This window comes from Shimazuella kribbensis DSM 45090, from assembly GCF_000428065.1.
Taxonomy (GTDB): Bacteria; Bacillota; Bacilli; order Thermoactinomycetales; family Thermoactinomycetaceae; genus Shimazuella; species Shimazuella kribbensis.
The window spans coordinates 57672-173014 of record NZ_ATZF01000010.1; the positions used below are offsets into that span (position 1 = coordinate 57672).

Below are 115343 nucleotides of genomic sequence, written 5' to 3' on the forward strand. Positions count from 1 at the left end.
ACTCACCGCCCATAATTCCAGCAAGTGCTAATGGTTCCTGTCCATTGGTAATAAATACTGTTTCCTCGTCAACCGTGCGGGTAACACCATCTAACGTAATGATTTGTTCTCCTTCTACTGCACGCCGTACAACGATTTGACCTCCACCAACTTGTTCATAATCATAAGCATGAAGTGGTTGCCCGGTTTCAATCATCACGTAATTGGTAATATCCACGATATTATTGATAGGACGAATACCTGCTGTGATCAATCTATTTTGCATCCACTGAGGAGATGGTCCAATACGTAAATTTTGAATCACTTGTGCAGCATAAACAGGACAATCCTCTTCATTTTGTATGGAAATAGATACAGGCGCGATCTGTTCTGGGGACTCCTCTACTTCTACTTCAGGCAAAGTAAGATCACGATTGAAAATAGCTGATATTTCATAGGCGACTCCAAACATACTCAAACAATCCGAGCGATTTGGTGTTAGTTGTAATTCAATCGCCTGATCATTCATCCCTAAATATTGTTTGATATCTTGACCAATGCGAGCATCTTTACCAAGTACTAAAATTCCATCTTGTTGTTCTTTCATCAAAACTTTATCCGGCAATCCTAGTTCTTTGGCAGAACATATCATGCCATGTGATTCTACTCCACGAAGTTTTGTTCGTTTAATCTTTATATCTCCTGGAAGGGTTGCACCTTCTAATGCAACTGGAACCAACTGACCAGCAGCTACATTTTTTGCTCCACAAACAATTTGCAATGGAGCAGGATGACCAACATGTACAGAACATACATTTAAACGATCTGCCTCTGGATGCGGGGTACAATTGATTACTTTCCCAACTACAACACGGGAAACACCAGCATCACGTGTATAAATAACTTCCACTTCTATTCCTGTACGATTCAACTCTTCTGCTATGTCTTCAGGTGAAATCCCTTTAATATCCACATATTCAGATAACCATTCATAAGAAACTAACATATTTACCCTCCTTTCTCTTATACCGATTTAAATTGTTTGATAAAACGTAAATCATTTTGATAAAAATGACGAATATCGTCTATGTCATATTTTAAAATCGCGATTCGTTCGGCACCAATCCCGAAAGCAAATCCCGTATATTTCTCAGCATCATATCCAGCTTTTTCAAGTACGCTTGGATGCACCATACCAGCACCCAAAATCTCAATCCATCCTTTTTCAGGATGAAAAATATCTACTTCTACACTTGGCTCGGTAAATGGGAAATAACTAGGTCGCAGTCGAACCTCTGTCTCTTCCCCAAATAATTTATGGATAAGGTGGAGAAGCACGCCATGTAATTCGCTCATCGAAACCCCACTATCAACAACTAATCCTTCAATTTGGGTGAATTGATGAGAGTGAGTAGCATCATCGTCATCTCGACGGTAAACTTTCCCTGGACTGATCACACGTACAGGAACTTCTCCCTTTTTATCAATCATCGATCGAACTTGTACTGCTGATGTATGTGTTCGAAGCAAGGTTTCTGGTGAGATATAGAAAGAATCTTGCATATCCCGAGCAGGGTGATTTTTTGGTAAATTTAACATCTCGAAATTAAAATAATCTGTTTCCACTTCTGGTCCCTCTGCAATATGAAAACCCATCCCGATAAAGATATCCTCTACCTCTTCAATAACAGCATTAATCGGGTGAAGTGATCCAATAGAAATAGACTTCCCAGGCAAGGTGACATCCACATTTTCATTCGCTAATTTTTCAGCCATCTTAGCGGATTCGAGCTTTGCTTCTGTTTCTTCGATCAATGTACTTAATGTTGATCTCACATCGTTTGCTAATGCACCGATTACAGGACGCTCTTCTGCTGATAAGCTGCCCATTCCTCGTAATACACTCGTAATTTCACCTTTTTTTCCAAGGTATTTCACTTTTACTTCCCTTAGCGATTCAAGATTGGGTGCATCTACAATTTCTTGGGATGCCTCTCCTTGTAACGCTAATAATCGATCTCGCATCGCACACTCCCCTTAAAAAGAAAAATCTCCCATCCCTAAGGGACGAGAGTTCGGTACCACCCTTGTTGAGGAGATAAAATCTCCCCCACTTTCTGCTGATAACGGACAGCATTTTGCCGGTCCCCCCTACTCTGGTATTCAAGGGGCAGCTCAAGAGTGAATAACACAAGTAGCGCCATAGAAAAGTTCGCAGTCTAGACTTTTCTTCCCTGGAATGGATACATTGTGTTCTGTCTCTGTCATAGCCAAATATATAGATGAATAAAGATCGCAACCATTATATCGGATAGAAAACAAAGTTGCAATTACTTAGAACGATATAAATGAAATCTTTTAGCAAAGTAGTGTAGATCTAAAACTATTTCGTTCAACTAATTATTTTTCGGATTTCATTTGCTGCCGCATACATTCATACAAGAGCATACCTGTAGTAATGGATACATTATAAGACTCTGTCGCACCAAACATAGGAATCATAACTGCTTGATCCATCATCTGTAAAACGGCATCATTGATTCCTTTTCCTTCATTACCAAGTACAATAGCTACTCTGTCAGGAAACTTATAATCAAAAGAATACACACCTTGATGCGGGGAGGTTCCTACTACTTTTATTTCTGCTTCTTTTAATTTTGGAATCCATTCCAATAAATCCGCCTCGACGATAGGCAAACGGAACACAGCACCCATAGTTGAACGGATAACCTTGCTATTGAATAAATCCACCGTTCCTCTTCCAAGAACCACAAGATCAACCCCAGCAGCCGAAGCCGTTCGAAGAATAGTACCTAGGTTTCCTGGGTCTTGAATCTCATCTAATACAACAATCCTTTTACTTTTCTCTACTTGTTGTTCTAAATCCCACTGAGGTATTTGTACTTCCGCAATAACACCTTGTGATTGTTCTGTTTCTGTCAACTGCGAAAATAAAGTGGACGGAAGTTGGTAAATCGGTACCCTATCTTCCAAAAAAGACAAAAGATGATCTGCACTTTGTTTTCCTTCTTCTACAATAACGGCTTCCATAACTGTTTCTGTTTTGATAGCTTCCTGAAGGAGATGAACTCCTTCTACAAGGTAAGTGCCTTGATTTTTCCGACCTTTTTTCGCAAGTAATTTTTTCCAACGTTTAACTTGTAGATTTTGGGGAGAAGTTATGAAATAGTACATGAAAATTTTCCTTTGGTCACATAGGAAATCTATGAGGTGATTGTAAATGAATTTTAACATACGTGGGGCGGTTATCCATAATATTCAACAGATGGACAACAGCGAACTCACAGGTTTAATTGAAGATTCTATTAGTCAAGGTGAAGAAAAACTCCTGCCGGGATTAGGCGTTTTATTTGAAGTGATTTGGAAAAACAGTGATCCGAATGAACAACAAAATATGATCGATATTCTTCACGAAAAAATACAAAAATAACAAAAGGCCACATTTTGTGGCCTTTTTTATGAAAGTTACTCTCCACTACCTCGTTAATTTATCAATGGTCCGTCGATCCAAGCGAGTAGTCAATGCAACTAGCCAATGGACCAATTGATCCACATCACGCTGGTCAATCACAGATGTATGGCTATGAATATAACGTGAAGGAACACCTAGTGTCAAAGTTGGTACTCCATGATGAAAAGTATGAATATGACTTGCATCTGTACCTCCACGTTGGACCACTTCATACTGATATGGAATTCCTTCTTCATCAGCGACATCCCTTGCTAATCGCAGCAAAGGTTGATGGGCAATATGACCGGCATCATAAATAGCTAAAACTGGACCTTTTCCGAGATGTAGAGCTGTTGGAGTATATCCTATTTTAGGCGTGTCCGTAGCAATTCCTACATCAATAGCAAAAGCGACATCGGGTTTCACTACTGCGGTAGCTGTTTTTGCCCCTCTTCTCCCTACTTCCTCCATTACGGTTCCCACTGCAAAAACTTGATTGGGATGTCTCACCCCTTGAGATAACCGATAAAGGACTTCTGTCACAACAGCGCAACCAATGCGATTGTCCATTGCTTTACCAACCACACGATGGGGGTTGCTCATTTGGGTATAAGGAGAATAAGGAGTGACAAAATCACCAGGTCTAATCCCTAATTCTTCTGCCTCTTTTTGAGATTCCACACCCAAATCGATAAACAAATCGTCCATATTAACGCCCTTTTTTCTTTCTTCCATCGGCATGAGATGTGGTGGTTTAGAACCAATGATCCCTAAATATTTCCCTTTTCTTGTGTGCACCTCTACACGCTGAGCTGGTAAAACTTGGCTCCACCAGCCACCTAGTGTCTGAAATCGGAGATAACCATCTTCTGTTATTCTGGTTACCATGAAACCGATTTCATCTAGATGAGCTGCTATCATAACTTTTGGTCCAGATAATCCTTTTCGTGCAATAAAACTTCCTAATCTATCCGTAGTAATATCATCTGACCATGGTTTTGCCCATTTCTCCATAACTTCTCTAACAGCTTTTTCATTCCCAGAAGGACCTGCAACATCAATCAACTCTTGCAGCATGGTGGCAAATGAATGCCGTGTCGTTGTTGTCTGCAACATAAAACACCACTTACCCTTTCTCTCTTTTTTTAATTTTCATCAAAATGCTTAAAACATAAGATTTATTAAGAACCAATGAGGATTATTGTAACTTAATATCCAACTATTATCCTACAAAAGATTAACCTGGTCAAAATATTTCCAAAATAAAAAATCCTCCAAAAGGAGGATTTAAAAGAATCCGCAACCGCCACCAAACCCGCCACCGCCGAATCCACCAAATCCCAAGCTAAACCAGCCAAAGATAAGTGCTAATACGACAATGATGACAATAATGGCGATAAGGATACCGATACCACTACCTAAAAACCCAAATGATCCACATCCACTCATGCCATAGTCCTCCTTTTGTAGTCTTTCTCTATATCACTACACTATGTACAAAAGGAGAATCCGGATTGGATATTCACACACCGCAAAAACCTATTTTGCAGATTTTTGGGTAAAAACTAAAGTAATACTGATTAAAAGGAAGGCTGCACCGGCCAACATAGGAATCGTAATAAAGCCAAACAAATTCAGTGAATCTGCTGTACATGGCACACCCGCTTTACAAGAAGCTTCAGAAGCTAAGTGAGGGAAAATTTGAATGAAAATATGATACAACGATATAGCCAACCCGATCAAAGCCAAAGGCAAAGCATAAATAGATATTTTTTTATCCTGGCGGTATGTTGCTATCCCTAGCAATATGATCAATGGATACATCAAAATACGTTGATACCAGCATAAAACACAAGGTACAAAACCTAAAACCTCACTAAAATAAAGACTTCCTCCTGTAGCTATGAGGGAGACAATCCAAGCAAAATAAAGTCCAAATCGATCGATTAGTGATTTCATTTTGTTTGCAACTCTTTTTCAATAGCAGCTTTGATATCTGCATAGGATAGTCCATTTTCTATATACTTGCCATTAACCAAAATAGCAGGTACACCACCAATTCCAGTGTTGTTGAATTTTACATTATCGTCTTGCGCTTGTTTTTGAAATGTCTTCTTTGTTAAATCATCTGATACTTTTTTGGCATCTACTTCAGGTATATTTTTTTTGATCAGATCAACAAGAAAAGCTGGTGTAGCCCACTCGACTGCTTCATTTCCTTGATTTTGATAAACGACATCATAGTACTTCCAAAAAGCTTGAGGATTTTGTTTAAACACTGCTTCACCAGCTTCACCAGCAGTCAAAGAATCTGGGCCAATAACTTGTGAATTTGTAAAGTAAAACGCTACTTTCCCTGTATCAATAAAATCTTTCTTCAGCTGTGGAAAAACGGTTTCATCGAATTGCTTACAAACAGGACATTTAAAATCTCCAAACTCCATGATTTTAACAGGTGCATTTTCTTTCCCAAGGAATGGTTGTCCTTTATAATCAATTGGATATACTTTATCTGTAGCTTCTTGTTTTGTTCCTGTAAATTGATTGATTACACTATATAGTCCAAGTGCTAGTACAAGGATAAGTATCGTACCGACTACAATCCCTTGCATATCCCGAGACTTTTTTTGATTAGCCACCAACGTCACCTCTACTTTATTATGTACTCCAGATGAGCAAATCCACTTAACATTTTGTCCCAAATTCGCTCACTATGTATTGTCTTTCTGTGTCTTTTATGAGAACACAATAGACATTACAACCATGAGTAGGGAGCACTACAATATAGCGAAACTATGCCATTAATTGAAGTACTTTTGCTCGCTTGGGATTTTATGTATCATTTTTTGCTCAAATCGAGTTATGTATAAAGAAAATAATATCAAGGATAGAGAAAAATTTCACCTTCTATTGTGTTTGGAAAATAATTGGTACAATCTAGTTTGGTTTTGCTTACTTGCTAAGCATAAAGGGCAGTGTGTTACAATGGGTTAGAAAATGAAAGAATAAAATTACATAAACAAAAAAGTTACAGAACGAGGAGGATATACAAGTGAAATATCGTTCCATGAAAAATGTAGATAAAAAAGTTTCCGAAGTAGGCTTTGGTGTCTGGTCCGTTGCTACGCCATGGTGGGGTGTAAAAGATGAGACATTAGCAAAAAAATTACTCAGAGTAGCTTATGAAGATTATGGCATTACTTTTTTTGATACTGCTGACGTCTATGGTCAAGGCAAAGGGGAGACTTTGCTTGCTGAAGCATTAGAAGGTTTAATGGATAAAATAGTCATTGCTACTAAATTTGGGTATGACATTTTTGCCAAACGTGGTGATCGTCACGGTGGACATAGCGAACTTCCTCAGTACTGGGACAAAGAAGCTATCCGCAATTCATGTGAAGCTAGTTTGAAACGTTTAAAAATCGAAACCATTGATGTCTACCAATTGCATAATGCACGTATGGAGGCCATCATCAGTGATGAAGTAATGGAGACATTGGAACGATTGAAAGAAGAAGGAAAAATTCGCAGCTATGGTGTCGCATTAGGCCCTGATATCGGTTGGAGAGACGAAGGACTTGCGACTATCCAAAAACAAAAAATGGATATGGCACAAATCATTAATAACCTCATTGAACAAGATCCAGCAAGAGAATTGATTAAGGCTGCTGAGGAAGCTGGTACATCTCTTATCGCACGGGTCCCTCATGCTTCTGGTCTATTAGACGGTTCCTATGATCCTGACAAACACTTTGATAAATCAGATCACCGAAACCATAGACCAGTGAAATGGATGCAATCTGGTGTACAAGCAGTTCGTGATTGGAGTTTCCTCTATAAAGGTACCGATCGCACGATCGGACAAGCTGCTATTCTCTATTCACTAGCAAGTGCTGCTATCAAATCCGTATTGCCTAATATTACAAGCGAAGCAAATTTGAAAGAGTTTGCCGAAGCTAGTGAAAAAACACCTTTTACAGCAGAAGAATTAGCGAAAGTAGAAGAACTCTGGTTGAATGGTCAACAAGAAGCACTCAAACAACCTTTCTCCAACAGCAAATCAAAACCTACACCAGTAGCAATAAAACAATAAGTTTTGAGTGACAAAAAAGAAATCTAGTTGCTGTTATATTAATCTCGCAAAAAGAGGAATTCATGATTCCTCTTTTTTTTGTATAAAATTTGGATAAATGAACTAGTTCCAACTCTCTCTTTTGTCATAAAATAGAAGATATCGAACGGAATCAGCAGTAGTCTTCGATATTTCTTTCCAGAGTAGACTAGGGAATTGCAAAGCCGATTTACGTGCCCATAAAAGATTAGTTGCTTCTTATGCGCTTCCTAGTCTCGCTTTGCACCTCAGACTAGGGAACAAGTCTCGCTACGTCGTCGCTATGCTCCTAGTCTCGCTTTGCACCTCAGATTAGGGCACAAGTCTCGCTTCGTCGCTATTCTCCTAGTCTCGCTTTGCAGTTAAGATAAATTTTTGCTCTACCATAAAATGTATACGCATTTTTTTGTAAAACGGGAGAAACTGAAATTAATACTCAAAGAACGGGGGTATCCGTCCTCCCATGCGATATGTCATCGATACCAATGTATTGTTGAACAGTATAGAGAAATTGGATCATCTACAAATAATCATTCCATCTATGGTTTTGAGAGAGTTAGAGAAACACAAACTATCACAAAACCAAACCTTGGCCTTTCAAGCACGTGTGGCAACTCGTTACATTGAGCAACATCTTAATCAAATCCATATCGATGTGAAAGATTATACCGTTACGCTTGGAAGTGACTTTGATCCACATTATGCAGATAACAAAATTTTGCAATGCTGTATCGACAATCAACATGGATTGATCACACACGACTTGCTACTCAAGCAAAAGGCAAGAGGTTTTCAAATTCCCTTACTGGAAATTGATCTACAGAATGAGCGTTATGAGGGTTATGTGGAAAGTGATGTAGAGAACGCCAGATATGCAGCACTCTGCCACAACTTGGATATCAACCATTTTCAACTCCTGCCTAACCAATATTTGGTCATTAAGGATGGAGACAGTTACGCGGATCTATTAAAATGGACAGGGGAAAGCCATGTCTATGTACGTCCACGGGGATTTGACACGACGTATTTCGGAAAATTTTCTCCAAAAGATGCGTATCAACGATGCGCTTTAGACAGTCTCAAAAACAATACCATTACCATGATCAAAGGAAAAGCCGGCTCCGGAAAATCATTAATCTCTTTAAGTTACGCTATGCGCGAAATAGAAAAGGGGAAATTTGACAGGTTGATCTGCTTTGTAAACCCAATGGCTTCTCGAAATAGTGCAAAGTTAGGTTTTTACCCAGGGACACGAGACGAAAAAATTATGGACTCCGCTATTGGGTCGATGTTATGCAGTAAATTTGGAGATAAGATGATCGTTGAAGAACTACTCAAAGGCAAAGATAAAGAACCACCCAAACTTCTTCTCTTACCTTTCAGTGATATTCGTGGATTTGATACAACAGGACTTCGAGCCATTGTCTATATCATTGAAGCACAAAACCTCGATGTTGACTTGATGAAACTTGCAGTACAAAGAATTGGGGAAGACTCCAAACTCATCATCGATGGAGATTTTGATGCCCAAGTAGATCACAGTAGCTATGAAGGGTCAAACAACGGAATGCGTCGACTATCCGAAGTTTTCCGAGGAGAAGCATACTATGGAGAAGTAGAGTTGCCTAATATTTATCGAAGTGAGATTGCCAAAAAGGCCGACTTGATGTAGTGTTATTTTCCCCAGTCCAAAGAAAACCTGCCCTTTTTTTATAAGGCAGGTTTTTATCTATGTGTGTATTCATATATTCAGGGTCCCGGGGTGGAACCACACGCTTGTTGCGTGGGCTCCACCCCAGGATAAATTAGGTGTCTAGGTTCAGACTACCCGAACCACCCGCCGCCGATCTCGGGGAGCTTGATCCCCTCGACGGGGTTGGGGATGATGTTCAGCCCTTCGAGGGCCTGAGTGACATCACCGAACGGACTCACCTCGCTGGCGTCCGCGACGACTCCGTCGACGGCACCGCTGGCGTCCGCGACGACTCCGTCGACGGTACCGCTGGCGTCCGCGACGACTCCGTCGATGCCATTCAGTTCGAAATTCATCGAGTGTCCTTCCTCTCATTTTCATGAGAGATTCTATGTGTGTATGGGACTCCTTTATTATATTCGATTCGAATAGTCTCTGTAAATATTTCTATTCAAATAATTTTATATCATCTTAAAATGATATAAAATTCGACTCCTTGTAAAACCAGCTTTCATACTCTCAAAAAACTTTCTTGAGATTCCGCATGATTGAGTTCCTATTACAAACTTAGTATCTATCTTTGAATGATGGATACTAAAGAAAGTGATAAAATACAAACAACACAAAAAAGGAAAGCTTAAACGCTTTCCTTTTTTTCTTCCAATCTCTTTATATCTTTTTTATTTTTTCTATTTTGATAGGATTGTACCGCTTTTTTGGCTAACCAACTTATGGCTACAACAGCCGTCTCAGCAATCATCGCTTTACGCTCTACTGGTAGTTTTTTAAACATCGTTACCAAGTTATTTTTATTATTCATATGTTATCCCACCTCTACAGGTTTTCTCCAAATGAATAAATCGTAAATGGATCCGTTAATCATTTACCTATTAACTACAAAAGGCATGGATCAGTAAAAAATATCCTTGTTCCATTATAACATACTTAAGAAACAGCTTCATTTGCAGAACAATATAATACAGTATCCATACTAGAGATGCTAAAATAATCTCCAATCAAAGGATAGAATGACACTTATCCATCCATTCATGCTCTCATCTCGTCCTTCCATATACCTCTCTAAACTTATCTATTTTCTTTTAATTCATTTTATTATTATTCTTTTTAATCTTTCTTTTCTTTGGTATAATAATAGAAGATCATTTCCTTATTCAAAGGAGGTGTTTGGAATGCGCTATTGCAACGAGCCAGATTGCAACCACTAAAATTTACTTGTTGATATAGGTATATACCCATTTTCATATACAGAAACCTAACCATATCAGGTTAGGTTTCTTCGTTATTTTAATAATACCCGTTTTAACAAATACAATTAGTGATTGGCCCAATGCATTTCTACATCAGGCCAAGACTGAGGATATCAGTCCTTTTGCTGTGGAGGCTTTACACGAGGTCGATCTGTATTAGAACCTGTGACGTTTTTCGCAGGAACCTCTTGCCCCAAAATCCGGTGTGTCGGTCTTTCATTCGGTTCTGGCAGCTCATCCTGCGGATCTGTTTGAGTCATCTCTTCCTCCATGAACAAACGTACCCAATGTACGCTACCACTAAGTATATCTTATGTATCATTGTAAGGTGAACTTTTAATCTTATGATTTGATTTTACTTATTGAACTAACAAACAACCAACCTTAGCCAAGGTTGGTTGTTAAATCAGATCAAGCTAGCTACTTTTTCTGCAAACTCCATCGTAGTTAGCGTTTTTTCATCTTCAGTTTTGGTATCTTGTGTCCGATAACCCATCTGTAATACTTTTTCAACTGCTTTTTCCACATCGGAAGCTGCTTCTTCGTCTTGGAAGGAATGACGGAGCATCATGGCCATGGATAAAATCATTGCAGTTGGATTAGCGATACCAAGACCAGCAATATCCGGTGCAGAGCCATGGACAGGTTCATAAAATCCAACCAATCCCTCTCCTAAACTAGCAGAAGGCAACATACCAATCGAACCTGTTAAAATGGCTGCCTCATCACTCAAAATATCCCCAAACATATTTTCCGTCACGATGACATCAAAAGCAGTAGGGCGGCGAACCAGTTGCATTGCACAATTATCTACTAGCATGTGCTCGACGGTAACTTCTGGATAATCGCTTTTTACTCGATCCACAACCGTTCTCCATAGACGAGAACTTTCTAAAACATTTGCTTTATCAACAGAAGTCAGCTGTTTTTTGCGATTTTGTGCCATTTGAAAGGCCAATCGTACGATTCTTTCAATTTCATGTTCATGGTACAGTAACAAGTCAGATGCATATTCATATCCATTGCTATCTTTTGCTCTTTGTTTTTCACCAAAATAGATTCCGCCTGTTAACTCTCTTACGACTACAAAATCTACACCCTCAATGATTTCGGCTTTTAACGAAGAACTTTCTTCTAAGCCAGGAAAGAGGACAATAGGACGTAAGTTAGAATAAAGACCTAACTCCTTACGCAATCCTAGTAGTGCTTGTTCTGGACGTAAATGTGTAGGATGATTATCCCATTTTGGTCCACCTACAGCTCCAAACAAAATGGCATCTGCTTTTTTTGCTTTTTCTAACGTTTCCTCTGGCAAAGGAACTCCTACCGTATCTGTAGCGATCCCACCAGCGAGTGCATGTTCAAAAGTAAAATGATAGTTATACTTTTTTTGCACTACACGAAGAACAAACAACGCTGCATCCATTACTTCTGTACCAACACCGTCACCTGGAATCACAACAATTTCTTTATTCTTAGCCAACGATTACACCCCTCTCCGAAAGAGCAGATGCAGTCTCCAAAACACCTTCTGGTTCTCGATCCGCTTTTTTGGCGATAAGTCGATTAACTGCATCGATATATGCTCGTGCACTGGCTTCCAGTATATCGGTACTTACACCACGACCACGAACAATTATATTCCCTTGTTTTAACTGAACAGACACTTCCCCTTGTGCATCTTTTCCATGCGTAACCGAATGAATGCGATAGTCTGCCAATTCCACTTCTTCGCCTGTAATACGATCTACCGTTTTAAAGATGGCATCCACTGATCCATTTCCACAAGCAGCTTCTTCCCTGACTTCGCCAGTTACTTCTTTCATTCGCAAAGTGGCTGTTGGCACTGCGTGACTTCCATAGGATAAATGAAAAGAAAGTAAGCTGAAATATTCAGGTCTTTCCCCAATTTTTTCTTCGATAAGAGCAATAATATCTTCATCCAAAATTTCTTTTTTTCGATCTGCTAAGTTTTTAAATCGCTCAAACAAATGATTGATTTGTTCTTCATTTTGAGGATACCCTAGTTGGATCAATTTATCTTTAAAAGCATGTCTACCAGAATGTTTGCCTAATACCAAACGACTTTCTTCTAAGCCGACCGTTTCGGGCGTCATGATTTCATAGGTTTCTGGATGTTTCAACATACCATCTTGATGGATACCTGATTCATGTGCAAATGCATTTGCACCAACTATCGCTTTATTTCCAGGAACCACCATACCTGTTAGTTTACTTACTAAGCGACTCGTACGACTTATTTCTTGATGGTTCAAGGTCGTCTGCGCTTGATAGTGTGAAGCTCTCGTTTTTAATGCCATCGCAACTTCTTCAATCGCAGCATTTCCAGCACGTTCTCCAATTCCATTAATCGTACCTTCAATTTGACCTGCTCCACCCTCAATAGCACCCAAACTGTTTGCTACTGCCATACCTAAATCATCATGACAATGGGCACTAAGAATAATTCCTTCCGTCTCAGGTACTCGCTCTCGAACAGTGCGAAAGATATTACCATATTCGATAGGCGAAAGATAACCCACCGTATCGGGGATATTTACAATGTTCGCACCAGCAGCGATCACTTTTCTGGTCATTTCTGTTAGAAAATCGATCTCTGTTCTTCCACCATCTTCAAAAGAAAACTCAATCATAGAGAAATATCGTTTTGCATGACGAATAGCCGATAGGGCCTGTTCCATCACCTGCTCTTTGCTCATCTTTAGCTTAAACTCTCGATGAATGGGAGAAGTAGCAATAAACAAATGAATAGCAGGGGAAGTTGCTTCTCGCAAAACTTCCCATGAATGTTCGATATCTCTTTCCACGCAACGTGCAAGACTCAAAACAGTCGCATCTTTTACTGCTTTGCCTACTGCGGTAATTGCTTGCCGATCTCCAGGTGAAGAAGCAGCGAATCCTGCTTCGATAAGATTGACACCAAGTCGCTCCAGTTGGAGGGCGATTTCCACCTTCTCTCCTTTGGTAAGCGTTACACCGGGGGACTGTTCCCCATCACGCAATGTGGTATCAAAAATTTGAATCGTTCGCATATTCGTTGCTTCCTCCTTTTCCCTTAAGATTAGTTATTGGAACTGACAGGTTCTTTGTTCACCCAAACCATCATCTGACGCAGTTTGCTTCCTACCTGTTCGATAGAATGCTCTTTTTCACTAGCAGCTATCTTGTTGAACGCTGGACGGCCATTTTGATTTTCTGCAATCCAGTTGTTTGCAAATGTTCCATCTTGAATTTCTTTTAGGATTTGTTCCATTGCTTGACGTGAAGGAGCACCTACCACTCGTTTTCCACTCACATAGTCTCCATACTCAGCAGTATCACTGATAGAATGGCGCATTCCGCTCAATCCTTTTTCGTACATTAGATCTACGATCAACTTTAGCTCATGCAAACACTCGAAGTATGCGATCTCTGGTTGATAACCTGCATCAACCAATGTTTCAAAACCATTTTTCACGAGTTCCGTTACCCCGCCACATAAAACAGCTTGCTCTCCAAATAGATCTGTCTCTGTCTCTTCTTTAAAAGTAGTTTCAATTACTCCTGCACGTGTGCTGCCAATTCCTTTGCTATAAGCAAGGGCAATATCTTTTGCTTGTCCGCTAGCATCTTGATGAACTGCGATCAAACCTGGAACGCCAAATCCTTCTTGATAAACACGACGTACCAAATGTCCTGGAGATTTAGGTGCTACTAAGATTACATCTACATCAGAAGGTGCAACAATCTGTCCGAAATGAATGTTAAATCCATGGGAAAACATCAAAACATTTCCAGCCTCTAAATTTTCTTTGATTTGTGTTTCATATACCTGTTTTTGGTGCTCATCTGGAAGCAAGATTTGAATAACATCTGCTTGTTTTGCTGCTTGGTCAACGGTATACACTTGGAATCCATCATTTTCAGCTTGTTCCCAAGACTTCCCTGGGCGAAGACCGATTACTACTTTTACACCACTATCACGCAAGTTTTGCGCTTGGGCATGTCCTTGACTTCCGTATCCAACTACTGCTACCGTTTTTCCATTGAATAGATGAAGATTTGCATCGCCTTCGTAATACATTTTGCTCATGATTGATATTCCCCCATAAATTTTTATTTTTTAAAAAATTTAATATAATTAAATAACAGTAGTAAGCGAGGTTTGATTCAACTCCCTACTCAGTGCAATTACACCAGTACGAGCGACTTCTAATATTCCATACGGACGAAGAAGCTCCGTCAACGTATCCAATTTTGCACGATCGCCTGTAGCTTGCAACATGAGTGAATCATGTCCAACATCTACAACAGATGCACGAAAAGGATCTACAATCCCTTGAATTTCCATTCGCACATTGGGTTCTGATGTTACTCGAATCAACATCAATTCCCTCTCCACACTTGTTGATTCTGTGATTGTACGAACTTCGATAACATCAATTAATTTTGATAATTGTTTGGATACTTGATTGAGTGTTCTTTCATCTCCACCAGTTACAATGATCATTCTCGATAAATCTTTTTCTTCTGATTGACCTACACTAATGCTTTCAATATTAAAATTGCGTTGACCCAAAAGACTGGAGACTCGAGCTAAAACACGTGGTCGATTGTTTACTAATACAGATAAAATATGACTCATTGCTCTTCATCTCCCATCATCATCTCATCTAGTCCTGTACCTGGGGCAACCATTGGATAAACATTTTCGTTTGGATTTACCCAAAAATCTACTACTGCTGGCCCTGAATGGTGGAGTGCTTCTTTCCATGCTTGAGTGGCTTCTTCTTTATTTGTCGCACGCCATGCTTTTACTCCATATGCCTCTGCGAGTTTTACAAAGTCTGGGCTGCCCGAAAGGTCTACTTCGCTATAACGCTCTTTGTAGAACACTTCTTGCCACTGGCGAACCATTCCCAAACATTGATTGTTAATAATCACAATCTTTACTGGAATATTTTCCAATGCAACCACTGCCAATTCTTGCGCTGTCATCTGAAATCCACCATCACCTGTTACGGCGATTACGGTACGATCAGGTGATGCAAATTGTGCACCAATTGCTGCCGGGAAACCAAATCCCATCGTTCCAAGTCCACCAGAGGACAACAAGGAGCGTGGTTCGGAAAATTGATAGTATTGCGCAACCCACATTTGGTGTTGGCCAACATCTGTCGAAACAATTGCTTTTCCTTCTGTCGTTTCATCCAGATGTTCGATTACCCATTGAGGTTTCAGTCCATTTTCATCAGAATCGTCATATTGTAATGGAAATTTCGCTTTCCAATCGTCACATTGTTTTATCCAATTACTTGAATTTGCAGAAGAAAGGGTTTCGTTTGCAGCTGCCAGTACTTGTTTCACATCTCCGACAATCGGAACATAAGTATGCACGTTCTTATCGATTTCTGCTGGGTCAATATCGATATGAATAATTTTTGCACCAGTTGCAAATTTATCAATACGTCCCATTGTTACACGATCGTCAAATCGAGCACCAATTCCGATCAAAAGATCACATTCTAGCAATGCATGGTTAGCTGCATATGTTCCATGCATACCAGGCATCCCCAGCCAAAGCTCGTTTCTGCTCGGAAATCCCCCAAGCCCCATCAAAGTTGTCGTGACAGGTATGTTGGATTTTTCAGCAAATTCAATCAGTTCTGCTTGCGCATTTGCTCTTACCACTCCGCCACCTGCTAAAATCACTGGACGCTCCGCTTGTTGTATCACTTGTTGAAGACGGTTTATCTGAACATCAGTAGGTGCTTCGGGTTGAAATAAACCTCTAATCTCCACTTTTTCTGGATAAGTAAAGGTACTCATTGCTTGAGAGACATCCTTTGGAATATCAATCAAAACGGGGCCAGGTCTTCCAGTTGTCGCAATCGTAAAAGCTTCTTTTACGATAGTTGGAATCTCTTCTATACTTCGAACAAGATAATTATGTTTGGTAATGGGCATCGTGATGCCTGTAATATCTGCTTCTTGAAATGCATCCGTTCCCAGTAGGCTAAGTGGAACATTTCCCGTAATACATATCATGGGGATCGAATCCATCATAGCCGTTGCAATTCCTGTCACTAAGTTGGTAGCACCAGGTCCTGAAGTTGCCATTACAACCCCCGGCTTACCTGTAGCTCTAGCATAACCGTCTGCGGCATGTATCGCTCCTTGCTCATGTCTTGCAAGCATATGTCGAACATGACCATCGTACAGAGAATCATAAATAGGAAGGACTGCACCCCCAGGATAACCAAAAATCATTTCTACTCCCTCTTCTACAAGAGAACGGAGTAAAATTTCAGACCCTGTGTACTTTTTTTCATCCAAGCCAATTGAATTTGTTTTTGATTCCAGTTGGGGAGCCAAAGTAATTCCTCCTTTTTTAAATCATAATAAAAAAAACCGTACAATCCCAAGTGAATAAATCACCAATTGGGACGAACAGTTCGTGGTACCACCCAAGTTCACTGATGCTTCACAGCTATCAGTCTCATCAAGTACAGCATGTACTTGGTCGATAACGGCGACAACCGATCATGATCTACTTGAGTATTTCGATACTCTTTCGGCATGTAACTCAAAGGGGAGAAGCAAAGTACTTACGGTTTTGGGTCTCAGCAAAATCCCAAATTCTCTGTAACTCGTATTGGTAAATCACTCATATCCTCATCATTGTTTTATTATTTCAATTTAATTTGTTTTTAAGTTTTGAGAAATACAGTTATTTTTTATTATTTAGGAGCTATTATATCTATCCCACTTTTCAGTTGTCAACCCATATATCCAATATTTCATATTACAAAAATGGTAGCGCTATCATCTTAATTTCGTAAATTTTTATTTTCTTAATTAGTAAAATCTATCAAATACTATCCTTGCATGATTACGACAATATTTCACCTACTATAATCCAAAATACTTCCTTGTGGCATAAATCATACCACGAAAAATAAAAGAAGGCACACTTTTTGACAATAAATTGGAATTTTTCTTCCAGTAACCTAAACTTGCTCCCCTTCATACATATATCATGTCGAGCAGGGCTAACGTCCAGTTATTTCTCGAAAATATAGTCATTGGAGGCTTTAAAATGGGAGAATTCCAAAAAGAACTTCAAGAACTCAGCATTGATGAATACAGTAACTACGATATAACACCTTGGCAACATTACATGGAACAATATGAAGAACTGGAAACAGCTCAACGCTGTGGCGGATTCCGCTGCGGGGGTTGTGGCGGATGTGGTGGTTTTCACCGCTGTGGAGGTTGTGGCGGATGCGGTGGATGTGGGGGTTGTGGAGGCTGTTCTCCTCTTTTTCCGTTTTTTCCATTTTTTCCATTCTTCTAAATCACGCTAAAGATGATGCCCTGAATGGTCAGGGCTTTTTTTGATTTTTAGCAAGTAGACAAATCGTCCTACATAAAATATAGAGGAGCAGATGGACAGAAGGAGGATCTTTTATTTTATGGCCAAAACGTCTGGATTCTCACGATTAAAAACAAATCAAGACACCACTTTTATACCAGATGCAGGTGGTGGCATCTATTTTCGCAACAACAAACACTCTTTTCGGATGTCAGGTACCAATGTATACCAATGGATGGAAAAACTCATTCCTATGTTTGATGGTACACATCGCATGCACGAAATTACAGATGGACTGCCAGAAATCTATCAAAAAAGAGTCTATGAATTTGCCGATATTTTGCTTCAAAACGAATTTGTTCGTGATGTTAGTAAGGACGACCCTCATTCGTTAAGGGAAGATTTAGTACAAAGCTATTCCACTCAAATATCCTATTTGGACCATCAATCGGGATCAGGAGCTTCTCGGTTTGAAAAATATCGTCAATCCAACTTACTGGTTATCGGTTCTGGTTCCTTTCTTCTTTCTCTTCTTTCTTCTTTACTAGATTCAGGAATTCAGACGATACATCTGTTTATCACAGATGCAAAATCTACGAATAAGCAACGGATCCATTCTTTGATTACAGCAGCAAACAAAAAAGATACCTGCATCCAAATCGTTGATATTTCAGATGATCAAGTACAGCCTTGGAAAAAAGTACTACAACCTTTTGACTCTGTCCTATTTGTAGGAAAAGAAGATCAAATAGAAATCCTGCATAGACTTTCCCATATTTGTGAGCAAGAGAATAAAAAATTTTTCCCTGCCATCACTTGGAAACAGTTTGGTATCGTAGGACCTTCAAAGGACTGGGATTCTGCATGGAGGAGACTTAATACCCCAGAAGAGAAGGGAAATATTACCAACCATGCAGCAACTGCTCTTTTAGCCAATGTCCTTGCATTTCAGTATTTTAAATCAGCTACAACAGCGCAACATCCGGAAAAATCAAACGTATTTCTTCTTGATTTGAAGACGTTGGAAGGAAAATGGCATACTTATCTTTCACATCCACTTGCATATCATTCAAAGCCCTTCATTCAACCTCTTGAGCAATCGAAATGGTTTTCTTCTTCCAAGCAGAAAAAATCAAATCTTCTAGGATTCTTTCATCACATTACTTCATCCAAAATGGGAATTTTCCGCTCATTTGGACCAGAAAATTCACTTCAACTCCCATTATCTCAATGTCATGTGCAAATAAATGATCCACATAATGAAAACGAAATCTCCCCCATTGTTTGTGCAGGGGATTCACACCACGAAGCACAAAGAGAAACTGGATTGGCTGGTATAGAGGCTTATGCATCTCGTCTTCTATCCAATCAAGATATTTCTGTCCCCTTACATATTGGAGCTGGTGAAAATAGTGTAGAGGCGATCTTCCGAGGTTTTCAAAACTATTTGTATCAGTTTCATTCCAAAAGCGCCGATCCTACCCAGCCATTTCTTCTTCATTCCGAACAAATCGAAGACGAACAGGCTTATTACTACGCAAAATGCTTGGAAACATATGGCGTACAACCGATTATTTCCTTCGGTAAGCGACTTTATGGTTTCGATACCATTTGGATAAACATAAATAATCATTGGTTTAGCGGAATGGGATGGGATCTTTCAACATCATTGCGGAATGCATTAAAAAAAGCTTTGCATACCACACAAAATACAGACATCCCATTAAAAAAAACATCTCACGAACTACCTGTTTGCTCTACTTTGTTTCCTAAACCCATAGACATATCAATGGAATCTAAGTTAAAAGAGTCTATCCAATCACTAAGTCAACATAATCTTCAGCTACAAGTTTTTGATATTATGCTAGAAACATACATCCGGCAACATTTATCCATTGTAGGTGTAATGATAGGAGAGACAAAATCGTGAAAAGCTCTATCATTGGGATTATCGGGAATGGAGAATTAGCAACAGCAACAACAAAAGCTTTGGAGAATCATTATTCTGCACTCGTTCTTGGGACAGATTGGGAAGAGAAAAATTGGGGAAATGCTGATCTCTTGCTTGTTTTGACAGATAACTGGAATCCTTCTTTGCATCGTAAGATACAAGCGCTTGCTCCCCATATACCTTGGTTACGATGTTTTCTAGCATTTGGAGAGGCCATTATTGGTCCACTCATCGCCCAAGATACACCTTGTTTTCATTGTGCGGATCGGCGCTTACTGATGGGAGGTCAGGACCGCAAAGAAATGTGGTCCATCTATCACCAATTCAGCTCTAATCCTTCTCTTTATCCTGCACAGATTGCTTCCTCCTTTGGACTGAGGCACATCCAGCATATCCTTTTAGAAGAAATCAAAAATATAATCAATAACCAAAGCATGCTTAAAGAAAACACCATCATTACAAACTTAACAACACTACAAACAACTAGGCATCCTATCCTTGCTGACCCACTCTGTAACGTCTGCAACACCCTGTCTGACGATCAAGCAGAAAACAACGTCATAAAACTACAAGCGAATCCAAAATCAACAAAAAGCAGCTTTCGTGTTCGTCCCTTTCCTGCTTGGAAAGATCCATTGAAGCATACCTACTATGACGAACGAACTGGAATAGTAAAAGGAAAAATACATGATTACCGATCTCCGTTTGCCGCAGCAAGTGTTCATCTTCCTCTTTATGTCGGTCAAGAGTCAACTGCTGGCAGAACACATCGATTTGGCGATAGTGAAATAACTGCTATTTTTGAAGGTTTGGAGCGATCTTGCGGGATTGCCCCCAGAAGAACACGTACGATCGTTCATGATAGTTATCATCAATTACAAGCAAATGCTTTACATCCAGAATCGGTAGGAACTCACTCTAAGGAACAATATGCTCTGCCACATTTCCCTTTTCAAGCATTTGATCCCGATCAAAAGATGCATTGGGTATGGGGTTATTCTTTTAACCAAGAAAAATCAATCCTTGTACCAGAATTACTTGCTTACTATAGCTTAGGTGGAGGAAAAGGGTTTGTCTATGAAACTTCCAATGGCTGTGCACTGGGAGGAAATTTAGAAGAGGCAATCTTGCATGGGATATTGGAAATTATGGAACGAGATGCTTTTTTAATGACTTGGTATGCTAAGCTCGAACTTCCGAGAATTGATCCCTATTCATCAGGCGATAAAGAACTCGACTTGATGCTTCATCGTATAGAAGCAATAGCAGGATATGAAATTCATTTGTTTGATGCAACGATGGAACATGGAATCCCTACCATATGGGCGATTGCCAAAAACAAAAAGGCAAGTGGTTTTCACTTGATCTGTGCAGCAGGTACACATTTTGAACCTATCAAAGCTGCCAAAAATGCAATTCATGAACTCGCTGGTATGATGTTGACCTTGGACAAAAAGGCGGAAAAACAGCGTGCAAAGTATGTAAACATGGTCGATAAACCCCATCTGGTTCAAGAAATGCCGGATCATTCGATGCTTTACAGCATACCGGAAACCGAACATCGTTTGCATTTTTTACTCCATCAGAAGAAAAACAATAAAACATTTCAACAGATCAAACGACCGCCGATTGCCGAGAATGATTTGACTGATGATCTTCGTTATTTGCTGCAAACATTAAAAAATCTTCAACTTGATGTTATTGTCGTCAATCAAACAACGACTGAATTACAGCAACATCAATTACACTGTGTTAAAGTAATCATTCCAGGAATGCTACCTATGACCTTTGGACATCATCTTACACGTTTAACTGGATTATCTAGAGTACTACATGTACCACAAATACTCGGCTATACAAATACAACTTTGACACTCGACCAACTTAATCCTCACCCGCATCCCTTCCCATAGAAAGGAGGACGAATGAGTGCATCTTCATACTTTTCTTTCCCATCTTCAACATCATCCAGAGACAATCCGTCCTTCTGATTGGGAAGTGAACTGGAATGACGCGCCTTTACCATTCAAACAATACATACTTCCCAAAATAGCACTCTCAATGGAAATCCCACTTGATCTAAAGAGGGAATCATCGCACATTCCGACTATAGATGAGATTGGTTATTTTTTATGGTATATCTATGGATTGACGAAAATCATCCATACATCCTACCCAATCAAGGAAGAACAATACACTCTTAGGCGATTTGTACCTTCAGGCGGAGCACTATACCCAAATGAATTGTATCTCTATCTGAAAACAAAAGACATTCCTAACGGAATCTATCACTATGATGTTTCTCACCATGCATTGGTGTTACTAAGAGAAGGAAATTTCGATTCGTTTCTTGCTGAAGCATTGGGTTATCAGTGTGACATCTCTCCTTGCTTTGCAACGGTATTTGTTTCTGTATTCTTCTGGAAAAACTTTTTCAAATACCATAACTTCTCTTATCGTCTACAAGGATTGGACAGCGGGGTACTGTTGGGACAGTTACTAGAAGTAGCAAAACAAATACCTTACCAAGCTACGATTTATGATCAATTTTTGGATGAAGCGATCAATCATTTGCTAGGACTATCTACCAATCAAGAAAGTACTTATGCTGTTATACCATTAAGTCTGACTCCACAAAAAACGCATCACCTTTCAATCAAACAAGAGCACATCACCAGCCATGAACTCTGTGTTTCTCTCCCAAAAATAAAACATCCCTATCAGATGAACTCAAAAAAAATACTCCCTTATCCAGAAGTAGAAAAAATCCATCTATCATCTATACAAACTACAACAGAAAACTTTTGTGATAGTAAATCAATCTGCTCCCCCATCTTGCATCGTAACAAATGCATCACACTTCCACCAAACCAAACATCGTCCTTATCCTTTTATACGATTTGCCAAAATAGAACCTCACCAGGCCAGGATTTTCGATTTGGGTCTATATCACAACCACAACTCGCCACCCTTTTACAAAAAACAATGGAACATGATCTCCATCATCTTGAACACTATTTTTCTGATCTAAAATTAGCTGGGTATCTCCATCAAGTGGATGAGGTACCAAAAGGCATGTATACCTATGATGTTCAGACACATTCGCTGCATCTTATCCAGGAAGGTAATTTTCATGTTCATTTACAACAATGTTTGACTGATGCTCACATCAATCTGTTTCAAACTCCAATTTGCCTGCATATTATCGGCGATCCCATTGCAAATCAGGAAACATTAGGCCCAAGAAGCTATCGAATGCAGCAAATGAAAACAGGAATTTTGGTCCAGCGCTTATTACTCATAGCTTCTTCACTTGGATTTGGCGGCCATCCATTGCTAGGATATGATGCAAAAAGCGTAGATCAGCTCTATCAACTGGATGGAACGAAACAAACCAGCTTGATCCAAATACCGATAGGTCCTTTTCAACGATATGGGCAATATGAAGGAAGTTTACATGCATGATGATTTATAGTAAAACACTGAGAGGGACAATGAATATCCGCCATTGTCCCTTTGGTTAACTGGATTGTATGTGACCTTATTTTTTCTGTCTAGATAAGTGTAGACGATCCATAGATTCTCTATTACTGGCGCGTGCGACGCAGAACATGGTGCTGTGCGCATTCCCCTCGGCTTGACATACGCAGGACTAGACCAATGTTTTCAGGATAAGTTTAACTCCTTAGCCCTTAGTATTCTTCTCTTTGCATACCAAAAATATGGGCTGGTCCCCTCTTACAAAGGAGACCAGCCTGTTACTGAACCTAGGGTTCAGTATACACCGTTGTTGAGGGAATGAATTAAAAGAAGCGAAGACGTGTCAGCTTGTCTTCACCATTCTCTTGAACGCAGATTTCTCCCCCATCAGAGAGAATCTTTTCAAGAAAGTAGTAGAGCGGGAGAGCATGGTTGATACAGTCCGTTTGGCTGTCACCAGTCGACTCGATCACTCGTCTCAGAGCAGCTGAGGCACGAGGATTCAGATTGACTGTTACACGGGTTAGTTTGCTTCCGCGTTTCCCATTACCCGTCATCGCAACTCCTTAGGTTTGCCCATTCGTTTTTTTGAGGGACTCCCTCATTGGCTAAGTTAATGATAACAAAAACATGTCTTTGACACCACTTGAAGAGAACCATATCACCCAATATATTTAATAAGTAAATCATTTAATCAAACAAAACAAGGAAAAAGCAAAGACAGGATAGGAAAGGTTATAAGCAGTTAATCCTAACCTGACACCATTTGGTCTATATCTGGTATATGAGCCTGCTTGCTGAGGTTGTCAGTCTGTCCTTTGAGCATGTTGATGGCCATAAGGTATATCAACAAAAAGTAAACCACTTCTAGAAATAAAATCAGAAGTGGTTTCTTTCAATCTATTTTACATATCTTTCAAAACAGCACCTGTATTGGCAGAGGTCACCAAACTAGCATATCGACGTAGGAATCTACCACCTACTTCAATTTTAGGAGGTGTCCAGTTCTCTCTGCGTTTTGCAAGTTCATCATCCGATACTTCCAACTCAATGGTTCGATTGATCAAGTCGATATGAATGATATCTCCCTGTTCGACAAAAGCAATTGGTCCACCGTCAGCCGCTTCTGGAGAAACGTGTCCAATACTGATTCCACGGGTTGCACCGGAAAATCTACCATCAGTGATAAGGGCAACTTCTTTCCCCAGTCCACGACCCATGATCGCAGAGGTAGGAGACAACATTTCTGGCATTCCCGGACCGCCTTTTGGTCCCTCCGATCGGATAACTACAACATCGCCTGATTTTACTTTTCCAAACGAAATACCCGCAATCGCTGCGTCTTGTGATTCAAAGATAACAGCAGGTCCGCTGAATGTATTGATCGAAGGATCAACAGCACCTGTTTTGATTACTGCACCATCAGGAGCGATGTTGCCATACAACACACACAATCCACCTGTTTCACTATAAGCTTTGGTAAGAGGATGGATGACTTCTTCATCCAAAATCTTATGCGCTTTTATATTTTCCCCTAATGTTTTTAATGTTACGGTTTTGCAATCTAAATTCAATACTCCTTCTTTTTTGGACAATTCATTTAGGATGGCATGAATCCCACCTGCTCGATCGATGTCTTCCATATGCCAATTGCCAGCAGGACTTACTTTACACAAATTTGGTACTTTCGCAGCGATTTCATTGATTCTCGTAAGTGGATATTCCACTCCCATTTCATGAGCAATCGCTAACGTATGTAACACTGTATTGGTAGAACCACCCATTGCCATATCCAATGCAAAGGCATTATCGATAGATTCCTGTGTTACGATATCACTTGGTTTTAAATCGGCTTCTACTAAATCTAAGATTTGCGCAGCTGCTTTTTGCGCGAGTACTTTTCTTTCAGGGGTATCCGCTAAAATACTTCCATTACCAGGAAGTGCCACTCCTAATGCTTCTGCTAAACAATTCATTGAATTGGCAGTAAACATGCCAGAACACGAACCGCAACTTGGACATGCATATTGTTCTAATTCATATAATTCTTTCTCATCTATTTTTCCAGCTTGGTGTGCACCTACTCCTTCAAATACAGACACCAAATCTATCGATTTACCAGATGGAGTCATACCCGCTTTCATCGGTCCTCCACTAATAAAGATCGTTGGAATATTTACACGCATTGCGCCCATCAACATCCCTGGCGTAATCTTGTCACAATTCGGGATACAGATAAGACCATCGAACCAGTGAGCAAGGGCAACCGTTTCTACTGCATCTGCAATTACTTCTCTACTAGGCAGGGAATAACGCATCCCAATATGCCCCATTGCGATCCCATCATCTACACCAATGGTGTTAAACTCAAAGGGTACCCCCCCTGCAGCACGTACAGCATCTTTGACTACTTCTGCAAACTTATTTAAATGCATGTGACCAGGCACAATTTCTACAAATGAATTGCAAACTCCGATAAATGGTTTTCCAAAATCCTCTTCTTTTACTCCAGCCGCACGCAATAGACTTCTATGTGGTGCACGGTCAATTCCCTTTTTAATTTTGTCGCTTCTCACTCTTGGTCACCTACTCTATTAAATGATAAAGAAAAAAACTTACCCGATTGGCAAGCCTTTAAAGGCTTAGACGAATATCTAGTTGTAAAATTTCGTAGATAAGATAGAATATATTGCCCTTTTCTACTAAATTAGATCTATACTATCACAAGTCATAAAAAAAAGCAGACCTATTATTAGGCTGCTCTCTCAATAATTGCCACTTGCAAAAGATGTACTTTCCTCAAGACTATCGTGTTCATTTGTGATTTTTTGCATCAACCAATCGTACTCTTCCATTAAATAAGGGATAAAATATTCCGTTCCTTCTTTGTTACCTTCTTGCACAATAACATTCCAAACAATTTGATTACAATAATCTACTAAATGATTCCAATCGGAAAAACTCCAAATGATCTCGCTACAATCAAGGCTTGTTATATGATAATAATGATCATCTTCTGCACGAAAAATAAAATCTACACCAACTAATGCAATATTATGTTGGAAGCAAATACGAACAAAATCCTCTGCATACTCAAGGGGTAAACACAAATTGCCTTGTGCATCCAAATGCCCATATTGCTCGTATTCGAGTTTGATCCAATTAACCAGCATTCAGCCCTACTCCTTTGAGTTTGTCCATTAAAAAAACAGAGGAGGATATACAATCCATCTCATGTTCATTATATCCTACGAATACTAGATAGTTTGTTTAAATTGTTATCAATATTTGTCAAAATAGGACTAGGTACTAAATTAGTTATTCACTCATTAAAAAATCTCATAGAATGATCTATGAGACTAAAAAGACTTTACTGTGCTTTTTTCGCAACTTGTACAAGTTCGCTAAATGCTTTTTCATCAAAGATAGCTAACTCAGCAAGCATTTTGCGGTTGATGTCCACACCTGCAACTTTTAATCCGTGCATCAATTTGTTGTAAGACATACCATTGATACGAGCAGCAGCGTTGATACGAGTGATCCATAGACGACGGAAGTCACGTTTACGCTGACGACGGTCACGGTAAGCATACATTAGAGATTTCATTACTTGTTGTTTTGCAGTACGGAATAAACGGTGTTTAGAACCGAAGTAACCACGAGCTAATTTCAGCACGCGTTTACGACGACGACGGGTAACAGTACCGCCCTTGACTCTTGCCATGAAAATTCCCTCCTAGACGTTCTATTTATAAGCGATTAATTGCTCGATACGTTTGGTATCACCTTTAGCCATGATGGCACTTTTGCGTAATTTGCGTTTTTGTTTTGCAGACTTACCTTCCAGCAAGTGGCTAGTAAACGCATGATTTCGTTTCACTTTACCAGTACCTGTTTTACTAAAACGTTTGGTAGCTGATTTTTTGGATTTCATTTTTGGCATCGTACATACTCCCTTCGATGTCAGTTGGACGATTTTGGAGTTAAGATCATAATCATTTGACGGCCTTCTAACTTAGGATGTCTTTCCACATCAGAGATTTCTTTCACTTCTTGGGCCATCCGAACTAGAACGCGACGTCCTAGATCTTGGTGAGTGATTTCCCGACCGCGAAAACGAATGCTCAGTTTCACTTTGTCCCCTTGCTCTAAAAACTTCACTACGTTTTTCAGCTTGGTTTGGACATCATGATCCTCGATAGAAGGGCTGAGACGTACCTCTTTCAGTTGGACAATCTTTTGGTTACGACGAGCTTCTTTCTCTCGTTTGCTTTGCTCATAACGGTATTTCCCATAATCCATGATTCTGCAGACGGGTGGTTTCGCTTGCGGTGCTACATTGACAAGGTCTAGATTTTGTTCTGTCGCCATACGCAATGCTTCTCGCAATGGTTGAATGCCGAGCTGTTCACCATTTCCACCTATGAGACGCACTTCGCGAGCGCGGATCGCTTCGTTGACCTGTTGCTGTTCTTTGCTAATAATTACACCTCCAGTAGTGGGGATCGCCAATGCAAAAAAGTGTGGGCAAAGTCGCCCACACGTAAATAACTTACGGTATTCCTCAACTAACCTAGCAACAACCCAATTGCGTCGACCAGGTGAGAAGCGGGCGCTTCTTCTTACACAATGAATTCATCTTAGCATGCATGGGCTATCCCTGTCAATCTTCCATTACATTTCTTGCGGTGCTTGAAGTCCCAAAATGCGTAATGCTTCTTTTAATACCATCGCTGTCGCGTAAATGAGGTTCATTCTCGCTGTTTTATTCTGTTCATCAGACAAAATATGAACATGTGCATAGTATTGATTGAGAGATCGAGCTAGGTCTAATGCATATCTAGCTATCTTAGATGGATCATATTCACGCCAAGCTAATTTTACTACTTGATCAAAATCTTTTAATAAGGTGAGGATCGGCCAAGCCTCTTCATCTATTACTTCCAATGCTTCTGTCTGAGGAGTATATCCGCCTTTACGAAGCAAAGAATGGCAGCGAGCATGCGTATATTGTAAATATGGCCCTGTTTCCCCTTCAAAGTTCAACATTTGTTCCATGGAAAATTCTACATCGTTGGTGCGGAAATGCTTGAGATCATGAAAGATAACTGCACCAATACCTACATCATGAGATACTTTCTGTTTTTCTTTCAGTGTTGGATTTTTTTCTTCAATGATTGCTTGGGTTCTCTCAATTGCATTCTTCAATACTTCTTCTAGCAATACCACATGCCCTTTACGGGTAGACATCTTTTTGCCATCACGAAGCATCATTCCAAAAGTTACATGTTCCATATCTTGTGACCAATCAAAACCTGCTTTTTGAAGGACTAATTTTAGCTGAGTAAAATGTAAGCTCTGTTCACTGCCTACGACATACAAAGATTTAGCAAAGTCATATTCGTTTTTACGATAAATCGCAGTTGCCAAATCTCTCGTAGCATAAAGTGTTGCTCCATCTGATTTTTGGATCAAACAAGGAGGAAGATTATTTTCTTCCAAGGAAACAACTTTTGCGCCATCGCTTTCGATCAACAATCCTTTTGCTTCCAGCATATCCACAACTGCATCCATTTTGTCAGTATAAAAAGCTTCCCCTGTGAAATAATCAAATTTCACTCCTAATAGATCGTAAATACGTGCAAATTCGTGAAGAGATTCCTCTCGAAACCACTCCCACAACGCGTGATTATCTGCATCGCCATTTTCCAAGCGTTTGAACGCCTCACGACCTTCCACTTCCAAAGAAGGATCATCTTTTGCTTCTTCATGAAAACGCAAGTATAGTTTCATCAACTCCGAAATCGGATTATTACGAACTTCTTCTTCGTTTCCCCATTTCCGATAAGCGACTATCAGTTTACCAAACTGGGTACCCCAATCTCCTAAATGATTGATTCGAACAGGACGATATCCATTTTTCTCCGCAATATGTGCAATGGCATTACCAATTACAGTTGAACGTAAATGGCCCATCGAAAAAGCTTTCGCGATATTGGGGGAAGACAAGTCAATCGTAACTGCTCCTCCACTTCCATCTTTATTCGTTCCAAACTGATCACCATGTCGTAATACTTCATCTAATATTTGTTTACTCGCAAGCTTTTTATGAAGAAAAATGTTTACATAAGGCCCTACTGCCTCTACTTTTTGAAACAACGAATGCTCTATTTTGGAAGCCAACTCTGTTGCGATCATTTGTGGAGCTTTCTTCCAATGCTTTGCAAGTACAAAACAAGGGAAAGCGAAATCGCCTAAATTTTGTTTTCTTGGTTTTTCAATTACCTTTTCTATTTCCTCTACTGCTAAAACATGCTCGATTGATGTTGCCAACTGCTCTGCAAATAGATGTTTATAATCCATTTTTCTGTCCTCCTAAAAATAAAAAAACACTCATCCCCTCAAAAAGGAGACGAGCGTTTTGCCCGCGGTACCACTCCGTTTGTGCGTAAAGCACCACTTTGTACTTGTTAACGAGGTGTGCCCCGATCAGCAGTTTATAAGAATGCGTTTCAGAAAATAGTCATACTGAGCTCACACCGTCCTCAGTTCGCTTCGATGATCTATATTTTCTTACTCGTTCTTTACCAATAGATTATTAATTTTAATATGTACCAAAAAAGAGCCTTTTGGTCAAGTAAAAAAGATTACAAATCTCATCCTTTGGATTGAATTTGATAAAATTGATCGATATCACTTGGACTATTCATCGCTTGTAACGACCCGTTAAAATATGTTTTCCCACCGTATTCCAGTTTTATCGTGCCCACCTGCACACCATTTATTTTCAATTGTTCCTTTGCTGACCAGATCTGTTCTTGCAACTGATTTAAGGGGTAAGACTCAAAAGGTTGATCAAGCTTTACATGAATCACAAGTAGAGGATCAGCCTCAGCCTTTTTCGTTTCTTTTGCATGTTGTAACCCATATTTATAATTTGGTAATTTTTCTTCTGACACATCCCAACTCGAATCAGAGGTAAAAACGAGCTCAGAGGATACTTGCGAAGAAACAGGGGCAAATACATCTTTCATCAATGGAGTTACTTCTTGATTTACTTGCTTGGTCCACAATGGACGAAGCACATCTGTAGAAACTCCACTTCCACAGCCTGACAATAAAACAATAATCAAAATGCTACAAACAAACCAGCCATACTTTCTTCGTACCAATATGTTCATTATCCTTTCCAGATAAGACTACATAACACAGATAAAATTATACGTTTTCTAAAGATTTCGGACAATAGTGAATTCGAAAAATGAGTAACAAGAAAAACAAATGAAACAGTTTCCCGTTTTTTTATGATTTTAAAGAACATGATATCAAAACTTTCAAATAAGTAGATTCATCACCACTCATTTAAATATTCCTATTTGACAATAAAAGTATTTATATTTAGTGTTCTATGCTACGATTCCCATGTATTTAAATAAAAGAGTATTGCGAGGTGGTTGGTGCTGTTCTTAAATACAAATTCCCTACAAATCGATCTTAAGTTCACTCAAACCATGGTTTTACATTACCCCACTAAACTAAAAGGAAGATAAGTATGAATAAAGATATAAGTAAAACCGTAATAAAACTTATAGTATTATTACTCCTATTCATCGGAGGTGTTGCATTGGTAATTTGGGGGTGGAACAAACTCGATGAACCAGCCGCAATAAAGCTTAATGGTACATCTCAACAAACAGAACAACCAGAAAATCAAGTGTTTCGTATTGGGGACACAGTAGGAGTGAAATTACCAAAAGATACCGGTACTATGGATTTTACAATATCCAAACAAGAGATTATAAATGTTGATCCTGCCTATAACCCAACAGGAAAAGTGTTAAAGCTGGTGATTACTCTCGTTAACAACTCAGGTAGAGTTAAATATGAATCAAAAATCGCTGACTTTAGATTGATCGACAATGAAGGAAATATATTAAAAAAAGCAGATCTACCTGATATGCCTTCATACGACGGAGAGCTCAATATAGGTAAAAAATTAACGGGGTTTATCGCGTTTGAAGTAACTGGCAAAGAAAAATACTATAAACTTGTGTTCAGTCCAAGCACTTTTCCGCGTGAAGAAGTCCAATGGAGACTGATAAACAAATAGATAGTTTTTCTTAAAATATAAAAATGAGTTTCATTTGCTCCAAGCACTCAAAATACAAACTATTGATAGATCAAAGAACTCGAGTAACTCGAGTTTTTTTGTTTTGTTTAAAAAGTAATAGAAAATCGAATTTCACCAACATAATTAGTATAAAAAATAGAATCATACTAAAACTACTTACACAAAAGAAAAAACAAAGGAATAGGACATGAAGAAAATTTATCTGCTACTTTTCACCTTATTACTAGCAGCATGTACACAACAAAGTAAACCTGATATCGATCGGTTTGTACAACAACGTAATCCTGTAGTCAAAAAACTAAATACCATACCCTCTCATCCAGAACACGCCCCTCCGATCAATGATACAGAAAACTATCAACCTATTGCTTCCATCAATAAGCCAAAAATTGAAGTGCTTGGTTTCCTTGATCCAACTAATGCAAAGAGAGCAACAGAAAATGTGAAGCGTTTCTCTCCTCAGTTAACTTATATTGCTTTTTTTAGTTACAACGCGAAGGCGAATGGAGAGCTTGTTCATCTCAAACAAAACCAGCCATTAGAAACAGCACATAAACAAAATGTTACTCCCATGATGGTGATCACTAACTTAGGAGAGAAAAACTATTCTCCTGAAATTGCCCATAAGCTTTTTACGGACCCAATAGCCTCCAAACGATTCATAACGAATATCGTCACTACGATGAAGCAAAAAGGTTTTCGTGCGCTTAATATTGACTTTGAACATATGTACGAGAAAGATAAAAAACTCTACAACGGCTTTCTCGAAACCTTGATCCCCATCGTAAAACAAAACGGATTTCTCGTTTCTACTGATCTAGCCCCCAAATCAAGTGACAAACAAGGAGGAGCTTGGGCTGGGGCACATGACTATGCATTTCATGGTAAAGTCGCTGATTTTGTTGTATTGATGACGTATGATTGGGCGTATAGTGAAGGACCACCCAACCCGATTGCTCCCACACCAGAAATCCGAAAAATACTAGACTATGCCGTGACCAAAATCCCAAGACATAAGATCATGATGGGCTTTCCATTGTACGGATATGACTGGAATATCCCTCATCATGAAGCCAAGAAACCAGCAAAGATCGTTTCCCCACAAGAAGCTATTCGGATTGCTCAGACAACCGGTGCACAAATTCAATACGATAATAAAGCAGAAGTACCATTTTTCCATTATGAGAATCCTAAGGGAAAACAACATGAAGTCTGGTTTGAAAACGAACAAAGTGCCCAAGCTAAGTTTAATCTAGTAAAAAAATACAAGCTTCGTGGTATTGGCTATTGGGCGATAAGTCACCGCGATTTCCCTCGAAACTGGACGTTATTGGAAGAAAATTTTCATATTCGAAAGTACTAAAAAACAGCCCATTTGGGCTGTTTTGTATGTGAAATAGAACAAAATATATATCTAGTGTTATCTTATTCTCTCGTATAGAGAAAATAGATCAACAAAAAAGATACCAAATAAAATATTGGGGGGCAAGGATTTCCGTAAGAAAACGGTGATCATTGCCCTTGTGTCCCTTTCACAGGACACAACCTTCTCAAGGAGAGGGCCCATGCCAGCTTGGTTACTCGTCATCGGAGCAGGTTCCAGAGGAACTCCGCCTTGTCCATCTCCACGAGATCGCCGTCCCGGCCCTTCTTGTAGCAGTACTTCCCACCTTCTTCGATCGGTCGCAGAAGCCCGAGCTGGTCGAGGATCGCGGGACCGAAGCAGTGTTCCTTGCACTCCCAGATGTGAAGCTTCAGCTTGAGTCCGGGAAGGACGACGATGGGATGAGTGGTGACGATCTTCACTTTCGCCTGCCCCAGATTTGACCTCCAGGAGGTGGGCACAGGCCAGCTGATCTTGCCGCCCGAAGGAAGCTGGAACTCAGAGTCCCGTTCGATCAGCCGAACTTCCCTGTTCGGAAGCTCGATCTGGGGCTTGAGCCGGCGACGCTCCAGCTCCTCGGAGCTGGTGGCTTCGGAAGTGTGCATCTTTCGACGGTCGGTACCGTTGACCGGCGGCCTGCTCGGAGAAACAGGGACGTGCTGACGGAAGGTACGGCCGGGCTTGGACGGACGACGCGGCATGGTTGGCTCCTTCAGCCTTGAAACGGTTTTGTTCATTATATCATATAAGGTCAAAATATTTAAATAATGACAGATCGTCATTCGATACAATCTACTCGAAAGACAATTTCACATTCTGGAATTTTCTAGATGAAGTCCTAAATAGAACTAACCCTTTTTTTGTTTATTTCTTTTCGAACAATGGGAGCTACTTTATTTGCTAGTAAATCAATTGCTTTTTCGATCTTGCTTAATGATTGTTCTCCCAAATCCAACTGCCCCATAAAACGACTATGCCCAAAAAGCTCATACTGATATAGAATCTTTTCTACTATTTCTTCAGCACTGCCAACAGCTAGAATTTGATTGGCTGCCCTTTGATGATGGATGGACTCTTTTGACACATAAAATCTTTGGCCTCTCTCTTTCATAAAATGACTAAAATATTTGATATAAAGTGGATAGAAATCTTCAACTGCTTGCTCACCTGTCTCCGCAAGATAAGCATGACCCGACACCGATACGCGCAGCTTAGATAAATCGTGACCGGCTTCTTTTGCAGATGACCAATAAAGATCTGCCAAATGCTTAGCATTTTCAGGTGGACCGCTTAATAGACCAAGAGCCATATTTGCACCTAATCTTCCTGCACGTATCGCACTTTCCGGTGTTCCTCCTACTCCAATCCACAAAGGGATTTCCTTATTCATTGGACGTGGTGCAATTTTTGCATTTTGTAATTTTGTCCGAAATTTCCCTTTCCAATTAACTTCTTCATTTTTTTGGAGCATCAAAAACAATTTCAGCTTTTCTTCGAATAATTCATCGTATTCACTTAAATTTGCACCAAAGAGAGAAAAAGATTCTATAAATGCTCCACGGCCGACTATTATTTCTGTTCTTCCTTTTGAAAGTAAATCGAGTGTGGCAAAGTCTTCATATAATCGAACGGGATCAATTGTGCTTATAACCGATAAGGTGCTTGTCAATTTAATATTTTTTGTTTCTCGTGCAATCGCCGCTAATATCATCGCATAAGAAGATGTCACAAAGTCTACACGATGATGTTCGCCTATTCCAAAAATATCAAGCCCAGCTTCATCCGCCAGCTTGGCCGTTTGGATGATGTCTTCTATTCTTTTAGCAGGATGTTGCATCACACCCTTTGCATCAGGCAACCTTTCCCCTAACGAATAGATGCCAAAATCAAATGTATTTTCTCCCACAATCTCTTTCTCCTTTCATCGCATGAGTAAGAACAACAGAGAAAAAGCAAAAATCCCCAATATGATAATCATGGACATCTCTTTCATGCCATCCTTAACACGAATATGTGTAATCGTTCCGCCAATCGCTGTACATCCTAGTATCAATGCTCCAGCCATTCCACTTGTTGTATTCCAAAATCCAATGATTAATAAAACAGCACCAGTAAATTCAACGAATCCCGTTACCACACGAAACCATTGAGGTAAATTCCATTTCTCAAATCCTTCTTTGTGCATTTTGGAACCAAATAACTTGCCCAGACCAGCCATTAAAAACATTGCAATGAGTAAACCTTGTAAAATCCACATGAGAATGTTCATCTTATTTTTCTCCTTTCGGATGGAGACATGATTAGCATTTTGCTAACAGCTCCATGCAAAACAAAATTGTTCAACACCCTTCTATGCAACATATATTGTTTATAAAACAGATGTTGTATAATTAATTTAGTCTCTTTTCATCGTCCATTCCATACACAAAAATCATCCATCGTTGTCTAAACAACACATTTCGGAAATTGTCTATAAAACATAGAGAGTAGGGATTTGATGGCAAAAACCCGAATTGATCCACGAATAACTCGTACTCGAAATCTCATCATAGATGCCTTTATACAGCTATCCATAAAAAAAGAGTTCCAAAATATAACCATTAAAGACATCACAGATGAAGCAACCGTCAACCGAGCTACTTTTTACTCCCATTTCACAGATAAGTATCAATTATTGGATTCTGTCTTAACAGAAAATTTAATGACCAAAGTAAGCAATGAAATTACGTTATACGATGAACTCTCAGAAGAAACCATCATAAAAATCTTTCTGTCTATTACCACTTTTCAATCCGAGCTCTCCTCTCAATGCCAACGTAGTTACAATGCCTTTATGTCTGCCATTGAAACGAAGCTAAAAACAGAGCTAGAAGGCCTTTTTTATAAGCTATTACAAAAAAATCAACCCGAAATGCTTCTGGAAACACTCCGAATTGGTTCTGTCATGTTAAGTTGGGCTATTTATGGAGCCTCTGTCGATTGGCAACATAACAGTCACCTCACAGCTGAGCAATATATTAAAAAGGCTCTAAGTGGCATGCAGTTCATAAATTTACCTAAAATCAGCAATTAATAGTTTTTATATAAAGAAGGTTAGATAATCTGTCCTTCGCGCTCCCCTCAGGACACGGTTAGAGGATAAGCACGAAAAAAACAGCCCAAAAGGGCTGTTTCGTTATGTATCATCACAGTATTGAAATCCTTATCTACTACATTTGAAAAAAAAGCTTATCTTTACTGTTTCAAGTAAGCGCGAAAAAAGAATTCATTGTATAAAAAACATTTACGAAATCGCTCGACCACTTGGCAATCAAAATCCCGATCAGTAAACAGTTCTAGATAACTACTTTCATTACGAATATACCTGCCTTTATCCAATTTTTTCATAAAAAAGTTAGAGATTGGTTTCTCTTCGTATAAACAAGGCTCCATGACAAGAATCGAACCACCTGGTTTTAACACTCGTTTAAATTCATCCAAGTAATCGATCATTTGATTGGACGAAATGTGGTGTAATACTGCAATGATCACGATATAATCCACACTATTATCATCTACAGGCAAAGTGTTATCTTCCAGTACATAAAAAAGGTAGTCTTTAAACTTTTGACGTGAGTATCTCACCCGTTTGTTGCAAGGTTCGATTCCGATATAGCCCTCAGGGGTAAATATCGTGCAATTCGATCCAGTACCTGAACCAAAATCTAAAACGGTATGTTGCTCAAATTGAAATTTTGTCTTTAACCGATCATGAATATATTTTTTTGTTACCCAATTTGGACGAACCATCCATTGATAAAGAACTGGTGAAATTTCCTTGTTTATCATCATTTAGAGTTTCCCTATAACATCTTTCCATTTTAGTCTGCAACTATCTACTTAAAATCTCCTTTTTACATGCCAGTATTCATAGAGAAGAAATTTTCAACTAAACACTCATCTTCTGTTGAATAAAAAAGCATTAAAAAAGCCTACTTAGGAATATTACGATAAAAAAAAAAGCAATGGGCTCATCATAACCCATTGCTTTTTTTTGTTTTATACGCGGTCTTTGATTTCTTGCTGCAAACGACTTTTTAACTCTTCCAATCCCTCAACACTCTGTTCTTTGGAGTGACGACGTCTGATGTTCACTTGACGAGCTTCTCTTTCTTTTTCTCCAACTACAAACATATAAGGCACTTTCTCTACTTCTGCTTGGCGAATTTTATATCCTAGTTTCTCATCACGATCATCGAGTTTCACTCGAATACCTGCATCTTTTAATTGACGGGTCACTTCTGCTGCATAGTCAAGGAATGCTGGAGAAACTGGGATCACTTTTCCTTGTACTGGTGCGAGCCAAAGCGGGAAGTCACCCATATGGTATTCGGTTAAAAATGCAACAAATCGCTCCATTGTTCCAACTACTCCACGGTGAATAACGACCGGACGATGTGCCTGTCCATCGGTACCAATGTATTCCAACTCAAATTTGTTAGGAAAGTGAAAATCCAATTGTACCGTTGACAACGTTTCATCTTTCCCTAGTGCAGTCTGAACTTGAACATCTAATTTTGGACCGTAAAAAGCAGCTTCGCCTTCTGCTTCCACATATGGCAAGCTCATTTCATCCATTGTTTCTTTTAACATACGTTGGGAAACATTCCACATCTCATCGTTATCAATATATTTTTCCGTATTTTTTGGGTCACGATAAGATAAACGGAAGAAGTAATCTTTGATCCCAAAAACACGATAAACTTCTTGGATTAATTCGACAACTCGTTTAAATTCTGATTTGATTTGTTCTGGCAAACAGAAGATATGGGCATCATTTAAGGTCATCGAACGCACACGCTGCAGGCCAGAAAGTGCTCCAGACATCTCATAACGATGCATGGTACCTAGTTCTGCTACACGCAATGGTAAGTTGCGGTAACTGCGTCTTTCACTCTTATAAATCATCATATGGTGAGGGCAGTTCATGGGACGTAATACCAATTCCTCATTATCCATTTTGATCGGAGGATACATATCTTCTTGATAATGATCCCAATGACCAGAAATCTTATAAAGCTCGACATTTGCTAGATGTGGAGTATACACATGGTCATAGCCAAGACTTTCTTCTAAATCAACAATATAACGCTCGATCTCCCGACGAATTTTTGCACCGTTTGGCAACCACAAAGGTAAGCCTTGCCCAACTTCAGGAACGAGGGAGAAAATACCAAGTTGACTGTTTAATTTACGATGGTCTCGTTTTTTTGCATCCTCCAAGCGTTCTAGGTATGCATCGAGTTCAGACTGTTTTTCCCATGCGGTTCCATAAATACGTTGAAGCATTTGGTTATCTGAGCTACCTCTCCAATACGCACCCGCAATAGTGAGTAGTTTAAATGCTTTTAGTCGTCCAGTAGAAGGCACATGAGGTCCACGACAGAGATCAAAAAACTCTCCTTGTTCGTAGATGGTAATCTCTGCATCTGCTGGCAAGTCACGAGTGAGTTCCAATTTGAGATGATCCTTCACTTCTTCATATTTTTGGATCGCTTCTTCTCTTGAGACTACCGTCCGGACAAACGGAATATTTTCTTTGACGATCTTTTTCATTTCTGCTTCAATTTTAGGTAAATCTTCTGGCGTTAAACGCACCGCCAGATCAATATCATAATAAAAACCATCTTCAATAACAGGTCCAATCCCTAGTTTCACATCAGGGTACAATCGTTTTAATGCTTGAGCCATCAAGTGAACCGTACTATGACGATAAACATCTAAACCTTCTTTATCATCCAAAGTTACTATTTTGACATCCGCGCCATCTGGCACTTCTCTGCTAAGATCGACAACTTCTCCATCAATAACACCCGCGATCGCTTTCTTTTGTAATCCTTTGCTAATCGAACCTGCAACATCGTTTACTGTAACTTTTTCCTCATAGGTGCGTTCTGATCCATCTGGCAACTTTACTAACATGCCCTTTCACTCCTTTTCAACTAAAAAAACGCTACATCCCAAAAAGGGACGAGCGTTTGATCTCGTGGTTCCACCCTACTTCAACTTAAAAAATAAGTCCTCATAAGCACAAATAACGGTGTGTAGCCGGAGATAGATACTTATTTTCCCTATCTCTGCTCAGAGGTGGTACTGTTCTTTCAAGGGGGTGAAGGGGTTTTCAGCCGACGGCCCCTATCTCTTATCACCATTGACAAGAAAGCATATCCTCTTCGTAGCAATTTCAAAAAGTTGTCTGCATTATAACCAAAGATAAGCTCACAAGTCAAGTGTTTCAGCTGTTTCACATGCATTGCAGCCTTTGCATTTGACCAAACGAGACTCAAAAATTTGCGTCAAGGTACGAATGATGTTTTCTTCCGCAAATTTGCTGTGCAATACAATTTTTTCTGGGGCAATCGTGAGCAAGGTACTCACAATTAAATCTTCATGCGAAAACGAATGCTCCACAATCTCTTGCAAGGTTCCGCCATCGTTTAATTGCAAGGCTTTTCCTTGTTCATCAACCAATTCGAATTCTTTTACTCCACGATGCATGATGTGCACCATATCCATTTTGGATCCTTGCACTGAGACAAAATATTTCAATAGTGAAATAAAATCTTGATATTCTTGATCCAATAAAAATTGATCTACTGCATCATGGACACATTTTGCCAGTGCAATTCGATAATGTTCCAATCGAAAACACACATATCCATCAACAGCAAGAAGTTTGGATTCACGCAAAAAATGAAAGATAGGTTTAGCCAAGCGTTCCGATCGTTTGTTGTAGGGTGTTCGAAAATAAGTATGCGTATTTTTTTGAAATAGTCGATTGGTATGTACTTTAATTTGCTCTATTTCGCGATCATAATATTGCGGATAGTGTTTTTGAATGGCATTTTTGATTAAATCCTCTTCAAAATACGTGCACATATACCTAGCGATTTCCTCACTAATTGCACGTCTGACCTCGCGTTCTTGTGATCTTCTCTTCAATCTGCACTGAATCGTGTAAAAATAACGATCCGCTACGCTTTTTTCTACAATTTCACAAGGTACATCTAATTTTTCCATACGGTCAGGCAATTGCATGAGATGATGAAACAAACCAGTAGTCTGATAAGCATTTGCTTGAGGTATGCTGATGGTAAAATCCATCTTTGCACCCCTTTCTGTCTGGTGTATCCTGCTTTAGTATATGGGAAACATTTAGCAGGTATACATTGGAAAAAAAGAATATACCGAGACAGACATACGAATGACTATCAACCTACAATATACATTTTCCCTAGTAAATACACATAACCAACACATGCAATAACAAGTGTTGCACGACCTAAAACTTTATCCGTCTCTCTCCCCGTGCGCACTTTAAGCCCAATCTGTTTCATCCCGATTTTTTTGGGATAAGGCCAAAGAAAAGGAACACCAGCTACCGTAAACGCATCCGCTAACAAATGGGAAAAATACCCTGCGGCTACAGCATAGAGGTATTCAGGTAGTGCCAGATAAATAACCACTAAAACATATGCCATTCCTATGAAAGAATGGGTTACACTACGATGCGGAACATAAGCCACTCCTGCACAATAAAGACCAGATAACAGCACCCATAGCGGTAACTGAGCAAAATACCAGAAGAGACAAATCATAACTCCTACACTTGCAAGTGCTAAGGAACGCCATTTTCGATTTAACGAAGAAAATAACCATTTATTGATCTTACTACCATCTTCATCGATATCAGGTAACATCGATGCTGCCGCAGCTATTGCTACCGTTGTCGTGAGTGTTAAAAAATTATCACTTGTGGCAAATCCAACTGCTACTCCTGTTGCTAAACCAATTCGTAGATGTGTTTTTCCTTGCATGATGCCATCCTTTTTATGTAGAATTTGTGAACTATTCTTATGATAGTACACTTTTCTTACAGATGGTAGTAGTGCTGGATAAATCCATAATCTCGGTACTCTTTCAAACTATTCATGTAGTTTGGTAGAAATAATCTAAGATTTTTCAGAAAAGCATTTACATACTGTGCGTGACACAGTATGATGTGGTCATACAGTATAGAAAGGGGAGATATATTATCGAATACGAGAATTTCGCAAAAGAAATGAATAGAGGTTATTTGCAGTTACTTGTAATGGTATTGCTTCAAGAATCAATGTATGGTTATCAAATTGTTCGAGAACTCGAAAAAAGAAATTATATCATTGAAGAAAATACACTCTATCCCCTTTTAAGAAGGTTAAATAATAAGAAAATACTACAAAGTAATTGGGAAATTGTAGAAGGAAAACCGAGGAAATACTATCAAATCTCTGAGGATGGCAAAAAAGTATTGGAAAAACTTATTGATATTTGGCTACGTCAAAATCAACTACTAAAAAATTTATTAGGGGGCAGTAAAGATGTTTAAAGCAATAGACATTTACTTGAATGAGGTGAAGTTTTATCTTGTCAGCAAAGATAAGGTGGATATTTTAAAAGAAATCGAGATTGCTATATTGGATAAATGCGAAAGGCAGTATGGGGAGATCACGGAGCAAACGATTGAAAAAGTACTCCAAAATTATGGTGATCCGAAGAAACTTGCTACTCAATATAATGATGACGATTATCACATTATTGATCCAAGTTTTAAAAATGCTTTATTTCTCTATACTGGAATTACATTCAGTTTACATTTTTTACTTTGTCTCTTCTCTTCACTAATATCTGATAAGGGTAGCATCTATATTTTCCCGTTTTTCTATATTCCAAGCTTATCCATTTATGAGTTGCTTCTTTTTATACCTGTTATTCTTTTAAGCGATCTTGGTGTAGTAGCAGTCGTTTTATATGTTTTAACTCGACAGAATAAAAAAATTAGTCTTCCTTTTGATTTAGAAAAACTCAACAAATCTGCACAAAAAAGTTTTGTGAGAAGTCATAATTTAATGCTAGCTATTCCAAAAACATTATTTTTATTACTTTTATTTATAATCCTTTGGAATAATAATTCTACCTATCAATTCGGAAAAAGTATTTCACTAAAATTCGCAAATTTACCTCAAATTGTTGTTATATTATTCTTTGTTTTAATAGTAGTGGAACTTGCAACAATATGGTTCGCATACTTTCATTCTTCTCCATATGTACATGTCATAAAAAATGTATTTCATAGTGCAGTTCGTATGATGATTTATGGAATATTGGCCCTTCAACCCTATGAGGAACTAAACAAATCCATTTCTAGTACAAATGCCACAGACATAGGTTACCTATTCATACTTATAGCACTACTCTCCGCTTATTCGATGGTCAAAAATATCATCATTATGCAAAGAATAAAGCTGGAGAAACCCGAAACAAATTCTTCCAATATAAATATTTGATCCCAATACGCACATTCCTATTATTTTAGCATCTCTTAAAGTCCATATTCTTTTATAGAAAGACAAATCAATTTTCATTTTTACAGAAATAGAACAAACCCCTTGAACAACATCTATGCTCAAGAGGTTTTTATACTGTCTATTTTCTATATGATTTAATTCTGCATCACAAAATCTTTATCCACTTGTTCTGTTCCATCAAATACATGTAATGTCTCATAACGAGTATTGCGCTGAGCAGGGATTTTACCCGCTTCACGAATAAGCTGCAAACAGAGATTGATGTTTACTTTGTACGTCGTCCCTGCAGCAGAAACCACATTTTCTTCCATCATCGTACTACCAAAATCGTTACAACCGTATTCAAGGGAAAGCTTTCCAATCTCAGGCCCCATGGTGACCCAGGAAGACTGGAAGTTTGGCACATTATCAAGCATCAGACGGGCAATCGCTACTGCTTTTAAATACTCTCTAGGTGTTAGTTTTTCACGTTTCATATTGGTGTTGTCTGGTTGGAATGTCCAAACGATAAACGCAAGAAAACCTTTGGTTTCGTCTTGTGCTTCACGAATACGCAAAAGGTGTAACACTCTTTCTTCCAAGCTTTCACCAAACCCGATCACCATCGTCGCGGTTGTTTTCATCCCTACTCGATGTGCTGTTTGCATCACATCCATCCAATCTCGCCACGAGCCTTTCAATCTACTGATTTTACGACGAGTTCGATCATCCAAGATTTCTGCTCCGCCACCAGGCAATGAATCCAGACCAGCCGCGTTCAACTCACGAATTACTTGTTCCAATGGCAATCCTGATACTTCTTGCATCTTTACAATCTCTGCTGGAGAAAAAGAGTGCATCGTGATATTAGGGAACTGCTGCTTAATTTTCTTAAGCAAGTCCGTATAGTAAGTAAATGGTAGGTTGGGATTGGTTCCTCCTTGCATCAAGATCTCGGTACCACCCACATCTTGTGTTTCTTTTATTTTTTGCAGGATTGTCTCATCTGGAAGAACATATCCTTCATCAGAATCAGGAGAACGATAAAAAGCACAAAAACGACAGTAAGTGTCGCATACATTGGTATAGTTAATATTTCTGCCTACTACAAAAGTAGTGATAGGTTCAGGATGGAGTTTTTTCATCACTTCATTGGCTGCAGCGCCAATTTTTTCTACTTCATCGCTTTCCCACAATGCTATGCCATCTTCTAAGGTCAGTCTCTGCCCATTTCGTACTTTATCTAATATATCGTCAATGTTCATCATATACACTCCCAAGCCTTTCTTTGCTAGGTGATTAACCCCATTTTAACATAGCTGAAACAAAATAATTGACAATGATTCTCAATGTTGATAGGTTTTTATTGGAACATCCATGTAGGGAGGTCGGAAATCATTCCGCTTTATACCGAAAACATCACGGTCCAATACCAAAATCATCTAGTAGTAGATCAATTGAATCTACAAATTCCGATAGAAAAAGTGACAGCTATCATTGGGGCAAATGGGTGTGGTAAATCCACGATTTTAAAAACATTGGCTCGTATATTAGAACCAACAGCAGGCGCTGTTTTTTTGGATGGCAAACAAATTCACAAAGAACCAACACGAAATATAGCAAAACAATTAGCCATCCTCCCTCAGCTACCTGAAGCACCTGAAGGTACAACAGTTAAAGAATTGGTTTCTTTTGGCAGATTTCCCCATCGTAAAGGGTTTGGCTATCTGAGCAAACATGACCAGCATATTATTGAAGAATCATTAGAAAAAACGCATCTTACTGAGTTCAAAGACAAACCTGTACACCAATTATCTGGAGGACAAAGACAACGTGCTTGGATCGCCATGGCAATTACACAAGAAACACCCTATCTCTTGTTAGACGAACCAACGACGTATTTAGACATTGCTCACCAGTTAGAAGTTCTGTCTCTCATCCAACAACTAAACAAAGAAGAAAAAAGAACCATCATCATGGTTGTACATGATCTTAATCATGCTGCTCGCTATGCAGATCACATTGTTGCTGTGAAAAAAGGACAAATCTACACGGAAGGTACTCCTTCTGATGTACTTACACATGATATGTTAAAAGATGTATTTGAAGTAAAAGCAAATATTATGATTGAACCACATACAGGACTGCCCACATGCATTCCTTATGAGAAGATATGAAAAAGTGGAGGGATAAAATCCCTTCCACTTTTTTGATTAGGAGATTAAAAGTATAAGACCTTTCATGCACACCACATTGCACTGATAAAAGTGTCAGTCTTCCATGATTATTAAATAAAGTTAGAAGTAATAGGATACAAATGACATACCATTTTCCATTGCAAAGTCTAGGGTACTATTAATAAAGGCTAAATTTCTCATCGAAACTCTTTTTCCTAACTGGACAACAGGATCTATTTGTTTCTCCAGTAATCTTTCACTAAATAAAAGTCCAATCGACTCCAATTTTTCATCCTCTGAATGGAAATTTGAGAAATGTTCATTGTATTCCTTCGTTGATAACATACTATCATATTGACTATCTAGATCCCATTTCCATCCATCTTTAAAGGTTCGAGATTGTACTTCTTGAAAAATAAGATCAGCAATAGACTCATCATGAATTCTTTTGAACAAAATATAATGTAGTGCAAACTGCCTAAGACGGAACAATTCATTTCTTACTCTATTACTGTCAACCTCGGGAAAGAGCAATTCAATTGCCGAAACAGCTTTTTCATCTTCCTGATTAGCATCAACCAAAAAATCATGATAAACCTTTGCAATTTCTATAATTTGCTGCTCCATAACATTACCTCTCATCCTTCCAAATAGCCTATTTTTCAAGATCATTCTTTTCGTCATTGTTAACTACATATCATTAATTATTTTATTAATTCTTATTCTTGTAAATAGTTTCTAGCGATTTTTTTAAATTTACAAATATACTCATTATTTGGATGTGACTACTATTATTTTTAAAATAAATACTTTTACACTTTGTTGTTTCTCTATCTTTACAAATGAGAGATAGTTCATATATGAACAAGACAAAGACAAACCAACATTGATTGCCCATGCCTTCCTCTTCAAATGGAATAAAACTATCTATTTTATTTTCAAATATTTCTCGATAAAGTTGACAGTGACATCGGAATCGAATAAATTATTACTACACCATATATTTCGAATTTTAAATATATGAATTCTAATCATATATTCACCTAAAATAGAGAGGAGAAACCTTATGTATGGCTTTATAATGGGGATACTTTCTGCATTTTCATTTGGAACAGCGGATTTTCTAGCTGGTATTACTAGTCGTAGAATAGGAAGTTATACAACCTTATTTTATATGCAGTTAGTTGGTGCGATTGGGCTAAGTATTTATTTGTTTTTTAGCGGAGATTGGAGTATCTTCATCAATCACATGGATGCCGTTGGCCTTGCCATGCTATTTATGGGAATTGATGTAATTGGCATTCTTTGTTTGTATCAAGGATTAGCAAAAGGTAACGTATCCGTAGTCGCTCCGATCACTTCTAGCTTTGCAGCAATTACGGTAATCTTAGCAATTATTTTTGGTGAACGTCCTTCTTTCATCACAATAGCAGGGATCATCTTATCTATTGCTGGGGTAATTTTTGCTTCACTACGATTTAATACAGCTGCAAGTACAAAAACAACGAATCCATCAAGCGGGATACTATGGGCAATTCTTGCAGCTCTGTTACTTGGAATCGCATTTTTTGGTCTCAAATATCCGACGGTAGAAATTGGTCCGTTTATGACAGTTTGGATTGGACGTTTACAAGCGGTTATTCTATTGCCTCTCCTTCTTCTGATACCCAAACGTCAATGGGTAATACCCCAATTAAAAGAAGCAGGTTTGCTACTATTAGTAGGGATATTTGATGTAATTGCAATCATTAGTTATAATTTGGGGCTAATGCAAGCAGATACCACAATCGTGGTTACTTTGACATCCCTTTTTGCAATCGTCACGATTATTTGGGGAGTAGTGGTTTTAGCTGAGCGAATGATTTGGAATGAAGCGGTCGGCATTGTCTCCATACTCATTGGATTGGTTCTCATTTCTCTGTAAATGAAATGTAATTCCTCTTTGTAACATTGACAATAGGAATTACCAAGGATAGGATAAAATCATCAAACATTTCGATTTCGAATTAATGGATGGAAGGAGATGTCGAGATGAACGATGATCCTACACTGAAATTATTTATTGTACTCTCTCGGGCATACAAAAGCGTAATGGAACATTCCCAAAGCGATGCTTCCCGTCATGGTTTGAGTTTATCTGAATTTTGTGTTTTGGAACTGTTATATAGCAAGGGACCTTTCTCATTAAAAGAAATCGGCGAAAAAATATTATTGGCAAATGCAAGCATTACTTATGTAATCGATAAATTAGAGAAAAAAGGTTATTTACTTCGCCAGCCAGATCATAAGGATCGTAGAGTCGTCTTTGCAAGTCTCACCGCAGAGGGGCATCGATTGATGCAACAAGCTTTGCCAGAACAGTTTATTGCTTTGCAAAAAGCAATGGATGGATTAACAAATGAAGAAAAACGCAACTTAATTCAGTTGCTGAAGAAATTAGGAATAGAAGCAAAACAAAAACTCAAATAATTTTTTGAGATATATTTCGAATTAGTAATTTATTATATTGAATTATATTTCTAGAAGGAGTGGGCTATTTTGAAAAAAGTATTATACATTACTGCGAATCCAAAACCGATCCAACAGTCCCTTAGCTTACAAATCGGGAAAGCATTTATTGAAGAATATCAACACAATCATCCAAAGGATGAAATAACAAGAATTGATGTCTTTCATCATGACATACCATTGGTTGATGAAGAAATTTTAGAGTATATGGATAAGACAAAACAAGGTTGGATCATGGATCAATTCTCGCCTCCTATCCAAAATAAAATGAGAAGGTTTAACCGCCTAACGGAACAATTTATAGACACTGATTTATATGTATTTGTTTTTCCTATGTGGAATTTTGGGATACCTCCATTGCTAAAAGCATATGTAGACACGTTTAAAGTGGCTCGAAAAACATTTCAATACACACCGAATGGGCCAATAGGACTTTTAAATAACAAGCAAGCTGTATTGATTCAGTCACGAGGAGACCAATATTCGTCTGGAATAAACATAGAATATGACCACAGTGTGCGTTACCTACAATCTGTGTTGTCTTTTATTGGCGTCGAGCAAATCGAAACCATCATTGCAGAAGGTACCAATTTGGGCAGTGTGGATCATGATGGATTAAAGCAAGAAGCCCTTCAACAAGCCATACAAATCGCTAGATCGCTTTAATATTTATACAACAATGACAATTAAAACCAAAACATATACTAAAAAAGGTGAATCCAAACAAGATTCACCTTTTTTATATAGTGGGTATAAGAGTAAGAAATATACGATTACACCTTCATACGGAGTACTCTTTTCAAATGACTAGTTTTATTGATAGACTCATCCAGCGATCCAAAAGTAATGCTGTTGTTATGGATAAGACCCCTATCAGTAAAAGCTCAGGCTCGGTATCAGTCTTCGATTGCTTGGTAGACCGTGGTCCAGAAGTCTTGGATAAGGTGCGCTGAATCTGGAGTGGACATCCCAACCTGGGTGAACAGAATTCCGGTGAGTTGTTTGTCTGGATCAGCATAAGCTGCAGTGCCGGTTCCTCCATCCCAGCCGAACTGACCGATAGATGCGTAGTCTCCGAGGTAGGTACGCACCGCCATCCCAAAGCCCCAGCCGCCTTGTATCCCTTGTCCAAACGACAAATGGACGTTGTTTTTGGCCAAGTCGTCTCGGTATGTTTCCCTCTCAGCGCGGATGACCGTCACGCAATGGACATACAGGTTTTCACCGGAATCTCATGTAACAGGTCATCGCTAAAACCACCGACATCCTGACCCACTACATCCAACACATCCTTTCCCTCTTTTGCATTTGATTCAAACAGTCCTAGTACATCGGTTAGCGCTTTTAATATAGCCATGGTAGAGTTCGTGTCGGATGCAAAAGTCAATAAGTAATTCTCTATCTCATTCATCACGATCTGATAATCCCTTGGCAAAGCATGAATCCGTTTTTTGTACCTTTTATATTCCGCTTTTTCTTCTTTCCATCCCGCTCCTGTAACCAAATCTTTTAAAGTCGAAAAAATATTTCCCATCCTAATTCTCCTTTGTTTCACTTATTTTTGATGCGATTAACTCCCATTCGTGTTTCGTGTGTAAAATTTTCGCGGCCCACTGATTTTCTTGAGTGAGTACCCCATCTACTAAGTATCACTCAATACTTCTATATAGCAATACTTAGTAGATGGCCATATCAATAGAAAGATATATTTTTTTGGAGAGATTATCGTTATCTTCCTTTACCAAGCTTTTTACGAATATTTTCGTTCAACTGTTCTCTTCTCTTTCTGATCCAAGTTTGCACTGGAAGCTCATGTAACAGGTCATCGCTAAAACCACCGACATCCTGTCCCACTACATCCAACACATCCTTTCCTTTTTTTGAATTTGATTCCAACAATACTAATTCATCGGTTAGATTTCTAAATATGACCATGGCAGAGTCATGGTCGGATGCAAAGTTCCATAAGAAATTCTCCTTTTCATTCATCACGATCTGATAATCCTTTGGTAGAGCATTTATCCGTTTTTTGTACCTTTTATATTCTGCTTTTTCTTCTTTCCATTTGGTTAAGGTCGAAAAAATATTTCCCATCTTAATTCTCCTTTAATTCGCTTATTTTTGATGATATAAAATCCCATTCTTGTTTCATGTGTAGAATTTTCGCAGCGCTCTGAATTTCCGAAATGAGCACCCTTTCTAATCTGTATCACTCAGTACTTCTATATAGTACTACTGAGTAGTAAGCCATGTCAATAGCCGGATTTATTTTTTTGGAGAGATTATCGTTATTTTCCTTCACCAAGTTTTTTACGAATGCTTTCGCTCCATTGTTCTTTTCTTTTTCCTGTCCAAGTTTGTCCTTCCAGCTCATGTAACAGGTCATCGCAAAAACCACCCACATCCTGACCCACTACATCCAGCACATCCTTTCCCTCTTGAGCGCTTGATTCAAATAGTTCCAGTACATCTCTTAGCGCTTTAAATATGGACATCGTAGAGTCTTTGTCGGATGCAAAAGTCCATAAGAAACTCTCCATCTCTTTCATCACCATCTGATAATCCCTTGGTAAAGCATTCATCCGTTTTTTGTATCCTTTATATTCCGCTTTTTCTTGTTTCCATCTCGCCCCTGTAGCAATATGCTTTAAAGTCGAAAAAATATTATTTTCTATCATAAAACTACTTTGTACAACTTAGTACTTCTACATAATAATACTAAGTAGATAGAGTGTCAATAGTCTGATTTATTTCTTTTCTTGAAATGGGTGGATTAGAAGCTCATTCTTGAAGACATATAGGAATTTCGCCATTTTATGAACAAAATTGCAGATCATCAATGATAGGTAGCTAATCTCATGAAGCAGGAATACTACCATTCATTTTCCATTCAACCAAACATTCTTTTCGTTCCTATTTTTATTTGCGATTGTCATTTGTATTTCTAATGATGGTTCGTCGTTCAGTTGCTAGTTCTACCCCTTTTTGTTATTAACTTGACACAAGGTGACATATTTAAGGTTCATAATGGGTAGTAGATCAACATAAAGGGGAACAAATGATGAAACGAAAAATAGTTTTAGATTTAGCAGTTACTTTAGATGGTTTTATTGAAGGGAAAAACGGGGAAGTTGATTGGTGCATTATGGACTCTGAGATGGGGTTTATTCATTTCTTAAATCAAATTGATACTATTTTGTATGGAAGAAAAAGCTATGATTTATGGGGACAGTTTACTCCAGAAATGGAACATAATGATACGGAAAAAGAAATTTGGGAATTAGTTCACAGTAAAGAAAAATATGTGTTTTCCAGGACACAAAAAGGAACGGATAATAGAGTAATATTCATAAATGATAATATTCCTGAAGAAGTAAATAAATTAAAGAATAAGCCTGGTAAAGACATCTGGCTATATGGTGGAGCAAGTCTTATTACAACTTTTATCCATTTAGGGCTTGTTGATGAATTTCGATTATCTGTTCACCCTGTTATTTTGGGAGAAGGAAAACCGTTGTTTATGGATATTAAACAGCGGTTGAATTTGAAAATGGTCCATACAAGAAAGTTCGCCTCTGGCGTTGTGCAACTAATCTATCAGGTGAATAGAAAATAAAATGGAAAAAACAAAGAGCGCAGCTGCGCCCAAAAACTGATCAGTTATCACTGGTCAGGCTTTTTTGTTTTGTTCTTCTCTAGTATTGCTTACAGCACACGATCGTTCATGCAACAGATGGCCATTCCAACTACTCGAATTGAAATTTCCACTGAAAACTTCAAAGGTGTTGCAGTCGGAGCTTTTAAATCCGCAAAGAAACAATCAATTCGTCCGATACACAACCTCCAACATAATGGGAGCAGCGGATTCTAATTCAATAGGGATTCCACTATCTTCTTCATCATCATCCCCAAAGATCGGCTCCAAATGATCGATCAGGCGCACGACAAGCGTGATATGCGGTCGTGGCAGCATACCTGTATCTTCAGGAGGATCATGGTGGATGATATCCATCACCGCGACATATGTCTCAGGAATATGGACAAGACAAGTGTCATCCACTGCCAAATGATGAGGCATAGGATCTGTATAATACAGTCCCCACAACCATTCATATGAATCTGGATCTACCGGAAACGCCACTTGACCATTCCAATGATACTTGGAATGAGGATCAATCTTCTCCCAAGGCCAATCAATACTTATATGATAGCGTCTAACATCTACTACCTGTGCAGCAGCTGGTGAACAGGTCACTCGTAATATATCTCCCACTTGATAGTCTGCATTTCCTACCAACTTCTCTGTCTTGTTTGGCTTCCACGTTCGATACTCTTCTATCAATTTTTGAGCATACCTTGCTGCTGCCTCTATCTCGATCATTGTTGGTTTTTTTTGCATCGAAAAACTCCCTTAATGTTGGTCCATACTAGCATAATTGCTTTAAACTTTCTATGTCCAACTTTATCAGGGGTGAATATGCATTTTTTTATACACTAACCGTCAAACAGACTAGTGAAATAAAATGCCTGTTAAAGGCGACGATTCCATATCTATACCCATTCTATTAATCGATAACTCATTATTAACATATAAATATGAATATTTTAATTTTTATTGACAATACTTAGCCCGCATTAGTACGATAAAAGGAACTATCCGATCTCCTCCCCCAAGGAGTTGCAAGATGATCCTCAAGCTTGTAGCAGGGCTGTTCGCAGTAACGGCAGTGGCAATGCATCTGTACAAGAAGAAGCACCCCGACTGGATGTACATCACCAACTGGGTTCAAAAAGGCTACGACTTCCCGCGTAAGGTCCTCATCCCAGGTGCGGCCTCGACGTCATTCGTCTGCCTGTTCTTCAGCTTCTTCAGCTGATCCTTGTGTTCATCTGCTAGATCGGACTGCCCACCCCACTACAACGTGAGGTGGGCAGTCGCATTTATACTTCTTGAACAATGATCTTTTTTGACCTTGAACTACCTAACAAATCCCGTTACTTGCTTGCCACATCATTCAAAGGAGCAGCAAAGATATCATAATTTTTGCCGATGACGATAGTTTTATCACCTAAATCCAATATTTTCGAGTCGAGGATATCGATCTCCAGTCTTTTTTCATCCGACAACTGTAGGACTACTTTGATCACGTTTCTCTTTTTCTCTTTCATTTGTAATGATTCATCCAAATAACATTCTACTTTCGATTCAGTCGGACTCACTGTAAATTTAGTTTTATCGTAAAATCTATACATTTTCGTTCTTTTCACTTCACTCATAAAGTTAAATACTTTATTGCTTTCTCCTTCGATAACAAGCCGCAAAGACATTCAGTAACACGCTCCTTTTCAAATTCTCTTCTCCTACTAATATCTTAAGAAAATTGTAAAAATTTATCAATGTCAATATTTAATTCTTTCTATACCGCAATCTTTATTCATTGTTTTTATTTTGGAAAATATTTGGTAAAATTACGGTATTAACAATCGATCAACACCGCAATGGGAAAAGAGGTCTGTCGGTGAGGAAGGATATTATTGGTGCTGTTTTAGTTGAAGAAAGAAAGAAACAAGGAAAACGTATTTTGGATGTCGCAAATGAATTGGGGATTGGAAGTACAACCATCAGCAGTATGGAACGGGGACTTCCAACTGTTGCCGATGAGAAGTATATAGACTATGCCAAGCTACTCGGAAAAGCAGAAGAATTATTCGGTATCGAGGAAGAGATGAAAAAAAGAGAACGGTTCCTGATGGAAGAACTACAGCATATGGAAGATATTTTAACTGGAAACCCATGTATGGCTTTAGAAGAGATTGAGAGCTTTCCAGATCTGCAAATGTTCCAGGATGTATCCGTATTTGCTACTTTCCTTCGAGGGAGAATTGCCTTTGAGTTGAAGCGATGGAATAAAGCAAATAAGTTGTTACTAAAAGCATTAACGAATTTAGACCAATGCCCTCGATTGGCAGCTTCTAACCTTCGTTCTATTTGTTTAAATGATCTTGGTAGACTCGCCTTTTATGATAGCGATTACAAAACAGCGCTCGGTTACACTGAACAAGCGATTGATGCATTTGAAGATGAAGGAAACAGAAAATACTATAAACCCTATCTTTATTTGAACCAAGTCATCTATTTAGAAGAACTAGGTAGAGACGAAGAAGCATGCCATGTATTGGAGTATTTGTATAACAATAAAAATCAATTCAAAGCAAATTTAACGGTAACGATTCAAATACATGAGCAATATTCTAACTTACTTATGAAGTCAGGATCACCTCTTAAAGCTTTAGAGTATGCTCAAAATGGATTAAAAATCGCATGGGAAAACAGGGAATATCGCCGACTCTTTTCCATCTGGTCTATTATGGGAGATATATTTGTCATGCTAGGAAGAGCAGAAGAAGCAAAAAAACGATATCAAAAAGCTCTATCTTTAAGCAATTACGTATTAGACAGCCCTGCTCGTATTGGTCAAACAAACTTCGAATATGGTAAATTACTCCTTCGAATGGATGATCATACTAAAGCAGAGGAACAACTTCTTCTTGCCGTTAAATATTTTGAAAAATCAACAGAAAATGATTCTTATCTCATAGAATCATTGATAAATCTTGGTCGTTTAAAAGAAAAAAACCAAACAAATAACTCAAAGGAAATATTCCAAATGGCAGATGAACTTCTTTCTAATAGTAAGGATATGAAGAATACTTCTGTTGACATCTTTATTGGTATGTGTGATTTTTATGAGAGAAATGGTGATAAACAAAAATTTCATTATTACCAAAACTTGATGTATCAAACTTTAAAAAGGAGTGTCTAATATGAAATCATTATCAGGTGGAAGAAGGAATGATGGAGATCCTGTAGGATAAGGAGGCCCAAACATGAATATACACTACGATGGTGGAAGAAATGATGTAGATCCACTAGGTTAAAAATGAAATTTCAAAATAATAGAAAAACACTATGTACTTAACGAACTATCTTTAAGATAGTTCTTTTTTATTGTAGTTAGGAGGTTGTCCATTTGATTGATATAGAAGCTTTTTTATTAGGCCTCAAGCCATCCTTATGTGGAAAATGCAAGGTGGGTATGGGATCACTACATAGAAGAAGAGGACATGCAAATCCTTGTGGGAATGCATTTCTATCCAGTTGAAAAGTTTGATATCGATCGAGTAAATGAGATTAGATCTATTAAAAATTTGAGTGTGATAGCATAACCGTTGGAGACATACCATCAACGGTTATATTTACTAATAAGGAGGAATATCTTTGTCAAAAATGAGTTAATTGATGCGTTTTTATCTGGATATAAACCTAGTCATTTCACAACTACAGCGGCAAAAATCAACAGAGAACTTTCTCAATTAGGTGATTATCCCTATTTAGATAAAGGTAGAATAGCCGCGGACGAAAAATGCTATTTGTTTTTTCAAAATGAACAAGCTAATGTCTGAATGATTGAGCTCCTAATCCAGTTCCAATCTCCAATCCCAGTCAGGCTTCTCTCTTATTTTCTCCATGAATTCTTCTACAGAAAGGATCAAGCCATGGTTATTGTCTATCCAAATGTTTTTGTTCCAAGACTCATCCAAAAACACTTTTTTTAATATTTGAATGGGTTTATATGCTACTAAGATAAAATTCATCTGATTAAGACGTATTGGTATATCGATTAATTCTCCTTCTTCATATTCATTCATTAGTTCCGCAGTAATAGCCGCACTTTGTTGATACCAAATATATCCATTTTCGTATTTAACTGTATATTCTCTTTCTTCCGGATCATCCCAAGTTTTTATCGAACCACTGTGGGATAATTTTTTGATATCCTTTAATCCAAAATCTTTATCACCAATGAGAATAATACTTTGCATTTCCATCACCCCTTACCTTTGGTTCTTATACCATATCAAAATTCTCCGGTTTTTCCTTGAGTTTTCATTCTTTTTCTACTATATCATCGTTCAGTACCTCAGTCGCAAGATGCCGGTTCTAGTCAAAAGAAAGAACCGCCAAAGACAATAATACAACTATTCCAATAAGTATTATCACTTATTTATATATAAAAACAACCACCATCAATCGACAGATTATCCTTCGATAAAACGATTCTTTACCCCCTCTAGCATGTATTACACTTATCGATTATGATGAGAGCAACACTGGTTTTAGAAGGGAATATTTCAGGTCATGCTACCTAAGATTCTCCTCCTCGTCATTGCCGTTATCGTTATTGGCGTCGTGTTGAGGACCCTGATGAAGACCCCGGCAACCATTCGGCGAATGGACTCCATTCCGTATGAACTCATGCGTCTGAAGCGAGAAATCCGCCGTTGATAAACCAGAACGTGTGTGTCAGAACGTAGACTCATACGCCACGACGGACTGCACCTCCTCTCATCCGAGTAGAAGGAGCAGTCTGTCGCTCGTTTTTCGTCGTATCTTCCTACTTGCCAATAAAAAATTTCTCATCCGAGTATAGCTTGAAAGAAACAGCCACCAAAGCATTGTGTTATAGCTTCTATCCCGATACAATAATTGTTGTAACATTAGAAATAAAGTAGTAATTCATCTTCAGTTGCTATAGATGGCTAGCCTTCAAAAAACAATAGAAAGGAAAAAGGATAATGACTCCCGAAAAAGTCCCCCGTTAAGCCCGTGGTCCTCCGGTTCATTCGTGTGTATCGTACTTAAAAATGAGGAGAGAAGCACACATGAATGGACCTGCGAAAATGATAAGAAGTGAACGTTTGAAGATCATTGATGAAATCAAAGATCGCATCATGGAAAAATACAATTCAAAGGTAAAGGCAATCGGAGTCTATGGATCAGTTGCCCGCTGTGCAGATGGTCCCTATTCGGATATCGAAATACTATGTGTTCTTTCCACTTCAGGAGAATCCTTTCGTTCCGAGTGGACCACAGGTAACTGGAAAGCGGAAGTGGATTTCGATAGCGGGGATGTTGTTTTGGAACATGCAGAAACCGTAGAAAATGACTGGCCTCTTACCCATGGGATGTATGTAAACCTGCTTCCGTTGTATGATCCAGATGGTTTTTTTACCAAAGTTCGCAAAGTGGTACAATCACCAAAGAAAAAAGATTTCCAACATGCCATATCTTGCCTACTGATCGAAGATTTGTTTGAAACGGTGGGAAAATGGAGAAATATTCATTTGCACGGCCCCAAAGAATACCTTCCATCTCTGGCCATCGATGTTGCTCGATACGGAGCAATGTTAGTTGGATTGCATAACAAAACAAATTTTTCAACTAGTGCACAAGTTTTACCTGAAGCACTGCGATTACCTGACCGTCCTGCCGGATTTGATGCCCTTTGTAAACTTGTCCTATCTGGACAGTTACATGATTCAAAAGAAATCATACAGACATGCGAAAATTTTTGGACTGGGGTTTTGGATTGGGCGATGAAAAATAACTACACCATTATCCATTCTGAAAAGATCCCTTTTTAATTACTCCATACTCCCTTTTCCACTGTGTGAAATCTGTCATTACATTTGTATAAAACACCTTTCAAAAAAAGAAAGCATCCTTGCGTTCTGCAAGGATGCTTTCCATTTCCCCCTATTTTATCAAAATGCTGAAAAGAAATTATTGCTATGCATGGAATGACTCCCACCAATGATAATGGACATAATTTCTATATATTTTTTTACCCAACACCAACCTATTGTAATTCAGCTACTCCAACACTTTAAAATCGCGCTGTGTGAATCTTTCAGTTGACTTTTTGGTTATTCTTAGAATTACCTGCATAATCGAAAAGTGGTTTGCTAAGTTTGAATTCAAAGGCTTCTCTGTCAACTCTGCCAACACTCAAGTTGCTATCATAAAGCTGCAAAAGAAAATTGGCTATTTCATCGCTTGTATGGTATCTACTAAATATTTTGTCATAGTCATACTTGCTCGTATTGTTTGCTACTTTTCCAAATTCAGTTTTGGTTGCTGCTGGTGCTAAAACTTTAGCTTGTAATTTTGCATTGGCTTCTTTCAGTTCACGGGCCAACCCTTCAGTAAATGCACTGACAAAAAACTTGGTAGCACAGTAGGTAACAGCCGTTGGCACGATTGTATATCCACCAGCTGAAGATATATTGATTAGTTGTGTACCTTCCACGTCTCTATAATCACGTACATACAAGGACGAAAAGATAGTTAGTGCTTCCACGTTTAGACGCAACATCATTTCCATCTTTTCTAAGTTTTGATCGGACACACTGTCATAGCTGCCGAAACCTGCATTATTGATCCATGTTTCAATTTGATACGGATTTAACTCCTGATAGAGTTGATGAGCGTTTTGACTGACGGATACATCGACTGCTTTTATCACAATATCCAGCTCAGGAACCTCCTGCAAGATTTCGCTTTTCAGTTCGTTTAGATTGTTTTCACGGCGGGCTACAAGTATCATATTTTTCTTACGTTTTGCGAAAACCTTAGCTGTCGCATAACCTATACCAGAGCTCGCTCCAGTAATAACTGTATATTTCCCCTGTGTATCCATTCAAATCTTCCCCTTTAACTTGGCATACTTATCCCGATATATATTGGCAGCAAAATAAGTTCAAACGTGTTCGTTCTCATTCTTCACATTTGTGCGACGTTTCATTTGGATATGTTTGGGCGAAGTTTGGTTCCGCTTCGCATCCTTATTATGCAACAAATGAGGAGACGACCGTTATCTCGATCTTCTCAAATGATTGCCTAATCCTCTCATCGCCATTTCGTTATGTAAGAATATAAATTATGATGGAACTATCGAGTATGAAGGGACAAGGAGGATCTTATGTCTGAACAACTACATAAACAACAGGATGAGCTTGCCAAACTCATGGAACGTTATTCAGGACGGGATGGTGTTCATACGACTGCAATTCCGTCTTTATTTTTCACTCGTCAATCTAATGTTACTGGATCCAATTTTGGAGTTTACAATCCTTCCTTTTGCATTGTCGTTCAGGGTGTGAAGGAGGTATTGCTGGCACAGGAGCGATTTAGATACGGTCCTGCGGATTACCTTGTTGCATCCGTTAACCTGCCAGTTACCGGCCGAGTCATGGAAGCCTCTCCCAAAGTTCCGTATCTGTCTCTTAAACTGGAATTTACTCCGAGTCAAATCTTAGAAATTTTAAGCGATTCTGAAATTCGAATTAGCCAGAAAGAAAACACTAAGCGAGGTATGTTTGTCAGCCAGTTGGATTTATCTTTATTAGATGCGGTAATCAGATTAGTTCGTTTACTAGACAACCTTAAGGATATCCCGGTACTTGCTCCTCTCTTCACGAAGGAAATTCTTTATAGGATTCTGCAAGGACAGCACGGGGTTGTGCTGGGACAAATTGCAATAGAAGGAAGCAGTACCAAACGAATCAGAAACGTTATCGAACATATCATGAATAACTATGATACTTCTTTTCGAATCGAAGAACTTTCAGAAATAGCAAATATGAGTACTGCTTCGCTCCATAGACACTTTAAAGAGGTAACCGCTATGAGCCCTATTCAATTCCAAAAACAATTGAGATTGCAGGAAGCAAGGCGTCTGTTATTATCCGAGTCAACAGATGCCGGGGATGTCGCATTCCGGGTAGGTTATGAAAGCCCATCACAATTCAGCCGTGAATATTCCCGAATGTTTGGTTTTTCACCTATACAAGATATAAAACGCTTGAGAGCATAGACTCATGAATCTCCTGCTAAACAAAAGTTCAAATAGGGAATGAAATTATCCATTAGTTTGGGATACATCACGAAACCGAAACAATCGTACGCTAATCATTTTTCCACATAGAAAACCGGGCCCTTTACGCTATAAGGGAACCCGGTTTTCGTAATCACAGCTCTATTAAACTCAACTAATGTTTCTCATTCGTTGAGTATTTCTTAATCAATTAGAATTACAAATGCAAGTCCATTTCGGGGTAAGAATCATCCCCTTCATTTTTACTTTGTTGCTGTCTCTTCTTTTTGTACTGCTTCTTTCTTCCCAATAAAGAAGGAAATCACAAGCGCAAAAATTGCCAGCCACATCGAAATATAAAATACATCATCCATCGCTTGTACGGTGGTGTGTACCTGGATTTGACCTGAAATGTATCCAAGTGCAGACGCTTTGGCTTCAGTGAAACTTTGGCCAAGTCCCATGTACGCACTTTGGATCTGTTGGACGATTCCTTGTGAGAAGCTGGAAAAGACATTGTACTGATCAGCATAGTTGGCACTATGAAAAACTTGACGATTGGACAACAGCAACGTTGCCCATGCGATCCCAAAAGAAGCTGCTACTTGGCGGATGGTATTGCTGAGTGCTGTAGCTTGAGCAACCAGATGATTGGGGACAGCATTCATCCCTGCCGTCGATACAGGCATCATGACCAATGAAATACCAATCCCACGCAAGATCAACCAAAATGCAATCGTCGAAAAAGATGTGTTCACATCCAATTGTGTAGTCAAGTGCAAGGAATAAACCGTAATCGCCATTCCAATAACTGCGAGCCAACGAGCACCAATTCGATCAAATAACATTCCTGCTACTGGCATCATGAGTCCTGTGATCAGTGCCTGAGGCAAGAGCAATAGACCCGTTTGCAAGGCCGTGAGTCCTGCGATGTTTTCCAAAAAAATAGGGAACAAAAACAATGGTACAAAGAGAATAACACTCGTCAAACTCGTGATGATTTGTGCAACCGTAAATACAGGAATCTTCAGCAATCGCAAGTCGAGCATCGGATTTTTCTTCACCCACTCGATGGCAATAAAGATGAGCAAGGAAACAGAACCTACCCCAACAAAGAATAACACTTCATCATGGCCCCAACCTTTCTCTGGAACCAATCCTATTCCATAAAGCAGAGTAGAAAAACCAATGGTCGAAGTAATAAAACCAGTAACATCAAATTTCCGATCCACACGATGATCCAATTCTTTAAAGCTGACCATCGCAATAATCGTAGCTACCACACCAATCGGTACATTGATAAAAAAGATGAGCCGCCAATCCATGTATTGAATGATATATCCGCTCAATGTAGGACCAATCGCTGGGGCAAACATGATGGAAATTCCAAACAATCCCATCGCTTGTCCTCTTTTTTCTTTTGGAAATAACCGAAAGATCATAGCTTGCGAGACAGGCATTAAGGCTCCTCCGCCAATTGCCTGGATAATGCGAAATAGGATCATCGATTCGTTGCTCCATGCCAAACCACAAAGCAAAGAACCAAGGGTAAACACAACCAAAGAGAAAATAAAGATTTTCTTAAAACCAAACTTTTCCGTAATGTACCCAGTAACCGGAATAATGGTTCCTACTACCAACGTATAGGAAGTAACTACCCATTGTATCTCTTTGGTATCCACACTAAAAACAGCCATCATTTTTGGTATCGCAACGTTTACAATACTTGTATCCAAAATAGCCATAAATACAGCTATGATCGTCACCGAAAGAACCAAGCGTTTGCTTTGACCTTCTGGCATCGCTCTCCCTCCTTTCCCTTTCCCTTTGAAACTTATCTGCTAATTTTCACGGTTGCATTTAATCCAGGAATCAATTTATCTCCACCATCAAGAGAGATTTTCACAGGTACCTTTTGTACTACTTTGGTATAGTTGCCGCTTGCATTGTTTCCTGGGAGCATAGAGAAAATGGAAGTGGTAGCTTCTCCTACTTCTTCGACCTTTCCTGAAAACTCATTCCCTGAAAACGCATCAACCATTACCTTTACATCCGCGCCGACTTTGATATCCTGTAGATCCGTTTCTTCAATATTTGCTGTAACATACAGTTGAGCTAATGGCGTAGTCATCGCTAGGGGAGTACCAGCTGCCACCACTTGACCAACAGCTCCTTTGCTTTGCAATACCGTACCATCGGCTGGTGCTACTACTTGAACGACGGTTCCTGCCGGATCAGCAGATTGGATGCTCGCTATGACATCCCCTTTTTTCAACTCTTGGTTATTTTTGATATTCCACTCTTTGATAGTTCCGTTAACTGTAGCAGTAACGGTGCTAATATCACCTTGGACTTTTGCTTCTTCCGTCGATATGTAATTCATTGATTCATTGGTATAAAATAAAACTCCTGCACCAGCAGCAATGACAATAAGGGCAACAAGCACACTGACAATAATGGAATTTTTCATTTGTTCTTACCTCCTACAAGGGCTTATGGTCAAACAGACAACATCTTTTTCAAAATCAATAGAAATATCTCTTTTTCTGTTTCTGTTAAATTTTCTAATAATTGCTCGCAAATTTTGGCGCGTTTTTGACTTAATTCCTCTACTATTTTCTTTCCGCCTTCTGTTAGGCTCACCCACACCACTCGACGATCTTCCTGATCTCGGATTCGTTCTACATATCCTCTGTTCTCCAAACTTTTAATTGCCAATGAAGTAGCACCAGAAGTAACACAGGTTTCCTGAGACAAATCGTTCACCGTTGATTTACCTTTGCGATAAAGATATACAAGAAACCAAAACTTTGCTGGCGAAAGATCAGATTGAAGGGATAATTTACTGAATTGCTTTCCGAATAGCATGAAAACCTCATTCATTTCTAGATTTAATGAACGATGATTTCCAGTCAATCTCTTCACCTCCAAATAGTTAATCTATAAAATATCTTTCCGAAAAAGATATTACACTAAAAAAAGATAACTTTCATATATATAATAGTTTTATTTGTGTCAATATTATGAAACAGATAGCAAACTTGCTAACCACTGGATTCTGTGTATAATTCTAGGTAATGATATATAAGAAACGTTTTCTAGGGTTCCGCAACTATTATGTTGGTCTGGTCCGAGAGAAAACTCACAGCAAAGCTGTGTCACGGAAGGATAAAAGCCTGGGAGATAACTGGTTAACAGTGATCACTCAGGCTTTTTTTGTTTTTGCTTATTCTACAAGGAGGGATTGAAAATGAAGGCAACATGGACTTCTGTATTCATCGCAGCTCTATTTGAAGTTATTTGGGTCATTGGGTTGAAACATGCTGATAGTATTTTAGCTTGGATCGGAACCATCCTTTCTATTATCATCAGCTTTTACCTGATGATCATGGCCGGCAGAAAAATAGCAGTGGGCACAGTATATGCTGTTTTTGTAGGTTTGGGTACCGCTGGCACTGTTTTATCGGACATCTTATTTTTTGATGAACCGTTCCAAGGAGAAAAGCTATTTCTCATCTTCTTGTTACTACTTGGTGTAATTGGTTTAAAAATCGTCACGAAGGAATCGACACAGAAAGGAGAAGAACGATAATGGCATGGATTTCTTTGATTATCGCCGGCCTCTTTGAAATGTTTGGTGTCCTCATGATCCATAAGGTTCATAAAAATCCGAGCTGGCGGTCTATGTTTCTTCTAATTATGGGATTTGGGCTGAGTTTTCTCTTTCTTGCGTTCGCCATGAAAACCCTGCCGATGGGAACAGCCTATGCGATTTGGACAGGGATAGGCGCATCTGGCGGCGCTATTTTAGGGATGATCTTTTTCCGTGAATCAAAAGATTGGAAAAGAGTTGGTTTTATTGCCATGGTTTTAGGAGCTACCATTGGTTTAAAGTTGATCGGCTGATTATTATATCGTTCCAACTAGAAAAACAACAATTACACTCTTCATGACCCATCCCTCTTTCGATTCACCAACTTATTTTTCAAAGAAAAAGGGAATCCTCTGCCCTTGGATTCCCTTCCAAATATTTAATATCCATTGATTTTAAAAGACCAGTTGGTCGGATGATACTTTTTCACTGCGACCAATTCCAATTGCACCTTATCCGATAACAGTTCTCCATTTACGATTAAGTTCTCAGTAAAGAAACACCTGTCTCCCTGCGATTTTTTCCCATTTACTGATCCATGAGAAATCAGTTCCTCTTCTTGACCTAATTCATCGCGAATAATCCATGTATAGGTATCTATATCTTTTGGCCGCTCTCCTTCAATTCTTATAACTGCATTCCCTTCACTATCTTTCCTTATTGTTTTGATTGTTATTTTTCCTTCCTTTGTATTTTTCGTCATTGGTAATGTTTTTGCAGAGATAGAAAATATTTCTTTTTCAACGACATTGGCATAAGAGATACCTGTTAAGTGAAACTCATAGTACTTTGATTTTGTGAGCGGCGGATGTTGAATTTCTGAATTGGTTGATTCTGCCCCTGAATTGCTAGGTTCCACACCATAAGTCGCTACTTTCTTGCCATGATCATCCGTTATAAAATAACGCATATTCACAGTTTGGAAGTCAGAAGCATCATCATCCGGCAATTGGGTTAATTGATCCGATTGATCCACATGGTACATCAGCCGAGTTAAACTAGGCGACAACATAAGTTCATCTAGCGTTAACTTCAGATCATGTTCTCCGTTCCAACTTTTATTTAATTGGATCACTTTGGAAGCAATTTTTCCTTTTCTTGTATCAATCGGTATTTTTAACTTCCAACTCCCATTTACCCCTGGATTGATTTCCTCTCCCAATTCATTTGTTTTTACTCCAACATTGGAAAGGTCCATATGAAAAAACACCGTCTCTGTATTCGGACCTGTAGCAAAATCAAACTCGATGATTCCTCCTAGCGGTTTCCAAGTACGACTCCATGTAGGACTAAGTGCAGCCCTATTTATGATATTCCCCTTTTTGTCTGTCAAATAATAATCTCCATCAACTCCAGGATTCGTCAATGTTGGGTCGATCATTTCCCCCTTTTCGTTTATCATTTCCACACTGACCGCAATTCGGTTCAAATCTGCTACTACTTCCTTAACTCTCACAGTAATTCCTTGATCCGTTACTTCTTTATTTATCGATTGGCTAAATCCATTTTTGAATGCTTCTTTTAATCCGGGATCGTTATTTTGCATAAAAATACTTTTGATATAATCAGCGAATGTAGAAGAAGTAAGCATTCCTAGTGAAAAAATAAGCAGGATAGAAGCGGCGGCTGTGAGAGCGATCTTCTGCCAGTTCATTCGACGGGAAGGTTTGGGTGTTTTCATCTGTGCCATTCTAGCAGCAAGACGATCATCTAACTCTTTTGGAACAGGTATATTCATATATTTCCTCAATTTTTCTTGTTCTTCTACATCTAACTCCCATTCGGAGTTATGCTCTTTAGGATCAAATGGTTTCATCGCTCTAAACCTCCTGTAAAGCTAACTTAGATTTTAATAACTTTAATGTTTGATACAATTTCGTTTTCACTGTTCCTTCCGGCATTCCTATCGCTTCCGCTATTTCGGTAAACGTATAACCTAAAAAATACTTCATTTGAACAATCACACGATCACTTGGTGATAGACTTTGGAGAGCCATCTTTAGATCTACCACTTCTTCAGGATTAACGGTACGATGTGATGCATGATCTGCAACGAAGGATATCGTTTTTTTCTTTTTCAACTGAGCTTTACACTCATTAATCACGATGCGAATAAACCATGTCGTAAAAAATTTCGGTTCCCGCAAAGATTTGATCTTCACATATGCTTTTTCCATCGCATCACAAACAACATCCATACTGTCATTTTCTTCATAAAGATAGCAATACGCGATACGATAAGCTTGATCCTTTACCGAGAACACAGCTTGCGAAAAACTTTCCCAATCTCCCTTCTGTGCCTCGCGTATCAACTGCTCCATATCCATTCCTTCACATCCATTTCTGTCGAAGTTATCCATGTATTAGAAATAAAAATAATTGCTAGTGGTTGGTATTGAAAACAAAGGTAAAACACTCCATTTTGAAGATCTAACCATTAGATGGTTACGAAAGCAAAATAGTTTGAACAAAACATCATGATTTGTGTCAAAATTGATAACTTCCTATCACGACAACAAGCAGAAACCGTTTAATTGTTCATATACAGGACGAAAATAAGAAACTTATGTGATGGAAAAAGACAGGAGGTATCAAATTTCCAGATAGGCTTCCAAAGATAGGGAAAGATAATGAAGAGTTTGTATTCGCTATAGAAGACAGTATTCATCTTCCTCTGTCTGTCTTGCTAAAATCATCCAAAACGGGTGAAAATCTAGCATATATGCTCACAAAATAAAAAATAAACAATTAGACACAAAACTAATTGTTTATTTATATCCAGATATTATTTTCGTCCATCATTTCACATCGTTAATCTTGATTCCATTTCCAATTCGTAAGTAGTACCTTCTCCTTCTCCAATGTTAAACCACATTTCCAGTCTTCTTTCCTTTCTTCCTGCAACCATTGCAAAGTATCTGCAATCGTTTCTGAAAGCGATCGAAAGGAAAGTCCAGTATGTATTGCCTTATTTATATTCACATGAAAGAAACCAACAGGTGGCTTTTCCCCATCAGATAAACCATGTTGTTCTGGGAGCCACAGTGGTAAATCAGTCCATGGTTGCACTTGTTCTTTATATAAAAATTGCTCTTCTACCCATTGAAAATCCGCATTACTATCCGTAATTCGTCGACATTCCTCTAGCAAATGTCCCATCGTAGTTTGTGTTCCTGTAACATTAAAAACACCCGTTTGACGAGACTCTACCATTTGAATGATCCAGCTAGAAAGGTCTCTGACATCAATTAATTGAATCGGTTGTTCTGAATGACCTGGAGCTACTACTTCACCCCCTTGGGAGATCCGGTTAATCCAATAGGATAATCGATCAGAGTAATCATGAGGGCCACTGATCAAACCAGCTCGCACATGTAGTACGTTTTGTGGCATATGTTGTTCGATGAGTTGTTCACAAAGGAATTTCATCGCACCATAGTATTCACCATAAGGACCATAACCTGTCCGCTTACACTCATCCACTGTTTCGGCTGATATTGTTTCCACAGGAGAATGCTCATCGATATGGAATTGACTAAAATCGGAATACACCGATTGACTGGATATATATACATAATGCTTGGTACGGCTTTTTAAATATTGGATGGATGGTTCCACATTCCAAGGCACAAACCCGCAAGTATCGATGACACAATCCCACACTCTATCCCCGAGCAATGCAATATCCTCAGTCCGGTCTCCTATAACGGTCTCAACTTCGGGGAAGAGGGTACGATTTTCTTTTCCTCTATTAAACAACGTAATATCATGATTTCTATTTAAGGCCTCAAGCGTAATATAACGACCTAAAAAACGAGTACCACCGATTATGAGAATTTTCATCGTATCATCCCCCATCTGACTCTTTACAAATATAAGAATATCACAATCCATATGAAAGTTACGGAATGTAACCCTATCTATCTTAACTAACCTCTTTTTTTATTTGTAACCTCTACACTTTTCGGTTCAGTCTCAACGTTATCATTTTTACGATCTTGATATCCTGCTAACAAAACGCCCTATGATAAATAATAGAAAAACATTTAAAAAAATTTACTCCTATCAATCAAATCGGGTTGATAGATTATTCAGTTAAAGATAATATTAACATAAGTTCCTGTTCCCTATCGGAAACACGAGGTGTATGTCATGAACCCGATGATCATCGGAGCCCTGCTCTTCATCGCGGGAGCCATCCTGGCGTTCAAGTCTTTCAAGCCCGCCTTCAAGGCTGGGGCTAAGACCGGCGCCGAGATGGGGCGGACCATGTCCAACATGATCGGAGGCAAGCACGAGCAGCCGACGGTGCCGCGTACGAAGAAGGGTCTCAAGTGGATCATCCTCTTCGTCTTCGGCATCATCGTCAACGGCGTGGGTGCGATCACGTTCATCCTCGGCCTCATCAAGGCGGTCTTCTCCTAGGCCGCCCCGCAAGGAACTAACTCCGGCGCAGATCTCTCAAGAGGTCTGCGCCGGACCTGCTTTTAAGTAAGGATTACAATATGATTCACAAAAATAAATAAGATTTTATTTTTATTCCTATTTTCCATCTACGAACAAAATCCATACAAGACAATGAGACAATAAAAACCACCATTCTTTGGTGGTTTTTATTGTCTCATAAACAAACGAATTCAACTCCAAGAAGTAATAGGAACCAAATAACGTTCAAATTTGGCATTTTCCTCATCAACAGATACAATAAAAATGAAAAGTACCCAACAAGGAAGTGTTCTACATGAAGATCATATCGATCGAACCAACTCCAAGTCCTAACGTAATGAAGTGTAACTTAGATCAAACCCTTCCAACTGGGACGAGGTATGAATATAACAAAGCAACAAAAGAATATGCACCTGACCATATCCAAAAAGTATTGAATATCGAAGGCATTGTTGGTGTTTTCCAAGTACTTGATTTCTTATCAATCGAACGCCATCCCAAAGCAGATTGGGAGCAATTATTAACTTCGGTACGACGTATTTTTGGGAATGAGCAACAAGACAATGAACATTCTTTAGCGGAGGAATTAGATGCGTTTGGCGAGGTACAAGTATTGATCCAAACTTTGCGCGGTATCCCATATCAAATCAAACTTGTACATAACAACACCGAAAATCGCTTTGCCTTACCTGATCGATTCCAGCAAGCTGTGCTGCAAATTCAAGGGGTAACGTCCAATGTTATCTTAGAAAGAAAATGGATGGATCAAGGTATTCGTTATGGAGAACCGGATGAAATCGGCAAACAATTAACAGCTGAATTTGAGGCAATGTACCCAGATAGCCGGCTTCAACGTTTGGTAAAACAAGCACTGTCTCCAAAAGCGGAAGCAAATCCATTAGACCAAAAAAAGTCAGCAGATGAAGTTCGCATTGCCTTCACACACGAAAATTGGGAAATACGGTATGCTGCTATGATGCAGTGGGAACCTAATGCAGAGGAAATAGAAGTTTTAGCTGCCGCATTGAAAGATTCTTCAGCAGCCATTCGTAGACAGGCTGTCGTGTTTTTAGGCTATATTGGCGGAAAAATCGTTTTGCCTTATCTCTTTGAAGCGATGAAAGATTCTTCAGCCGTAGTTCGTCGTACTGCTGGAGATACAATTTCTGATATTGGCGATCCAGATGCTATCCAAGTCATGTGTGATGCATTAAAGGACAAAAATAAACTCGTACGCTGGAGAGCTGCTCGCTTTTTATATGAAGTAGGTGACGAATCGGCTATTGATGCATTGCAACTAGCTATTGGAGATCCAGAGTTTGAAGTAAAGATGCAAGCACAGATCGCCTTACAACGTATTACCCAAGGTGAAGAAGCCAGTGGTACGGTTTGGCAACAAATGACGCAATCTTATCGATCAAAGGATTAAAAAAACCCTTACGATGCAATATCGTAAGGGATTTTTCATTTAGAGGAAAAGGAAATAGATCAAGGCTGCTAATACAATACGGTAGATCGCAAACGGAACCAATTTAATCCGATTGATCAATTTCAAAAAGAAGCGAATAGAGATCAAAGAGACCACAAAAGCAGTAATAAATCCGGCTATAAAGAATGGCAGATCTGCTAAGGTAAAATACTGCCAATTTTTTATAAGCGAGAGGCTGCTTGCACCAAGCATAATGGGAACTGCCATAATAAAAGTAAAGTCAGAAGCTGCACGGTGGCTAAGTCCTAAGAGTACACCGCCTGAAATCGTAGAACCGGAACGAGAAAACCCTGGCCATAAGGATAAACATTGAAATAAACCAATAGATAATGCTTGTTTATATGTAACCTGGTCTACTGTTTCAGCCTTTGGTCTGGCTGGTCGAAAGAAATCAGCTAATAACATTAACACTGCTCCAACTACCAAACCAATAACTACCGTATTAATAGAAAATAGATGTTCATCAATGTAGTCTTCAAACAAAAACCCCAGCACACCCGCTGGCAACAAACCGATGATTACTTGTTTTAATTCAAGGCGATTGCTACTATCTACGGATTCACGTGCACTCTTGGTCAAACCCAAAAGATTGATAAATCGATCTTTAAACACAATAATAACAGCTAAAATAGAACCTAACTGAATAACGACTTTAAACGTATTGGCTACTTCTTGTGAGAATAACTCTTTGGATTTCAGCATCAAATCATCTACGATAATCATATGTCCTGTAGATGATACAGGAGCAAATTCCGTGAGTCCTTCTACCATTCCAAGTATAATTCCTACAAATATCTCCCATAAGTTCATTGTTTTGAACACCTCTTTACTCTTATCTTTCCATGTACATGATCATTATGCAGAAGAAAACAAAATCGCAACTGAAGAAAAACTGAAGAAAATTTAAGCTTATTGGCTTTGTTATTCATATGAACCGATTTTTCCCTATCTAAGACCTTCTCTTATGTAACTTAATTCTAAAAATCAGCTGAATATGTCCATCTTCTATTCTTCTTTTTCTGGCTATTATCAAAAAAAGAAATAGGATAAAACATAGGACTTTTCTTGTATTGTGTTACTATTTAAACAAGGTAACACTCCACAAAGAAGGTGACATCATGAGAAAAGAAAATAGAATGATCGATGGCATTTCTGTTGATTATGTACTCCCAGATGAGCCATCCGCCAAACCTCCCATCATTTTTGTTCATGGCGGAAGTCATGGTAGTTGGTGCTGGGAAAAATTCCAAACATATTTCGCTTCTCTAGGTCACGAAACATTAGCACTGAATTGGTACAATCACCCTGGATCAAAAACCCTTTCTAACGAAGAATTTTGTAAACGCAGCATTTTAGACGTCGTTACTGAGCTGGATATTGTGACAAGAACATTAGATAGGAAAGCGATTTTATTCGGTCATAGCATGGGCGGATTAGCTTCCCTTCACTATAGTACAATACAAAGTGTTGCTGCGTTAATACTTCTTGCTCCTGTCCTGCCAAGTGTCATAGGAGCGCCACAAATTCAAGTGGCTCCAATCGATCTCGATCAAGCCTTTCCTGTTCCACCTTTTGATCAAGCATACTATATGTTCTTTAAAGGGAACACATCGGAAGAAGCACACGAGTACTATCAAAAACTCGTTCCTGAGTCCGCACAAGCAGTACATGAAGCTTCTTATGCAAGTGCGGATGTAGATATCTCCAAGGTACTTGTTCCGAGTTTTGTAATTGGAGCTGGAGAAGATATATTGACTCCACATGATCGAGTACAATTATTAGCAGAAAAAATAAATGCTACTTATGTCTTTCTACCTGATCGATCCCATAATTTATTATTGGAGCCGAACTGGGAAGAAACTGCGGATCTCATTCAATTATGGATGAAAGATAATATGAAATAAAAAAAGGCCCACTACTATGATGTAGTGGGATCTTGTCTTTAAATGATATCCAATCACACCTATATTACATGCTCTAACTGGGTAAACTTTTACATAAACTAAATTAAAATATTGTAAATTAACCCTGTTTCTTCATGGTGCGCCTGCATCTACTATGTTAAAACAGAAGTAATATCATATTGTCATGAAAAAGGAGTCTTCACATCTTGAAAAACACACAATTTGCTGTCTTTGGATTAGGTCGCTTTGGTGGAAGTTTAGTAAAAGAATTTCATGAAAATGGGATTGAAGTTCTTGCTGTCGATACAGATCAAAAAAAAGTAGATGAATTTGTCAAATATGCGGTTCATGCTGTTCAAGTACCTGACTTGGATGAAACCATTTTAAACATGCTCGATATTACAAGTTTTGATCATGTTTTTGTCTCTTTTGGCGAAAATATCGAGGGAAGTATTTTATTGACATTGCTTCTGAAAGAGATGGGTGTAAAAAAAGTTTGGGTGAAAGCATCCAGTGACAATCATCAAAAAGTGCTAAATAAAATAGGAGCAGATCAAGTCATTCACCCCGAAAGGGATATGGCAAAACGAATAGCCAATTATATTAGTTCGAAAAGTATCATTGATTATATTGAACTATCCAGTGAACATAGCATCGTAGAAATCGTAGCTTCACCAAAAATCTATAACAAAACACTCGCTGATTTAGATACGCGTAACAAATATGGATGCAATATTATTGCTATTAAGCGGGATGGTGTCGTAAAAATTTCCCTTATTCCAAATGAACTCATTCAAGAAGGCGATATTCTCGTCGTCATCGGTCGCAAAACTTCTATTAAACGTTTTGAAGAAGAAGGAGTATAACGTGAATTACCGACGCCTGAGTCCTCCACAAATATTTTTATTGTTTGCTTTGAGTATGGTTATTCTAGGAACGATACTACTAAAAATTCCTATTTCTACTGAAAAACCGCTTGGTTGGCTTGATGCTTGGTTTATGGCGATTTCTGCACTTACATGCACAGGATTAGTTACAGTAGATGTGGGCACAACCTTTACTACTTTCGGTCAAATTATCTTATTGCTGCTCGCCCAAATAGGCGGTGTAGGAATCATGGCTTTTGCCGCATTATTTTTTATCTTTCTTGGTAAAAGATTATCGTTGAAAGACCGATTGGTTCTTAACTTCTCATTAAATCAAGTTACATTTGGGAATATCACCGCATTGATAAAAAATTTGCTTCTGTATGTTCTTACGATCGAATGTATTGGAGCTATCATTCTCTTTATTCACTGGCAACCTCAGTTACCATCAGGTGATGCACTATACCTTAGTATTTTCCATAGTGTGTCTTCTTTTAACAATGCAGGACTCTCCTTATGGCCGGACAGTATGATGCGACACTTTAATGATCCTGTTCTCAATATCATCACTACCATTTTGGTCATCATTGGCGGGTTAGGTTTTACGGTACTTTTTGATTTGAGAGAGAAAAAGAATTTCAAAAAACTCACCCTACACTCCAAAATTATGATCACTGGGACTTTCCTTTTGATTGTTTTTGGAATGGTTGTGATTTTTCTTTTGGAGTTTCAAAGTGCAAAATCACTTGATGCTCTTGCTTTGAAAGATAAAATGTGGACATCCTATTTTCAATCTGTATCACTGCGATCTGCGGGGTTTAATACCATTGATATTGGAGCACTTCAAGAATCCACCTTATTTTTTATGTGTCTCCTCATGTTTGTAGGGGCAGGTAGTACTTCGACCGGCGGCGGAATTAAAGTAACAACCTTTACTGTGATCTTGTTTGCTGTTATTGCCTTTTTAAGAGGAAAAAAACAAGTTCATCTGTTTCATCGATCCATTGATCCATCCTTTGTCACCAAATGTTTAGCAATTGCTTCTATTTCGCTGTCCTTTGTTGCACTTGGTGTATTTTTTCTTACCATGGTAGAAGAAGAACCTTTTCTGATTTGTTTATTTGAAGTAATGTCTGCATTTGGGACAGTGGGATTATCTGCTAACCTCACATACCATCTGTCTTCATGGGGAACATTCATCATTGGGATTATGATGTTTATTGGAAAAGTAGGTCCACTTACTTTACTATTTTCTATTTCACAAAACGAAGAAAGAAGCATCAATTACCCAAAAGAAGATATTTTGATCGGTTAAACTTATTAACATACCTACAAATCAAAAAATGTAATACGTATGACAATAACCCCTTGTTTTACTAGGTATGATTGTTCTTCAATATGTAACCGCAGGGATTACATCTTTGCGTATGATCGCAGTAATCCATCCTGTAATTGTTTTGTTGATGTTTTTAGGGGCAATCACAACGATAAAATCCAGATAATAACTTTAAACAACAAACGACCGACTGAAAACTCAATCGGTCGTTTATAATAGATAACATTTAAACTGTTCTCATTGCTTGACACCCATCATGTTGAAAATCAATCGTTTCTATTTGAATGGTCGTATGTTGGATATGAAATTGCTCTTTTATTTTCTTTATCGCTTCTTGCAAAATAGGTTGGCTCTCTGATCCTTCTTTTATCAATAAGTGACAGGACAACGTATCAAACCCCGAGGTAATCGTCCAAATATGTAGATCATGGACATTTTCTACTTCTGGAATGGATAGTAAAATCTCCTCTACTTTTTCCTTGTCAATGGTAATAGGGGTACCTTCCATGAGAATATGAAAAGAATGTGCGACAACTCCCCAAGCGCTCTTTAAAATTAATACAGCCACGATGATACTAATAATTGGATCTGCTACATACCATGCAAATACTTGCATAAGTATACCTGCTAGGATGGCACCAACAGAACCTAACGCATCACCAAGAACATGAAGGTAAGCACTTCTGACATTTATATTCTCTTTTACATCACTATTACGCATCAATACCCAAGCGCTCAAAAGATTCGCAGCTAGGCCAATGAAAGAGATCAACATCATGGAGCCACTTGCTACTTTGGGTGGATCTAAGATTCGCAAATAGGCTTCCCAACTAATTACACCGGCAATCACAAATAGTGCAACCCCATTAAATAAGGCCGCTAAAATCTCAAATCGATAATACCCATACGTTTTCCGTGGAGACGGTGGACGTATCGCAAACCACATCGCAAGTAAACTTAAAGCTAAGGCACTTACATCACTGAGCATATGCCCAGAATCAGATAAGAGTGCCAAACTATTAGTGAATAATCCTCCAAAAAACTCCAAAAACATGATACCAGCTGTTATCACTAGTGCAATCGTTAATCCTTTTTTGTTGCTATTTCTGCCATGATCATGGGAATGACTGTGGTTATGATCATGGTTATGGGAATGATGGTGCCCATGCATATTTCTTCACCTCAAAATTATTTTTTCCATTTGTATTACATATGCGAAATATGTTGAAGTCCAATCCTCATTAAACTTTCTACATGTTCATCATCAATACTGTAATACACCATTCTCCCCACTTTTCGATGCTTTACTAACCGCAGCGCACGAAGGTTTCTTAATTGATGGGAAATAGAAGATTGCGACATTTCTAAAATAGCAGCCAAGTCACAAACACATACTTCTGCTTGTATCAAGGTATAAATAATCCTTACTCTTGTTGGATCACTTAACGCTTGAAATAAAAGAGCTAGGTCATTTCCTTTTTCTAAGGACAGTTGCTTTTTTTGTATATCTGAAACAATATCGTCATGAATAATCGTAACGTCACAGCAATCTTTCAAGGAAGATGAGATTTCTTCCGTAGACATAAAATCATTCCTTTGGTTTGTATTATATATGAATACATGTTCATATGTTTAATGATATACTACGATGATAATAAATGAATGTCAATACAATAAATAATAGGAATGAAATATCTTTCTCCACCTTTTATTCCTATTATTCAAGTATGATAAAAATGTTGTGGGCATCTTCTGTATGTGTAATAAAAAACACGAATATAAATGTGAACGGAAAAGATTGCCTTCCTTTTGCTTCAGCCTAATCTATCTGCATTTAAAGTTTTACTTTACTATTTAGTCGATGAAAACAAATGAAAAGGTGGAATAAAAATGAAAAGACAGTGGAAGTCATTGCATATGGTTGCGATTGTTACAGGTTTGTTTATAATCATGCTAATGGGCTGTCAAGCTCCAGAAAAAGAAAAAAAACCACATCACGAATCCAGTCATGGGGATGTACAAGAAACAACGAATGGAGCAACCATCCTCCCTTCTTTTGTGAAAGAATTGGATCCACAAATCGGGCAAGTATATCAATTGACAGCTCAAAATCATCAGCTTCTCCAATCTATTCCTTGTTATTGTGGCTGTGGTGAAAGTGTCGGTCATCAAAATAACTTAGACTGTTTTGTGAAAGAAATCAAAAAAAATGGCCAAGTGACATGGGATTCGCATGGTACTACATGTGGCACATGTCTGGAAATCGCTGCTGAATCTGTATATTTACAAAAACAAGGAAAAACAACAAAAGAAATAAGAAAATATATTGATGATAAATACAATGAAGGATATGCAAAACCGACACCAACTCCTATGCCTTTATAAGACGAATGTAATCATAAGAAAAAAAGCTCGGACTTCTTCACTCCTCAACAGCAGAAAATTATGGAGAACAAACGATTTAACACTATAACGGAGTGGTTTAAAGTAAGTTTCGCAAATTGTTTTTCAACTAAATCCCAATTGTTTATCAAAAAAATAAAAGTAGTCGATATCCATAATGAAGGGATCGACTACTTTTATTGCATTTTCCAAATACAATCAGCAGACTTAATACATTAAATTATCCGATCTTGAACGGTTACCTCATACTATTTTGGATCACCAAGGTATCCCCTTATTAAAAGACTATTTTAGGTTATAACCTCTTTCTCCATATGGTTGATGCTTTTCTAACCACTTTTCTTCCAATTCGATTAAAGCTTCTTTCTCTTTAAAATAAGGGTCCTCTTTCTTTTTCAGCTTTTCTAGTACTTCAAAAATAAAAGCGTCTCCTCCGAATTGATTCCATTCTTCTTGAAGTTCCTTGTTAATCGTATAGTCACCATTTTCAAGCATGAACTTTATCCCATTTAGCGTTTTTAAATTTTTGGTTTTTCCGATCAACATCTTTTGGTTTTTTGTATTTTTTATTGCATAAACACCACCATAAACGGTAGTTTCTTTAAATTGTTGTTTCAACTCTTTTTTACGATCCACGATTCCCCACCTACCATTGTCATTATTTTTTTACCCAGTATTCACTACCATCCGGTTTCCGATCTAAAAAGCCATATTCGATTAAATATCTTCTTATCAGAACATAGTCCTCAAAAATACCTTTTAATGTTCCATTTAATTGGGCTTCACTATAAATCTGTTCTGAATTTAACTGTTTGGCAATTTCTCGCAGAACAACTACCTTTTGTTTTTCCTTTTGTGGAAATTTAGTTAAAGCTGTATGCGTTCCTGTTGGAAAGTATTGATTTATGATTTTCTCTTGTTCTTCCAGAGTAATGTTGTATCGATCATCAACCATTGTGGCTGTTTGATGTACAGGTAAAAACGCTGGTGCATATTCATCTTTTTCTTTTAGCAATTCCATCATGGCTAAAAACGACTTTGCTTGTCGTTCCTTTTCTTTTAATACAAAACGATGATGGCGAATAGTGGAGGTGCTCCCAATATCCAGCTCGCTCTGGATTTCTTTGTCATTTCTCCCTTGATAAAAAAGACGCATGAGACTCTTCTGATGCTCCGTAAGACCTGTAAGTTTCTTGTCCATTCCGATTAAAAAATCAAAAACAGATCGGTGAGTACTCTCTATATGTACTCGCATAAACCTTTCCGCTTCGTAAAATCTATTTTCATAAGGATAAACAATCCCTTTTTCTATTTTTCTTCCACATAATACACATGTATAAGAATCCCTTTCTTGAATATAACCTCGTTTCAGCTCTTCCAAAGAAGCATTCCAAAATATATTTGATATTTCCATCGTCTCCACACTTCCAATCGTTTTAAGAAAGCCAAATACAATGCCGTTCGTTCGTTCAACAATAAACATCTTAGTATAGATTTTATTCGTCGTCAATAAAAAACCAAACAAATTTTATTTTTGTTTGGTTTTTCGCAAATTAAATTTATTTTTGTTTATATCCGGATATATTGCCGTTGTTTTTCTACTGAAAGAAGCAGTACTCACTACTTATGAGACTTGCTTTTTTGTACTATTATGAACATTTTTTTCGAAATCATTCCATACCAATACTTAATTAAATATGTTCTCTGTTCGAAACATTAGTCATATGAAAAGATCATATACGTTTGTTTATTGCAACTATTTTTGCCGTCTTTTGCTCGATCATTTCACAATGACTATACACAAGGATCTTTATTCTCATTTCATGCTCAACACGCAAAAAGAAGCCGTTCTATTTTGAACGGCTTCTTTTTTAAATACGCGCTATGTATGGTACCGAGGGCCGGACTTGAACCGGCACGGAGGGAACCCTCCGCAGGATTTTAAGTCCTGTGCGTCTGCCATTCCGCCACCCCGGCAAAGGCAGAAAAATGTTGGAGCGGAAGACGGGATTCGAACCCGCGACCCTCGCCTTGGCAAGGCGATGCTCTACCACTGAGCCACTTCCGCAACTGGTGGCTCGAGACGGAATCGAACCGCCGACACGAGGATTTTCAGTCCTCTGCTCTACCGACTGAGCTATCGAGCCATGAAGGACTTTCATCCCCATTGTTTGCATTTGTAATTCCTTTTGTTTGAGCATTTCAAACTGACAAAAGTTATTATAGCATGCTACTCTTTATTATGCAACACTTGTTTTTCGGTTGAACGCAAAAATCTCATGGTTGCTTGAATATCTTCATATGTTCCTTGAAGCTCTTCATCCGTAAAGGTTGGTTCTATTACTTCCCTAGCAATTGTTTTAGGCAATTTTTTTACACTAGGCTTTCTCCTAGCTCTTGTGGTGTTTGTATTGGAATTTGGCTGTTTTGTATGTTCTTTCAATGCTTGCTCCCGAGCTTGCCCAGATGTTTGAATATTCAAACGTTTCCAGTGAGAAGCAATCTTCTCTACATACGCTTTTGGTAATTTTCTATCACATTTAAGCATCACATAATCCAATAGGACATTTACTACAGGGGAGGACAACTGATAATGTGTCAGCAATGATTGAATCAGATTCATCTCGCTTTTTGGTACTGCAGCTCCACCTTGGTAGTGAGCCAGAAGTTCAAACGGAGAAATTGTTTCTAACAACTGAAAATGTTTTTCTTTAGGTGAAACCACTTTCTCCGTAACATCTGTTTTTTGATGCCTTGCTTTCTCTAAAGGTTCCTTAGCTATAGGATAAAGTGTCATGTTTAAATGGTGAAATAGTTTCTCCAGATTTACATAGCCACCATAAGAAACTTCTGGGTTTTGAATTGCTTTAATCAATGTAGACTCATCTAATTTAAAAAGATAGCATGCCTGTTTGAGTTCTGATTCTAACTGTGCGCTCCAATTAGCCGGTTTAATAATAGAGGATAATCTAGAACGTATAAATGGAAAGTCTATTGTAGATTTGCGTTTTTTTGTTGCTTGTATCGTTTGTTTAGGAAGTGCAACTTCTTTCTTTCCATAAACTTCTTGAAAGGTCTTGGTCAAATTCACACTAGCAATATCTTTTTCTTCTGTACATACATGGTTCTTCACTAATTGGTATTCTTCCTTACCTAAACGATGTTGCAACTGAACTGCTAATGGCATGGTTTGAAAAAAGGTAAGGGGTGCTAATGGAGATACTACTTGATACTCCAAGTAATTGCCTTCTGATTGATCACTCTTTTCAAATGTTCTCAGAAGTCCAACTCCTTCTAGCTGATATCTCGCTTCTAAAAGTTGATTATGAGAGATTGCTAGTAATTTAAAGAGATATGTATGTGTAAACAGCGAAGATATTCCATTTTCCAATGCCTGTGAATGGAGTGTCACGTATAAACCAACTCCCATTACACCGACAATAGGTTGATAAAGATGTGTTAAAGAAAAAAGATCTGTATCATCCAACGCTTTTTCTTGTCGACTGCGGAATTGGATTTCTTCCCAAAACATAGAATGTGACCTCCTTTTTTTAAGTCTCAAATCAGTAACAGGTTTGTTCATTTTATATCAAATCAATCTAGAATTACAATCAAAATTTAGTCGCGATCTATCTCATTTTCATCCAAAAAAGGTTCTAAATCTCCTTCATGTGACCTTTTTCGCAAATCTTCCAACTCTCTTACAAAAAGGTGAATATCTTGGAATTGTCGATATACAGAAGCAAATCGCACATAAGCTACTTCGTCAATTTTCACTAGTCGCTCCAATACCATTTCTCCAATTTCGGTAGTTGGAACTTCTAAAATTCCTATCTCACGGAGTTTCCGCTCCATATCCAAAACAAGACCTTCTAAACTACTAGTAGGTACTGGTCTTTTTTCACATGCACGAATCAAACCACGTAGTAATTTCTCTCTACTAAACTCTTCTCGACTTCCATCTTTTTTGATAACCATAAGAGGCTTTTCTTCTATCATTTCAAATGTAGTAAACCGTTCATTGCATGCTTCACACTCTCGTCGTCTTCTAATTGCTTTTCCTTCATGAACAGGACGAGAGTCCAATACACGACTTCCATTATGATTACAGATTGGACATTTCATCAAATGTTACCTCCACATCTTTACAATAACCTTTATCTAAAGATACCGCTAATATATCGTCTGCTCAATCCTGTTTTTCATTTAGTCTATTCCATCTATGGTATTAAAAATACAAACCTATTACAAAGGCTATATGGAAAAGTTCATAAATTTTGAATATTATAGGACTGATGTATACCTTGATGCCTTTATTTGAATTTTCAAGTATACTTACAGATATCGATGATTCAGGGAGCGTAATAAGTTGAAACGGTTTCAAGATAAAGTAGTTCTCATTACTGGTGCGACAGATGGAGTAGGTTATCAGGTAGCAAAACAATTTGCGCAAGAAGGAGCTAAACTAGCACTCATTGATAACTACAAAAATATAAGTGAAATGAGATTATCCTCGAAAGATCATTTTATCTCCGACCGATCCTTGCTGATTTCGAGCGAAGGAGGTGCAGATTCAGAAGTAGCTGTTTATGTCGATGATGTCGTAAAATATTTTGGTACTATCGATATTCTTATCAGTGCCTCTCCAAGCGATTGTACTGTCGGACCCATAGTAGATGCAGAAGAAATAGAACTCGATAAAATGTATTCTCATCTAAAAGATTTATTTTTTCTGATGAAAAGGGTAATTCCCATCATGCAAATGAATGGAGGAGGTTCCATTGTCACTTATGGAACTGTTACTGCCCTCATGGGTCTCCCTATGCTCTCATCACATGTCATGCTACACCATGCAATGGTTGGTCTAGTCAAAACCGCTGCATTGGAAACAAGTCTATCCAATATACGTGTCAATGCAGTAATCTCTGCACCAATTGAATCCAATTTGATGGACCGAATGGAAAGTAAACTAAGCCCTGGAAGTGAGCAGCAAGTCCGTGAAGATTTTTGCGGTTTTATCCCTATGAAAAGATATGGAACAACAGATGAAGTTGCTAATGTAATTTTGTTTTTGGCTTCAGAAGAAGCTCGCTACACGACAGGCAGTATTTATTCATTAGATGGTGGTTTATCCGCCACAAGATAAAAAAGACCGTTCCTTATCGGAACGGTCTTTTTAGGCGGAAGCATGTACTAATTTTTTTTGATGAAGAGCTTCCCCTACATACTTGACCAAGTCCACAACTCGGCAAGAATAACCCCATTCGTTATCGTACCAAGCGAGTACTTTTACTTGTTTTTCTCCAATTACCATCGTAGACAATGCATCTACTATTGATGAATTGGCATTTCCAATAAAATCTGAAGACACGAGCGGTAATTCGCAATATTGGATTATGCCTTTCATTTCCTGTTCGGCAGCTTCACGAAATGCTGCATTTACCTCTTCTACTGTTACCTTCTGTTTCAAATCAACCACCAAATCAATGACAGATACGTTTGGAGTCGGTACACGCAGGGAAAAACCACTTAATTTTCCATTCAATTCAGGAATAACAAGTCCAAGTGCTTTTGCTGCCCCTGTTTTAGTAGGAATAATCGATTGAGAGCATGCACGTGCACGACGCAAGTCTTTATGTGGATTATCTAAATTATTTTGGTCATTGGTAAAAGAATGAACGGTTGTCATCAAACCATGTTCGATCCCAAAGCGATCATTTAAAACTTTTGCTACTGGAGCGAGACCATTAGTAGTACATGATGCATTGGATACAATGTGGTGATTTTCTGGATCATAAATATTGTGATTTACACCCATCACAATGGTTGCATCTTCATTTTTACCAGGAGCAGTGATCACAACTTTTTTGGCACCTGCTTGCAAATGTAATGCAGCACCTTCACGATCACAAAACTTCCCTGTTGCTTCTACTACTACATCCACACCCATTTCCGCCCATGGGAGTTCGAGTGGATTGCGACTGGAGACAAGTTTTACTGGTTGGCGATTAACATAAATCGTATCTTCCTCTGCAATTACTTCTTCATCAAAAAACCCATGTACGGTATCAAATTTAATAAGATGTGCCAATGTTTCTGCTGGGTAGCTTGCATTAATTGCTACCACCTCACATGTGGGGTCTGTGATTGCTTTTCGAAATACCATTCTTCCAATTCGCCCGAAACCATTTATGGCAATACGTAGTTTCATATAGTTGCTTCCCCTTCCGACACTGTTTGTAACACACTAATCCTCTATTTCATTATAATCAGTATGACACATTTTGCAATATAGAATATCTAATAGTTGTCGCCTATTTTTTATTTATACACATGAACAAAGGAATACACACAAGAAAAAACGGACATTTCGATTGTCCGTTCATTCCTTTACTAGATCTGTATACAATGATTTGTACTTTTCGTAGAAAAAAGTTACCCGTTGTACATAATGGCGAGTTTCTCCATAAGGTATTTTTTGTACATTCTGTCTTGTTCCATCCCATGTTCCGGCATTTAACCATTTTTGCACTCTATTTGGCCCTGCATTATACGAAGCAATCACTGCAACTTTATTTCCTTTGAATCTCTTCGTTAATTCACTTAAATACCAACTACCTACTTGTATATTTACCGCAGGCACTTTGATATATTGTTTCATAGAAGGGGAAAAATTGCCTTTTTTTATTGCATCGTCTACTGTTGGTGGCATTAATTGCATAAGGCCTTCTGCACCAACATGAGACTGCTTCTCCGGATCAAATTTAGTCTCCACTCGAATGATAGCCATGATGAGAAATGGATCTGTTCCTGTTTGTTTCGCACTTTTTAATATATTATCTTCATAGTCCAAAGGGTAAATCCAGCGATTGAACAAAGGAAAAGCGATAACAAGGGAGAGAATAATTAAAATAATACCTGTGAGAATGAACCTTTTTCTTGGTAAAGCTTGAATTGCTGGCTCTATCCACTTTTTTAAGTTAGATGATTCCATAATGCCACTACCTGTCTTTTTGTTTGTTGAGCTGTTCCACTATTATCAATCAAATAGTCAGCTAAACTTTTTTTTACTTCTATCGACAGTTGCGATCGAATGCGGGAATCCGCTTCGTCTCGACTTAAATTGTTCCTTAACTGCAAACGAGTACGTTGTACTTCTTCGGGAACATATATCACAATAACCTTTTGGACAAAATTGGTCAAATTTTCTTCATATAGTAAAGGGATATCCCAAATCATAAATGCTTGTTCATCTTGTTGAATCACTTGATCTGACTGTCGTTGCATCTCGTCCATAATAATGGGATGTAACAATGCATTGAGTTGAATTCTTGCTTCTGAGTCATGAAAAATGAGCTGAGCTAATTTTTCTCGTTTCAACTGACCTTCTGCGGAAAATAGATCTTTCCCAAAATGTGATTTTATTTTTTGTGCACCAATTGTATTTGGTTCTACCACTTGTCGAGAAATTTGATCCGCATCAATAATTACAGCACCAAGTTTGCGAAACATGTTAGCTACAGTACTCTTTCCTGTTGCAATGCCACCTGTCAATCCATAAATCATATCATCACCATATACTTTATTTATTACAAAACATAGCTATTCATGTTGACAAGTATTACAAATATGTGTCCCTCTGCCACCAACAATTATTCTACTGATTGGATTTCCACAAGAGTAACATGGTTCATTTTTACGACCATACACTTTTATCTGCAATTGAAAGTAACCCATTTCTCCTTGACCATTCACATATGATCTTACGGAAGATCCCCCAGCATCGATTGCTGTTTGGAGCGTTTGACGTATCGCTTCATAAAGACTAGATACCTCTGATTCAAGCAAACTATTCGCCAAGCGTTCTGGATGAATCTTTGCTTTATGAAGAGACTCATCAACGTAAATATTACCCAGCCCAACGAGAAAATGCTGATTAAGCAGTAGTGGCTTTATTTTCGTCGATTTTTTACTCAACTGAGTTCTAAACCACTTCAACGTAAATGTATCTCCTAAAGGTTCTGGGCCTAATTTTCCTAGAGGGGCTTCTTTCCATTCTTCCCCGTCCATAAATAAATCCATGGTCCCAAATTGACGAACATCTTTATAGCGAAGGTCTGTGCCATCTGTGAAATGAAAGATAACATGAACATGTTTTTCAACAGGTTCCGCACTCTCTGTCACTCGATACTTCCCCTCCATTCGTAAATGGGAGACCAATACATAAGGTGCCGCAAACAACTTTAAAAATTTCCCTCTTCGCTCTACTGAGGTTATGGTCGTACCAGCCAACTTATCCGCAAATTCTTGAATATCGTCAGGCCTTCTAATAATTCGAGGCAGAGAGACAGTAACTTTTTGAATTGTTTTTCCTACTACAAGCGAGGACAATGTTCGCTTAACTGTCTCTACCTCAGGTAGTTCTGGCATAACTCCCATCCTCTTTTCTATCAAGATATACGATTATTTCGCCTCATACCAACTCTTTCCAACGTTTATATCCACTTTAAGCGGGACACTAAGTTTCACAGCATTTTCCATCTGTTCACGCACCAATTCTTGCATTTCATCCAATTCTTCAGAAGGTACTTCAAAAATGAGTTCGTCATGTACTTGAAGTAACATTTTACTTTCAAGTCGACGTTCTTCCATCACTTGGTACAAGTTAACCATCGCATTTTTGATAATATCTGCTGCACTACCTTGGATAGGAGTATTCATAGCGGTTCGCTCAGCAAAACTTCTTGCATTAAATTGTGATGCGTTGATGTCTGGAAGATAGCGTCTCCTATTTAAAAGAGTCGTCACAAATCCAGCTTTTCTCGCATCAGAAACCACTTCATCCATAAAATTACGGACATTTGGATAGGTTTCAAAGTAACGTTCAATAAATTCTTTCGCTTCTTTTTGTGGGATATTGATATTTTGTGATAAACCAAATGCACTAATCCCATATACAATCCCGAAATTGACCGCTTTTGCTTTGCTTCTCATCGACGAAGATACGGCTGGTGCATCTACACCAAATACGTCCATTGCTGTTTGGGTGTGAATATCACGATCTTCTTGAAACGCTCTTTGCAAAATAGGATCTTCTGATAAATGAGCCAAGATCCTCAGTTCTACTTGGGAATAATCAACTGCCAAAATAGACCAATCTTCTTTAGATGGTACGAACACTTGTCTAATTTGGCGACCTTCCGCTAACCGAATAGGAATATTTTGGAGATTCGGCTCCGTACTACTCAATCTCCCTGTTGCAGCAATTGTTTGGTTGAAACGTGTATGAATCTTCCCATCCGAAGAGATTTCTTTTTTCAATCCTTCTATATAAGTGGAGTATAGCTTCCCTACTTGTCGATAATGCAGGATATTTTCGACAATCTCGTGTTGAGGAGCCAGTTTTTCCAAAACATCCGCCCCAGTGGAATACCCTGTCTTCGTTTTTTTGATCACAGGAAGACCAAGTTTTTCAAATAGTATCTCTGATAACTGTTTTGGGGAATTGATATTAAAAGGAGTACCTGCTTGCTCAATGATCACTTTTTCCAAACGATCGATCTTTTCTTTAAACGTTACGCCTAATTTATCTAATTGATCTTTGTCTACTTTTACACCTACTTCTTCCATGTTAGCAAGAACAGATGCGAGTGGCATTTCTAATTCACACAATAGTTTGGTCAGATCATTTGCTTCTAGTTGTTCTTGATATGTATGGTATAAAGCAAAAAGTTTTGCAGCTTTTTTGGTCACATGACTAGCTAATGCCTCTCCATGAAGAGGGCGTTTTTTGGCTCCTTTTCCATATGCTTCATCATCAGAAGGCAAATAGCCAACACTCTGTTGTAAAGCTAAATCACTCAGTTCCAATTTCGTTTCAGAAGGATTGAGCACATAGGCTGCAAGTAAAATATCAAATGAAAACCCGTGTATTGGCATATTTTCTTTTTCGAGCAAAATTTTACTACGCTTTAGGTCATATACCACTTTTTGCTGCTCTTTATCTTGTAACCAGTTCTTAAAAGCGTCCCATTTTTTCGCTATCTCAAAAGGAATAAACACATTTTCTTCTGGACTTGATAAACCAATTCCTGTAATAGAAGCACGATGGGGATTGTCCACATCTGTCTCCAAGTGAAGAGCAAGTGGAGATTGTTTTAATATGTGCACCCATTTATCACCGTTCTCGTCATCAACATAATGGAAGTCATGTTCAACAAGTATGGATTCCGTTTCCACTGCATCATCCGAAGCAAAAAGGGGAGATTTATCTAATCGATCAATCAACGTACGAAATTCCAACTGCGCAAAAAGAGAAGTAACAGATTCTTTTTGGAACGTTTGTAACTCTAATGCCTCAAAATCAAAAGGAAGCGGAACTTCTGTATGAATGGTTGCTAATTTTTTACTTAAAACGGCATCCTCTGCAAATTCACGTAACTTTTCTTGCAGTTTCTTACCAGAATAATCTTCGGGATGCGCAATAATTTCTTCTACAGTCGGATATTTTGCCAATAATTTCAGTGCTGTTTTTTCCCCTACTCCCGCAATTCCTGGAATATTATCAGAAGGATCACCCATCAGCCCTTTGAGATCAACAATTTGGGATGGGGCTAATCCATATCGCTTATGCAAAGCTGCTTCATCATATCTATCGATTTCCGTTACACCTTTTCGTGTATGAAGTACCGTTACATGATCACCTATCAGTTGGAATAAATCCTTATCCCCGCTAACAATTACCGTTTTTACTTTATTTTTTTCTGCCTGAACAGCTAATGTGCCAATAATATCATCTGCTTCAAAGCCGGCTTGTTCATAGGTTTGAATAGAAAAAGCATCTAAAATATCGTGAACGAGAGGCACTTGTTCTGATAATTCACCAGGTGTTTTATCACGTTTCCCTTTATAAGCTTCATAATCTTTGTGCCGAAATGTCATTTTGCCCGCATCAAATGCTACCAAGACATGAGTTGGTTTTTCTTCTTCTAACATTTTCACAAGCATCATCGCAAAACCATAAGCTGCATTTGTATGTATACCTGTAGAATTTGAAAGCAATGGAAGAGCAAAAAATGCCCGATATAAAATGCTATTTCCGTCTATCAACATTAATTTTTGCACTAGATTCACAACCTCACCGTTCAGAATAAACTCCAAATCATTGTATCATTATCCGTACAAACGTTTCCAGTAAAATTCCAGTATCTAACTTTGATGTTACTATAATTAATTCATGTTATCTGAATACTTCGCAAGTGCTTTTATGATAGACTAGATACAAAAATAGAAAAGGAATTTATTCATGAACAATTCTTTCGCAAGAAATCTTCTGATTTCCATCACACTATGGATAATATTCGTTGTCCTAGCAACTGATGGTTTGGAAAGACTTCTGTTGATTTCCATCTTTCTTGCGATCCCACTTCTCTTGTTTCTCGTTCCTACCAGAAAGCGTGATGGAAGTGATTCTCGTTATCATGCTTTTTTGATGGGCTATCATCCTTATGTTGCATTTACAATAGCATTGGCTTTTGTTTTCCCATCTGGAAGTCTCCTATCTGGAATATTATCTATTCCATGGGCCATCTATCTGCTCGCATTAGCAGGTTATGGGATCAGAAGATTGCTCGAACGCGGTTGGTGTGTACTAGAAGAAAACGCAATTGATATTGGAATGATCTATTCCTCTATTGGTGGGATTGTATTGAGTGTATATTGTTTTGGCGGGAGTATACTCGGTTACCAAGAAGAGAAAATATTATTGCTCACTGCATCCCATTTTCACTTTGCCGCTATTTTTTCACCTTTGTTTATCGGACTCGTTGGTAGATTGATTTGTGTAGGTCAAAAATTTGGCAATCTATACCGTTGGACTGCGATTGGTTTGATGGCTAGTCCATTGCTTGTAGCAATTGGCATTTATACCTATTCTATCATCGAAACGATAGCTGTTTTCCTATATGCGATTTGCTTGTTTATATACAGTTATTTTGTGTTGGTACATATCAGTAAGCAAGCAGAACGTTTCCTTATACGGCTTTGTCTACAAGTTTCATCTATCGTGATCATCTTGACTATTCTCCTATCTGTTACTTATAGCATTTCTACACTCTTTGGACAAAACTGGCTGACCATTGAACAAATGACAATATATCATGGTGCAGTCAATGCTATTTGCTTTGTAATACTCGGATTAATAGGATGGGTATATCTCAAACCAATTGAAAATGCGGTCTTATATGGCCTTCCTCATACCAATATCAATGGGGATAAAATAATAGGAAAAGATTTCTTGGATAAAAAAGAACTTGTAGATCCAAAACAACATCATGCAGGTCTTGTAGATAATTTGGAAAAGTTTGCTCGGAACGATTTTTTCCCAGCTCAAATACACCCAAAAATTCGTGCTTTTTATGAAAATACGATGCTTTACGACCTAGCAGCTCAAGTCACTTGGCATCGCGGCTTTCGTTTTTTAGCGAAAATATATAAAACTTGGTCGAAAAAAACACAACAAATTAATCTTCCGACAAATAGAGCAGAAGTTGTTCAAGTAGAAAGTAAGATTATTGGCGTTTGTAATGAAGAACAATATTGGAATAAAAATCTACGTGCATGGATTCGCACCTATAATCAAACAAATGAGACCATGTTTGTGGCGGTCTATTCGGATCATCACCATGAAAATGAACAATATTTGCACATTACTTTGCCAATTCCAAAATGCAACTTGACCGGTATCCTGCGATTGGAACATGGCGCAGATATGGCACTACAGATCACTACTTTACCTAGAAGAGGGAAAAAAGGAGACGAAGGAATCTACCTCATGCTAAAGAATTTCTCCATTCGACTACCTTTAAACGAACATTTTTTGATTTGGGTGGATGAGTACGGCAGATTACAAGCAACACATCGCATGTGGCTTTTTGGTATGAAAATGCTCAGTGTGGAATATGAGATTTCTGGTAAGGTTCGCTAACTAAAAAAAGAAAGATCTCATGAGATCTTTCTTTTTTTTTGGCTTTTGGGTATCTTGCCACAACAATCAAAATGCATTATAATACAAAAATATGCATATTTATGCATGAAGTCCACTAGAAAAGGAAAAGATGTGGCACAACGGTCTATCGAAGACATTCGAAAAAGCCTACAGCACTTGATGCAGCCCTCTGTGACAAAAGCACGAGGTGTTGCAAGCATCGCAAGTGCACTGCTTCAGACTCTGAACGTCATTGGGTCCGATCGCCAACGCATCAAAAAGCTTGAACAGCGAGTAACTTTGCTCGAAAACCAACTTGCTCAGCATAATCCAGATACGGATAATGCTGACAGCTAGTGAAAAGCGGTATGCTAAGCATACCGCCCACAACTATTTTTCTCTTATTTCTGCTCTAATACACTGGATGCCCTAGTCATACAAAAATCAACTTCATTTTGCCCCTGCATTTTGCAGTATTTTTACTATCTCCATATACCCTTTATCTCTCGCATGTTGCAAAGGCGTGACACCTTCTTGATCAGCAAGATTCACATCAGCACCATGATCAATAAGCAATTGAACGGTTTGTTGTTGCTGTTTGTTGCCATCATTTAGAATGATCGCTTCTAACAACGCAGTCCATCCTAGGTTGTTGATATGATTGACATTGATCTTCGTTCTCGTCAGCAGTTCTCTCACTACATCTACATACCCATGCTCGGAAGCTGGTATTAAGGCTGTTCCACCGTATCGATTAGTAATAGTCGGATCAGCTTCTGCATCAATCGCCATCTTCAAAATATCCAAGTACCCTTCTGCTCCTGCATATAAAAAAGGATTGTTTTTCTTATTGTCTTGTATATTCACATCAGCGCCCAAGTCGATTAAAATTTTTGCAGTTGAAGCATCTTGATTATAGGTAGCTAGCATGAGAGGCGTTTGTCCTTTTGAATCTCTTGTATTGATAGAAACTCCCTCTGTTACCAACTCTTTTATGGAAATGCCATCTTTATGCTCCACTGCTTGAAATAATTTATATTCCATCGTATTCACTTCCTTGTTTGCTTTCTTTTCTCCCCATGAACATCCACTCACAACAAATACGCAACAGATGAAGAGTGTAACCCATTTATACATAATAAACACACTTCCCTCTCCTCTGCTTTTTCTGGTTCCATATCATACTTGATTATTTCCAACGATACTGGTAAATAATTAAATCTCTATTAATACCCTCTTAAAAAAAGATAAATTTATCTAAAATATATGTTCTTCTACTAAAAAATCTATAACCAATTACGAAATAGAGGGATAAAGCTTATACAGGAATAAAAATTACATATATATTTTTGAAAAAATTGCCATCCGATTTACTTTGGTATCTTTTCGCGTTAGGATAAAATCATCATCGAACCAAGAAAAGGAACTGGTATGACTCCGGAACAAATTCGATCCGTCAAGGCAATCCTCTCTCTGATGCGGAGTGCGGAGCTTCTTCTGAAGTACAACGCACCAGCACGGGATCTCGGGAGGTTCATCGATGATGAAATCAAACCACCCTTCGAGAAGGAATGGGACTCTCTTCGTACTCTCGAAGATGAAGAACTGAAAAATGCTCTTCGCGCTACAAGCGATCGATTCGCCAAAGCTCAGTATCATCTTAACGGAATAGAGGCCGAAGAAGGTCTCGATCTGTACAAGCGCGCTCTACAAGCACTTCATGCAGCTACGCAGCGTGCAAAGAAACTGAACATCTCCGTCGAGTCCCAGTGACTCTTTTCTTGGGCCACGTCCTACACATTAGCATCAGATGTGTAGGACGGCCAGCGAATAATGGTATAGCCTATAAATCATGAAAAAAGAGCCCCATTATGATAGGGACTCTTTTTTTCTATTCGTTTGCCATACTTTTATAGACTCATCAAAAAGCCAGTATAGAAATCCATATAGGATAGACAGTACCCAACCCTGAGCTGCAACAAAAACGGCAATCCCAACACCTACATGGAGTATAAAAGTAACAATAAACCGATATCCATTCGAAAATCGCTTTGTAGCATAATCTGATAGAAGAGAAAATGGCAGTACAACAATTCCAGCTATTGATAGGAGAAATCCAGAAACAAGTGCGAAAAACGATGTATAAAATACACCACCAAAGTAAAATGAAAACAAAAGAAATATAACAACAGACTGGAAGACCCAAGCGAGAATTTTTCGCTTCATCATATACATTCCCCTTTCTATTTCCATCCTAACACATCCCGATTATTAACAATGCTATTTACAAAGCTATGTAATGATTTTTTTACATAAATAGACAAATTTAAGCATTATTATTATGAAAATAGTCCTAATTCCATAAATTAAAAACACAAAAATACCTTTGCCATTTTTGATCGATTGAAATAAAATGACCATAGTCATTTATGACCCAAGTCATTATAGTAGAGCAGAGGTTAGTCCATGTATCGAGAAAATCGAAAAAAACAAACAAAAGCAGATATTGTGCAACATGCCATTTCTTTATTCAAACAAAAAGGCTATGAAAAGGTGACAGTAGAAGAAATTACAAACGCTTGCGGTATTGCTAAAGGCACTTTTTTTAACTACTTTCCAAAAAAAGAATACATTTTATTGCATCTCACTGATTCGTATATGGAGTTGTTAGATCACATTTTGCATAAATACGATGGGGCATCACTCAAAGATCAGATACTTTTTATATATCGAGATTTAATAACTTTATACGCTAAGTACGCAGATTTATTACGATTAACATTAGAAGAAACAATACGTTTCTCCATCCGATCCCATACCGAGCAAACCAATATCATGAGATTTCAAAAATCATTAGGAGCCATCATCGAGAGTGCAAAAAATAATGGCTCCTTTCAAAGCCAATGGAAAACAGATCAAATTTCATCTATTTTAACGGGATTACTCATCAACGTACTCATTCACTACTCCTCTCCTTTAGACAAAGCACAAATGTTGGAAGAACTAAAGAATCAACTAAACATCGTTTGGGAGGGCATCATACATGAATCAATGGAAGAAAATCGTAAAAAGTAAGATTTTCCTCTTTTTTGCTCTATTGCTTGTTTTTGTCTACCTTAATAATACTTCTGTATTTACGCAAAAACGTGATAATGACCCTCTACTTTTAGCTCATCGAGGGCTTGCCCAAATGTTTATGATGGCAGGAATCCAAAATGACACATGTACAGCAGAGCGCATCTACAAACCGGACCATCCATACTTAGAAAACACAATCACATCGATCAACGTCGCGTTTCAAAAAGGAGCAGATGTAGTGGAATTTGATGTGCACGAGACCAAGGATAAGCAGTTTGCTGTTTTTCATGACTGGACGTTGGACTGTCGAACAAATGTAAAAGGTGAATCCAAAGATTACACCATGACAGAACTAAAGAAAGTAGATATTGGGTATGGATATACATATGATCAAGGAAAAACCTATCCTTTTCGTGGAAAAGGGATCGGTTTGATGCCCTCTCTAACAGAAGTTTTGAATCGCTTTTCGGATAAACCATTTTTGATCCATATAAAAAGCAATGATCCAAAGGAAGGAAAACTGCTTGCAGCTTATCTAGCAAAGCTCCCCAAGAATCAACAACAAAAATTAACCGTTTATGGTGGTGACGAACCAATCGCTACCCTTAAACAGACACTCCCAAATATGCGTGTCATGTCAAAAGCAACGATGAAAAGTTGCTTACTCCCTTATCTCTCAATCGGATGGACAGGTTATGTTCCTCCAGCATGCGAAAATACACAATTGCATATCCCAGAAAAAATCGCCCCTTGGCTATGGGGTTGGCCTAATAAGCTTTTAAATCGAATGGATCAAGCAAATACTCGGGTAATCGTAGTCGGAGGAGATGGATCTGATTTTTCAAGCGGGTTTGATACTCCAACGGACATCAAACGTCTACCAAAGGATTATTCTGGGTGGATATGGACAAATCGTATTGATAAAATAGCTCCTCTCTACCAAAAACGGACGAACCCACACTAATTTAAAAAACAAAAAAAGAGTTGCGTGATCTATTTCACTACGCAACTCTTTTTTTGTAATTAAAAACGAAATATATTATTTTAAATAAATAAAAAATTAACCAAATCGTAACATTTCTTTACGGGATGTTTACGAAACATTAATTCTTAGACAATACCAAAGTTTTATATTGAGGTTAGTAATCATCATCCACTTTCCACATAGGAGGAAACTTCCATATGAAGTTTAAAAAAAGTCTTCTAGGTATTAGCATTTTTGCATTATTAACTGGAGCACTTGTTGGTTGTTCTGGAGGAAAAAGTGAGACCCCTGAAGATAAACTAACAGGTACAGTTAAGATCGATGGCTCCAGTACAGTTTTCCCAATCTCTCAGGCAGTAGCAGAAGAGTTTATGATAGCAAATCCAGGAGTGAAAGTAACAGTTGCTGAATCTGGTACCGGTGGCGGTTTTAAGAAGTGGGCGCTTGGTGAAACAGATATTAATAACGCATCCCGTGTAATTAAAGAGGAAGAAAAAGCAAAAGCCGCTGAGAAAAAAATCGAACCAGTAGAAATTCCAGTTGCTTACGACGGAATCTCTGTTGTTGTAAATAAAAGCAATACCTTTGTAAATGACCTTACAGTTGATGAATTGAAAAAGATATGGGCACCTGATAGTAAAATAAAAACTTGGAAAGATATCCGTTCTCAGTGGCCAGCTGAGCCGATTAAACTATATGGACCAGGTACAGCTTCTGGTACTTATGATTACTTCTGTGAAGAGATTCTTGGTAAAAATGACAAAGGGGAGGTTATTAACAGCCGCACAGACTATACTCCAAGTGAAGATGACAATGTATTGGTTAAAGGAATCGAAGGAGATAAAAACAGCTTAGGATACTTTGGATTTGCTTACTATATGGAAAACAAAGACAAACTCAAAATCGTGAAGATAGATAGTGGTAAAGGCCCAATCGAACCAACTGAACAAACCATTAATGATGGTTCCTATGCTCCACTCTCTCGTACCATTTACATTTATCCAAGCAAATCTGCACTTTCTCGTCCTGAAGTAAAAGCGTTTATAAAGTTCTATATCGAAAATGCAAAAGTTCTTGCTAAAGAAGTTGGATATGTCCCTCTAAAAGATGACATGTACACCAAATCCTTAGAATTCGTTAAATAACTTAAACATTGTTTCGTGAAGAAAGGGGTGATCCCCTTTCCTGAAATAGGAAAGGGTGTGCCACTTTTTTCAGTAGATAAGAAAGAATAAATTTTATCTTACCTACAAAGCGAGACTAGAAGCAAAGCGCCGTAGCGAGACTTGTGCCTTAGGTGCATAAGTGCAACTAAGCCTCTGTCAGCGCCTTATAGGCTTGCCAATCGGAAAGTTTTCTTTCCTTGTTTATGAAAGGAGGAGGAAAATTGGAACAACCTAGAAATATGCTTCAGAAAAAACAATCATGGAGAAATACAGTAGAGGCATTTATTCCAAAATTTCTTTTGATCTGTGCACTTCTTTCTGTTTTTACAACAGTTGGAATTATTTTGACTCTCTTGTTTGAAACAGCTGGTTTTTTTGAGAAAGTTCCTTTCCTTGATTATATAACTGGAACCACATGGACAGCTTTGTTTAGTGGAGATCAACAAAAATTCGGGGTTTTACCTCTCATATCCGGAACATTACTTGTCACAGTTGGAGCTGCTGTTGTTGCTGTACCAATTGGACTCGGAAGTGCTATTTATTTGAGTGAGTATGCACCTGAAAGAGTAAGACAAATTATTAAACCGATATTAGAAATATTGGCCGGAATTCCAACTATTGTATATGGATTCTTTGCTATTACTCTTGTCACTCCTTTCCTGCGTTCCTTCATACCGCAGCTTAACTTTTTTAACGCGCTAAGCGCTAGCATTGTAGTCGGGATTATGATTATTCCTATGATCGCTTCGCTTAGTGAAGATGCAATGCGATCTGTACCAAAAAACATTCGTGAAGCAGCATACGGCTTAGGCGCTACGAAACTCGAAGTAGTCTTAAAAATTGTAGTTCCCGCCGCTTTATCAGGAATCGTATCATCTTTTGTTCTTGCTCTATCTCGGGCAATTGGGGAAACAATGATTGTAACCATTGCTGCTGGTAGTAATCCTACCTTTACATTTGATCCAACAAGTACCATTCAGACAATGACAGGTTTTATGGTTCAAGCTGCAATGGGAGATATCACTTATGAAAGCCTTTCCTATAAAGCCATTTATGCGGTAGGCATGACGCTGTTTTTGTTCACCTTTGTAATGAACATGCTGGCCCAGTATATCTCACGAAGATTCAAGGAGGAATATTGATGTCTGCTGAAAAAACGTTGTCTAAAGAACATACAAACCAACAGACATCGTCGTCTTTACGTAATCATTCCCATTCTTCATCACAAGTACAGAGAAGAAGAGGATGGAACTATTTGTTTCATGCACTATTTCTACTAGCTACTTTGGTAGGGATCATCGTTTTAGCTTTTTTATTGTTTGATATTGTCAAACGTGGATGGAGCTGGTTGACTCCTGATTTTTTTGAAAACTTCGCTTCCCGCCTACCATCTCGCTCAGGATTTAAAGCTGCCATTTGGGGATCGCTCTGGATGATTGGTGTTACTGCACCACTTACTTTTATTCTTGGGGTATCAACAGCTATCTATTTAGAAGAATATAGCAAAAAAAATTGGTTAAGTCGGTTTATCCAATTAAATATTAGTAATTTAGCTGGCGTTCCCTCTATCGTATACGGAATACTAGGTCTTACATTATTTGTACGCATATTAGGATTAGGCTCGAGTGTATTAGCAGGATCTTTAACCATGACTTTATTAGTTTTACCCATTGTTATTGTTGCCTCAAGAGAATCTATTGCTAGTGTTCCAAGCATTCTTAAACAAGCATCTTATGCCATGGGGGCATCGCGTTGGCAGACCATCCGTCATGTGGTCTTACCTTACGCTCTTCCAGGTGTTTTAACTGGTACCATTTTAGCATTGTCTCGAGCGATTGGAGAAACAGCACCATTGATTATGGTAGGGGCAGTAACATTCGTAGCCTTTACTCCTGAAAATCTATTTAGTCCATTTACCGTTATGCCAATTCAGATTTACCAGTGGATCGGTTTACCTCGTATAGAATTTCAACAATTGGCTGCGGCCGGAATTATCGTATTATTGATAGTGCTTTTAACAATGAATGCGATCGCAATACTCTTACGAAATAAATTTCAACGCTAATTAGCAGAAACTTTTTTGATAATCAAACCATAAAAGAAAGGAAGATTATTTTGAGCCAGCAAGCTATATCTGTCGATAACTTAAATCTATATTATGGACAGAACCATGCTCTAAAGAATATTTCTATGGATATCGATAAAAATAGTGTAACTGCGCTAATTGGTCCTTCAGGATGTGGAAAGTCCACTTTTTTACGCACTTTAAATCGTATGAATGACATGATTCCAGGAGTAAAAATTGAAGGACAAATCAACATTCACAATCAAAATATTTACTCAGATCAGGTGCATGTAGAGATGCTTCGCAAAAACGTAGGAATGGTATTCCAAGCACCTAACCCATTCCCGAAAAGCATCTACGATAATGTAGCATATGGTCCACGTATCCATGGTTTACGTGACAAGAAAAAATTAGACGAATTGATAGAAAAAAGTTTACGTGGTGCAGCTATATGGGATGAAGTGAAGGATCGTTTAAAAGATAAGGCAACAGGACTATCTGGCGGTCAGCAACAACGTCTATGCATTGCACGTGCATTGGCAGTTGAGCCTGAAGTCCTTTTAATGGATGAACCCACATCGGCTTTAGATCCCATATCTACTGCTAAAATTGAAGAGCTAATCCAAGAGTTAAAAACAAGTTATACCATTGTCATTGTGACTCATAACATGCAACAAGCAGCACGAATCTCTGATAAAACCGCCTTTTTCTTAAGTGGTGATTTAATCGAATATAACAAAACAGAGCAATTATTCTCAACGCCTAAGCACAAACAAACCGAAGACTATATTACAGGTCGTTTCGGTTAGGGGGAAACTGTGTATGCGTCCATTTGACCAATTGCTAAATGATGTAAAAAAGCTACTTTTAGAGATGGGAGAGAGGGTCGAAGTAGCAATCAATCAAGCTGTCACGTCACTTGCTACTCAAAATGCCCCTCTAGCTGAAATTGTAATCAAAGACGATCAGAAGATAGATGAAATGGAAGTTCAAATCGATGATATGGTAACCAAACTCATTGCAACTCAACAACCAGTAGCGAACGATTTACGCAACTTAATTGCTGCAATAAAAATAGCTTCTGATCTGGAAAGAATGGCTGATCTTGCTGTAAATATTGCGAAAGTAACAGTGGAATTAAAAAAGAATAATCAAGAGCTATTTAAAGAACTAGAAAATATCCAACAAATGGCTGAAATCACACAACAGATGGTGCATGACGGAATTAACAGCTATATCAATAGAAATACCGAATTGGCTAAATCCCTTGCCAAAATGGATGACCAAGTAGATAAAATATATGAAACCATCATCCGTAAAATGGGAAATTATCTACCTCAAGCCAACTCAAATGCCGAAGTAGCATTAAAACTCTGTTTTGTAGCTCGATATTTAGAACGAATCGCTGACCACACCACTAATATCGCAGAGAGTATTGTGTATATAGCCACAGGAAAACAAACCGATTTAAACTAGGATCTATAAATTGTTTCTTCTTTCCCTTTTTCGTTCATTAGATATCTGGAATTTGATAAAGATTATATCCTATACAAACGACGGACGACCAACAATTATGTTGGTCGTCCAAACATCAGTCGTTGAAATTATCGTGCCAGATTAACCCTCAAAAAACATGGTCTGTTATCGAAGGCTCCTGATCTTACTCAGAGGTTTCCCTTTAAGCGAAAGGATTCGAAGCTCCCAATCCCTCAGGATCGCCTTTTTGCTGCTACGCATTCGCTGAATAGCACGCCTTTTCTTTTCTCCCCTAGGAGTTCGACGATATTCCCACTGTCCAAACATCTTCTCTCGTGAAAACTTCATCGCTCGTGAAACCTTTCTCTGTCACGTAATCCAACCAGATTTGGAGGTCACTGGCACACTGTTCTGTAACTCCTTACAACTGACATCGCCTCCTTACATTATACCTTTATCCCTTTTGCATAACCATGTGAATTTTTAAACAGTTTTAATACTTGTTATATGATAGGAACACATGAATTACAAAGGACATCATTTGTTTGTGAAGATCGCATTGCCAAATTTTCTTAAAGCAAGACTTACATACTCAAATGCTCATGAACGATTCGCCAGCTACCATCTATTCGTCTCAGCACATTGGTTCCGTGACCTTCGTAAACTTGCCTCTTACCACTATACTTGAACCTGTATGTACAGGCAGATACCCAGTAATTACTGGCAATCCATTGTACATTTGAGATGATATATGCTTCGTTTTGGATTTTTGACCATATATCTTCACAAGCCTTCTTAATATCAGACTTTCCACTATACTCGTCATTTGCAAACCAGAACGTTGCATAGTCAGCGATAAGTGGTTCTATCTTGCTAAAATCTCTGCTGTTCACAGCTATTTCATATGCTTCTAAAAAAGTATCCAGTTCGTGTCGAAGTTCTATTGTGTCATCTATCGTTATCGCTTCACCTTTTTTGATCTTCCGTAGAGCATAGTTGCCTCGCCTATCTAAATCTGGAAATGTACTTGGGTTGTCATCATGATTGACATACCTCGCAGGTTCCGAGAAAAGGTAAATCTTGCCCCAGAAAGAGTGTGTCCATTCCCGTTCGCTATGCGATAAAGCATCGAACTCAGACTGACTTAACTCTTTAAGATTATAGGGTACGACAAGCTCACCCTTTTCGAAGTCTTTTGCAGCATACACACCTTTGCCAGCGAGTTTGCCTTTACCAATAATGACATTATCCATACATTCACTCCTTGCCTAAATCCGCAGTTGGGTTTACGGTGACTATCATTCTTTAAATCTTGCGTTTTTGAGTGTTCCATAGACTTCCAAGTAGAATGGGAATATCCAAATCTAACACTGTTTCTTTTAAGAAGTTACAAAAAACAAATCTAAAAATGTTCATCATATATTTATTTGGTAGGTTTGCCTCGAAAAGGACTTAAAAACAACTTTGGGATTTTTGTTTCAAAACGCAGCAAGTGACCAGTTATAGGATGCATAAACGACAAAACCTGAGCATGGAGTCCAAGTCGACCAATCGGCTTCGAACGTGAACCATATTTCTTATCTCCTACAATGGAATGCCCTATATCTTGCATATGTACACGAATTTGATTTTTTCGTCCCGTGTCGAGATTCACCTTCAATAAAGAAAAATTTGAATTGAATTTAATTACTTTGTAATGGGTGACTGCGAGTTTTCCATCATTTGAACGAGCACTTGAATATGTTTTAAAGGTCTTTGTCTCTTTCAACCAAGATTTAATAGTACCTTCTTTTTTCTTTACTGATCCCTCAACGAGGGCAATATAAAGACGTTCCTTCACCATATCTTTCCATGAATTTTGCATAATTTGTTGTACCTCTTGGCTTTTGGCAAACATCATCACCCCGGATGTGTCTCGATCCAAACGATGCACGACAAAAATCCGGTTTTTCGGATTCTCTCTACGGACATGATCCATAAGCTGTCGATAGGCGGTTATTTCGTTCTCCTCAGAAGAAGAAACGGATAACAATCCGGATTCCTTCTCAATTACGATGATATCCTCATCTTCATGTAAAATAATAATTCCTGTCATGTTTGATGTATTTGTAACTTTTACCTTACGAATGGATACCGTCTGTCCAGCTTGCAGCGGAAAATTGTATTTCGTCACAGCTTGATCGTTTACCAATACTTGCCCATGACTCAATAGAGATTTGACGGAGTTTCGGCCAAGATTTGATAAAGTATCCAATAAAAAAACCAGTAACTCCGTTGGTTCTTTCACTGTGTATTGTTTGGTTGGTGATTGTGTTTGATTTGTATTGCTCTTTCTTTTCCTTTTATGCATGTTATTACCCTCTTTCTGTATAAACTGTTTCAGATGATGAATAAGTAAAAATCTTGTGCTGAGATGCCGCTCCTATATTTTAAACATCCCTATCGATAATTAACAATTTATAAGGCATTTTTATCTATTCCTAAACAATTTGAATCTTATTGAAAAGCCATCTCTCTATTGATAAACTAAAAATATCAACATTTAGAATAAATTGTATTATGTTGATTGAAGGAATCTTAAAAAGGGAGGACTTCCCATGAAAAAGAAAATCGATAGAATCATTCTGATTCCAACCGAATGGAGCACTACAGAAGATAATTTGAGCCTTATCATGATTGAGCTACAAACTTAGAAAGTGAAAAAAGAGGGATTAACCCCATAGCCATCAAGTTAATAACAAAATAATCCCCCAAAACGGAAAAAACACGCTATTCTTTCTTTAGGAATGAAAAGAAAGGATGGCGTGTTTTCTGTGAATGTATCCACCAAAGAAGAACTTCATTTGTTTTCACAGGTATTACAAAAATATCTTTCCCCTACAGAAGTGGAGCAGTTGGCAAGAACTACTGAATTTGTAAGACGAAGAAGTAAATGTCGGGGACAAGATCTGGTGACCTTATGTGTTTGGTTGAGTCACAACCTAGCAAGTACTTCTCTAACTCAGTTATGCAGTGAGTTGGAGGCCGCGACAGGAATTAGCATGAGTGCAGAAGGATTAAATCAGCGTTTGAACGAACAGGCCGTGTCTTTTCTTCGACGACTATTTGCACAATTACTGAAAGCAGAGCTAAGTTCGTCTTGTGTCCTCCCAACCAAATATCAAGATGTTTTTACTCGGATTCGCATCCTCGATTCGACCTCCTTTCAGTTACCAGATTCCTTGGCCGATCATTATCCAGGTTCAGGAGGAAGTAGTCATGCGGCTGGGGCAAAAATCCAATTGGAATACGACTTATATAGCGGACAATTTTTGAATGTGGATATGGGAGCCGGGAAAGGAAATGACAGGCTCTTTAACCCCGCTTGTTTCCCCACTCTTCAACCAAGGGACTTGTGCATACGAGATTTGGGTTACTTTTCGCTGGATAACCTAAAGCAGATTGATCAACAGAGAGCCTTCTATCTATCTCGTTTACCACTCAAAAACCGGATCTATCAAAAGAATCCAGTACCCGAATTCCATGGAAATGGAGCAATCAAGAAAAAAACAGAGTATCTCTTACTAGATCTGGAAGAAAAAATGAATCAAATGAAACCAGAAGAAACTACGGAGATTCGAGATGCTTTTATTGGGTATAAAAAACTACCTGCTCGTGTTATTTTGTACCGACTCACAGATGTACAAGTGAAAAAGAGAAGAAAAAATCAGGACTTCAAAGAACAGAAGAAAGGAAAAGAGCTTTCAGATAAAAGAAAACGGTTAACTGGGATCAATGTCTATATCACCAATATCGCTTGGGATATTGTCCCAAAAGAGCATATTCATCCTCTCTATTCCCTGCGTTGGCAGATTGAGATTGTATTCAAAACATGGAAATCTTTTTTTCAGATCGATCGATGTAAGAATGTGAAACGGGAAAGGTTGGAATGTCACCTGTATGGGCAGCTTATTGCCATCCTCATTTGTTCCTCTACTTTGTTTCAGATGAGAGTGATTTTGCTACGCAAAAGCCGTATGGAGGTAAGCGAATATAAGGCTTTTTATATCATTCAAACCTATCTCCCTTTGTTCCATCAGGCTATACAGAAAAACACCCAAGCATATGCAAAGATCCTTCTTCGCCTTTTTCACCAGCTAAAGAAAAATGGGCGAAAATCTCATCGATACAAGAAAAAGACGATCTTTGACATATTGGGTGTTGTTTATGAGTATAGCCTATCCACTGCGAAAGTAGCATAGTTTTTAAAAACAAGCCTTACCTAGGCTTATTTGGTGTGCTCTTTTGCTAATAAAATAATAGCCTGCTCCACTCTGTGTATTACACAAAGTGAAGCAGAGCCAGCTCTTCTAACCGCAAGTAGAGGATCACGAGATGCTCAGTTGTACTCGTGAAGCATAACCCTCTGGTTGGTTCCCGCGATAACGAGGTATCCCTCTGCATCCAACGAGAGCCAGACGCCGAAGGTGAAGCACTCCTTTTTGAGGCTATAACCGAACCCCGTGTCGGAGGGGGACCCCACCAGGAAGCCAGAAACTGTTCCCGCACGAAGTCGGTCTTGGTCGGAGTTCGTCAGCGACTTCGGGTTTGCCATGAACCGATTGCCCTGCACGTCGACCGTCACGATGTGATAGTCAGTCACGTACTCCTTGACTGCATAACCAGTCGGGGCATCGCCTCCTCTGAACCACACGCATGTGGTTGTTGATTGCAGCGTGACGGAGCCATAACCTTCGTAGACAACGAAGCGGTCCGGCGAGGTGGGTTCGAGATCCATCATGGTTCCCTTTCTTGGGATAGAGGTTCTGACCTTTCTTATCTTTTACTATACCTTTTGTTTGATAATTTTAAAAGTGTTCTTATGCTCACTTTAAAAGGAGTAGTGAGACGGTAGCTGAGCTGCTATTGTCCAATGGTGTATGGCTTATTTTTATAATTCCATACTACCTGTTTGAGTATTACTTTACATTTGATTTCTCTTAGCTTGATGGCTATGGGGATTAACCCTCTTTTTATACTTACATACACATGAAAAAATGAAAAGATCTCCTTCGTTTTGAGAAGGAGGGATCTTTTCCATACCGTGTGAAAAGTTGTCCAACATTTTTTCGAATCGTAATCTTATTAATCATTTCAAAAATAATTCAAATTACAACTTCCTCTTCCAAAAAATAAAAATAAAACCCTCTTTCCATCGATTTGGAAGAGGATTATGTCTACTTTCTATGATTGTACTATATTTCACTTACATCCAGAGGAAAGCGAACTGTAAAAATGCTCCCTTTTCCTACCGCACTTTCAACTTCAATTTCTCCATGCTGCAATTCTACTAAGTGTTTGACAATCGCAAGCCCAAGTCCTGTGCCTCCAGAATTACGAGATCGGGCTTTATCCACACGATAAAAGCGTTCAAAGATTCTTGGCTGATCACTCTCGGGAATACCAATACCCGTATCCATCACCTGTAGTAACCAATGTTGTTTATTTTGCTTTACTTTAACGGTAACTTTACCACCTACCGGGGTATAGTTCATGGCATTTGCGAGTAAATTCACGAGTATTTGCCGAACACAATCCGTATCCATTTTTACCATCAAGGGAGCAACATCTGTCAACAAACGTAAGTTTTTTGCTTGCATCTGTTCTACCAATGTCTCTACTACATCATGAACTACCATTTGTACAGATACAATTTCCATTTTGATCGGTATTTGTTTGGATTCGATTTTAGACAAGTCTAGTAAATCAGACACAAGCCTCTGCAAACGAAGACCTTCTTTATAAATAATTTGCAAAAACTCTTTGCATGTATCTGGATCTTTCCTTGCTCCATCTAACAAGGTCTCTGTAAAACCTACGATAGAGGTGAGTGGTGTTTTTAACTCATGGGATACATTGGCTACAAAATCTCGGCGCAAGTCTTCTAGGTGACGGAAAGCTGTTAAATCACGAAAGATCGCAACAAGACCTGCCTGTTGGTTATTTTCTTGTATTGGGGTAAGACTTGCTTCTACCATCCGTTCTTGTGGATAAAACAGTGGCATTTCCAATCGTTTAGGGGTGTTGGTCTCCATACATTTAAGCAGAAAAGGACTAAGATTATAATTGGATAGATAGGCATCATAATGCGTTCCAATCATTTGATCTACTGGTAAATCAAACATACTGCCAAAAGATCGATTTACCAATTTGATTATTCCATTCTGATCAACCATGATCATACCTGTATCCAATGCTTCGATCACACTATTCATTTGATTTGTACTTTCTTGCAGTGCAATCAATTTTTGATTTAAAGCTTCCAAATACTCCCCCCCTGACAGTCACGGTCTACTACTTATTTTCATCCTTCCCTTCTAACTTATAGCCCACTCCTCGAACCGTCTTTATATACAATGGTTTTTTTGAGTCCTGTTCGATTTTATCTCGAAGATGGCTGACATGGACATCTACAATACGGGAGTCCCCTACAAAATCATAATTCCAAACCGCATTGAGTAATTGATCTCTGGACAACACTTTTCCTCGATGATTAGCTAAGTACATCAGTAATTCAAACTCTTTAGGAGTTAATTCAATCAGTTCTCCATTTCTAGTAACTTCATAACCATCTATATCAATGGAGATATCACCGATTTGAATATTTTTTTCTGCTGGTTTCCCTTCATCTTCTACTCGCCTGGCTGCTTCCATCCGACGAAAGATCGCTTTAACACGAGCGGTTAATTCTCGAATACTAAAAGGTTTAGTCATATAGTCATCTGCGCCTAACTCTAAACCGAGCACTTTATTAAATTCATCCGATTTTGCAGTTAACATCAGAATAGGAATATGTTCTTTTTCAGTACGAATACGACGACAAACTTCCAATCCGTCAATCCGGGGAAGCATCAGATCTAGAACGATAAGATCCGGCATTTCGTTTTTTATTTTTTGCAGCGCGATTTCTCCATCAAGAGCACTATCGACACTAAATCCTTCTTTGGTCAAGTTAAATTCAATCAATTTTACAATCGAAGGCTCATCTTCTACTACTAAGATTTTTTTTGCCATCAGTTTCAACTCCTACACGAGTGCTCTACCCTTAATCTTAAGAGAAATCATGCAAAAAGGAAAGGTTATCGCACCCCTAAGAAATAGAACTTTTTGGGGTTTACGATCATAACCTTCCCTTCCTAACAAACAAATATATTATCTCTTTTGGCGATTGTGTTTCGCACGTTCGTTTTTGTTCAAAAACCTTTTACGCAAACGGAATGTTTTGGGAGTTACTTCTAATAACTCATCTTCTTTGAGATACTCAATCGCATCATCAATCGTCATTTGACGGGCAGCATCCAATTTTAGTGTTTCTTCTTTTGTAGCGCTACGAATAGACGTAAGGTGTTTCTTTTTGCATACATTCACTTCTAGGTCTGTGTCTCGAATATGCTGACCAACAATCATACCTTCGTATACATCAGTACCTGGTGTGATAAACATTTGTCCACGCTCTTGTGAAGCATGAAGAGCATACGTAGTAGCAGTTCCTGTTTCCCAAGCGATCAGTGAACCAAAGTCATTGGTTTGGATCTCTCCTGCATAAGGCTCATACCCAGCAAGTAAGGTGTGCATTTGTGCTTCGCCTCGGGTTGCTGTTAGGAGTTGTTGGCGAAATCCAAGAAGACCACGAGATGGAGCGAGATATTTGAACTGGATATTTCCACTATCCATTACAACCATATCTTGCAATTGACCTTTGCGAATACCTAGTAATTCCACGACTGCTCCTTGGTATTCACTGCTCACTTCGATATCGACGACCTCCATCGGCTCCATTTTACGGCCATCGATCTCTTTCAAGATAACTTCGGGCTTACTCACTTGAAATTCATAACCTTCTCGACGCATGTTTTCGATCAGAATACCCAAGTGTAGTTCACCACGACCGGAAACGATAAATTGGTCCGAGGAATCAGCATCTTCCACACGAAGAGCAACATCAGCCTCTGCTTCACGATAGAGACGTTCACGCAGTTTACGAGAAGTAACAAAGGTTCCATCTTGACCTGCAAATGGACTTGTGTTTATTCCAATCGTCATGCGAAGAGTAGGCTCTTCCACTGTGATAGGCGGCAAAGCTTCTGGATGTTCTGGGTCAGCAAATGTATCTCCAATACCTACATTCTCCACACCAGTCAAAGCAATGATATCCCCTGCTGTAGCTTCTTCCACTTCCACACGGGCTAAACCACGGTGAATATAAACTTGTCCTACTTTCACTGGACGAGAAGTACCATCAGCAGCCAATAAAGTGAGTTGTTGATTTTTACGAATCGATCCACGCTCTAATCGACCAATCACGATTTGACCTTTGTATTCATCAAAACCTAGTAAGGTAGCTTGCATTTGGGCAGGTCCATTTACATCTACTTTTGGAGCTGGCAACTGCTGAATAATTTCTTCAAACAGCGGCTCTAATGTATCAGTCAGATCTTCATAATCCATACCCGAAATTCCACTCAATGCACTCGCGTATACAACTGGAAATTCACATTGTTCATCTGTTGCACCGAGATCAACAAATAAATCAAATGTCTCATTTATAACTTCTTCTGGACGGCGATTATCCCGATCAATTTTGTTTACTACTACAATTGCTTTATGTCCACGTTCAATAGCTTGACGCAACACAAATTTGGTTTGAGGCATTGGTCCTTCAACGGAATCCACAAGGAGCAAAACACCATCTACCATGTTCATTACGCGTTCTACTTCCCCACCAAAGTCAGCGTGACCAGGGGTGTCCACGATATTGATTTTGATTCCTTTATATTCAATCGCCGTATTTTTCGCTAAGATCGTAATTCCTCTTTCTCTTTCGAGTTCATTGGAATCCATCACACGATCTTCCACTTGCTGGTTTTGGCGGAAAATATGACTTTGTTTTAACATCGCATCAACCAAAGTCGTTTTCCCATGGTCAACGTGGGCAATGATGGCGATATTTCTGATTTGCTCTACATTCATTTACGATAATTCCTTCCTCATCTTGATAAAGAAAACTTGCCCACAACCATTAAGGCGAAGACAATGGCTTAGGTGCATTTATATAGATAGATAAGTTAACATTTCTCCGTCTTATCTAACTCACAAAGGAGATCGTACCACAACTATGTCGCTTTTGCTACGAAAACCGTGAAAAAGATCGATTTTATCGATGAAACGTAATTTTTTCCTTTGAAATCAAAAAGAAAAAAATGTGAATCCAAACTGTCACTATACCAATAGCCAGCGCGATAAAACTCGATCTATCCAAACTGAATAAGAAACTGGCAAGAAGAGCGATCCCAAATGGATAATAGAAAGAAACCCACCAAAACTTATTCTTTCTTTCATATAAAAACAACATCATCAACCATCCAATCAAACCTTTAGCAAAAGACATAAACAAAAACCGAATATTGTTTACGCCCATTCCATAAGGAGAACGAACGGTCAATTCATAATTTTCATTGTGGCCAACATATCCATTTAATATATAGTTTTGATTCGGAATAAATCGAGGAGAACCTTCGATTTGATTGATCCATTTACTTCCTATCCTAAGTTCAGGTGAATCATAATTGGGTGATTCTTTCATCCAAGATGGAACCATATAAAACACATATCGATCAGGGATAGAATAATTGAATTTGCTCGTACGTATACTCGCTATCTCTTGGTACACATCATCAGCTACTACCATCACATCATACCCTGGAATAAAACTCCCGACGTTGGAATGAAGATAAAATGCAGTAGGGTAACCTTCAAAAGCAATCGAATGCTTATCTGTATCGCTCTGTTTTTGATAATAAGAATTGACAGTCGTAAAAAAATAAATGCCCTCGTTTTCCTTTAGCTTCTGTGGATTTGGTTTTCCCATTAGTTTAGCAACATTTGCATATTGTGATGCGGAGATAACAAGAGGAGAACGAGCGCCCTCTGATTCATGCACAATAAGGAAATCAGCTACTTGTTTGTAAAAATTTACGTTTTGTTTCTTCAACTCTTGTTCCAATGCTGTTTGGTATATAGACAGTTTTGATTTATCTTGATATATCGCTTCTAAGTAAAAAGTAAATGCATTTTCTTGATAGTAATTTTTCTGTGTTAGATAGCTGGTAAGGAAAATTTTCATATCTGTGATGGCAGAAAAAAGAAAGAGAACACCTAGAAAAATAACCAAAATCTTACCTGTTAATCCTCCTAGAAACTGCTGTTTAGAAAAAACAGAACCAATACCAATTTTTTTATCAAGAAAATAAAGAAGTACAACTGCTGCAACAAAAAATACTCCAAGCAAGACAAAAAATAATGGAACTTGTTGAAAATGAATGGATCCAAAAAAAGATAGATATCCATATAAAAAAAGCAGAAGCATAGAAGAACTGATTAACCGTATAGAAAACTGCCATTTCTTATGTAGATTACCCTTTTTTCTCGGATATAAGAAAAAATAAAAAATCAGTCCACTTAGGAGAAAAGCAGGGATAAAAAATAACGCAGATTTCCAGATAGCTGAAAACGGAAAAATAAAAGGAAAGATCGGTGTTTCCATCATAGATGCGAAAAACCGAAAAATGAGCGGGCTAGCTGCTAATCCAAGCAAGATTCCAGATCCCCATGAAAGTAATCCCAACCATACATTTTCCCAAAAAATAACACCCTTGATTTGTTTTCGAGAAACTTCATCTAAGGTATCTGGAGTGATATCTTCTCTTCTCCTACTTATTTGATAAATAGTAGAAAAAAAGAGAAATACAAGAAAAAACACCCAAAACAGATGGATATCCAAAAGTTGTTTCTCTTGTGGATGAAGAAACCGCTCAAACCATGGGTGATTTATGAGCATCTCACTCCACAAATATGCCATGACAAAGAAGGCATGTATTATAAAAAAAGGCATATATGCTTTGAAGTTTTGCATTATATTTTTTATTAGTAAGGATTTGTTAGCCAGAATAAACAACCTGCTACTAAAAACATAGAAAAACATCCCTATGCTAGAGTTTTCCTGCTTCTATGTGCCCTGTCTCGCCACAAGACTCGCTACTACAGTTTGCTATAACACTCCACAGGCGTAAATTCCCGTGTAGCCCACGGTACAGATAGGTTCTCTCGTTAGGTGAGAAGAACATATTTTCTTGCTTGCATCAAATTAATTGCTGCATTGTGATCCCGATCGATGTTTTGTCCACAATGTTCACAGGAAAACACTCGGTCCGAGAGGGATAATTTCACTTTTTTTATGCCACATTGAGAACACAATTTACTAGAAGGGTAAAACATTGCCACTTCCCTTAATTCAATTCCCATTTTACGACATGCATTTCCCAACTTTCGTTTGAAATCATAAAATCCCTGATCGGAAATCGACTTCGATAAATGCCGATTTTTCTTCATTCCTTGGACATTTAACCTCTCGATAGTGATGAATGCGGGCTTGGTTTTCGCGATCACACTCACCACCCATGCACGATAAGCATCTCTCATGCGAGCAAGTCGTTGATGAAGCTTTTGAATTCGGAGAATGTTTTTTGCTATGTTGCTTCCGTTTTTTGTAGCAGGTTTTCCACCTCGCTTTTTTTTGAATTCGTACTGACGAGATAACGCTCGTTGTACTCGTTTCAAGCGTTTCTCTGTACGTTTGATGATGGAAGTCTTATTGATGTTCCCAAAAACTTGTCCCTGACTGGTAATCGCAAAATCTTTGATTCCCAGATCGATTCCTATTCCATCTGAAACACGTTTTGCTTTCCATTCTTTTTGTTTCTTCCCACTAATGGAGGAAAACAGAACAGATACATAGAAGCGATTGGCTTTCTGTTCGATGGTACAACTAGAAACTGTTTCTTGGATAGGAAGGTATCCTTTTTCTTTCAGTCGAACCCAACCCAAAGTGGGGAGTTTGATACGATGGCGCTCTATTTCCAGATCCTTTGGATTGTTTTTTGGAAAGTACAATTTCACGGTTTGGGCATGTTTCTTTTTAAATCGTGGTTTTCCTGCTATTTTTTGGAGATAACGCCGGAAGGCTTTTTCTGCATTCACTAAACTCTTCTTTCTCGCTTTGCTTCCACAATTTTTGATCCAAGAATAAACGAGAGACAGTTCATGGTTCACTTTTTTATCAAACTGATTTGCCTAAAGGATTCGTTGCTTTTGTTTGAGTAAATCCAAATTGTGTCCAACATATTGGTTGTACAGAAAACGACAAACTCCAATAGAGGATACGATTTTCTCCCTTTGCTCGAAATTTGGATGTATTTCGGTTTTGTACGCAATCGTCACGGATCCACCTCCTTCGAACATATATTCTGAATGGTATATGTTCGAGGGAATCTACGAAATTCCTCCTCTGTGGATAAAAAAAATAAATCCTTTCTACTTTTTTATGTTTTCGGAAACAGTTGGTACCTCCTTTAAACATTTATTTTTTTACATTAATTTTAACAGAAACATAACAAGCAGGCGTATCAGAATAGGAAAGTATTTTTTTCCTTTAAGAAAGCAACAAAAAAAGCGCAATCAAAGAAAAGTGCGCTTCTATCTATGTGTACAATAGTATTATCCACGCCCCAAGATCTTGAAAGACATCAAGATATCAGGGCAAAGCAACAACAACGATCACACATACAGAACAATGCGATCATCTGCTACTCGTCGGTACTCGAGAACTGCACCGTTTTGGGTCTTCTTCCAGTAAGATTCGCCCACCTTGATGTCCCGAGCATCGTACCACAGATGACGCTTTCCATCCTTGGACGTGGTTTCCCTTACCAGTTTCAAATCCTCTGAATGGTCGGTGCCTTCCAGCACACAAAACGCAAAAAGATTCTCATCTTTGTCATCCTTGATTGCGTTCTCGGCATCTGTGAAATGACCCCAGTTGGAATTCAACTGCTGGCGGACAAATTCCTGAAGAGTCATCGACTTACGAGCCTTCTTCTCACTCATGGAGCACTCCTAAAGCAGTCAGCCTCTATCGCTATTTTACTTTAGTTCCATCAAACACGTCAAAAAGGCGTACAACCTTTCCCCATATCGTACGCCTTATAACCTGCTTATGAAAAAGTTAATGATACGTATTCCCATGATTCAGTTCAAAGTCGATATTCATTTTATCCGGAATTTGTACATAGAGGGTATATTTTCCTGACTTTGGCTCTTTGTTGTATTCGCTTAGTGGATCAAAAGAATGGATCATGTTCTTCCATAAATCATCGGTTGTATAGGTGATTACTGTTTTTCCTGATGCATCTACTATTTTATAGTTGATTTTCCCATGAGTATCTCCATTGTTACGTGTATTTAAGTAATTTTGAACCCCCGAAAGGTACGTAAAATCAAGATATTCCTTCCATTTCCCATCTCCTACTTCACCGCTATAACGTACTTTTTCATTAGCAAAAGACCAATCGGAACTTTCCACGTTTCCTGGATTCTTTTTGTATTCTTCCCAGAGTTGCTTGAGTTTTTTCCCTGTGTACTCTTGAAACAAATCATCTGAATACTCTTTATTTTGAACACGTTGATGAATCTTTACCATCGTACTTGGATAAGAAATATCCTGAATCCATGCAAAAAAACGCGCTGTCACCCCATAACTATCTGTATAATTTTGTGTATTATTTACAGGAGGATATTGCCGAGTATCGAGGATCGAATAACGATTACGTGCATATTCTGCCATTCCTTCTAAAAACCAATCTGGAGCATGGACTGTATCTGGATATGCATCAACTACATGAAATAATTCATGTGCTAGTAATCCTTGATCACTAGGATTTTCTTTTGCATAATCCGGATTCATATAAATGGTATTTCCCTTGGTATAAGCATAAGGATATTTTTCGTTTCGTTCGAATTGAAGAAAAACTTCAGTAGGAGCTTTTCCAGTGCCAAACTCTTGTGCCATCTGTTTGTATGTACGTTTAAATGTTGTTTCATAGTTGCTGACAATTGAAGACATATTCGAATCACTATAATCGATCGTCAATTTGTAATCTCCACTTGTGACTACTTTTTTCGTTGCATGTGCGGGTTGAATTCCTAATGAGAATATAGTCACTCCCATCGCAATTGCAACAACGACACCCTTTTTGATGACGGATAGCCCCATTTCCATTCTCCTTATCTATCCATTAGAATGCTTCTATATTAAAGAATATTTCGTATATTATCAATGAACAGAATAAGAATATGTTTTGCTAAATGAAGAATAAAACCAGTGATGGCGGCTGCGTGAAGCAGCCGCCATCGATCTGAGATCGCGTTCTCTACTCTACCTTGGAATCAGATGAGAGGAACTTTTCGATTGCGCTGACGATGTTCTTTTTCTCTTCTGGGTTGGGGGTGTGCTGCCCCCTCGGGAACGACTTGATCTCGCAGGAGACTCGCACATGTCGCTCGATGTGCTTTGCGCTCTCTTCTTTGACCGAAGCATCCTGACCTGACTGGAAGAGCACAAGGGGAACAGTGACCTTCGGAAGAACCTTCTTCCCCTTCCGGATGATCGTCGCGAGATCACGCATGTTGCTCCACGCAACCAGTGTGTTCGCGCCTTCTGTTCCGCCCTTATGCACAAGGCCCAATCCCTGATACTCCTGTACCAGCTTCTTGCCCTTGATTTCCAGATGATACACAGAATGCATGAATGAAATCTTGGACAGGAGCAGAGGAAGACCGAATTTCAAATGGAGCTTGTAAGGCGCATTGACCATTCCAACGCCTACAACCTTCCGGACATCTACCCCTTCTGTCTTGAGCTCTTCCAGAGCAAGAAGGGTCAAGTAGCCACTCATGGAGTGACCAATCACGAAGATGCGCGAAACGTCCTCTCGCTGGATCAGCTCCAGGAGCGTTACCCCGACATCCGCAATCCAGTGATGGTAGTTGTAATTGGCCAGTTCCTTCGCCTTTTCCCTTTCATCCGTGCTGTCAAACGCATGTCCGGAAAGGGTCAGGGAGCGAACCTCATGCACTGTGTTCCCGCAATCCCAAGGAAGTGCGAATTTCTCTGGAGTCGCAGTCCACCCATGAATCTCAACAACAACCGTTTTACCTTGGTTCATCCTTCATCCTTCGATCTCAGAATGCCCTCCTTGGGCATACTATCTTCATTTTATCAGCTTTGTGTACAAATGAGGGACTGAAGGGGAAGTTTTTATTACAAGTTAGAAGATTTACCTGCCATCTCACCATCTATTAAAAATAGATCAGGAATTCAATTGAGCAAATTTACTAAATGTTATTCCAAATATACTTGATATGGATGCCGTCTTCTATTTTTTCTCAAGTTGAGTAAAGGATAAATTTCGCAAAAAAGATGTAGGAAGGATATCCTCCATACACCTTTTCTCTATTTCCAATCCTTATTTTGAATCTCTGTTACCGCATGACTATTTTCCAATGAGGAAAGATCGCCTAACTTTTCCCCTAAATAAGCGGATCGTAAAACCCGCCTTAAAATTTTCCCATTCCTTGTTCGTGGTAACTCCGTAACTACATGTATTGCTTTTGGTTTTAATGGCTTACCTAGCTTCTCTGCTAGTAATATCTTTAATTCTTGTTCCAAATCATGTGAGATAGCAATGTTGTGATGAAGGGTAACAAAACACACTGCCTCGGTTCCTTTTATCTCATCTGGTATACCGATAGCAGCCGCCTCCACTACTGCCTCATGGGACACCAATATACTCTCATACTCGACAGGCCCTACTCGCTTCCCAGCTATTTTTAGGGTATCATCGCTTCTTCCTTCAATAAACCAAAAACCTTGTTCATTGACTCTTGCCCAGTCTCCATGTACCCATGTATCAGAAAAACGAGACCAATAGGAGTTTTCATATCTTATGGAATCTTGCCAAAATCCTCTCGTCATTCCTGGCCATGCCTGCCGAATAACAAGCTCTCCCACATCATTTCGGATGGATGTACCTTCTGCATCAACAATATCTACTACCATACCAGGAATCGGACCATGAAACGAACATGGCTCCAAAGGAAGTCCAGGAAAACTAGATAAGATTCCACCAGATATTTCTGTGCCTCCAGAGTAATTGATGATCGAGCATCTCTTTTTTCCTACTTGCTCATATAACCAGACCCACGGATCTTTGTTCCAAGGTTCTCCTGATGAACCAAATACTTTTAAAGAGGAAAGATTGTGCGCCTGTATCCACTGTGTTCCATGACTCATCAATGTCCGAATGGCGGTTGGAGAAATGCCTAGATGGGTGATTTGATGTTTCTCTACCAAACTCCATAAGCGATCATAAGCAGGGTAGTCAGGTGTACCCTCATACAATACAATGGTTCCACCTAACAACAATGCACCAAAAACCATCCAAGGCCCCATCATCCAACCCATGTCCGTCACCCAACAAAGGGTATCTTTGGACTGAAAATGAAATGCATATTTCAAATCTTGTGCTGCTTTCAACGGAAATCCAACATGCGCATGAACTGTTCCTTTTGGTTTTCCTGTCGTCCCAGAAGTATAGAGAATCATACAAGGTGTTTCCCCATCCAACCAAATCAATGGACTTTCATCTGACCCTTCATCCTGTAAAGATTGATACGTCACCCATTTTACTTGTTGATGGCTTGGCTGAACCAAATCTTTCTCTCGCTCAACAACGATCACATGGGTAAGCGATGAACATGTTTCTCCTACTTTTTCGGCTTCCTGCCACAGCAAAATCTGCTTGCCGCGTCGATAAAAACAATCCGCAGTGATTAGTACTTTTGCTCCACTATCTTCTACTCTCGTCGCTACCGCCTCTGAACCATAACCAGAAAATACCGGGATCACAATTGCCCCGATCTTTGCAGCACCGATCATCGCCACTACTGTCTCTGGTATCATTGGCAAGTAAAGAACAATCCGATCTCCTTTTTTCACCCCAAGTCGAAGCAAAGCCTGTGCAAATCGATCTGTCTCATGGGATAACTCTTTATATGTTACTTGTCGTCGTTCCCCGCCGTCGGATTCCCATAAAATCGCATTTTTTTGTGCTATTTCTCCTTTTGCATGTTTATCTACTGCGTCATATGCAATATTCATTTCTCCTTCTGTATACCAACGCGTCCAAGCGATACCACGGGAATCATCCATCGCTTGTTTGTATGGCTTGTGCCAAGTAAGCCCTATTGCTTTTTCCATCTCCGACCAAAACCAATTTGGGTCTTTTTTTACTGCGTGATAAAGTTCTGCCATAGAACGAAAACCATATTGGTGCATGAGCTGATACAAATTCGATTCTTCCCATTTGATAGAGGTTGGTAAATAAGATTGTGTTTCGTCACTCAATACCATTCACCCTTTCCTCAAACAAATCAATCTAGCAAAACCAAAACAAAGACCTACAAATTATTTTAAAAGGCAACAAAGAAAATATGGTTAGAATGAAACAAATGACACGATATACGGATTGACGTTGCAGGTAAAAACGATAACTACAAAATAAATTTACTCTGACTAGCGATCTGCTATCACTGGTCAGAACAAAAAGAAAACGCTTACAAAAATGCAGCAAAAAACTCTTCTTCTTTTTCATATTACCATATATTAAAAAGAAATTATTGGATAAAAGCTGCTAAAAAACAGTTGGAATAAGCGTGTAGGGAGCAGCGGAACAAAGCATACATTATCACATGCCACTATCAAGTGGGAAACGAACAGTGATTTTACAAATCGCTGTTCGTTTTTTATTGCCAGTAACGCTTATTTCAGTTTTATGTTCAACTGCTCCCTAAACCCCTACTACAAAACAGAGACATTCCGGTTATACAAACTATTTTCCACTAGAATACTCACATATAAAAAGCTACGGGCCCAGACCAATTTGATCTGGGCCCTTGCAGGCTAGTTCGGATATCCAGAAGATGCATGTGCATAGGACAAGTGTGCATCATAGCTGACACACTTGTCTTCGTTCTCGAGACGTTTGATCATGTCCGTCAGATGGCGAATGGAATCACCCAGCTTCTTTCGCCTGATGGCAAGAGTGTCATAAGCCTTCTCCATTCGGAAGGATGCTCTGACTAGAGCCTTGAACTTCTTATCACTGAGGATGGAGTCCTGCTTCATCTGTGTGAAGACGGAATCCAAAAGATCTCGTCCTTCTATCAAAAGACGCTCCGGTTCAGGAAGAAAAGGTTCACGGACTTCCACCAGTTCATCTGTCTGAGATGAAGGCAGTTCTGAGATTACCACTTCTGGGGAGACAGATCGATTGATGAATTTCCTACGGAAAAACACAGAACGAAGTTGCTGCATCCCGTTTTGAAGCACTACATAGATCTTCCTCCTCACTCCAGTTTCCTTGCACAGAGCACTAGGCTCATTATCTGCAAGAGAGTCAACAGAGCCCAAAGAATCTCGCTCGTGATGGACGAACAGTTCCATCAACCGCGTGTGGAGAGCTATGAAAGACTTTCGTGTATCATGGCTGACTTGATTGTCATCGTCCATGAGTTGCTCGACGAAGTGCTTCAGATGCAGATTGCTATTGCGAAGCTTCTGCATTCTGCTGGATATAGCTACAAAAGCCATACCCATCTTCTTGTTTGCCTTACACAGAGCTTCCAGCTCATCATCCGTAAGGACTTTGCCCTTCCTCACCTGCTTGAAAACAGAGTACAGCAACTCACTTCCTTCTTTGATCAGTCGCTCAGACTCCGGAAGCTGATTTTCAACCACCTGCTCCGACTTCTGGGCATCCTCGATAGCCATTTTCTCTCCTATCTTTGTTTGAGTCACTTAATAGGAAATGCAAACAGCATCATAACACTCATTTATTATTTATGAAAGAAATAGTTTTATTCATTTTAATAGTTTATTTCATTATTGA

At 38.6% G+C, this 115343-nt stretch carries 112 protein-coding genes, 3 tRNA genes, 2 pseudogenes, 1 riboswitch and 2 other annotated features (1 of these 120 only partly in view); of the genes and pseudogenes, 41 read left to right on the forward strand and 76 right to left on the reverse strand.

The window, feature by feature from the left end; genetic code table 11:
- From pheT to A3GQ_RS0113175, 3 genes are all read right to left on the reverse strand, one after another.
- Positions 1 to 985, reverse strand: the start of a protein-coding gene (gene pheT / locus A3GQ_RS0113165) for a phenylalanine--tRNA ligase subunit beta (protein WP_028777437.1). Its footprint begins 1442 nt before the window's first position; 985 of the gene's 2427 nt are visible here — the first part of the coding sequence; its start codon is at positions 983 to 985; the stop codon falls past the left edge of the window.
- Positions 986 to 1002: 17 nt separating this feature from the next.
- Positions 1003 to 2004: a phenylalanine--tRNA ligase subunit alpha gene (gene pheS, locus A3GQ_RS0113170; protein ID WP_028777438.1), complete on the reverse strand. Its 1002-nt coding sequence runs from the start codon at positions 2002 to 2004 to the stop codon at positions 1003 to 1005.
- 375 nt (positions 2005 to 2379) lie between these two features.
- Positions 2380 to 3174 (reverse strand): TrmH family RNA methyltransferase, encoded by a 795-nt coding sequence (locus A3GQ_RS0113175; RefSeq protein WP_028777439.1) that lies wholly within the window; start codon positions 3172 to 3174, stop codon positions 2380 to 2382.
- Positions 3175 to 3220: 46 nt separating this feature from the next.
- Between A3GQ_RS0113175 and sspI the strand changes: the two genes are divergently transcribed.
- On the forward strand, positions 3221 to 3430 hold the full coding sequence (sspI, locus tag A3GQ_RS0113180) for a small acid-soluble spore protein SspI (protein WP_028777440.1): 210 nt from the start codon (positions 3221 to 3223) through the stop codon (positions 3428 to 3430).
- 45 nt (positions 3431 to 3475) lie between these two features.
- On the opposite strand, the gene A3GQ_RS0113185 is transcribed toward sspI, so the two are convergent.
- The 4 genes from A3GQ_RS0113185 to A3GQ_RS0113200 form a co-directional block, all read right to left on the reverse strand.
- On the reverse strand, positions 3476 to 4567 hold the full coding sequence (locus tag A3GQ_RS0113185; RefSeq protein ID WP_051271770.1) for a M42 family metallopeptidase: 1092 nt from the start codon (positions 4565 to 4567) through the stop codon (positions 3476 to 3478).
- A 171-nt stretch (positions 4568 to 4738) separates the two neighbouring features.
- The gene (locus A3GQ_RS27110) at positions 4739 to 4900 is read right to left on the reverse strand and encodes a sporulation protein YjcZ (RefSeq protein WP_156877713.1); all 162 of its coding nucleotides are present in this window, start codon (positions 4898 to 4900) and stop codon (positions 4739 to 4741) included.
- Positions 4901 to 4990: 90 nt separating this feature from the next.
- Entirely contained in the window at positions 4991 to 5410 is a 420-nt protein-coding gene (locus tag A3GQ_RS0113195; RefSeq protein ID WP_028777442.1) for a disulfide oxidoreductase, read from the reverse strand.
- Entirely contained in the window at positions 5407 to 6090 is a 684-nt protein-coding gene (locus tag A3GQ_RS0113200; RefSeq protein WP_028777443.1) for a DsbA family protein, read from the reverse strand. Before A3GQ_RS0113200 ends, A3GQ_RS0113195 begins: the two co-directional genes overlap by 4 nt.
- Before the next feature lie 413 nt (positions 6091 to 6503).
- On the opposite strand from A3GQ_RS0113200, the gene A3GQ_RS0113205 reads away from it, so the two are divergent.
- Both A3GQ_RS0113205 and A3GQ_RS25735 read left to right on the forward strand, forming a co-directional pair.
- Positions 6504 to 7544 (forward strand): aldo/keto reductase, encoded by a 1041-nt coding sequence (locus tag A3GQ_RS0113205; RefSeq protein WP_028777444.1) that lies wholly within the window; start codon positions 6504 to 6506, stop codon positions 7542 to 7544.
- A gap of 481 nt (positions 7545 to 8025) precedes the next feature.
- The gene (locus A3GQ_RS25735; RefSeq protein ID WP_051271773.1) at positions 8026 to 9234 is read left to right on the forward strand and encodes a PhoH family protein; all 1209 of its coding nucleotides are present in this window, start codon (positions 8026 to 8028) and stop codon (positions 9232 to 9234) included.
- Positions 9235 to 9386: 152 nt separating this feature from the next.
- Here the strand turns inward: A3GQ_RS25735 and A3GQ_RS25740 are convergent, their stop codons facing one another.
- The 8 genes from A3GQ_RS25740 to ilvB all read right to left on the reverse strand — a co-directional run bounded on the left by A3GQ_RS25740 (position 9387) and on the right by ilvB (position 16898).
- On the reverse strand, positions 9387 to 9611 hold the full coding sequence (locus A3GQ_RS25740) for a hypothetical protein (RefSeq protein ID WP_028777445.1): 225 nt from the start codon (positions 9609 to 9611) through the stop codon (positions 9387 to 9389).
- Between the two features lie 281 nt (positions 9612 to 9892).
- Positions 9893 to 10075 (reverse strand): hypothetical protein, encoded by a 183-nt coding sequence (locus tag A3GQ_RS0113220; protein WP_028777446.1) that lies wholly within the window; start codon positions 10073 to 10075, stop codon positions 9893 to 9895.
- 561 nt (positions 10076 to 10636) lie between these two features.
- Positions 10637 to 10783, reverse strand: a complete 147-nt coding sequence (locus A3GQ_RS27115; RefSeq protein WP_156877715.1) for a hypothetical protein — start codon at positions 10781 to 10783, stop codon at positions 10637 to 10639.
- A gap of 146 nt (positions 10784 to 10929) precedes the next feature.
- Positions 10930 to 12006: a 3-isopropylmalate dehydrogenase gene (leuB, locus tag A3GQ_RS0113230; protein ID WP_028777447.1), complete on the reverse strand. Its 1077-nt coding sequence runs from the start codon at positions 12004 to 12006 to the stop codon at positions 10930 to 10932.
- Positions 11999 to 13576, reverse strand: coding sequence for a 2-isopropylmalate synthase (locus tag A3GQ_RS0113235; RefSeq protein WP_028777448.1), 1578 nt, complete (start codon positions 13574 to 13576; stop codon positions 11999 to 12001). Before A3GQ_RS0113235 ends, leuB begins: the two co-directional genes overlap by 8 nt.
- Positions 13577 to 13605: 29 nt before the next feature.
- Positions 13606 to 14616, reverse strand: a complete 1011-nt coding sequence (gene ilvC / locus A3GQ_RS0113240) for a ketol-acid reductoisomerase (protein WP_028777449.1) — start codon at positions 14614 to 14616, stop codon at positions 13606 to 13608.
- A gap of 48 nt (positions 14617 to 14664) precedes the next feature.
- On the reverse strand, positions 14665 to 15168 hold the full coding sequence (gene ilvN / locus A3GQ_RS0113245) for an acetolactate synthase small subunit (RefSeq protein ID WP_028777450.1): 504 nt from the start codon (positions 15166 to 15168) through the stop codon (positions 14665 to 14667).
- Positions 15165 to 16898: a biosynthetic-type acetolactate synthase large subunit gene (gene ilvB, locus A3GQ_RS0113250; protein ID WP_028777451.1), complete on the reverse strand. Its 1734-nt coding sequence runs from the start codon at positions 16896 to 16898 to the stop codon at positions 15165 to 15167. The genes ilvN and ilvB overlap by 4 nt, the downstream gene beginning before the upstream one ends.
- A gap of 724 nt (positions 16899 to 17622) precedes the next feature.
- On the opposite strand from ilvB, the gene A3GQ_RS24420 reads away from it, so the two are divergent.
- The 4 genes from A3GQ_RS24420 to A3GQ_RS0113270 all read left to right on the forward strand — a co-directional run bounded on the left by A3GQ_RS24420 (position 17623) and on the right by A3GQ_RS0113270 (position 23314).
- Positions 17623 to 17880, forward strand: a complete 258-nt coding sequence (locus tag A3GQ_RS24420; RefSeq protein ID WP_051271779.1) for a heterocycloanthracin/sonorensin family bacteriocin — start codon at positions 17623 to 17625, stop codon at positions 17878 to 17880.
- 118 nt (positions 17881 to 17998) lie between these two features.
- On the forward strand, positions 17999 to 19828 hold the full coding sequence (locus A3GQ_RS0113260) for a hypothetical protein (RefSeq protein ID WP_028777452.1): 1830 nt from the start codon (positions 17999 to 18001) through the stop codon (positions 19826 to 19828).
- Positions 19825 to 21762, forward strand: a complete 1938-nt coding sequence (locus A3GQ_RS0113265; RefSeq protein WP_037464943.1) for a TOMM precursor leader peptide-binding protein — start codon at positions 19825 to 19827, stop codon at positions 21760 to 21762. The genes A3GQ_RS0113260 and A3GQ_RS0113265 overlap by 4 nt, the downstream gene beginning before the upstream one ends.
- Before the next feature lie 16 nt (positions 21763 to 21778).
- A complete protein-coding gene (locus A3GQ_RS0113270) occupies positions 21779 to 23314 on the forward strand; it encodes a SagB/ThcOx family dehydrogenase (protein ID WP_028777454.1) in 1536 nt (511 codons plus the stop codon).
- A 338-nt stretch (positions 23315 to 23652) separates the two neighbouring features.
- Here the strand turns inward: A3GQ_RS0113270 and A3GQ_RS0113275 are convergent, their stop codons facing one another.
- The 8 genes from A3GQ_RS0113275 to A3GQ_RS0113310 form a co-directional block, all read right to left on the reverse strand.
- Positions 23653 to 23886 (reverse strand): ribbon-helix-helix domain-containing protein, encoded by a 234-nt coding sequence (locus A3GQ_RS0113275; RefSeq protein WP_051271782.1) that lies wholly within the window; start codon positions 23884 to 23886, stop codon positions 23653 to 23655.
- A 348-nt stretch (positions 23887 to 24234) separates the two neighbouring features.
- Positions 24235 to 25905 (reverse strand): dihydroxy-acid dehydratase, encoded by a 1671-nt coding sequence (ilvD, locus tag A3GQ_RS0113280; protein WP_028777456.1) that lies wholly within the window; start codon positions 25903 to 25905, stop codon positions 24235 to 24237.
- A 189-nt stretch (positions 25906 to 26094) separates the two neighbouring features.
- Positions 26095 to 26502, reverse strand: a complete 408-nt coding sequence (locus A3GQ_RS0113285) for a hypothetical protein (protein ID WP_028777457.1) — start codon at positions 26500 to 26502, stop codon at positions 26095 to 26097.
- A gap of 197 nt (positions 26503 to 26699) precedes the next feature.
- Complete coding sequence (gene rplT, locus A3GQ_RS0113290; RefSeq protein WP_028777458.1) at positions 26700 to 27053, reverse strand: 50S ribosomal protein L20; 354 nt, start codon at positions 27051 to 27053, stop codon at positions 26700 to 26702.
- Between the two features lie 21 nt (positions 27054 to 27074).
- On the reverse strand, positions 27075 to 27272 hold the full coding sequence (gene rpmI, locus A3GQ_RS0113295; RefSeq protein ID WP_028777459.1) for a 50S ribosomal protein L35: 198 nt from the start codon (positions 27270 to 27272) through the stop codon (positions 27075 to 27077).
- A 20-nt stretch (positions 27273 to 27292) separates the two neighbouring features.
- On the reverse strand, positions 27293 to 27841 hold the full coding sequence (infC, locus tag A3GQ_RS0113300) for a translation initiation factor IF-3 (RefSeq protein ID WP_245596783.1): 549 nt from the start codon (positions 27839 to 27841) through the stop codon (positions 27293 to 27295).
- Positions 27839 to 27959: a sequence feature (ribosomal protein L20 leader region), on the reverse strand. It overlaps the preceding gene by 3 nt.
- Positions 27960 to 28003: 44 nt before the next feature.
- Complete coding sequence (argS, locus tag A3GQ_RS0113305; RefSeq protein WP_028777461.1) at positions 28004 to 29692, reverse strand: arginine--tRNA ligase; 1689 nt, start codon at positions 29690 to 29692, stop codon at positions 28004 to 28006.
- Positions 29693 to 29985: 293 nt separating this feature from the next.
- Positions 29986 to 30510, reverse strand: coding sequence for a hypothetical protein (locus A3GQ_RS0113310; protein WP_156877716.1), 525 nt, complete (start codon positions 30508 to 30510; stop codon positions 29986 to 29988).
- Positions 30511 to 30881: 371 nt separating this feature from the next.
- Here A3GQ_RS0113310 and A3GQ_RS0113315 point away from each other — a divergent pair, with 371 nt between their 5' ends.
- Both A3GQ_RS0113315 and A3GQ_RS0113320 read left to right on the forward strand, forming a co-directional pair.
- Positions 30882 to 31439 carry a DUF4352 domain-containing protein gene (locus A3GQ_RS0113315; protein ID WP_028777463.1) on the forward strand — a complete coding sequence of 186 codons (558 nt, stop codon included), beginning with the start codon at positions 30882 to 30884 and terminating at the stop codon, positions 31437 to 31439.
- A 208-nt stretch (positions 31440 to 31647) separates the two neighbouring features.
- A complete protein-coding gene (locus A3GQ_RS0113320) occupies positions 31648 to 32823 on the forward strand; it encodes a glycosyl hydrolase family 18 protein (RefSeq protein WP_028777464.1) in 1176 nt (391 codons plus the stop codon).
- Positions 32824 to 33044: 221 nt separating this feature from the next.
- On the opposite strand, the gene A3GQ_RS0113325 is transcribed toward A3GQ_RS0113320, so the two are convergent.
- From A3GQ_RS0113325 to A3GQ_RS27120, 3 genes are all read right to left on the reverse strand, one after another.
- On the reverse strand, positions 33045 to 33545 hold the full coding sequence (locus tag A3GQ_RS0113325) for a hypothetical protein (protein WP_028777465.1): 501 nt from the start codon (positions 33543 to 33545) through the stop codon (positions 33045 to 33047).
- Between the two features lie 137 nt (positions 33546 to 33682).
- On the reverse strand, positions 33683 to 34750 hold the full coding sequence (locus tag A3GQ_RS0113330; RefSeq protein ID WP_245596784.1) for an LLM class flavin-dependent oxidoreductase: 1068 nt from the start codon (positions 34748 to 34750) through the stop codon (positions 33683 to 33685).
- Between the two features lie 15 nt (positions 34751 to 34765).
- Positions 34766 to 35113: a DoxX family protein gene (locus tag A3GQ_RS27120; RefSeq protein WP_028777467.1), complete on the reverse strand. Its 348-nt coding sequence runs from the start codon at positions 35111 to 35113 to the stop codon at positions 34766 to 34768.
- A 228-nt stretch (positions 35114 to 35341) separates the two neighbouring features.
- Here A3GQ_RS27120 and A3GQ_RS0113340 point away from each other — a divergent pair, with 228 nt between their 5' ends.
- Positions 35342 to 35917 carry a TetR/AcrR family transcriptional regulator gene (locus tag A3GQ_RS0113340; protein ID WP_028777468.1) on the forward strand — a complete coding sequence of 192 codons (576 nt, stop codon included), beginning with the start codon at positions 35342 to 35344 and terminating at the stop codon, positions 35915 to 35917.
- Between the two features lie 161 nt (positions 35918 to 36078).
- Here A3GQ_RS0113340 and A3GQ_RS24425 read toward each other — a convergent pair whose 3' ends face one another.
- From A3GQ_RS24425 to A3GQ_RS0113360, 4 genes are all read right to left on the reverse strand, one after another.
- Positions 36079 to 36675, reverse strand: coding sequence for a class I SAM-dependent methyltransferase (locus tag A3GQ_RS24425; RefSeq protein ID WP_028777469.1), 597 nt, complete (start codon positions 36673 to 36675; stop codon positions 36079 to 36081).
- A gap of 207 nt (positions 36676 to 36882) precedes the next feature.
- Positions 36883 to 38805 (reverse strand): threonine--tRNA ligase, encoded by a 1923-nt coding sequence (gene thrS, locus A3GQ_RS0113350; protein ID WP_028777470.1) that lies wholly within the window; start codon positions 38803 to 38805, stop codon positions 36883 to 36885.
- A 41-nt stretch (positions 38806 to 38846) separates the two neighbouring features.
- Positions 38847 to 39069 (reverse strand) — a binding site (T-box leader).
- 33 nt (positions 39070 to 39102) lie between these two features.
- Complete coding sequence (gene ytxC / locus A3GQ_RS0113355) at positions 39103 to 39987, reverse strand: putative sporulation protein YtxC (protein WP_028777471.1); 885 nt, start codon at positions 39985 to 39987, stop codon at positions 39103 to 39105.
- A 107-nt stretch (positions 39988 to 40094) separates the two neighbouring features.
- A complete protein-coding gene (locus A3GQ_RS0113360; RefSeq protein ID WP_028777472.1) occupies positions 40095 to 40700 on the reverse strand; it encodes a metal-dependent hydrolase in 606 nt (201 codons plus the stop codon).
- Positions 40701 to 40960: 260 nt separating this feature from the next.
- On the opposite strand from A3GQ_RS0113360, the gene A3GQ_RS0113365 reads away from it, so the two are divergent.
- Together A3GQ_RS0113365 and A3GQ_RS0113370 are read left to right on the forward strand one after the other, a co-directional pair.
- Positions 40961 to 41251, forward strand: a complete 291-nt coding sequence (locus A3GQ_RS0113365; RefSeq protein WP_211227735.1) for a PadR family transcriptional regulator — start codon at positions 40961 to 40963, stop codon at positions 41249 to 41251.
- Positions 41244 to 42209, forward strand: a complete 966-nt coding sequence (locus A3GQ_RS0113370) for a hypothetical protein (RefSeq protein WP_028777474.1) — start codon at positions 41244 to 41246, stop codon at positions 42207 to 42209. The genes A3GQ_RS0113365 and A3GQ_RS0113370 overlap by 8 nt, the downstream gene beginning before the upstream one ends.
- Positions 42210 to 42364: 155 nt before the next feature.
- On the opposite strand, the gene mqnC is transcribed toward A3GQ_RS0113370, so the two are convergent.
- Positions 42365 to 43477: a cyclic dehypoxanthinyl futalosine synthase gene (mqnC, locus tag A3GQ_RS0113375; protein ID WP_028777475.1), complete on the reverse strand. Its 1113-nt coding sequence runs from the start codon at positions 43475 to 43477 to the stop codon at positions 42365 to 42367.
- An 81-nt stretch (positions 43478 to 43558) separates the two neighbouring features.
- Between mqnC and A3GQ_RS24430 the strand changes: the two genes are divergently transcribed.
- Positions 43559 to 44386, forward strand: a complete 828-nt coding sequence (locus A3GQ_RS24430) for an ABC transporter ATP-binding protein (protein WP_051271785.1) — start codon at positions 43559 to 43561, stop codon at positions 44384 to 44386.
- 120 nt (positions 44387 to 44506) lie between these two features.
- Here the strand turns inward: A3GQ_RS24430 and A3GQ_RS0113385 are convergent, their stop codons facing one another.
- On the reverse strand, positions 44507 to 45013 hold the full coding sequence (locus A3GQ_RS0113385) for a hypothetical protein (RefSeq protein WP_028777476.1): 507 nt from the start codon (positions 45011 to 45013) through the stop codon (positions 44507 to 44509).
- A gap of 439 nt (positions 45014 to 45452) precedes the next feature.
- Here A3GQ_RS0113385 and A3GQ_RS0113395 point away from each other — a divergent pair, with 439 nt between their 5' ends.
- The 3 genes from A3GQ_RS0113395 to A3GQ_RS0113405 all read left to right on the forward strand — a co-directional run bounded on the left by A3GQ_RS0113395 (position 45453) and on the right by A3GQ_RS0113405 (position 47560).
- On the forward strand, positions 45453 to 46310 hold the full coding sequence (locus A3GQ_RS0113395) for an EamA family transporter (protein ID WP_028777478.1): 858 nt from the start codon (positions 45453 to 45455) through the stop codon (positions 46308 to 46310).
- 107 nt (positions 46311 to 46417) lie between these two features.
- A complete protein-coding gene (locus A3GQ_RS0113400; RefSeq protein ID WP_051271787.1) occupies positions 46418 to 46855 on the forward strand; it encodes a MarR family winged helix-turn-helix transcriptional regulator in 438 nt (145 codons plus the stop codon).
- A gap of 69 nt (positions 46856 to 46924) precedes the next feature.
- The gene (locus A3GQ_RS0113405) at positions 46925 to 47560 is read left to right on the forward strand and encodes an FMN-dependent NADH-azoreductase (protein WP_028777480.1); all 636 of its coding nucleotides are present in this window, start codon (positions 46925 to 46927) and stop codon (positions 47558 to 47560) included.
- A 230-nt stretch (positions 47561 to 47790) separates the two neighbouring features.
- On the opposite strand, the pseudogene A3GQ_RS0113410 reads toward A3GQ_RS0113405, so the two are convergent.
- The 4 genes and pseudogenes from A3GQ_RS0113410 to A3GQ_RS0113425 form a co-directional block, all read right to left on the reverse strand.
- Positions 47791 to 48078 (reverse strand): annotated as a pseudogene (locus tag A3GQ_RS0113410) (serine hydrolase); the annotation flags it as partial.
- Positions 48079 to 48092: 14 nt separating this feature from the next.
- Positions 48093 to 48428, reverse strand: coding sequence for a DUF1048 domain-containing protein (locus A3GQ_RS0113415; protein WP_051271790.1), 336 nt, complete (start codon positions 48426 to 48428; stop codon positions 48093 to 48095).
- A gap of 194 nt (positions 48429 to 48622) precedes the next feature.
- Positions 48623 to 48988, reverse strand: a complete 366-nt coding sequence (locus A3GQ_RS0113420; RefSeq protein WP_028777483.1) for a DUF1048 domain-containing protein — start codon at positions 48986 to 48988, stop codon at positions 48623 to 48625.
- Between the two features lie 194 nt (positions 48989 to 49182).
- Entirely contained in the window at positions 49183 to 49572 is a 390-nt protein-coding gene (locus A3GQ_RS0113425) for a DUF1048 domain-containing protein (protein WP_051271793.1), read from the reverse strand.
- Positions 49573 to 49955: 383 nt separating this feature from the next.
- On the opposite strand from A3GQ_RS0113425, the gene A3GQ_RS0113430 reads away from it, so the two are divergent.
- A complete protein-coding gene (locus A3GQ_RS0113430; protein WP_028777485.1) occupies positions 49956 to 50510 on the forward strand; it encodes a dihydrofolate reductase family protein in 555 nt (184 codons plus the stop codon).
- A 204-nt stretch (positions 50511 to 50714) separates the two neighbouring features.
- Here A3GQ_RS0113430 and A3GQ_RS25745 read toward each other — a convergent pair whose 3' ends face one another.
- Entirely contained in the window at positions 50715 to 51293 is a 579-nt protein-coding gene (locus A3GQ_RS25745; protein ID WP_051271795.1) for a hypothetical protein, read from the reverse strand.
- A 286-nt stretch (positions 51294 to 51579) separates the two neighbouring features.
- On the opposite strand from A3GQ_RS25745, the gene A3GQ_RS0113440 reads away from it, so the two are divergent.
- Complete coding sequence (locus A3GQ_RS0113440) at positions 51580 to 51771, forward strand: hypothetical protein (protein ID WP_028777486.1); 192 nt, start codon at positions 51580 to 51582, stop codon at positions 51769 to 51771.
- A gap of 118 nt (positions 51772 to 51889) precedes the next feature.
- Here A3GQ_RS0113440 and A3GQ_RS0113445 read toward each other — a convergent pair whose 3' ends face one another.
- On the reverse strand, positions 51890 to 52222 hold the full coding sequence (locus tag A3GQ_RS0113445) for a hypothetical protein (protein ID WP_028777487.1): 333 nt from the start codon (positions 52220 to 52222) through the stop codon (positions 51890 to 51892).
- Positions 52223 to 52413: 191 nt separating this feature from the next.
- Here A3GQ_RS0113445 and A3GQ_RS0113450 point away from each other — a divergent pair, with 191 nt between their 5' ends.
- On the forward strand, positions 52414 to 53718 hold the full coding sequence (locus A3GQ_RS0113450) for a helix-turn-helix transcriptional regulator (RefSeq protein WP_028777488.1): 1305 nt from the start codon (positions 52414 to 52416) through the stop codon (positions 53716 to 53718).
- 652 nt (positions 53719 to 54370) lie between these two features.
- On the opposite strand, the gene A3GQ_RS0113460 is transcribed toward A3GQ_RS0113450, so the two are convergent.
- Positions 54371 to 54778, reverse strand: a complete 408-nt coding sequence (locus tag A3GQ_RS0113460; protein ID WP_028777489.1) for a hypothetical protein — start codon at positions 54776 to 54778, stop codon at positions 54371 to 54373.
- A gap of 840 nt (positions 54779 to 55618) precedes the next feature.
- On the opposite strand from A3GQ_RS0113460, the gene A3GQ_RS0113465 reads away from it, so the two are divergent.
- A complete protein-coding gene (locus A3GQ_RS0113465) occupies positions 55619 to 56380 on the forward strand; it encodes an ANT(4')-I family aminoglycoside nucleotidyltransferase (protein ID WP_037464949.1) in 762 nt (253 codons plus the stop codon).
- A 266-nt stretch (positions 56381 to 56646) separates the two neighbouring features.
- Here A3GQ_RS0113465 and A3GQ_RS0113470 read toward each other — a convergent pair whose 3' ends face one another.
- A complete protein-coding gene (locus tag A3GQ_RS0113470) occupies positions 56647 to 57435 on the reverse strand; it encodes an SDR family NAD(P)-dependent oxidoreductase (RefSeq protein ID WP_028777491.1) in 789 nt (262 codons plus the stop codon).
- 282 nt (positions 57436 to 57717) lie between these two features.
- On the opposite strand from A3GQ_RS0113470, the gene A3GQ_RS0113475 reads away from it, so the two are divergent.
- Positions 57718 to 58611, forward strand: coding sequence for an AraC family transcriptional regulator (locus A3GQ_RS0113475; RefSeq protein ID WP_028777492.1), 894 nt, complete (start codon positions 57718 to 57720; stop codon positions 58609 to 58611).
- Positions 58612 to 58874: 263 nt separating this feature from the next.
- Here A3GQ_RS0113475 and A3GQ_RS0113480 read toward each other — a convergent pair whose 3' ends face one another.
- From A3GQ_RS0113480 to A3GQ_RS0113490, 3 genes are read right to left on the reverse strand one after another with little or no spacing between them, the layout of a single operon-like run.
- Entirely contained in the window at positions 58875 to 60413 is a 1539-nt protein-coding gene (locus tag A3GQ_RS0113480; RefSeq protein ID WP_028777493.1) for a DHA2 family efflux MFS transporter permease subunit, read from the reverse strand.
- A gap of 32 nt (positions 60414 to 60445) precedes the next feature.
- Positions 60446 to 61081 (reverse strand): HlyD family secretion protein, encoded by a 636-nt coding sequence (locus A3GQ_RS0113485; protein ID WP_028777494.1) that lies wholly within the window; start codon positions 61079 to 61081, stop codon positions 60446 to 60448.
- A gap of 29 nt (positions 61082 to 61110) precedes the next feature.
- A complete protein-coding gene (locus A3GQ_RS0113490; protein ID WP_028777495.1) occupies positions 61111 to 61527 on the reverse strand; it encodes a MarR family winged helix-turn-helix transcriptional regulator in 417 nt (138 codons plus the stop codon).
- 171 nt (positions 61528 to 61698) lie between these two features.
- Positions 61699 to 61796, forward strand: a riboswitch (guanidine-I (ykkC/yxkD leader).
- Between the two features lie 65 nt (positions 61797 to 61861).
- Here A3GQ_RS0113490 and A3GQ_RS0113495 point away from each other — a divergent pair.
- Both A3GQ_RS0113495 and A3GQ_RS0113500 read left to right on the forward strand, forming a co-directional pair.
- Complete coding sequence (locus A3GQ_RS0113495; RefSeq protein ID WP_028777496.1) at positions 61862 to 62203, forward strand: DMT family transporter; 342 nt, start codon at positions 61862 to 61864, stop codon at positions 62201 to 62203.
- Positions 62203 to 62517 (forward strand): DMT family transporter, encoded by a 315-nt coding sequence (locus A3GQ_RS0113500; protein WP_028777497.1) that lies wholly within the window; start codon positions 62203 to 62205, stop codon positions 62515 to 62517. The genes A3GQ_RS0113495 and A3GQ_RS0113500 overlap by 1 nt, the downstream gene beginning before the upstream one ends.
- A 125-nt stretch (positions 62518 to 62642) precedes the next feature.
- Here the strand turns inward: A3GQ_RS0113500 and A3GQ_RS0113505 are convergent, their stop codons facing one another.
- From A3GQ_RS0113505 to A3GQ_RS0113515, 3 genes are all read right to left on the reverse strand, one after another.
- Positions 62643 to 64079, reverse strand: coding sequence for a DUF4179 domain-containing protein (locus A3GQ_RS0113505; RefSeq protein WP_028777498.1), 1437 nt, complete (start codon positions 64077 to 64079; stop codon positions 62643 to 62645).
- A gap of 4 nt (positions 64080 to 64083) precedes the next feature.
- A complete protein-coding gene (locus tag A3GQ_RS0113510) occupies positions 64084 to 64584 on the reverse strand; it encodes a sigma-70 family RNA polymerase sigma factor (RefSeq protein WP_051271821.1) in 501 nt (166 codons plus the stop codon).
- 490 nt (positions 64585 to 65074) lie between these two features.
- Positions 65075 to 66106 (reverse strand): NAD-dependent epimerase/dehydratase family protein, encoded by a 1032-nt coding sequence (locus A3GQ_RS0113515; RefSeq protein ID WP_028777500.1) that lies wholly within the window; start codon positions 66104 to 66106, stop codon positions 65075 to 65077.
- 309 nt (positions 66107 to 66415) lie between these two features.
- Between A3GQ_RS0113515 and A3GQ_RS27125 the strand changes: the two genes are divergently transcribed.
- Both A3GQ_RS27125 and A3GQ_RS0113525 read left to right on the forward strand, forming a co-directional pair.
- The gene (locus A3GQ_RS27125; RefSeq protein WP_156877717.1) at positions 66416 to 66688 is read left to right on the forward strand and encodes a hypothetical protein; all 273 of its coding nucleotides are present in this window, start codon (positions 66416 to 66418) and stop codon (positions 66686 to 66688) included.
- Positions 66689 to 67004: 316 nt separating this feature from the next.
- Complete coding sequence (locus tag A3GQ_RS0113525; protein WP_028777502.1) at positions 67005 to 68138, forward strand: conserved virulence factor C family protein; 1134 nt, start codon at positions 67005 to 67007, stop codon at positions 68136 to 68138.
- Between the two features lie 39 nt (positions 68139 to 68177).
- On the opposite strand, the gene A3GQ_RS0113530 is transcribed toward A3GQ_RS0113525, so the two are convergent.
- Complete coding sequence (locus A3GQ_RS0113530; RefSeq protein ID WP_028777503.1) at positions 68178 to 69008, reverse strand: undecaprenyl-diphosphate phosphatase; 831 nt, start codon at positions 69006 to 69008, stop codon at positions 68178 to 68180.
- 308 nt (positions 69009 to 69316) lie between these two features.
- On the opposite strand from A3GQ_RS0113530, the gene A3GQ_RS25750 reads away from it, so the two are divergent.
- From A3GQ_RS25750 to A3GQ_RS0113545, 3 genes are all read left to right on the forward strand, one after another.
- Positions 69317 to 70102 (forward strand): alpha/beta hydrolase, encoded by a 786-nt coding sequence (locus tag A3GQ_RS25750; RefSeq protein WP_028777504.1) that lies wholly within the window; start codon positions 69317 to 69319, stop codon positions 70100 to 70102.
- Between the two features lie 206 nt (positions 70103 to 70308).
- On the forward strand, positions 70309 to 70968 hold the full coding sequence (locus tag A3GQ_RS0113540; RefSeq protein WP_028777505.1) for a potassium channel family protein: 660 nt from the start codon (positions 70309 to 70311) through the stop codon (positions 70966 to 70968).
- Position 70969: 1 nt separating this feature from the next.
- On the forward strand, positions 70970 to 72283 hold the full coding sequence (locus A3GQ_RS0113545; protein ID WP_028777506.1) for a TrkH family potassium uptake protein: 1314 nt from the start codon (positions 70970 to 70972) through the stop codon (positions 72281 to 72283).
- A 247-nt stretch (positions 72284 to 72530) separates the two neighbouring features.
- On the opposite strand, the gene A3GQ_RS0113550 is transcribed toward A3GQ_RS0113545, so the two are convergent.
- Together A3GQ_RS0113550 and A3GQ_RS0113555 are read right to left on the reverse strand one after the other, a co-directional pair.
- Positions 72531 to 73475, reverse strand: coding sequence for a cation diffusion facilitator family transporter (locus A3GQ_RS0113550; RefSeq protein ID WP_028777507.1), 945 nt, complete (start codon positions 73473 to 73475; stop codon positions 72531 to 72533).
- A 35-nt stretch (positions 73476 to 73510) separates the two neighbouring features.
- Positions 73511 to 73888: an ArsR/SmtB family transcription factor gene (locus A3GQ_RS0113555; RefSeq protein ID WP_028777508.1), complete on the reverse strand. Its 378-nt coding sequence runs from the start codon at positions 73886 to 73888 to the stop codon at positions 73511 to 73513.
- 333 nt (positions 73889 to 74221) lie between these two features.
- Here A3GQ_RS0113555 and A3GQ_RS0113560 point away from each other — a divergent pair, with 333 nt between their 5' ends.
- Positions 74222 to 74689 carry a PCYCGC motif-containing (lipo)protein gene (locus A3GQ_RS0113560; RefSeq protein ID WP_425423378.1) on the forward strand — a complete coding sequence of 156 codons (468 nt, stop codon included), beginning with the start codon at positions 74222 to 74224 and terminating at the stop codon, positions 74687 to 74689.
- A 303-nt stretch (positions 74690 to 74992) separates the two neighbouring features.
- Here A3GQ_RS0113560 and A3GQ_RS0113565 read toward each other — a convergent pair whose 3' ends face one another.
- The 7 genes from A3GQ_RS0113565 to nrdR form a co-directional block, all read right to left on the reverse strand.
- Entirely contained in the window at positions 74993 to 75343 is a 351-nt protein-coding gene (locus tag A3GQ_RS0113565; protein ID WP_028777510.1) for a GIY-YIG nuclease family protein, read from the reverse strand.
- 22 nt (positions 75344 to 75365) lie between these two features.
- Entirely contained in the window at positions 75366 to 76121 is a 756-nt protein-coding gene (locus A3GQ_RS0113570) for a DUF2087 domain-containing protein (RefSeq protein ID WP_028777511.1), read from the reverse strand.
- 475 nt (positions 76122 to 76596) lie between these two features.
- Positions 76597 to 76684, reverse strand: a tRNA-Leu gene (locus tag A3GQ_RS0113575).
- Between the two features lie 16 nt (positions 76685 to 76700).
- A tRNA-Gly gene (locus A3GQ_RS0113580) sits at positions 76701 to 76775 on the reverse strand.
- Between the two features lie 3 nt (positions 76776 to 76778).
- A tRNA-Phe gene (locus tag A3GQ_RS0113585) sits at positions 76779 to 76854 on the reverse strand.
- Positions 76855 to 76937: 83 nt separating this feature from the next.
- Positions 76938 to 78239 (reverse strand): DnaD domain protein, encoded by a 1302-nt coding sequence (locus tag A3GQ_RS0113590; RefSeq protein ID WP_028777512.1) that lies wholly within the window; start codon positions 78237 to 78239, stop codon positions 76938 to 76940.
- Positions 78240 to 78325: 86 nt separating this feature from the next.
- A complete protein-coding gene (gene nrdR, locus A3GQ_RS24445; protein ID WP_051271798.1) occupies positions 78326 to 78832 on the reverse strand; it encodes a transcriptional regulator NrdR in 507 nt (168 codons plus the stop codon).
- 244 nt (positions 78833 to 79076) lie between these two features.
- Between nrdR and A3GQ_RS0113600 the strand changes: the two genes are divergently transcribed.
- Positions 79077 to 79853 (forward strand): SDR family NAD(P)-dependent oxidoreductase, encoded by a 777-nt coding sequence (locus tag A3GQ_RS0113600; protein WP_028777513.1) that lies wholly within the window; start codon positions 79077 to 79079, stop codon positions 79851 to 79853.
- A gap of 30 nt (positions 79854 to 79883) precedes the next feature.
- Here the strand turns inward: A3GQ_RS0113600 and A3GQ_RS0113605 are convergent, their stop codons facing one another.
- The 5 genes from A3GQ_RS0113605 to polA all read right to left on the reverse strand — a co-directional run bounded on the left by A3GQ_RS0113605 (position 79884) and on the right by polA (position 85831).
- Positions 79884 to 80918 carry a glyceraldehyde-3-phosphate dehydrogenase gene (locus A3GQ_RS0113605; protein ID WP_028777514.1) on the reverse strand — a complete coding sequence of 345 codons (1035 nt, stop codon included), beginning with the start codon at positions 80916 to 80918 and terminating at the stop codon, positions 79884 to 79886.
- A 171-nt stretch (positions 80919 to 81089) separates the two neighbouring features.
- Complete coding sequence (locus A3GQ_RS0113610; RefSeq protein ID WP_051271801.1) at positions 81090 to 81701, reverse strand: lytic transglycosylase domain-containing protein; 612 nt, start codon at positions 81699 to 81701, stop codon at positions 81090 to 81092.
- On the reverse strand, positions 81683 to 82273 hold the full coding sequence (coaE, locus tag A3GQ_RS0113615) for a dephospho-CoA kinase (protein WP_028777516.1): 591 nt from the start codon (positions 82271 to 82273) through the stop codon (positions 81683 to 81685). Before coaE ends, A3GQ_RS0113610 begins: the two co-directional genes overlap by 19 nt.
- Positions 82274 to 82309: 36 nt before the next feature.
- A complete protein-coding gene (mutM, locus tag A3GQ_RS0113620) occupies positions 82310 to 83137 on the reverse strand; it encodes a DNA-formamidopyrimidine glycosylase (RefSeq protein ID WP_028777517.1) in 828 nt (275 codons plus the stop codon).
- Positions 83138 to 83170: 33 nt separating this feature from the next.
- The gene (gene polA, locus A3GQ_RS0113625; RefSeq protein ID WP_028777518.1) at positions 83171 to 85831 is read right to left on the reverse strand and encodes a DNA polymerase I; all 2661 of its coding nucleotides are present in this window, start codon (positions 85829 to 85831) and stop codon (positions 83171 to 83173) included.
- 181 nt (positions 85832 to 86012) lie between these two features.
- Here polA and A3GQ_RS0113630 point away from each other — a divergent pair, with 181 nt between their 5' ends.
- Both A3GQ_RS0113630 and A3GQ_RS0113635 read left to right on the forward strand, forming a co-directional pair.
- Complete coding sequence (locus A3GQ_RS0113630; RefSeq protein WP_028777519.1) at positions 86013 to 87692, forward strand: YndJ family protein; 1680 nt, start codon at positions 86013 to 86015, stop codon at positions 87690 to 87692.
- 132 nt (positions 87693 to 87824) lie between these two features.
- A complete protein-coding gene (locus tag A3GQ_RS0113635; RefSeq protein WP_028777520.1) occupies positions 87825 to 88049 on the forward strand; it encodes a hypothetical protein in 225 nt (74 codons plus the stop codon).
- A gap of 93 nt (positions 88050 to 88142) precedes the next feature.
- Here A3GQ_RS0113635 and A3GQ_RS0113640 read toward each other — a convergent pair whose 3' ends face one another.
- Positions 88143 to 88829 (reverse strand): ankyrin repeat domain-containing protein, encoded by a 687-nt coding sequence (locus tag A3GQ_RS0113640; RefSeq protein ID WP_028777521.1) that lies wholly within the window; start codon positions 88827 to 88829, stop codon positions 88143 to 88145.
- Positions 88830 to 89123: 294 nt separating this feature from the next.
- On the opposite strand from A3GQ_RS0113640, the gene A3GQ_RS0113645 reads away from it, so the two are divergent.
- Positions 89124 to 89465, forward strand: a complete 342-nt coding sequence (locus tag A3GQ_RS0113645; protein ID WP_028777522.1) for a hypothetical protein — start codon at positions 89124 to 89126, stop codon at positions 89463 to 89465.
- 96 nt (positions 89466 to 89561) lie between these two features.
- Here the strand turns inward: A3GQ_RS0113645 and A3GQ_RS0113650 are convergent, their stop codons facing one another.
- Positions 89562 to 89921 (reverse strand): hypothetical protein, encoded by a 360-nt coding sequence (locus tag A3GQ_RS0113650; RefSeq protein WP_037464957.1) that lies wholly within the window; start codon positions 89919 to 89921, stop codon positions 89562 to 89564.
- A gap of 237 nt (positions 89922 to 90158) precedes the next feature.
- On the opposite strand from A3GQ_RS0113650, the gene A3GQ_RS0113655 reads away from it, so the two are divergent.
- From A3GQ_RS0113655 to phoU, 7 genes are all read left to right on the forward strand, one after another.
- The gene (locus A3GQ_RS0113655) at positions 90159 to 90767 is read left to right on the forward strand and encodes a TetR/AcrR family transcriptional regulator (RefSeq protein WP_028777524.1); all 609 of its coding nucleotides are present in this window, start codon (positions 90159 to 90161) and stop codon (positions 90765 to 90767) included.
- The gene (locus A3GQ_RS0113660; protein ID WP_028777525.1) at positions 90736 to 91734 is read left to right on the forward strand and encodes a glycerophosphodiester phosphodiesterase family protein; all 999 of its coding nucleotides are present in this window, start codon (positions 90736 to 90738) and stop codon (positions 91732 to 91734) included. Before A3GQ_RS0113655 ends, A3GQ_RS0113660 begins: the two co-directional genes overlap by 32 nt.
- Before the next feature lie 218 nt (positions 91735 to 91952).
- Positions 91953 to 92900 carry a PstS family phosphate ABC transporter substrate-binding protein gene (locus A3GQ_RS0113665; protein ID WP_028777526.1) on the forward strand — a complete coding sequence of 316 codons (948 nt, stop codon included), beginning with the start codon at positions 91953 to 91955 and terminating at the stop codon, positions 92898 to 92900.
- A 260-nt stretch (positions 92901 to 93160) separates the two neighbouring features.
- Positions 93161 to 94063, forward strand: a complete 903-nt coding sequence (gene pstC / locus A3GQ_RS0113670) for a phosphate ABC transporter permease subunit PstC (protein ID WP_245596790.1) — start codon at positions 93161 to 93163, stop codon at positions 94061 to 94063.
- Positions 94063 to 94986 (forward strand): phosphate ABC transporter permease PstA, encoded by a 924-nt coding sequence (gene pstA / locus A3GQ_RS24450; RefSeq protein ID WP_083964237.1) that lies wholly within the window; start codon positions 94063 to 94065, stop codon positions 94984 to 94986. The genes pstC and pstA overlap by 1 nt, the downstream gene beginning before the upstream one ends.
- 29 nt (positions 94987 to 95015) lie before the next feature.
- On the forward strand, positions 95016 to 95795 hold the full coding sequence (gene pstB / locus A3GQ_RS0113680) for a phosphate ABC transporter ATP-binding protein PstB (protein WP_083964238.1): 780 nt from the start codon (positions 95016 to 95018) through the stop codon (positions 95793 to 95795).
- A 13-nt stretch (positions 95796 to 95808) separates the two neighbouring features.
- Entirely contained in the window at positions 95809 to 96462 is a 654-nt protein-coding gene (gene phoU, locus A3GQ_RS0113685) for a phosphate signaling complex protein PhoU (protein WP_028777529.1), read from the forward strand.
- A gap of 584 nt (positions 96463 to 97046) precedes the next feature.
- Here the strand turns inward: phoU and A3GQ_RS25755 are convergent.
- Together A3GQ_RS25755 and A3GQ_RS0113695 are read right to left on the reverse strand one after the other, a co-directional pair.
- Positions 97047 to 97715, reverse strand: a complete 669-nt coding sequence (locus A3GQ_RS25755; protein WP_051271804.1) for a nuclear transport factor 2 family protein — start codon at positions 97713 to 97715, stop codon at positions 97047 to 97049.
- Positions 97716 to 97885: 170 nt separating this feature from the next.
- Positions 97886 to 98812 carry an RluA family pseudouridine synthase gene (locus tag A3GQ_RS0113695; protein WP_028777531.1) on the reverse strand — a complete coding sequence of 309 codons (927 nt, stop codon included), beginning with the start codon at positions 98810 to 98812 and terminating at the stop codon, positions 97886 to 97888.
- A gap of 463 nt (positions 98813 to 99275) precedes the next feature.
- On the opposite strand from A3GQ_RS0113695, the gene A3GQ_RS0113705 reads away from it, so the two are divergent.
- The gene (locus tag A3GQ_RS0113705) at positions 99276 to 100703 is read left to right on the forward strand and encodes an IS4 family transposase (protein WP_028777532.1); all 1428 of its coding nucleotides are present in this window, start codon (positions 99276 to 99278) and stop codon (positions 100701 to 100703) included.
- A gap of 137 nt (positions 100704 to 100840) precedes the next feature.
- On the opposite strand, the gene A3GQ_RS0113710 is transcribed toward A3GQ_RS0113705, so the two are convergent.
- The 11 genes and pseudogenes from A3GQ_RS0113710 to A3GQ_RS0113760 all read right to left on the reverse strand — a co-directional run bounded on the left by A3GQ_RS0113710 (position 100841) and on the right by A3GQ_RS0113760 (position 115192).
- Positions 100841 to 101242, reverse strand: a complete 402-nt coding sequence (locus tag A3GQ_RS0113710; RefSeq protein ID WP_156877720.1) for a hypothetical protein — start codon at positions 101240 to 101242, stop codon at positions 100841 to 100843.
- Between the two features lie 454 nt (positions 101243 to 101696).
- Positions 101697 to 102767 (reverse strand): two-component system histidine kinase PnpS, encoded by a 1071-nt coding sequence (gene pnpS, locus A3GQ_RS24455; protein WP_051271807.1) that lies wholly within the window; start codon positions 102765 to 102767, stop codon positions 101697 to 101699.
- A 28-nt stretch (positions 102768 to 102795) separates the two neighbouring features.
- Positions 102796 to 103515, reverse strand: a complete 720-nt coding sequence (locus A3GQ_RS0113720) for a response regulator transcription factor (RefSeq protein ID WP_028777534.1) — start codon at positions 103513 to 103515, stop codon at positions 102796 to 102798.
- 138 nt (positions 103516 to 103653) lie between these two features.
- Positions 103654 to 105471 (reverse strand): translational GTPase TypA, encoded by a 1818-nt coding sequence (gene typA, locus A3GQ_RS0113725; RefSeq protein ID WP_028777535.1) that lies wholly within the window; start codon positions 105469 to 105471, stop codon positions 103654 to 103656.
- A gap of 184 nt (positions 105472 to 105655) precedes the next feature.
- On the reverse strand, positions 105656 to 107338 hold the full coding sequence (locus A3GQ_RS0113730) for an LTA synthase family protein (protein WP_028777536.1): 1683 nt from the start codon (positions 107336 to 107338) through the stop codon (positions 105656 to 105658).
- A gap of 269 nt (positions 107339 to 107607) precedes the next feature.
- Positions 107608 to 108798 (reverse strand): annotated as a pseudogene (locus A3GQ_RS24460) (RNA-guided endonuclease InsQ/TnpB family protein).
- A 315-nt stretch (positions 108799 to 109113) separates the two neighbouring features.
- The gene (locus A3GQ_RS0113740; protein WP_028777537.1) at positions 109114 to 109443 is read right to left on the reverse strand and encodes a hypothetical protein; all 330 of its coding nucleotides are present in this window, start codon (positions 109441 to 109443) and stop codon (positions 109114 to 109116) included.
- A 118-nt stretch (positions 109444 to 109561) separates the two neighbouring features.
- Positions 109562 to 110608 carry a basic secretory protein-like protein gene (locus tag A3GQ_RS0113745; protein ID WP_028777538.1) on the reverse strand — a complete coding sequence of 349 codons (1047 nt, stop codon included), beginning with the start codon at positions 110606 to 110608 and terminating at the stop codon, positions 109562 to 109564.
- A 157-nt stretch (positions 110609 to 110765) separates the two neighbouring features.
- Positions 110766 to 111560, reverse strand: a complete 795-nt coding sequence (locus A3GQ_RS0113750; RefSeq protein ID WP_028777539.1) for an alpha/beta hydrolase — start codon at positions 111558 to 111560, stop codon at positions 110766 to 110768.
- A gap of 287 nt (positions 111561 to 111847) precedes the next feature.
- On the reverse strand, positions 111848 to 113800 hold the full coding sequence (locus tag A3GQ_RS0113755; RefSeq protein ID WP_245596786.1) for an AMP-binding protein: 1953 nt from the start codon (positions 113798 to 113800) through the stop codon (positions 111848 to 111850).
- Between the two features lie 555 nt (positions 113801 to 114355).
- Positions 114356 to 115192 carry a hypothetical protein gene (locus tag A3GQ_RS0113760; RefSeq protein WP_169818295.1) on the reverse strand — a complete coding sequence of 279 codons (837 nt, stop codon included), beginning with the start codon at positions 115190 to 115192 and terminating at the stop codon, positions 114356 to 114358.
- Positions 115193 to 115343 lie beyond the last annotated feature (151 nt).

Coding starts and splice junctions, on each gene's coding strand:
- pheS (WP_028777438.1), bottom strand. CDS start 2,004: ATGCGAGATCGATTATTAGCGTTACAAGGAGAGGCATCCCAAGAAATT.
- A3GQ_RS0113175 (WP_028777439.1), bottom strand. CDS start 3,174: ATGTACTATTTCATAACTTCTCCCCAAAATCTACAAGTTAAACGTTGG.
- sspI (WP_028777440.1), top strand. CDS start 3,221: ATGAATTTTAACATACGTGGGGCGGTTATCCATAATATTCAACAGATG.
- A3GQ_RS0113185 (WP_051271770.1), bottom strand. CDS start 4,567: ATGTTGCAGACAACAACGACACGGCATTCATTTGCCACCATGCTGCAA.
- A3GQ_RS27110 (WP_156877713.1), bottom strand. CDS start 4,900: ATGAGTGGATGTGGATCATTTGGGTTTTTAGGTAGTGGTATCGGTATC.
- A3GQ_RS0113195 (WP_028777442.1), bottom strand. CDS start 5,410: ATGAAATCACTAATCGATCGATTTGGACTTTATTTTGCTTGGATTGTC.
- A3GQ_RS25735 (WP_051271773.1), top strand. CDS start 8,026: ATGCGATATGTCATCGATACCAATGTATTGTTGAACAGTATAGAGAAA.
- A3GQ_RS25740 (WP_028777445.1), bottom strand. CDS start 9,611: ATGAATTTCGAACTGAATGGCATCGACGGAGTCGTCGCGGACGCCAGC.
- A3GQ_RS0113220 (WP_028777446.1), bottom strand. CDS start 10,075: ATGAATAATAAAAATAACTTGGTAACGATGTTTAAAAAACTACCAGTA.
- A3GQ_RS27115 (WP_156877715.1), bottom strand. CDS start 10,783: ATGACTCAAACAGATCCGCAGGATGAGCTGCCAGAACCGAATGAAAGA.
- A3GQ_RS0113235 (WP_028777448.1), bottom strand. CDS start 13,576: ATGCGAACGATTCAAATTTTTGATACCACATTGCGTGATGGGGAACAG.
- ilvC (WP_028777449.1), bottom strand. CDS start 14,616: ATGAGCAAAATGTATTACGAAGGCGATGCAAATCTTCATCTATTCAAT.
- ilvN (WP_028777450.1), bottom strand. CDS start 15,168: ATGAGTCATATTTTATCTGTATTAGTAAACAATCGACCACGTGTTTTA.
- A3GQ_RS24420 (WP_051271779.1), top strand. CDS start 17,623: ATGGGAGAATTCCAAAAAGAACTTCAAGAACTCAGCATTGATGAATAC.
- A3GQ_RS0113260 (WP_028777452.1), top strand. CDS start 17,999: ATGGCCAAAACGTCTGGATTCTCACGATTAAAAACAAATCAAGACACC.
- A3GQ_RS0113275 (WP_051271782.1), bottom strand. CDS start 23,886: ATGACGGGTAATGGGAAACGCGGAAGCAAACTAACCCGTGTAACAGTC.
- A3GQ_RS0113285 (WP_028777457.1), bottom strand. CDS start 26,502: ATGCTGGTTAATTGGATCAAACTCGAATACGAGCAATATGGGCATTTG.
- rplT (WP_028777458.1), bottom strand. CDS start 27,053: ATGGCAAGAGTCAAGGGCGGTACTGTTACCCGTCGTCGTCGTAAACGC.
- rpmI (WP_028777459.1), bottom strand. CDS start 27,272: ATGCCAAAAATGAAATCCAAAAAATCAGCTACCAAACGTTTTAGTAAA.
- argS (WP_028777461.1), bottom strand. CDS start 29,692: ATGGATTATAAACATCTATTTGCAGAGCAGTTGGCAACATCAATCGAG.
- A3GQ_RS0113310 (WP_156877716.1), bottom strand. CDS start 30,510: ATGAACATATTGGTACGAAGAAAGTATGGCTGGTTTGTTTGTAGCATT.
- A3GQ_RS0113315 (WP_028777463.1), top strand. CDS start 30,882: ATGAATAAAGATATAAGTAAAACCGTAATAAAACTTATAGTATTATTA.
- A3GQ_RS0113320 (WP_028777464.1), top strand. CDS start 31,648: ATGAAGAAAATTTATCTGCTACTTTTCACCTTATTACTAGCAGCATGT.
- A3GQ_RS0113325 (WP_028777465.1), bottom strand. CDS start 33,545: ATGCCGCGTCGTCCGTCCAAGCCCGGCCGTACCTTCCGTCAGCACGTC.
- A3GQ_RS27120 (WP_028777467.1), bottom strand. CDS start 35,113: ATGAACATTCTCATGTGGATTTTACAAGGTTTACTCATTGCAATGTTT.
- A3GQ_RS0113340 (WP_028777468.1), top strand. CDS start 35,342: ATGGCAAAAACCCGAATTGATCCACGAATAACTCGTACTCGAAATCTC.
- A3GQ_RS24425 (WP_028777469.1), bottom strand. CDS start 36,675: ATGATGATAAACAAGGAAATTTCACCAGTTCTTTATCAATGGATGGTT.
- thrS (WP_028777470.1), bottom strand. CDS start 38,805: ATGTTAGTAAAGTTGCCAGATGGATCAGAACGCACCTATGAGGAAAAA.
- ytxC (WP_028777471.1), bottom strand. CDS start 39,987: ATGGATTTTACCATCAGCATACCTCAAGCAAATGCTTATCAGACTACT.
- A3GQ_RS0113360 (WP_028777472.1), bottom strand. CDS start 40,700: ATGCAAGGAAAAACACATCTACGAATTGGTTTAGCAACAGGAGTAGCA.
- A3GQ_RS0113370 (WP_028777474.1), top strand. CDS start 41,244: ATGTTTAAAGCAATAGACATTTACTTGAATGAGGTGAAGTTTTATCTT.
- mqnC (WP_028777475.1), bottom strand. CDS start 43,477: ATGATGAACATTGACGATATATTAGATAAAGTACGAAATGGGCAGAGA.
- A3GQ_RS24430 (WP_051271785.1), top strand. CDS start 43,559: ATGTTGATAGGTTTTTATTGGAACATCCATGTAGGGAGGTCGGAAATC.
- A3GQ_RS0113385 (WP_028777476.1), bottom strand. CDS start 45,013: ATGGAGCAGCAAATTATAGAAATTGCAAAGGTTTATCATGATTTTTTG.
- A3GQ_RS0113395 (WP_028777478.1), top strand. CDS start 45,453: ATGTATGGCTTTATAATGGGGATACTTTCTGCATTTTCATTTGGAACA.
- A3GQ_RS0113400 (WP_051271787.1), top strand. CDS start 46,418: ATGAACGATGATCCTACACTGAAATTATTTATTGTACTCTCTCGGGCA.
- A3GQ_RS0113415 (WP_051271790.1), bottom strand. CDS start 48,428: ATGGGAAATATTTTTTCGACTTTAAAAGATTTGGTTACAGGAGCGGGA.
- A3GQ_RS0113420 (WP_028777483.1), bottom strand. CDS start 48,988: ATGGGAAATATTTTTTCGACCTTAACCAAATGGAAAGAAGAAAAAGCA.
- A3GQ_RS0113425 (WP_051271793.1), bottom strand. CDS start 49,572: ATGATAGAAAATAATATTTTTTCGACTTTAAAGCATATTGCTACAGGG.
- A3GQ_RS0113430 (WP_028777485.1), top strand. CDS start 49,956: ATGAAACGAAAAATAGTTTTAGATTTAGCAGTTACTTTAGATGGTTTT.
- A3GQ_RS25745 (WP_051271795.1), bottom strand. CDS start 51,293: ATGCAAAAAAAACCAACAATGATCGAGATAGAGGCAGCAGCAAGGTAT.
- A3GQ_RS0113440 (WP_028777486.1), top strand. CDS start 51,580: ATGATCCTCAAGCTTGTAGCAGGGCTGTTCGCAGTAACGGCAGTGGCA.
- A3GQ_RS0113445 (WP_028777487.1), bottom strand. CDS start 52,222: ATGTCTTTGCGGCTTGTTATCGAAGGAGAAAGCAATAAAGTATTTAAC.
- A3GQ_RS0113460 (WP_028777489.1), bottom strand. CDS start 54,778: ATGCAAAGTATTATTCTCATTGGTGATAAAGATTTTGGATTAAAGGAT.
- A3GQ_RS0113465 (WP_037464949.1), top strand. CDS start 55,619: ATGAATGGACCTGCGAAAATGATAAGAAGTGAACGTTTGAAGATCATT.
- A3GQ_RS0113470 (WP_028777491.1), bottom strand. CDS start 57,435: ATGGATACACAGGGGAAATATACAGTTATTACTGGAGCGAGCTCTGGT.
- A3GQ_RS0113475 (WP_028777492.1), top strand. CDS start 57,718: ATGTCTGAACAACTACATAAACAACAGGATGAGCTTGCCAAACTCATG.
- A3GQ_RS0113480 (WP_028777493.1), bottom strand. CDS start 60,413: ATGCCAGAAGGTCAAAGCAAACGCTTGGTTCTTTCGGTGACGATCATA.
- A3GQ_RS0113485 (WP_028777494.1), bottom strand. CDS start 61,081: ATGAAAAATTCCATTATTGTCAGTGTGCTTGTTGCCCTTATTGTCATT.
- A3GQ_RS0113495 (WP_028777496.1), top strand. CDS start 61,862: ATGAAGGCAACATGGACTTCTGTATTCATCGCAGCTCTATTTGAAGTT.
- A3GQ_RS0113500 (WP_028777497.1), top strand. CDS start 62,203: ATGGCATGGATTTCTTTGATTATCGCCGGCCTCTTTGAAATGTTTGGT.
- A3GQ_RS0113505 (WP_028777498.1), bottom strand. CDS start 64,079: ATGAAACCATTTGATCCTAAAGAGCATAACTCCGAATGGGAGTTAGAT.
- A3GQ_RS0113510 (WP_051271821.1), bottom strand. CDS start 64,584: ATGGAGCAGTTGATACGCGAGGCACAGAAGGGAGATTGGGAAAGTTTT.
- A3GQ_RS0113515 (WP_028777500.1), bottom strand. CDS start 66,106: ATGAAAATTCTCATAATCGGTGGTACTCGTTTTTTAGGTCGTTATATT.
- A3GQ_RS27125 (WP_156877717.1), top strand. CDS start 66,416: ATGAACCCGATGATCATCGGAGCCCTGCTCTTCATCGCGGGAGCCATC.
- A3GQ_RS0113525 (WP_028777502.1), top strand. CDS start 67,005: ATGAAGATCATATCGATCGAACCAACTCCAAGTCCTAACGTAATGAAG.
- A3GQ_RS0113530 (WP_028777503.1), bottom strand. CDS start 69,008: ATGAACTTATGGGAGATATTTGTAGGAATTATACTTGGAATGGTAGAA.
- A3GQ_RS25750 (WP_028777504.1), top strand. CDS start 69,317: ATGAGAAAAGAAAATAGAATGATCGATGGCATTTCTGTTGATTATGTA.
- A3GQ_RS0113550 (WP_028777507.1), bottom strand. CDS start 73,475: ATGCATGGGCACCATCATTCCCATAACCATGATCATAACCACAGTCAT.
- A3GQ_RS0113555 (WP_028777508.1), bottom strand. CDS start 73,888: ATGTCTACGGAAGAAATCTCATCTTCCTTGAAAGATTGCTGTGACGTT.
- A3GQ_RS0113560 (WP_425423378.1), top strand. CDS start 74,222: ATGGTTGCGATTGTTACAGGTTTGTTTATAATCATGCTAATGGGCTGT.
- A3GQ_RS0113570 (WP_028777511.1), bottom strand. CDS start 76,121: ATGGAAATATCAAATATATTTTGGAATGCTTCTTTGGAAGAGCTGAAA.
- A3GQ_RS0113590 (WP_028777512.1), bottom strand. CDS start 78,239: ATGTTTTGGGAAGAAATCCAATTCCGCAGTCGACAAGAAAAAGCGTTG.
- nrdR (WP_051271798.1), bottom strand. CDS start 78,832: ATGAAATGTCCAATCTGTAATCATAATGGAAGTCGTGTATTGGACTCT.
- A3GQ_RS0113605 (WP_028777514.1), bottom strand. CDS start 80,918: ATGAAACTACGTATTGCCATAAATGGTTTCGGGCGAATTGGAAGAATG.
- A3GQ_RS0113610 (WP_051271801.1), bottom strand. CDS start 81,701: ATGGAATCATCTAACTTAAAAAAGTGGATAGAGCCAGCAATTCAAGCT.
- coaE (WP_028777516.1), bottom strand. CDS start 82,273: ATGATTTATGGATTGACAGGTGGCATTGCAACAGGAAAGAGTACTGTA.
- mutM (WP_028777517.1), bottom strand. CDS start 83,137: ATGCCAGAACTACCTGAGGTAGAGACAGTTAAGCGAACATTGTCCTCG.
- A3GQ_RS0113630 (WP_028777519.1), top strand. CDS start 86,013: ATGAACAATTCTTTCGCAAGAAATCTTCTGATTTCCATCACACTATGG.
- A3GQ_RS0113640 (WP_028777521.1), bottom strand. CDS start 88,829: ATGTATAAATGGGTTACACTCTTCATCTGTTGCGTATTTGTTGTGAGT.
- A3GQ_RS0113645 (WP_028777522.1), top strand. CDS start 89,124: ATGACTCCGGAACAAATTCGATCCGTCAAGGCAATCCTCTCTCTGATG.
- A3GQ_RS0113650 (WP_037464957.1), bottom strand. CDS start 89,921: ATGATGAAGCGAAAAATTCTCGCTTGGGTCTTCCAGTCTGTTGTTATA.
- A3GQ_RS0113655 (WP_028777524.1), top strand. CDS start 90,159: ATGTATCGAGAAAATCGAAAAAAACAAACAAAAGCAGATATTGTGCAA.
- A3GQ_RS0113660 (WP_028777525.1), top strand. CDS start 90,736: ATGAATCAATGGAAGAAAATCGTAAAAAGTAAGATTTTCCTCTTTTTT.
- A3GQ_RS0113665 (WP_028777526.1), top strand. CDS start 91,953: ATGAAGTTTAAAAAAAGTCTTCTAGGTATTAGCATTTTTGCATTATTA.
- pstC (WP_245596790.1), top strand. CDS start 93,161: ATGCTTCAGAAAAAACAATCATGGAGAAATACAGTAGAGGCATTTATT.
- pstA (WP_083964237.1), top strand. CDS start 94,063: ATGTCTGCTGAAAAAACGTTGTCTAAAGAACATACAAACCAACAGACA.
- phoU (WP_028777529.1), top strand. CDS start 95,809: ATGCGTCCATTTGACCAATTGCTAAATGATGTAAAAAAGCTACTTTTA.
- A3GQ_RS25755 (WP_051271804.1), bottom strand. CDS start 97,715: ATGGATAATGTCATTATTGGTAAAGGCAAACTCGCTGGCAAAGGTGTG.
- A3GQ_RS0113695 (WP_028777531.1), bottom strand. CDS start 98,812: ATGCATAAAAGGAAAAGAAAGAGCAATACAAATCAAACACAATCACCA.
- A3GQ_RS0113710 (WP_156877720.1), bottom strand. CDS start 101,242: ATGATGGATCTCGAACCCACCTCGCCGGACCGCTTCGTTGTCTACGAA.
- A3GQ_RS0113720 (WP_028777534.1), bottom strand. CDS start 103,515: ATGGCAAAAAAAATCTTAGTAGTAGAAGATGAGCCTTCGATTGTAAAA.
- typA (WP_028777535.1), bottom strand. CDS start 105,471: ATGAATGTAGAGCAAATCAGAAATATCGCCATCATTGCCCACGTTGAC.
- A3GQ_RS0113730 (WP_028777536.1), bottom strand. CDS start 107,338: ATGCTCATAAATCACCCATGGTTTGAGCGGTTTCTTCATCCACAAGAG.
- A3GQ_RS0113740 (WP_028777537.1), bottom strand. CDS start 109,443: ATGAGTGAGAAGAAGGCTCGTAAGTCGATGACTCTTCAGGAATTTGTC.
- A3GQ_RS0113745 (WP_028777538.1), bottom strand. CDS start 110,608: ATGGGGCTATCCGTCATCAAAAAGGGTGTCGTTGTTGCAATTGCGATG.
- A3GQ_RS0113750 (WP_028777539.1), bottom strand. CDS start 111,560: ATGAACCAAGGTAAAACGGTTGTTGTTGAGATTCATGGGTGGACTGCG.